Below are 115,343 nucleotides of genomic sequence, written 5' to 3'. Positions count from 1 at the left end.
AGTGACAGGCACCGTTGTGAGAGAACTGTTAGTTCCATTAGGAGAGTGACAGGCACCGGGGAAGGGCTCGTCGGGGCTCGACGGGGGATTGGGGGGTTATGTTTTTGATGTTTGAATGAATGACTTGCGCGAATTCGCTTGACAGAAATTTGCGGGTGAGTTATAAACTACAGCGCAGGGTCGCAATGATCGGACGGAAGTGACTGCGGTTACAATGCGGTCGAGGGTCGTGAAGTAGAAGTGGACGGCGCGAATCCGCAGCGGACGGCGCCGGGCAGCACATCTTACTGACGCAGAGGTGTGGCTTGTTCGCGCCGAGGAACACGACACTGGGTCGTTTCTGCTTTTTTGCCTATTCCTGCATCCTCAGGAGTATCGGCAGCTTCTCCCTCCTCCTTCTTCTCTCCGCTGCCTTGCCGCGAGATCTGCGCGCGGTCTGCAGCGTAGACGTCCTGCATGCCGTAGCCAACGGACGGATACTCGGCGATTCCCCCGTCCCGCCCATCGGCCCTTCCGTGCAGGGTGGGCTCTTCATCACCAATGTGCCGCCGTCGGGACTGCCGCCGGGTACGCAGACGTATATCGACGGAGGCATCTCGGCTTCCGCCGGTTCGTGCGTGGTCGGCATGCTCAACTTCAGCAGCGCGTATTGGAGATGCGACTACAGCGCGCTCCCGACGGGCCCGCATACGAACTCGATCGGCGTATCCCTGGCGAGCTACGACGCGAGCAACAACAGCAAGGTCGAGGATTGCAGCGCAGGGAATCTGACGGAGTCGTTCTACGTCGACCGCGATGTTCCCATAGTCACTGTCCAGCATCCCCTTGCCCTGACGAATACGGTCGTCTCGGCGAGCGACACCTTTCATGGGTCCGCGGACGACGGGATCATGCTCTGTACCATCGGTAGCAGCATGACCTGGACCGACTCGGAAGGCCAGGTCCATCTTCTGCCCCCCATGACACCCAACACGAATCCGGCCTTGGTCTCGGATATCATCTACCATCCCGGCTTCGCAACGACGCAATGGGACGTGCCGCTGAAGAATCTCTGGGGATCGACGATAACGATCCATGCTTTCGCGTCCGACTGCGCCGGGCACATGTCGAACGACGAGGCCCGGACCTTCTACGTCGACGGCAAGCCGCCGCTCATCTCGTTCACCACCATGTCGAGCGTCGAGGTCAACGGGGTCTTCCGGCCAATCGTGGGATCCTCGACCGACGACTACGGCATCCAGAAGGTCGAGCTCAGCATCTTCGACACGAAAGAGCACAAGTACTGGAACGGGGCGGATTTCGTCGATGCCGAGACGAAGATCGCGCTGCCGGGCATCGCGGGGAAGGAAGCCGACTGGAGCTACACCATCTCCGGGGCGACTGTCCCCAAGGACGGTGGGGAATGGATCGTTCGCGTCGAGGCGACCGATCTGGTGGGGAACGTCAATGCCGCGGTCGGGCATATGATTTTCCTGAAGCAACAGACGCTCTCGAACCTCAAGAGCATCGAGGGAGACCCCCGCTGTACGGGCGGGGTCAACCTCGCTGAAGGTGAGCTCAACCAGTACTCCGTGATGCTCTGGCTCGCGGAGGGCTCACCCGCCCTGCGCATGTCGGCCAGCCACAACAGCCAGGGCGCCCAGGACTCGCGCTGGGGTTACGGCTGGGTGACCGAGCACGACCAGACGCTGTACGCGAACCCCGGGGGCTCGGTGACCTGGGCGGACGGGACGGGCGGGCGGCTGGTCTATTTCGTTTCAGGCCAGGGCACGGGCGGTCTGCCGCTCTACGTGCGCCCCATCAATACCTACACGAGCCTGCTTGCGCAGCAGATGGACTCCGACGGCATGCCCAGCCGCTTCCTCCTGAGCGAGAAGGACGGGACGAGCATCCGCTTCGACCGCCTCGGCGTCCAGAACATCTTCCTGCCGGCACTGCTGACCGACCGCAACGGCAGCACGCTGAACTACGAGCGCGACGCCAACGGCCGTCTGCTCAAACTCACCGACATCCACGGCCGCTACCTCACCTTCAGCTACGGGACCAACGGACGGATCTCCGTCGTCCGGGACTCGACCGGACGCTCGACGAGCTATACCTACGACGCCCAGGGCAACCGCGTCAGCGAGACGGACCCCAACGGCGACATGACCGGCTACGCCTATGACTCCGCGCATCGCCTGACCCAGGTGACCTTCCCGAGCGGCGGCAAGCGCACATACACCTATGACGTGGAGGGTCGGGTCCTCAGCCAGTCGGACGACGGGGGGGAACACCTCCAGACCTACGCCTATCACGCCTCCAGCACGGTGCTCACCGACGCCCTCGGCCGCCAGACCGTCTATGAGTGGAAGTCGCGCGGGGGACTCAAGCAGCCCGTGCGCATCGAGGATCCCGCCGGCGGGGTCAGCGCCTTCGGCTACGACCCCAACATGAACGCCGTCCTGCAGAACGACGCGCGCAACAACCCGACTCACTACGAGTTCGACGGCAACGGCAACGTGACGAAGGCCTACGACGTCTTGAATCACTCGGTGCAGCTCACCTATGAAACGGCCTTCAACCAGCCGCGCACGATCAAGGACGCGCGTGAGCATACCACGACGCTGAACTACGACCCCACGAACGGGAACCTGAGCGAGGTCGTCGACGCGCTCGGGAACGCGACGCAGATGGTCTATGACGCGCAGGGCCATACGAAGCAGATTAACAACGCGGCGCATGGGAGCACGCTCTTCGACTATAACAGCAACGGGGCGCTCATAAGCGTCACCGACTCGCTCCAGCGCACGACGCAGCTGCAGCGAGACGAGCTCTCCCGCCTGGTCGCGAATGTAGACCCCGCGGGCAAGCGCACCGAGTTCTCCTATGACGCGATGGGCAACCTTACGGAGGTCAAGGATGCCTTAAACGGCCTCACCCGCTACGCCTACGACCCCGGCCGCGAGGCGCGCCTGCTCAAGACCGTCACCGACGCCAAGAACCATGCGACCGGGTTCGGGTACGACGCGGCGGGGCGGCTGAACACCGTCACCAACGCCCTCGGCCAGTCCAAGAGCTTCAGCTACGACAAGCAGGGCAATCTTAAGACGGTCTTCGACGCCAAGGAACAGACCATCTCCTTCGAGTACGACCCGCTCGATCGGCTCATCAGCAAGACCCTGCCCGGGACTCCGGCGCTGAGCTATGAGTACGACGCCGTGGGGAACCTCAAGAGAGTCTCGCACCCCAACGGCAGCGTCGTGGCGATGACCTACGACCCGGCCAATCGCGTGAGCGAGACGGTCCAGACCCTGCCCGGGGGGCACACCGTCCTGCTGGGCTACGACTACGATGCGAACGGCAACCGCATCCTGATGGCCTCTCCGTGGCTGACCCTGAATTACACCTACGACGAGCTCGACCGGCTGAAGACGATCACCGATCAACTTAATCGGCAGACCCTCTTCGACTATGACGCCCTCGGCCGCCGCACGCACATGACCCTGCCCAACGGCACCCGGACGGATTATGCGTACGACGCGGCGGGACAACTGCTCTCGGTGACGCACCTCAGGGTGAGCGACAACAGCGTGCTCGCGAGCGTCACCTATACCTATGATGCGGCCGGCAACCGGAACACCATGACCGACGCCGCCGGAGAGCACGTCTTCACCTACGACAACCTCCACCGGCTGACAGGGGCGAATCACCCCGCCGCGAGCAACCTTGCGACCAAGGCCGAGACCTTCGCCTACGACGCGGTGGGTAACCGGACGGCCGACGCCGTGCGCACGGGCTACCAGTACGATGCCGCCAACCGAATCACTCAGGACAGCGAGTATGAGTACGCGCATGACGACAACGGCAACCTGACGGGGGCGACGGGGAAGCTCTCGCATCAGACGACGACCTATGCCTACGACGCCGAGAACCAGCTCACGCAGGTGACGCTGCCCGACGGGACGGTCTGGAACTACAAGTACGACGGCCTGGGTCGGAGAATCGAGAAGTCCAGCGGCACCCTGGCGAGCCAGATCGTCCGCTACGTCTACGATAACGAGGATATCCTGGCGATGCTGGACGGCGACAATCAGTTCCTGGCCGTGTTCCTGCACGGCCCCGGCATCGACGAGCCGCTCGGGATCGCGAAGGCCGACGGCTCGCAGTACCTCATGCATGCCGACGGCTTGGGCTCCATCATCGCGCACAGCGACATCAACGGTAACCTCGTCGAGCGCGTCGAGTACGAGGCCTACGGCAAGCCGGTGTTCATCGATCTGCGCGGCACGCCGACGACTTCGGGCCAGTCGTTTACGGGGAGTCTGTATGCATTCACGGCAAGGGAGTGGGATGAGGAACGGGGGCAGTATGACTTTCGGTATCGACAGGGATATGATCCGCGTATTGGGCGATTTGGTCAGGAAGACCCGATAGGGCTCGCAAATGGGAATATGAACCTGTATGTACATGCGAGGCGGGGCAATTTATACGAGTACGTCTCAAATTCTCCAGGGAACTACACCGATCCATTAGGTCTTATGCCGCTAGACTTGCCTCCTGGGTGGGGAGATATTCGTAATCGGTATCCGGTAATACTTTTCTATGGACCCAAACAGGCCAATCCTTGTGGCCCAGGAGGAGAAGGCCCAGAATTTTTACAGACTCATGGGGGGAAAGATTTCCGTCAGTGTTGTGGGGGCCATGATCCGTGTTATCTAGATGGGGATCCAGGAGGCCGGACAAGACAAAGCTGTGATGATGAGTTTTATAGGTGCATGCAAAATACAGCTGGAATGAATCGCGTTGCTCAGTCGTGGGCGACGCTCTATTATCGGAGTGTGCGCATGGGAGGTCGATTCTATTACAACTATGGTTACGTAAAGCCAGTGTGTCGAGAAAGCAGTCCGTACTCTATCCAATGAACAGTTGCGGAAGTGTGAGAATTGGGAAGGTATTTTAATGAATCCGACTCCGATGCAATCGATTGCCGAAAGATTCACTTGGTATGTTCTGCTCCCTGTAATTGCATTTTGGATTCCCGCTACATGCATATTACTTGCGCTCTCTCCGCTCATAACTCTGGTTGCGTCCATTGGGAAAGGGAAATCTTTTTTTCAGCAGCTTGAGCGTGTCCTTCGATGGGAGACCATCGCATTTCCTCTTGCTGTTATTTTGTGGATAGAGATACAGCACTTGGGTTTAGATTTGCCTCTAATTTTCTACATCGCGGTGTGTGGGTTTGGCTCCGTTCTGTATTATGGGTTTGCATGTGTTCTCGGCACACTGATTAGACGTGTTTTTGGGAAGTAGGGTTTGAGCGCTAGAAAGATTAATACCGAAGAGTAATATTGCGCGAAGTCATTAGCAGAGGACTATGAATAGGGCAATCTTTGGAGTGTTGATGACGGCGACGTTGGCCGTGCAGGCCATTCCGGCTTGGGCGGCGACGGAAGTCGCCGTCGGACAGAAGGGCAGCATCGTCCTGCCCATCCATCTCGACGCGGACGCCGCGGCTCTGCCCGACGGCGTCGGCGTGAGCATCACGGCGCCTTCCGCTTTGACTCTTTTCACGCCCACGACGCGCGACACCGGCCCGCTCGAGCCGGGCCAGACCGTCTTCCTCTCCACCGACTACGAGGTCGCGCAGGGCGCGACCCCCGGCACCTTCAGCGTCTCCTTCAATCTGGACACCCACGGGGCGGACATCAGCGTCATCTCCGGCGTGCCTCAACAGGGCGCGAGCTTCCAGGTCCTCAGCGGCGAGCCGCTCGGACAGGACACGACTCCGCCGCAGACGACGGTCTCCTATGGGGCCCCGACCGCCGCGGCCGCCGGCGGGATCTATCTCTCGCCGCTCTCACATCTCACGCTCAACTCCTCGGACCCCGCCCCGGCGGGGCAGACCTCCGCGGGGGTCGCGGGGACCTACTCCCTTGTCGATACCGTCTTCGTCGATCACGCGACGACGCCCGGACAGCCCTATTACGCGTCGTTCGCGCTCGCCGCCGGCGTCCATTCACTCTACGGCTACAGCATCGACTTGGCCGGGAACATCGAGCAGCCGGCGGCGCAGACCGTCTATGTCGACGGGACCGCGCCCGCCAGCCATCTCGAAGTCTCCGGCAGCACCGGCCCCGTGAGCGGACCGCTCCTGCTCTCCTCGACCCAGGCGGTGGCCCTCCTCGCGGCGGACCCCGAGCTCGTCGCCGGCTCCGTGGCCGGCGCGGGCGTCAAGGAGATCCGGTTCTTCCTGAACGTGACCGCGGCGGAATGCGCCGGTACCCCGTATAGCCCGCTCGCCGCGCCGGGAAGCTGCGCCAACCCCGTCTATAACGGGGCCTTTGCCGTGGCGCCCGGCTCGCATACGCTCCAGTGGTACGCGCTGGACCGCGTCGGCAACGAGGAGTCCCTGCACAGCGCGCAGCTCGCCGTCGAGGCGAGAGATGAACAGGCCCCCGTAACGACGCTTGCCCTTGGCGGGCCCAGCTTCACTTCCACAGCGGGGACCCTCTACGTCTCCTCGTGGACGAGCATCAGCCTCGCCGCAGCGGACGCCTCGACCGCTTCCGTACAATCCGGGGTCCGTTCCACCGAATACTCCCTCGATGGAGCCCCCAGCCAGGAGTACACGACTCCCTTCGCTCTGCTCGAGGGAGCTCACATCGTCCGCTATCGGAGCATCGATAATGCCGGCAACGTCGAATCGACCCACACCCTGACGCTCGCGGCGGACGCGTCGGCGCCCCAACTCTCGTTCGTGCCCGATCCGGCGGGCCGCATCGCCGAGAACGGAGCCATCTACACTGTTCCGGGCGCCACCGTGACGGCGAGCGCCGTGGACCCCGTGAGCGGCGGAGTGACCTCCGGCTTGGCGTGGCTGCGCGGTTCCATCGACGGCGGGCTGGTCGTCGAGTCGACCACCTCGCTTCCATTGAGCTTCACTTTCACCGAAGGGGCGCATGCCCTTGCCCTCTCGGCCGAGGACGGCATCACGAACTCGGCGCAGGCCGTGCATACGGTCTACGCGGACGGCAGCGCGCCGGTCACGACGCTGAGCGTGCTGGGGGGCTACGGGGTCGACCCGGAGGGGCGGCGGGTGTTCTCGTCGACCTCGCCGGTGTTCCTGGACGCGTCCGACGCGGTCTCCGGGGTCGAGCGCACCTACTTCCTCGTCAACCATACCCCCGAAGAGTGCGGGTTCGGCGACGGGGAGCCGGTCGTCTACAGCACCATGCCCGCCGGGAGCTGCCAGAACCCGGTCTACACCTCCTCCTTCACCCTTTCCGCCGGCGCCTACGCGCTCCGCTACATGAGCGTGGACCTGCTCGGCAATGCGGAGACGATGAAGGTCTCCTCGCTCACCGTCACCGAGCCCTACGCCACCCCCGTCGACCCCACGGTCGCGTCTATAACGCCGAACACGGGCTACGACAACGGCTCCGTGAACGTGACGGTGAACGGGTCGGACTTTCAGCCGGGTGCGACGCTCGCCATCAGGCGAGGGGACCCTTCAGGTTCCGGCAGTTGGAGCACGACCGCGGGGTTGCATACGCCGCGGGATCTTCATTCGGTCGTCAAGCTCCCGAATGGGCAAGTGCTTGTGTGTGGAGGAACTGGTCCTGACGGTGCTTCGATCTCCAGCTGTGAGCTTTATAATTTGCTGACGGGTTCATGGACTATTACCGGGGCGATGAGCATTCCGCGCGCATCATTCGCACTCACGGTCCTTCCTAATGGGAATGTTTTAGCAACTGGCGGCAATAATATTCAGAATTTTACATCAAGTTATCTCGCTTCCGCTGAAATCTATAGTCCCGCTACTGGCTTGTGGGCCCCTGCACCAGCGATGGCTGAGAGTCGTTCGCTTCATGCCGCAATCCTTATGTCTGATGGCCGAGTCCTCGTGACTGGAGGAGTTGCGTCGAACGGGGCGGATGTTTTTTATAGGGGGAGTGAGGTTTATACTCCAGTTACAGATTCCTGGTCCTCGGTCGCTCCAATGCCTTCTCTTCGCTCTCATCACACAATCAATCATCTCTTGGATGGAAGGATTCTTGTCGTTGGCGGATGGATGCAGGGAGGAGATGCTGGGGGAGCAATCGTCTATAGCCCGACGAATGATCAGTGGGCTCCTACGGGGACGATGCAGAGTCCGCGCGCGATGCATACAGCAACTCTCTTATCTAATGGGAAAGTCCTCGTTGCTGGAGGAGACTATGGGGTCTATCAAGGTCTTTGTGAAATCTTCGACCCCGCGACAAACCTGTGGACTGCGACGAATTCGCTCGCTGGCTCTCGCACCAGCCATGCAGCGGTCGCACTCACCAGTGGGAAGGTCCTAGTCAGCGGGGGACTCGAAGCCGGTTCAGACAGTACTGCTGAATTATATGACCCAGCGGCAGGGACATGGTCTTCGATCGGAGTGTTGGATTCTTTCAGGGTGAGGCATAGTGCCATCACGCTCTCAGATGGTCGCGTCCTGCTCGCTGGAGGTGCCGGATACGGCGGATACAGCACGGTCAGCGCCCTGTATGCACCAGCGAGTGTGAACGTGAACGCCGGTGCCGTGAACGTGCTCGATTATAATCGGATGTCCGGACAACTGGATCTCACAAACCAGCCTATCGGTGCTTGGGATGTCGTCGTCACCAACCCTGATGGTCGCTCTGGCAAGCTCGCGCAGGGCTTCACTGTTCAGCATGCCGCCCCGCCGGCCGTGGTCACGGACCTCGCGATATCCGCCGTCAACATGCCCTTGGCGACCCTTTCGTGGACCGTGCCCGAGGGCGCGGTTGCCTATGAACTCCGCTGGGCCACCTACGCGCTCAATGCAGGGAACTTGGCCTCCGGCACGCCGATCAGCGTCGTGCCAGGGACGGCCGGGACGACACAGACCGCGGACGTGGACGTCGCGGTGGCGACGCGGCTCTACGCCGCCTTGCGCAGTCGTAGCGAGTCCGGGCTATGGTCCGAGTTGAGCAACATCGCGCAGGCGTATCTCACCACCGTTACCGTGGCATCCATACAGCCGAATTCGGGGTACGATACAGGCCCGATCAGCGTGAGTGTGCACGGGACAGGGTTCGAGAGCGACTCGCGGCTTATGCTGACGCGCGCCGGAGAGGGTTCGAGCGGAACCTGGAACTCGGCGGGAATATCAGGCATCGCGCACGGGGCGAATCCGATCGCGATCCGACTTGCGGATGGCCGCGTACTCTTCGCCGGCGGGCAGAACGGCGGGACGACGAGCGAGCTCTATGACCAGGCGCGCGGGACCTGGACGGCGACCGGGGCGATGAATACGGCGCGTACCAATAGCGCATCGATCCTTCTCGACGACGGCCGCGTACTCGTTGTCGGAGGGATGGACCTCGCCAGTGCCGAGATCTATGATCCCGCGACCGGGCTCTGGTCCGCGGCATCGAGCATGAGCACCGTCAGAAGCCATCCTGCGATTGCGCTTCTTCCGGACGGCAAAGTGCTCATCGCCGGCGGGTGGAATTGGGGCGGGAATCTCCAGACCACGGAAACATACGACCCGGTAGGGGGGAGTTGGACGTCATCGTCCGACATGCATTCGGCGCATCCGAACGCGACCGCTGCCCGACTCACGGGCGGTAAGATCCTTGTCATCGGCGGGGAAGGCGCGCCGGAAGTCTTCGACCCTGTGAGTCAGACCTGGACGCCGACCGGATCGATGGCGCAGGCGCACAACTCCGTGTACGGAATCGCGGCATTGACGGACGGCCGCGTCCTGATTTCCGGCGGGCCCAACTCGAACGCCGTCGAGATATACGATCCGGCGAGCAACCTTTGGATGCCGGCACGCTCCATGGACCTTGTGCGCACGTACGGGCACAGCGCGACGACTCTCCCGGATGGGAAGGTGCTGGTCGCGGGCGGCTATTCCGGACCGGCGAACATCGGACTCCTGTCCGACGCGGAGATTTACGACCCTGTGAGCGACACATGGGCGCTGGCGGGTACGTTCAGTCGCGCCCTGCATGCCGCGACGCTTCTCTCCGACGGACGAGTGCTGCTTGCTGGCGGATTCAGCGCCGCATGGGTCGATGCGGGAAGCGACCTCTATACGCCGGCGACGCAGACGATCGAGGCCGTGAATCTCAGCGCGGCCGGGCCAACGCAGATGGCTGGGACGCTCGACCTGACCGGAAAGCCGGCCGGAGCCTGGGACGTCGTCGTCACGAATGCCGACGCCCGCTCGGGCAAGCTCGCGCAGGGCTTCACCGTCCAGCACGCCGCCCCGCCGGCCGCCGTGACCGACCTCGCTATCTCGGCGATCTATCCGTCCTCTGTGACGCTCGCCTGGAGCGCGCCGGCGGATGTGGACGGCCACGAGCTGCGCTACGCGAGCTACGCGCTGAACGCCGTGAACTTCGCGGACGCCTCCTTGGCCGCGCCGACCGGCACTTCTTACACGGTCGAGAATCTGACCGAACCCGGCTTCTATGCGGCGGTGCGCGCGCACGGGAACTCGGGGCTCTGGTCCGAGTACGGCAACGTCGTCGGCCTCGCGCGCAGCACCGTGACGGTGAACGGCGCGCCAGAATTGGCCTTCTCGGGCAATCAGCCGGTCACTTCCGTCCTGCTCTCGGTCGCGGAGGGAACGGGTGCCGTGGTTTTGGCCACGGCGAATGCTCAGGGCCTCGTTGCGGTGAGTTCCATCTACGAACTCGGGCCCGAGAACACGACCTTCACGCCACCGGCCGTCCTCACTTTCCGCTACTCGCCCGAAGCGCTCATCGCGCTCGGCCTGACCCCGGCGGACATCGCCATCTACCATTACGATTCCGTTGCGGGACAGATGGAACTCGTCGCGGGGCAGAATCAGGACGAGGCCGCGCATACCGTCACGGCCCCGATCTCCAGCTTGACGTCCATTTACGGTCTGCTCGGGACGCCGGTAAACGCCTCTCCCGAACTTGACGTGCTCGCCCCGCGCACGAATCTGTACCTGGGCGCCGGCGGCGTCTACGGCGAGACGAACTACGCGAGCACCTCGACGCTCATCGGTTTCGAGGTGGTCGACGACTCCCGGACGGTGGGCGATCTCGCCGGGGTGGGCGTGGCCTATACCTCGTATACGGTGGACGCGGGAGACTACGTCGGCTTCGCCTCTTCTTTCACGATCGCGGAAGGGACGCACACATTGAGCTTCTTCAGCGTGGACCTGCTCGGCAACGCGGAAGTCGCGCACAGCACGACGGTCGTCGTGACGCCCGCGGCAGCTCCGCCGGTGTCGCCGACCGTCGCCTCTATACTGCCGAACTCTGGCTACGACAACGGTTCCGTTAACGTAACGGTGAACGGGTCGGACTTCCAGAACGGGGCGGCGCTCGAACTCGCTCGCGGCGACGCGTCCTCCACCGCAACGTGGACGACGGCGGCGTCGCCCGTGACGACGCGCTACTACCACTCTTCCGTTCGTTTGAAGGACGGCCGCATCCTCGTTTGCGGCGGCATCCGGTCGGATCAACAAGCCATCGCGGATACCGAGATATACGACCCGGCCAGTGGGACTTGGGCGACGACCGGTGCGATGAGCACGCCTCGCTCCCGCCATACGGCGACCCTCCTCCCGGACGGGAAGGTGCTCGTCGCCGGCGGCGACAACCCCTCCATGATGATGCCCGGGATGCCGATGCCCGTCTTTCAGGCGTCTGCCGAACTCTATGATCCGGTCGCAGGGACCTGGACCCCGACCGGGGCCATGGCCAATAGCCGCGCTTATCACAGCGCTACGACACTGGGCGACGATAAAGTGCTGGTCGTCGGCGGCTACAGCAACGGTGCGGAGCTCTACGACCCGGCGAGCGGCGTCTGGTCGCCCGCGCCGTCCATGGAAGAGCCGCATTCCGGGCACACGGCGACGCTGCTCGGCGACGGGAAGATCCTGATCGCCGGCGGCTGGGGGAACAGCGGCCCCGTCGGCGCGCTCATCCTGGACTTGTCGGCGGGGACGTGGACGCCCACGGCGGCGATGGCCAACCCGCGCATCGACCATGTCGCGGTTCTCTTGGGCGACGGGAAGGTTCTCGTCGCGGGCGGCGACTATGGGACCTACGCCGGCGGCGCCGAGATCTACGACCCGGGCACCGGGCTTTGGTCGGCGACGGCTGGGATGTCCAGGTACCGGGCTCGCCACAGCGCGGCCGCGTTGCCGGATGGACGGGTTCTCGTCGCATGGGGCACGGACACGATGGGGAGCCCCACCAACAGCGCAGAGATCTACGACCCGGCGGCCGCAAGCTGGTCGGATGCCGGGAGCTACGGCAACGGCGGGAGCGGGCATTCCACCGTCCGATTGTCGGACGGCAGGGTGATGCTCACCGGCGGATACGGGGTGAACGGATTCGCGACCGAAGCCGTCCTCTATGGGGCTCCACGCCTGTCGATCCCGGCGACCGCCGTGAGCGTCGCCGGCCCGACGCAGTTGAGCGGGACGCTCGACCTGACGGGCAAGCCCCTCGGCGCCTGGGACGTCATCGTCACGAACACCGACGGCCGTTCCGGCGCGCTGGCGCAGGGCTTCGCCATCCAGCATGCCGCTCCGCCGGCCGTGGTCACGGACCTCGCGGTATCCGTCGTCAACCCGCCCCTGGCGACACTCTCTTGGACAGTGCCCTCCGGCGCGGTCGCCTATGAGCTCCGCTGGGCCACTTATACGCTCAACGCCGCGAACTTCGCCTCCGGCACGTCGATCAGCGCCGTGCCGGGAACGGCAGGAATGACCCAGACCGCGGACGTGGACGTCGCGGTGGCGACGCGGCTCTACGCCGCCTTGCGCAGTCGTAGCGAGTCCGGGCTATGGTCCGAGTTGAGCAACATCGCGCAGGCGTATCTCACCACCGTTACCGTGGCATCCATACAGCCGAATTCGGGGTACGATACAGGCCCAATCAGCGTGAGTGTGCACGGGACCGGGTTCGAGAGCGACAGCATCCTCGCGCTGGTCCGCGGCGATGGGTCCTCAACCGCGACGTGGACGACGGAGACTCCTCCTTCGACGGCTCGCTATCATCATGCTTCCGTCCGCTTGAATGACGGGCGCATCCTCCTTTGCGGCGGAAGGAGGACGGATCAGCGCGCGATGCCGGACGCCGAGCTCTACGACCCGGCGAGCGGGACATGGGCGACGACCGGCGCGATGAACACCCCGCGCGCGAATCATACGGCGACCCTGTTGTCGGACGGGAAGGTGCTCGTCGCCGGCGGCGACAACCCCGGCATGATGATGCCTGGCATGCCGATGCCCGTCTACCAGGCCTCCGCGGAGATCTTCGACCCGGCCGCCGGGACTTGGACCCCGACCGGGACCATGACCTCTCCTCGGGCGTATCATACCACCACCCCGCTCGCCGACGGGAAAATCCTCGTCGTCGGCGGCGGCAACAGTGGAGCGGAGCTCTACGACCCGGCGGCCGGGACCTGGTCGGCGGCCCCGTCCATGCCCGAGGCGCGCACCGGACATACGGCGACCCTGCTCGGGAACGGGAAGATCCTGGTCGTGGGCGGCAGTCTCGGCGGAGGACTCCTTTTGGACTTGTCAGCGGGGACATGGACGCCCACGTCGGCGATGGTCAGCTCGCGCATCGACCATGCCGCAGTGCTCTTGGGCGACGGGAAGGTGCTCGTCGCGGGCGGCGACTATGGGACCTACGCCGGCGGCGCCGAGATCTATGACCCGGTTACCGGGCTCTGGACGGCGACGGCGGGGATGTCCCGATATCGGGCCCGGCACAGCGCGGCCGTGCTGCCGGACGGGCGGGTGCTCGTCGCGTGGGGCACGGAGGGGAATGTCACCCCCACGAACATCTCCGAGATTTATGATCCCAAGACTGCGAGCTGGACGGACGCCGGGAGCTTTGGCAACGGGGGAATCGGACATTCCGCCGTTCGGCTGCTCGATGGGCGGGTGATGCTCACCGGCGCCGGATATGGGGTGAGCGGCTTTGTGAACGAGACTGTCTTCTACGGAGCGCCGAGTCTGTCGATACCGGCGACCGTCGTGAACGTGGCCGGCCCGACGCAGTTGAGCGGGACGCTCGACCTGACGGGCAAGCCCCTCGGCGCCTGGGACGTCGTCGTCACGAACCTCGACGGCCGCTCGGGTAAGCTGGCGCAGGGCTTCACGATCAACGCTGTCAACGCCGCGCCCGAACTGGACGTGCTCGCCCCGCGCACACAGCTGATTCTGGGCGCCGGCGGAGTCTACGGCGAGACGAACTACGCGAGCACCTCGACGCTCATCGGCTTCGACGTGGTCGACGATTCCCGGACGGTCGGGGATCTCGCCGGCGTGGGCGTGGCGTACACCTCGTATACGGTGGACGGCGCGGAGTTCCTCGCTTACACATCCTCCTTCACGCTCGCCGCGGGCACGCATACGCTCGCGTACTTCAGCGTGGACCGGCTCGGCAACGCGGAAGTCGCGCACAGCACGACGGTCGTCGTGACGCCCTGCGCCGCCTCCGTCGACCCCATGGTCGCGTCCATCACGCCGAATTCGGGAAGAAACAACGACGCTGTGAGCGTAGTCGTAGACGGGGAGAACTTCCAGCCCGGCGCGACGCTCTCCATCTCGAAGGGAGATCCGTCTTCGCTGCCGTCCTGGATGACGGGCACAAGCATTCCGACGGCGAGAGCGTATCATGCTTCTGTCCGTCTGCCTGACGGGAAGATATTCGTCTGCGGCGGCATGACTACTGCGGGAGTGACGACGGACACCGCAGAGCTCTATGATCCGGTCGCTAAGGAATGGGCCCCCGTCCCTTCCATGTCCACGACGAGACTGTTCCATACCGCGACCCTGCTGAGGAACGGGAAAGTCCTGGTCGTCGGAGGATCGTCCCCGCCATCCGCGCTCTCGTCTGTCGAGATGTTCGACCCTATCGCGAGGACCTGGTCTCCCGTCGCGACGATGCACACCGCAAGGAGCGGACATGAGGCGGTTCTCCTTGCCGATGGACGTCTCGTTGTCGTCGGAGGCGCGGACAGTAACGGTATCCCTCTGTCAGGCGTCGAGAGCTACGATACGCAGGCCGGTGGATGGACGGAGATGGCTAACATGCCGTCGCCCCGTATGTCCTTTGCGGCTACGCTGCTTGCTGACGGGAAGAGACTTCTCATCACCGGGGGCATGGACGCCGGCTATCAGAAGAGCGCGGATGCTTTCATCCTGGACTCCACGAACGGAACCTGGAGCCAGACGGGCTCGATGACGATTCCTCGCAAGGTACATCGAGGGGCGCTCCTCACGAACGGCAAAGTCCTTGTCACTGGTGGGAACGGGACGGAAGCGGATCAGACTGAGCTCTACGACCCTGCGACAGGGGCCTGGGTTGCTGCCGCCCCCATGTATGCAGGGCGCGGGGACCATGTCATGACGGTCCTGCCGAGCGGGAAAGTCCTCGTCGTCGGCGGGCAGGACCACCGCAGCATGCCGATGCCGAACTATCCGACACTCGCTGAAATCTTCGACCCGTTGACAGGGACATGGATTGACGCCGGGGCGCTCAGTGCAGGTCGCTCATGGCTCACAAGCGTCAGACAGTCGGATGGGAAGATCATGGTCGTTGGTGGACTGAACGAATACGGCGCCATGACGAACGTCGATGAGTTCATCCCCCCCGACTATACGCGACTCCTCGCTTCTGGAACCACATCGGAGGGCACAACACGAATCTTCGGCATGCTGGAACTCACAAATCAGTCGGCTGGCGTTTGGGACGTCATCGTCGCCAATCCTGACGGCCGCTCGGGGACGCTGGCGGGGGGCTTCACGATCAACGCCGTCGTCGCAACGCCTGAACTGGACGTGCTCGCCCCGCGCACACAGCTGATTCTGGGCGCCGGCGGAGTCTACGGCGAGACGAACTACGCGAGCACCTCGACGCTCATCGGCTTCGACGTGGTCGACGATTCTCGGACGGTCGGGGATCTCGCCGGCGTGGGCGTGGCGTACACCTCGTATACGGTGGATGCTGGAGAGTACCTCGCTTTCACCTCGTCGTTCACGCTCGCCGCGGGCACGCATACGCTGAGCTTCTTCAGCGTGGACCGGCTCGGCAACGCGGAAGTCGTAAAGAGCTCGCCCATCGTCGTGGACGGGCAGGCGCCGACCATCGCCTGGTCCATCGAGGACGGCGACATGCTGGTGCGCCACGACCTCGTGCAGGCGACGTTCAGCGATCCCGAGGTCCTCGCGGGCGTCGCGGGCAGCGGCGTCCAGGCGCCGCAGGTGCAAGTGTTCCTGGACGGGACGGACCTGTCGGACCGGGTGCAGTATTCCGAAGGAAACGCGATGTGGACCTGGAGCATCCCGAAGGGCTTCCCCGTGGGGAGCCACCATCTCCTGGCCCGCGCCTGGGACCGAGCGGGGAACGCCGCGGAGTCGGAGACGCACTTCTACCACACCCTACTCACCGTCGCGGACGCCTCGACGAACACCGTCACGCTGCAGTGGCTGGAGCCGCCGTACGTCGAGAGCTACGAGATCCGGTGGGCCACCTATCCCTTCCGTGCGGATTTCCCGTCCGGGACGCTAACGACCGCTCCCGCGCCGACCGGCGCCGGGACGGAGCACTTCCTCACCCTCGAAGGCATCGACGCTCCGTCGGTCTATGTCATCGGGAAGGTGACGCGCTTCTCACGGACGGACAAGTACAGCAACACGGTGACGGTCGTCCGCAGCGAGACGCTCGTCGACGGACGCCCGGACGGCATGCTGCAGGCCGACTGGCCCGTGACGATGTCCGAGCTCGCGCTCGACGGGGGGGCGGGGAGCGAGTTTCTCGCCGCCGCGACGGCGCAGGGATTGACCCGACTCGGCGGGATCTACGAGCCGGGTCCGCCCGGCGAGCGGCTCGATCCCGCGGCGCGCATGAAGTTCGCGTATTCGCCCGCGGCGCTGGCGGCGCTGGGGATGAGCCCGGCGGACGCCGCGGTCTACCAGTTCATCGCCGGAAGCGGTCTCGTGCCCGTGGAGCCCCAGAGCGTGCAGGAGTCCTCGCGGACCTATACGGTGTGGCTCTCCTCCTTCACTTCGGCCTACGGCCTCTTCGGCTTCGTGCACGCCCTGCCGGACGTCCTGGCTCCGCGCACGAGCATCGTCCTCGGCGCGGGGGGACTCGCGGGCGGCGTGAATTATGTGAACGCCGCGACGCCGATCTCCTTCAGCGTGGAAGACGACTCGCGCACCGCGGGCGATCTTGCGGGCGTGGGCGTCGCGTACAGCTCGTACAGCATCGACGGCGGGGAGTATCTCTCCTACATGACGCCGTTCACCCTGCCTGCGGGAGAACACTCGGTCCGGTACCTGAGCGCGGACCTCGCCGGCAACGTGGAACCTCCGCACAACGCCTCGTTCATCGCGGATGCGCAGGGCCCGCAAATCACGATCACCTCGCCCGCGGCCGGGGCGTATGTGACGACGGCCTTGCCGGAGATACATGCGGAGGTCGTCGATTCCGGCTCCGGCGTGGCCACGGATACGATCCGCATGCTGTTGGACGACGTACAGGTCCCCGCGGCGTTGCAGATGCCGTCGGGCTTGGGCGCATGGGACTCCGCCGGGACGATGCCGGAAGCCATGAGAGGGGTCGCGAGCGTCCGCTACATGGACCGCATCTACGTCCTCGGCGGCGTCAGCGACCCGGTCCCGATGATCGCGTCCGTGCGCCATGCGCAGATGGGCGCGGACGGACGGATCGGGGCGTGGACGGAGACGACGCCGCTGCCGGAAGGGGTCTCCCTGCCCGCCGTGGCTTTGCTCGGCAACCGGATCTACGTGGCCGGCGGTCACGCGGCGAGCGGGATCATGTCCACGGCCTATTACGCGGACATCCAGGGTGATGGGAGCGTGAGCGCCTGGCAGCCCGCGGGACAGCTGCCTTATGCGGACGGAGTGGGCTACAACGGGCTGGTCGCGGTAGGCGAGCACCTCTATTTCGTCGGAGGAGAACGCCCCGGCTGCATCCTCAGCTCGCAGGTGTTCTACGCGAAAGCCTGTCCCGCGGGACTGTGTCATCCCGTCGACGGGAATAGTTCCGCGCCTTGGGCCGCGACCGCCTCGTTGCCGCAGGGGCTGAACCTCCCTGGAACGGCGGCGCGCCGGGATTGGCTCTACATCACCGGCGGGAATCTGAACGGGTGCGGCGCGAACCGCACGGATTCGACGTACCGCGCGCACGTGCAAAGCGACGGCACGCTGTCCGCATGGGAGCAACTGGCCGATCGGAATCTCCCGGCCGCCGTGGCCGGACATGAGGTGTTCGTCTCCGGCGACCGCCTCTACTCCATGGGCGGGGAGACGTATGCGACGGGCTCCGAGATCCAGGACGTCTGGTCCTCCGCGCTGGGCGAGGACGGAAGCATGGGCCCGTGGCGGAGCGAGACGCAGCTTCCCGAAAGAAACGCCTATATGTCCGCGGTGGAGTACGGCGGCCGTCTGTGGATGGCCGGCGGATTCTCTCCCGACGGGCAGAACAAGGACGCGGTGCTGAGCAGCGTGCTGCTCGCGGGGAAGACGCTTTTGAGCTATGTGCCGGCGACCGCGCTGCCTGGAGGCCTCCATAGAGTGCGGGTGAGCGCGCAGGACCGGGTGGGGAACGCGTCTGAGGCGGAGTCCGACTTCACCGTGCCGAATTTCGTCTCCCTCACCCCGTCTTCCGGTCCCATCGGCATCCCCTTCACCCTCAGCGGCTCGGGCTTCGGCGCCTACGCCGGAGCGAACACCCGCGTGAAGTTCGGCTCACTCTCGGCGCCGGTGTCGGTCTGGAACGACACGACCATCTCCGGCACCGTGCCGGGCCTCCCGCCCGGGACCTATGCGGTGGCCGTGGAGCGTCAGCACGCCTCCAGCATGAGCGCGACGAACGCGGGGAACTTCATCGTCCTCGCTCCGGCCGCCGCCGCCATGACCCCGTCTTCGGCGCCCATCGGCACGCCGTTCACGCTCGCCGGGACGGCGTTCGGGCCCTATAATGGAGCGAACACCGTGGTGCTCTTCAATGGGACCACGGCGCCGCTCTCGGTGTGGAACGACACGACCATCACCGGCACCGTGCCGGGCGTCGCTCCGGGCGCGGCGGCCGTCACGGTGGTCCGCCGGACCGCCGACGGCGGCTTCGTCGAGAGCGCTCCACTCGCCTTCGAGATCGTCGTCCCCGTCATCGCAAGCGTCACGCCCTCCAGCGGCCCCATCGGCGTCGGCTTCTCCCTGACCGGCACGGGCTTCGGTCCATACAATGGCGCGAACACGCTCGTGCTCATGGGCGGGGCCACGGCCGCGCTCTCGGTCTGGAACGACGCCCTCATCAGCGGCACGGTCCCGGGAGCGCTCGCGCCCGGTCTCCACCCCGTCGTCGTCCGGCGCGTCACCGCGGACGGCGGCGTCAGCGAGAGCGCCTCGGCCTTCTTCGCGGTCGAGGGGCTGAGCGTCGCCTCACTCTCGCCCTCCTCGGCGCCCATCGGGACGCCGTTCACCATCGCCGGCGCGGACTTCGGCCCCTACGACGGCGCCAACACGCGCGTCCTCTTCGGAACGGTCTCCGCGCCGCTCTCGCTCTGGAACGATGCGGCCATCATGGGGACGGTCCCCGGTCTCGCGGTCGGCAGCTACGACGTCGTCGTCGAACGGCGGCAGGGGACGTCGACGAGCTCGACCTCGGCCGGGACTTTCACGGTCCTCCAGCCGGCCGTCGCATCCGTTACGCCCTCCTCGGGCCCCATCGGCGTCGCCTTCACCCTGACGGGGAGCGCTTTCGGGCCCTACAACGGGGCGAACACCGTCGTCCTGATGGGCGGCGCCACCGCGCCGCTCTCGGTCTGGAACGACACGACTATCACCGGCACCGTCCCGGGCGTCCTGACCGCCGGCACGTACGCGCTCGTCGTGCGCCGGGTCACCGCCGACGGCGGCTCTTCCGAGAGCTCTGGGGCCTCTTTCCATGTCACCGGGCCGAGCATCGCCGCCCTCACACCCTCGAGCGGTCCCATCGGCGTGCCCTTCACCCTCACCGGGACGGACTTCGGGACCTATAACGGCGCGAACACGCGCGTGAAGTTCGGCGAAACCGTCGCCGCGCTCTCGCTCTGGAACGACACGACCATCGCCGGCACCGTACCGGGCCTCTCCGCGGGGACCTGGGAGGTCGTCGTCGAGCGCCAGCAGGGCGCGGACGTCGTGCGCAGCGCGAGCGCGGCGTTCACCGTGCTCGTTCCGGGAATCGCGTCCGTCACGCCGTCCTCGGCCCCCATCGGAGCGCCGTTCACCATCAAAGGAGCGGGCTTCGGCCTCTACGCGGGAGCCAACACCCGGGTCCGCGTGGGCGGACTGCTCGCGCCGCTCTCGCTCTGGAACGACACGACCATCACCGGGACGCTGCCGGCGGCGAGCACCGGGACCCAGCCGCTCGTCATCGAGCGGGTGACGGGAGCGACGCTCGCGACGAGCGATACTTTCTACTTCGAGATCCTCGCGCCGGTCGTCGCCTCGCTGACGCCGTCCTCGGCTCCCATCGGCGCGCCCTTCAGCATCAAGGGTGCGGGCTTCGGGCCCTACGCGGGCGCGAACACCCGGGTCACGATCGGCGGCGTCGCCGCGCCGCTCTCGGTGTGGAACGACACGACCATCACCGGCACCGTTCCCGGCGCGGCGTCGGCCGGGGCGGCGACGCTGCTCGTCGAGCGGCTCGTCGCGGGCGGCGGCTATTCGGCCTCGACGCCGCACGCCTTCGAGGTCCTCGTCCCGCGCATCGACACGATGACCCCGGACGGCGGCCAGGGCGGGACCGCGTTCACGCTCGCCGGCGCGGGCTTCGGCCCCTACGCCGGCTCGGCCAGCCGGGTACTCTTCGGCGGGACGCCGGCCGCGCTGAGTCTCTGGAACGACACGGCCATCCGCGGCGTTGTGCCGAGCGCGTTGGCGGTGGGGACCTATACGGTCGTCGTCGAACGGACGCCTTCGGGCGGGACGGTCCGCAGCAACGAGGTCCTCTTCACGCTCGGGGCTCCGGTCGGCGGGGCCGCTCTGCGGCTGTCGCCGGAAACGGCCGAGCCCGTCCGGCCGGACTGGCATTACGAGGCGCGCCTGGCCCTCCCGGCCGCCGAAGGCGGCCGCATCGAGACGCCCGCGCGCGCCGCCGTCGAGCTCCCGGCCAACGCCCTCGACGAGGAGAAGGAACTCACCATCGCCAAGGCCGCGGCGTCGGGCTCCCAGAACGGGGTCCGCGCGAGCGCGCAGGCGCGCGAGGGCATCGCCCCGGCCGGTCCGGCCATCGAGTTCGGCCCCGAGGGGACCGAGTTCAAGGCGCCGGTCATCATCGAGCTCCCGTACTCGCCCAAGGACCTGGCGGCGGGACAGAGCGAGGACGGCGTGGCCGTCCATTACTGGGACCCGACGGCGAAGGCATGGGTCGCGCTTCTGAGCGAGGTGGACAAGGCGCGCCGGACCGTGCGCGCACGGACCACGCACTTCTCCCTCTATCAGCCCATGGCCGCCGCTCCGAGGGTCTCGGCCGCGAGCGAGAGCTTCGCCCTGCGCGAGGTCTACGTCTTCCCGAACCCGGCCCGCGCGGGCGCCAAGCCGACCTTCCACGTGGAGGTCGGGCCGGCCGATACGCTCGCCATCCGGGTCTACGACGTCTCGGGCGCGCTCGTGCACGAGCATGAGATGACGGGGCCGCCGGGCGTCGTCGACGACGGCGCCGGGCCGGAATACGCGTTCGAATACGTCTGGGAAGGCCGCATCCCGAGCGGGGTGTACTTCTACGCCGTCGAGGCGAAGAAGGCGGGACAGGGGAGCTTGCGCAAGACCGGCAAGCTCGGGGTGGTGAGGTAGCCATGAAACTCTACAAGCTCCTCCTGTCGACCCTGCTGCTGGCCGCGCCGACCTCGGCCGCGCTGAACTCCGGCGCCGCGTTCCTCAAGATCGGGACCGGGGCGCGTCCTGAAGCCATGGGCGGGGCCTACACGGCCCTGGCCGACGACGTCAACGCGCTCTACTACAACCCGGGCGGGCTCTCGAACCTGGGAAAGCAGGAGGTCGGGTTCACTCACACGCAGTGGCTCATGGACACGACCTTCGACTTCTTCGGCTTCGCCCAGCCCTTCAAGGCCGGGACGCTGGGGCTGAGCGCCGCGCGCCTGGGCAGCGGCGGCTTCGAGGGCCGCGACGAGAACCGGCGGGTCACGAGCGCGTTCTCGGCCTCGGACACCGCGCTCACTCTCGGCTTCGGCCGGATGTTCAAGGGGTTCACCGCCCACGGCGACACGGGCTTCGGCATGAACGTGAAGTACCTCGAGAGCGCCATCGGCTCGGACAAGGCCTCGACCTTCGCGGCCGACTTCGGGGCGGTGCATAAGCTAGACGCCCTGCCGATGTCGCTGGGCGTCTCGGTGCTGAACGTGGGCCAGGGGATGAAGTTCCTCGACCAGCGCGACCCGCTGCCGCTCTCCGTCTCGGTGGGAGCGGCCTATCGGGTCGCCGGGGCCCTCAACATCGCGCTGGACGTGCGGCAGGAGCCCAACGACGGAGGAACGAGCGTCGGGGTGGGCACCGAGTACGCGCTCATCCAGGGCTTCGCCCTGCGTGCCGGCTACGCCAGTCAGGCGGCACGGACCGCGATCGGCGGCGGTTCTCCTCTGGGAGGGATCGGCGGCGGGTTCGGGCTCAAGATCCGCAACTATCGCGCCGACTACACCTTCACGCCCTTCGGCGAGCTCGGCAACGTGCAGCGCATCTCGGTCGGCGCCCGCTTTTAGCGGACGCTGCCGCGCTGACTTTCGGTTGAGTGCCTGTCACTCTCCTAATGGCGCTTTCTCCCAATGACTGGATTACGCGCAAAGGGGGCGTTTAGTTCCATTAGGAGAGTGACAGGCACCGGTTTTCGCTGGAGGGGCTCTAGGAGTCCGTCCGAGTAATAGCGTATTCCCCGGAGGCATCAGCCTGAGCCGTGCGCAAGGCGCGACGAGCGAGCATAGCTTCGCTATGTGAGCGAGGAGCAACGCGGCGCACGGCCGGGATGGGGCCTCCCGCTCTTCCTCAGAAGTCATGGGAGGAGCGGGTCGCGCGCTATCGGGCTGCGACGGCGTCGCTCGTCGCTTACATAGCCGCAGCTATGCGCGCTCCTCGCTCCTTGTCTCGCTCCAACAGCACGCGACCGGAGAACACGCTATTACTCGGACGGACTCCTAGGGCATACGGACCATCATGAACTCCGGGGAGTAGTTGCCGACGGCGTCGATGTTGACGGCTCCGCAGGTCTGCCGGACCTCCGTCGAAACGTAATCCCCCGCGTTCAGGTAATAGAGGGCGTCGAGAGTCGTGGAATCGAGGGAGTTGCCGTTGCTGTAGAACTCGTTGCGCGCGATTTGAGTCGCTCCATTGTAGACGATAGCGAACCATTTGAAACAGGCTCCGGCGAATTGGGCGAATTCCACGCTCAATGTGATGTGATAGACGCCCGGGATGGGGGCTGTTAGCCGGCCGGTGTTCACCGTGGTGCTGTGCATGTCCACGGGGTCGAAGCGCTCGCTGTTGAAGGTCAGCGGGGTCACGGTGTTGATGGCGGTGGGGATCGCGGCGCTGTTGTAAACCCGTACCGCGATGGTGCGGCTGCTGATGAAGGTCCCCTGGGTATAGACGTCGCCCGCGCCGGTGATGGAGAGCATCTTGCTCGTCCCCGTCGAGACCGCGAGCACGTCCCCGCTCGTCGACGTGGGCGCGGTGACATGCAGGGTCGCGCCGGGGTTCGGCTCGCCGATCCCGACGCGTCCGGCCGGGGTGACGTTGAGGTAGCGGGTCGCGCTGCCTCCGTTATATTGGATGGAGAAGGTATTGGTCGGCGTGGGCGCGCCGGTGTTGTCGACGAGCGTCTGCCAGAGGTCGCTGGTGTCGACGCGGTAGTTGTAGCCCGCCATCCGCGTCCCCGAGAAGCTGTCGTTGTTGGCGCTGATCTGCGTGCTCGTCGCCGCCCGGTAGACCTCGAGACCGGTCGCGGGAGAGTTCGTGCCGACGCCGATGCGAGGCCCGGAGAGGATGCTGAAGCTCTCCGCGCCCGGGGTCGCCTCGCTGGCGTGGCCGGTGAAGAAGCGGAACTTCCCGCCGCTGAAGAGGTCGAAGGAACCGGCGCTGACGCCGAGGCCCATCTTATAGCTCACCGCGTCGTCGTAGAGGACGATCTTGTTCGCGCTGGCGTTGCCGGCGTTGTCGTACTGGTTGTCGAAGAGGAGCCGGCCGTTGCTGGGGCTCGCGACGGCCGAGCCGACGGCGCCGGCGCCGACGGAGGTGCTCGTCGAGTAGATGGTCACGTCTCCGGCCGCGCTCAGGCGCATGCGCTCGGAGAGGATGTTCCCGTCCACCTTGGTCCAGAGACTGAGCCGCCCGCCGCGGTCGGCGGCGGCGGCTCCCTGCGTGTAGGCCGCGACGGCGGCGAGGCGCTTGCGGTCGGCGCTGACCGTGTTGGCGTCGAAGACGAAATCCGCGCTCCCCACGGGGATCCCGTTGGCGTCCGCCGCCGTCGAGGCGAGCTCGAGGTTCGCGAAGGCGGGAGCGCTCACGGTCAGGGTCGTCTGGGTACCGCCGCGGCCGAGGAGGTTGGGGGTCGCGGTGTTGACGCCGACGTGCCCGGTCGACATGAGGCGCAGGAGCACGCCGCCCGGGGTCCCTTCGTTGACATGGCTCCCGTAGAAGACGTGGTCGCCGAAGGAGAAGTAGTCCAGGCTGCCGGTCCCGAGCGCGTTGCTCACGCCGAGGCCGTAGCGTGCCGCGCCGTTGTCGAAGAGCTGGAGCTTGTTCGCGCTGGGGCTGCCGGCGTTGTCGTACTGGTTGTCGAAGACGATGCGGCCGTCGGAGGGAGAGGCGCTCGCGCCTCCGCCGGAGGAGTTGAGCTTGAAGTTGCCGCCGCTGAGCTCGAGGTGGTTCTGGGGGTCGCTCGTCCCGATGCCGACGCGGCCGTTCTGGGTCACGACCATGGTCCCGTCGCCGATGGAGAAGAGCCCCGAGGGCGCCGAGGTCCCGATGCCGACGCTTCCGGTGAAGGAGGAGACGAAGAGCGCCGCCCCGGCCGTCGGCGAGGAGGAGACCGAGAGCCCGCCGTGGGAGATGTCGAGCGTGCCCTCGATGGTCTTGGCCATGAGCGCGTAGGGGACCGCGTAGAGCTGCTCGCGCGGGGCGAGGATCGTGGCGTCGACCTGCACCTCGACGAAGCGGTCGCCGCCCCCGGCCAGCGCGGTGGTGGACACGGAGATGACGGTGTTGAAGAGGCCCTGCTGGACGCTGATGGCCTGCGCGGCGCTCGACCAGAGCAGGTTCCCGCCCGTGAGCGCGTCGTAGACGCGGAAGGTCATCGACTTGGCGCCCGTCACCGGGTAGCCGCTCTCCTCGAGGCGGCCCTGGTAGTTGAAGCCGGAGGGCACGCTGCCCGGCGAGGCGGTCGCCGCCGGGAGGAACTGCGCGGCCGCGGCGCCGGCGCCCAGCACGAGGATGAAGGCGGCGACGGAGATGGAGTCTTTCATAGGGCCTCTCACCGGATGACCATGATCTTTCCCCGGCGGGGCTTCTGGCCGGGGGAGTTGACGACGAAGATGTAGACGCCGCTCGCGAGACGCTCCCCGCGCTCGTTGGCGACGGGGGTCCAGACGTACTGGTCGGTCGGGTCGAACTTCTTCAGGCGCTTGACGCGCTCGCCGGAGACGGTGTAGACGTCGATGGCGGCCTCGGCGCTGAGCTGGGTGAAGGTGAGCGCGACGTGCCCGCGCGCGGGCTCGAAGGGGATGGGGAAGGCGTGGGCGGCGTCGTTGGTGTCGCGCGCGCCGCGCACCGCGCCCAGCGGTCCGGGCGTGAGGGTGAGGCCTCCGCCGGTCATCGGGACGGCCTGCAGGGCGCCCATCGTGTAGCTGTGGGTATAGGCGCCGCCGGAGGCGGTGCCGGCGCCCGGGACGATGGTCGAGCTCTTGAGCTTGAAGACGCCGCCGACCATCGTCGTGAGGGCGAGCGCGGCGGCCGCGCCGAGGGCGGCGGCGAGGACGGCGAGGAGGAGGACGAGGGGGCGTTTCATGGGTTCACCTTGAGGACCTCGGGGTTGTCCTCGTAGGGCGCGGGCGGCGGGGGCGCCGCGCGCCGCTCCCGCGCGGCCTTCGGGGCCTGCGGGCGGGCCGGGTTCCACCAGGGCTCGGAGACCCGGCGCGGGTAGCTCCAGCTCGGGACCTTCGGCTGGCCGAAGCGGAAGGTGATCCCGACGCGGTGGGCCATCGAGAGGTCCCCGTGGTCGCTGAAGGAGTAGTCGAGGTCGAAGGAGGGCATGCGCCCGACGTCGCCGTCGTTGACGAGGATGCCGACGCCGAGCGAGAGCCCGAGGCCGGTGTCCCGGCTCCCGTTGTAGCCGGCCCGGAGGGCGAGGATGTAGAGCGTGCGGAACTCCGCGCCGAGCGAGACGTACGCGTCGTTGTCGGAGGGCACGGTGACGTCCCCGGCGAGGGTGAGGACGTGCTTCTCGCGCAGGGTGCGCAGCGGCGTGAAGGAGGCGCCGGCCTTGAACAGCCGCGGCAGGGGCGCGGCGTCCTGCACGAAGCGCATGCTCCCTCCGAGGTTCAGCAGGGAGGCGCCGAGGCGCAGGCCGCGCCAGCGCGATTCGTAGAGCACGCCGGCGTCGTAAGCCGTGGCCTGCGCGCGGTGGTTGTCGAGGCGCGAGCGGATGTGCTTCGCGGCCGCGCCCACGTGGAACTGCTCGCCGAAGGTGTTCGCGTACGCCAGCTCGTAGGCGGCGTCCTGCGCCCCGACCTTGCCCGTCGGCTGGTCGTTCTCGTCGTAGGCCGCGAAGGGCTCGACGTAGAAAAGGCTGACCGCCGCCCCGAAGGTCCCGAGGCGGTCGGTGGGCATGGCGAAGGCGCCCCACTCGTGGTGGATGCCCTCGAGGTACTCGTTGTGCATCATCGCGAGCTCGTTGCGCCGCAGCGAACCGAGGCCCGCCGGGTTGTAGGCGACGGCGTTGACGTCGTCGGCGAGGCCGGTGAAGGCCTCGCCCATGGCGGCGGCGCGCGGGCCGACGCCGAGCTTCAGGAAGTTCGCCGAGGTGGTGCCGGGGCCGCCCGCGCGGGCGGCGAGGGGGAGGAGGGACAGCAGGAGGAACGCCGCGAAGGGGCGGAGGACGCTCAGGGGACGGCGGAGGATGGACAGGTGCACGTGCCCCCGGAGTATGCCCCCCGGCTGTTAACAAAATACTACGGGCTTATTAACAATATATAGGGCCCGCGAAGGAGAGGGCGCTCAGTAGAGCAAGAACGGGGTCCGCCACGCCTTGAAGCGGGAGGCATCGGCTTCGAAGAGGTCGGTGAGCTGCTTGGGGGCGGCTCCGGCCTTGTAGAGGCGCAGGAAGCGCTCCGTCCCCGTCATGCGGACCATCTCCTCGGGACGGATGCCGAACTCCATGGGGTGCAGGTCCCGCAGGGCGCAGAGGAGGTGGGCGAAGAGGCGCAGGGGGTCGGCGGCGTCGCGGTCGAGCACGCGGATGCGGATGCCGCGGCAGCGCTTGCCCTGGTAGACGCTCTTCGAGGGCTTGAAACTCTCGGTCTCGAAGGCGTAGCCCTTGAGGTTCGCGGCCTTCAGACGCTTGAGCACCCCCTTGTCGTCCATCCAGGGCGCTCCGACCCAGCGGAAGGGGATCGGGGTGCCGCGGCCCACGGAGACGTTCGAGGCCTCGAAGCAGCCGATCCCCGGATAGAGGCCGGCGGCCTCGAGGTCCGGCATGTTGGGGGAGGGCTTCACCCAGCGCAGGCCGGTCTTGTCGAACCACATGGCGCGCGTCCAGCCCCGCAGCGGGACGACCTGCAGGCGGGCTCCGACGCGGCCGGCCATGTTGTGCAGGCGCGCGAGTTCGCCGACCGTCATCCCGTGGCGCACGGCGACGGGCAGGTAGGCGGTGAAGTGGCGCACGCCGTCGTCGAGCACGGTCCCGGCGACGCTCTCGCCGTTGATCGGGTCGGGACGGTCGAGGACGATGAAGTCGATGTCGCGCGCGGCGGCCGACTCCATGGCCATCGCCATCGTCGTGGGATAGGTGTAGAAGCGGGCGCCGATGTCCTGGATGTCGAAGACGAGGGCGTCGAGCCCTCCGAGCATGGCCGCCGACGGGGCCTGGGTGGCTCCGTAGAGACTGTAGACCGGGATGGTCTTCCCGTCGGGGAGACGGTAGGTGTCCGTCGAGACGGCCCCGTCCTCCACGATGCCCTTGAAGCCGTGCTCCGGAGAGAAGAGCGCCTTCAGCTGCACGCCCTCGGCTTCGGCGAGGACGCGCACGGTGGAGCGTCCCTTGCGGTCGAGCCCGGTGTGGTTCGTGATGAGGCCGATGCGCTTGCCTTTGAGCGCCTGGAAGCCGTCGGCCTCGAGCACGTCGATGCCGGCGAGCACGCCGGAGGGTTCGGGGGCGGGGCGGGGAGCCGCCGGCGCGGCGGCGGTCTTCGCGGCCGCGGGCGCCGTGCTCTTCACGACGGCGACGGGAGCCGTACTCTTCGCGACGTCGCCGGCGGCGGAAACGGGGACCGCGGACGCGAACAGCAGGATGAGCGGAAGTGCTTTCATCGGTCCCTCGCGGGCAGCTTCTTGAGCAGGATGTAGAGTTCTCCGGCGTCCCAGACGCGCACGGCCGTCTCCATCGCCGAGAGGCCGTGGCCGACGTAGAGGTCCACGCGGCCGGGGCCGGTGATCGCGCTCCCCACGTCCTGGCAGAAGACGAAGCGGGAGGCGTCGGCCTTGCCGAGGAGGCGGCCCTCCGCGTCGACCTGCGCCATCGGCAGGCGGATGAAGGCGGGAAGGCCGAGGGGGACCGTCTTCGGGTCCACCGCCGCGGAGCGTCCGGCGGTCAGCGGCTGGCCGATCTGGCCGAAGGGCTCTCCGTCGGCGGGCGCGTCGGCGAGCTCGAAGAAGGCGTAGCGCGGGTTCTGCGCGAGGAGCCAGGCCTCGCCTTCGGGATGCTCGGCGAGGTAGCGGCGCAGCCGCTCGCGGTCGATCTCCTCGCGGCGCATCGCGCCCGAGCCGACGACGGCGACTCCGACGCTGCGGTAGGGGAGGCCGTTGGTCGCGGCGTAGCGCGCCACGACCATCTTGCCGTCGGGGAACTCGAGCAGGCCGGAGCCCTGGACGTGGAGGTCGACGCGGTCGAAGGCGTTCTCCAGCCAGGCGAGCTCGAGCTTGCGCCCCTCGAGACGGCGGCGCACGTCGATGTCCCCGCGGTCGAAGTACGGGACGAAGCGTCCGCCCTCGACGCGCCCGACGACGCCCTCGCCTTTCCACTTCGAGCCGAACGCGCCGAGGTCGGCCTCGAGGAGGTCGGCGGGCTTGCGGTAGAGGGGGAAGGCGAAGCGCTCGGTGCGCACGGGGCTCGCCTTGAGCACGGGCTGATAGTAGGCCGAGAAGAAGGCTCCGCCGGCCGCCGTCGTCGCGCCCGAGACCCGGTAGAGGTCGAAGCGCTCGCGCAGGCCGGCCGCGAGCTCCTCGGGCGTGCGGGCCTCGCGGCGCAGGCGGACGAGCTCCTCGGCGGTCTCGCGCATGAGCTGAGGGCCGACCTTGCGGTCCCCGAACTCCGTGAGCTTCGGCGCGAGCGCCTTCAGGTACGCGAGCGTGCGCTCGGCCGCGCGCGCGAGGGAGTCGGCGTCGAGGTCGTCGCGCAGGGGGGGCCACTGCGCGGGTGGGACGAGGGTGACGGAAGGGCCCGCCGGCCGGAGCCCGGGCCGCGGGGGCGGGAGGCAGGCCGCCAGCGCCAGGGAGAGGGCGAGGAGCGGGAAAAGGGTCTTTTTCACCGGGCCGATTATAGCATGGGCGCGCGCGTACGCGTTCGGGCGGAGGGGGGAGGCGGTTGATTTTTCCGGGCGGCCTGTGGTAGGATATCAGGAGTCCATGACAGTATCCGCGTAAAAGACGGATACAATATGGCAAAACATGGACAGCGGGCGCCGAGCCGTCGATGGAGCCTTTCGCGCGTCCCGCGACCATAGAGGCAGCATGTATCTGAAATCCATCGACGTCGTCGGCTTCAAATCCTTCGCCGACCGCACCCGCATCGAGCTCAAGCCCGGCATCACGGGCGTCATCGGGCCCAACGGCTGCGGCAAGTCCAACGTCATGGACTCCATCCGCTGGTGCATCGGCGAGATGTCCTGGAAGGCGCTGCGCTCGGACTCGATGGTCAGCGTCATCTTCGCGGGCACCGCGCGCCGCAACCCGACCTCGATGGCCGAGGTCACCCTCACTTTCGACAACGCCCAGAGCATGCTGCCGGTGCAGTACTCCGAGGTCTCGGTCTCGCGCCGGCTCTTCCGCTCCGGCGAATCCGAGTACTACCTCAACCGCACGCAGTGCCGCCTGCGCGACATCCGCGAGCTCTTCCTCGACACCGGCATCGGCTCCGACGGCTACGCCATCATCGACCAGGGCAACGTGTCCTTCGTCCTCGAGGCGAAGCCCGAGGAGCGCCGCGCCCTCTTCGAGGAGGCCGCCGGCGTCTCCAAGTACAAGGCCAAGCGCGAGGAAGCGCTGCGCAAGCTCGAGAAGGTCGAGATCGACCTGGGCCAGCTCTCCACCTCGACGACGCTCATCGAGGAGCAGATCAAGAAGCTCGACGCCGACGCGCGCAAGGCGGAGCTCTACAAGAAGTACAAGGCCGAGCTCTCCGTGCTCGAGTCGCGCCAGACCGTCGGCGAGATCGACGCCGCCGAGGCCGAGATCGCCCGCGAGCAGGAGACGACCGCCCCGCTGCTGGAGCGCCACGCGCAGCTGAAGGTCGAGGTGGAGGCCGAGGAGGGCCGTCTCGCGGCGCTGCGTCTCGAGAAGGCCGCCGTGGACGGGAAGCTCGTCGAGACCAACGCGGCGATCTCCGACCTCAAGGTGGAGGGCGGGGCGCTGCAGGGACGCATCACGAGCGCCGAGAACAACCGGACTTTCCTCGTCGAGCAGATCGCCCAGTCCGAGAAGGACGCCGAGCACGACCGGGCCGCTCTCGCGGCCCTCGAGCCGCAGATCGCCGGCGCCCGCGAACAGGTCGAGAAGGCCGAGGGCGCCGTGGCCGCCGCGCTCGCGCGCCGCAGCGCGTTCTCCGCGGAGCTCGCCGCCGCCCGCGAGGGTCAGGACGCAGCGCAGGCCGGCGTGGACGCGTCCGCCGCCGACGCGCTCAAGGCCGCCGAGCGCACTCAGAGCACCGTGCGCGAGCTCGCCCAGCAGGAGAGCCGCGTCGAGCACAACATCATGGCCGCCCGCACCGAGCTGCGCGAGCTCGAGCGGACCCTGGGCCGCCTCGCCGGAGGCCGCGTCGAGGTCGAGCGCGCGCGCCTGAACCTCAACGAGCGCAAGGCCTGGACCGAGGAGTCCCGCCTGGCCCTCGAGCGCCTCGAGGGCGCCCACAAGGACGCCGTCCGCGAGCTCGAAGAGGCGCGCCTCCGCGTCCAGACGCTGCGCGAGGAAGAGGTGCAGCTCAAGGCCCGCGTCGAGTCGCTCGAGGCGCAGGGCAGCCGCGACCCTTACTGGGTCGGCGCCCACGCCCTCATCGAGGCCGGTCTCCCCGGCGTCCTCGGCACCGTGCAGTCCGTGCTGCGCGCCGAGGAGCCCTGGCGCACCCATCTGGAGGACGCGCTCGGAGAGCGCCTCTACGCCGTGCTCTGCGCCGACCCCGACGCCGCGCGCGCCGGCATCCGCTTCCTGCGCGACGCCGGCCGCGGCCGGGCCCGCATGCTCGTGCTGAGCACGCTCTCCCAGGACGAGCCCTCGCGCCAGCTCCCGCCCGACGCGAAGCCGCTGCTCGAGCACGTCCAGTTCGATCCGGCCTACGAACGCGCGATGCGCCATCTGCTCTCGGAGTGCTACGCCTACGGCGGCGAGCTCTACGGCACCCATTGGGTGTGCGGCGGCTCCGGCGACACCGCCGGCGCGGCCCCCAAGCTCTCGGAGCTGCTGCCCGCGCGCGAACGCCTGGCCCTCATCGCGACCGAAGGGTCCGCGGTGCAGGGGCGGCGCGCCGAGGCCGAGACGGCCCTCGTCGCCGCCGAGGAGCGCCTGCGCGCCGCGCGGGACATCCAGTCCGTCGAGACCCAGAAGTTCAACCACGCCGCCGCCGAGCTCCGCCACAGCACCGACCTGCTCCCGGCCATCGAGGAGGACGCCGCGCTCGTCGAGAAGCACTGCGCGGAGCTCCTCGTCCAGATCGCCGAGGCCAAGGAGCTGCGCATCGGGCACGCCGCGCGCCTGAAGGGCCTGCGCGAGGACGAGGGCCGGCTCGAGGTCGTGAAGGGCGAGGCCGTGCGCCGGCGCGACGACGCCCGCGCCGCCGTCGTCGGGCTCGAGGCGCAGGAGAGCCAGTTCGAGCAGACTCTGCAGACCCTGCGCGAGCACGAGTCCAACACCCGCAGCCATCTCGAGCGCATCGAGGGCGGGCGCCGCGAATACGAGAGCTCGCTCGGGCGCCGGCTCGAGCAGCGGCAGGCCTGGGAGCGCAAGATCGACGAGGAGAAGTCCTCCGAGGCCGAGGCCCGCACGGCGCTCGACGCCCTGCGCGTGCGCCTCGCCGAGGGGGAGGGCGCCGCCCAGGCCCTCTTCGCGAAGGCCCAGGAGCACGCCCGCGACGCCGAGAACATGGAGAAGGGGCTCCACGACCGCCGCGCCGAGTTCGAAGGGCTCGGGCGGCAGCTGCAGGACAGCGAATTGCGCGTGGCGACCGTCCGCGGCCGCCTCGAGTCGCAGCTGCGCCGGCTGACCGAGGAGATCGGCCTCACTCTCGAGGCGGCCCGCGCGCAGCACAAGGACCAGGAGGCCGTGGACCCCGAGCGCGTGCAGTTCCTCAAGCGCCGCATCGAGGCGCTCGGCAACGTCAACCTCGCCGCGCCGGAGGAGTACGAGGCCCTGGTGGGGCGGCGCGACTATCTCAAGGGCCAGGTCGACGACCTCAACAAGGCCAAGGACGACCTGCGCACCGCCATCAACCGCATCAACGCCACGACCCGCGAGAACTTCCGCCAGACCTTCAACGAGGTGCGCGACCACTTCCGCCGCCTCTACTCGGTGCTCTTCGAGGGCGGCGAGGCCGACATCATCCTCACCGACGAGGAGAACATGCTGGAGACCGGGGTCGAGATCATGGCCCAGCCTCCGGGCAAGCGCCTGCAGAGCATCTCCCTGCTCTCGGGCGGCGAGAAGACGCTGACCGCCATCGCGCTGCTCTTCTCCTTCTTCATGGTGAAGCCCTCGCCCATCTGCATGCTCGACGAGGCCGACGCCGCGCTCGACGACGCGAACGTCGACCGCTTCGTCTCGATGCTGCGGCAGTTCTCGGGGCGTTCGCAGTTCCTCATCGTCAGCCACAACAAGAAGACGATGGAGGCCTGCGACGTCATGTACGGCGTCACCATGGAGGAATCGGGCGTCAGCCAGATCATCTCCGTGGACTTCCGCAAGCCGGGCGAGCGGGAGGCGGCGGCCCGCATGGCGGCGCAGACGGAAGGGCCCTTCGCCATGCCGGAGCCGGCGCCGCTGGTGGCCGCCGGCGCGCCGGCGGAGCCCGAACCCGCGGCGTCCGCGGACGCGGGGCCGGAGACCTCTGCGGCGGCGTAGGCTCCCCATGCTCTGGGGCGTGATCTCCGACGTACACTCCAACGCCGAGGCGCTCTCGGCCGTCCTGGAGTTCCTGCGCGGCAAAGGCGCCGGCGGCTATGTCTGCTGCGGGGACATCGTCGGCTACGGCGCGGAGCCCGACGAGGCCGTGAAGCTCGTCTCGGGGCTCCCCAACCTCTGCTGCGTGCGCGGCAACCACGACCTCGCGACCCTCGGCCGCATGGACCTCTCCTGGTTCAACGAGATGGCGGCGAAGGCCGTGCACTACGCGCGAAGCGTTCTCTCCCAGGAGAACATGCGCTGGCTCCAGGACCTGCCGCCGAAGATCGAGCGGCCGGAGTTCACCGTCGTGCACGGCTCCCCGCGCAACCCGGCCGAGGAGTACCTCGTCACCGTCCAGCAGTTCCACGACAACTACCCGCACTACAAGGTCTCGCCCTGCTTCGTCGGTCACAGCCACCTGCCGCTCGCGTTCCTGATGAAGGAGCCGGTCAGCTACGTCGAGTTCGCGATGCTCAAGCCCGAGCAGACGGTCCGCGCGGCGCGCGGGGTGCGCACGGTCATCAATCCCGGCGCGGTCGGACAGCCGCGCGACCACGACGCCCGGGCCGCCTGCGGCCTCTACGACGACGAGAGCCGCGTCTTCACCCTCCACCGCGTCGAATACGACGTCGAGGCCGCCCAGCGCAAGATCCTCATGGCCGGCCTCCCCGAGTTCCTCTCCCTGCGCCTGCTGTACGGACAATAAGCCGTCTCGTCGACCTCCCGCAGACTGACGGTTTTTGCGCGGCACCCTCTATCTCCCCTCCCTCTCGAGGGAGGGGGGCTTGATGGAGGACGGCGCCGCGGAATCTTTATACGCCTTGTTTTCGTAACAATCAGGGGTTATAAAGATATCGTGCGCGAGCCAGGAGTCCGTCCGAGTAATAGCGTGTTCTCCGGTCGCGCGCTGTCGGAGCGAGCCGAGGCGCGTCGGAGGGCGCGATGCTGAAGCATCGTAACCGACGAGCAACGAAGGCGCAGCCCGATAGCGCGCGACCCGCCCCTCCATTGACGAGATGGGGAAGGGCGGGAGGCCCCATCCCGACCGTGCGCTGCGTTGCTCCTCGCTCACATAGCGGAGCTATACTCGCTCCTCGCGCCTTGCCCACGGTGCAGGCTGAGGGCCTCCGGGGAATACGCTATTACTCGGACGGACTCCCCGGGAGCCGCCGAGGACTGTTCTGCTGGCTGCGCTGCCGGCGCGGTCAGCTGTCGATCCCCTCGCTGTTCGTGCTCCCCTCGCTGTTCCTCTTCGTCTACCTGATCTTCGAGACCGCCAAGCTCTCGCGCGAGAAGATCCGCCACCAGTTCGCCGTCGACGCCGCCGCCTTCATCGAGATGACGAACTACTCGGACTTCCTCAACCGCTCGGCGTACGTGAACGGGGCCTTCCCCCAGCGCATCTTCTACGAAGGCTTCTACAACACGATGATCGAGCGCAAGAACAACACCTCGCCCGACCGCCTCTACGACATCCTCTGGAAGAACGGCACCTTCCCGCGCACCGACCAGGCCCCCGGCGACGCGCCGCTGGACACCTTCACGAGCTGGCACCTGCGCTTCGGCGGCTGCGGCATGGGCAAGAACGGGAACCCGCCCGACATGTCGAGCTGCGGCGCCACCGGCGGAACCGGCGGCGGCGCGGGGGGCGGGGGCGGGGCGGTCACCGGCGGCGGCGGCGGCGTGGCGGGCGGCGGCCGGCTCGACATCATCACCATGCAGGACGCGCTCGACTACTGGCTGAACTGGGACGACTCGCAGGACATCTACAAGCTCTACGTGCAGATCTACCAGCTCCTCGGCTCCGTCGAGGACGCGCAGTTCTCGGTCTTCAACCGCCTCACGAAGACCGGGCGCCACGGCTTCTTCCGCAAGTCCTATTGGCTCAACACCGGCGACGACATCAACCAGGCCGAAGCGGGCGCCTCGTTCTTCAACGCCTACAGCTTCGAGCCCAAGCCGTACTGCATCCAGGAGGTGATGATCTACGGCAACAAGCCGACGAGCAACGCCTTCCAGCCCTATCAGATCTGGGCGCCCAACGCGCCCATCCAGATGCCGCCGACGATCGCCAACTGTCAGCCCCAGGCGGGCCTCTTCCAGGCCGAGGCCATCCCGGACATGCACCTGCAGAACATGAAGATCGTCCACTCCCCGCTGGCGAACTACCCCGGCTATCCGGTCATCCAGCCCTGGCGCGCGCCGACGAACTACTTCAAGGTGGACTTCAACTCCAAGGTGAAGTGCGCGGTCGGCGGCTTCGACAGCCCCTGCGTGCACGCGACGGTGATGCTCAGCGGCGGACGGCTCTGGCCGAGCCCCACCCCCAAGTTCCAGACCCGGCTCTACCCATGAAGAGAAACGCTTTCCTCCCGTTCGCCGGGCTGCGCCGGAGCGCGACAAGGGGCCAGGCCACGACCGAGGTGGTGCTCCTGCTCCCGCTGTTCATGTTCTTCCTCTTCGCCTTCGCCAAGGTCTTCGCGATGCTCGTCCTCGTGCAGAAGATGGAGGTCGCGTCCTACTACGCGGCGCGGCGCTGGCAGCTCGAGTCGCACCGCAACATGGCCTTCGAGACCGACGACGACAACAAGCTCTGCCCCGACATCGAGAACAAGGTCGCCTGCTACCTCGGCTTCGTGCGCTCCGACTGCCCCGGCAACCGCGTGACCGAGAACTTCCTCTCCCTGCAGAGCATCAAGCTCTGCCCGATCACGCGCACCCAGGTCTGGAACGTCGTGACGCTCACCGTCCGCACGCGCCCCATCAAGTCCCCGCTCCTCAAGTACGCCCCGCCGCCGCTCGAGGTCACGAAGTACGTGCCCAACCGCGACCGCCCCATCGCCTTCGTCCTGCCGGGGCTCAATCCCTAGCGGCACTTTGCTCGGCGCCGAGCATGAAAATCCGGTCGCGTGCTGAGAGCGGGCCATCGGCCGCTCTCCCTCTCCCGACCCCTCCCCCGAAGGGGAGGGAGCTGAGGAAGAACGCCCCCCGGTGGGCACAGCGCCGAGCGTCCTCATAGGATTTGCTATCCTTAGCCCGGAACCCTCATCGAGGGTCCCGGTCTAAAGGAGGCTTTCCTCTATGTTCTGGGCACGCTTCAGGCTCTTCATGCAGCGCTGGTGGCTCTGGGTGGCCATCGCGGTCGGGGTGTTCGTCTCCGTCATGCTCCCCATGTGGTACCTGGCCGGCATGGAGGAGAGCATCCGGCGCTACATCATCGGCATCAACGTCGCCTCCCTGCCCTGGGGCATCCTGCAGACCCTCGTCTTCGTCGCTTTCCTCTATCTGCTCCAGTACGGCGGCGGCTTCGCGCGCTTCAAGAAGGCCAAGATCGACGCCGACGAGGTCCGCGTGAGCTTCAGCGACGTCATCGGCCTCAACGAGGCCAAACGCGAGGCCATCGAGGTCGTCTCCCTCATCAAGGACCGCTCGGCGGTCAAGCGCCTCGGCGGGAACATCATGCGCGGGATGATGCTCATGGGGCCTCCCGGCTGCGGCAAGACGCTCCTCGCCAAGGCCATCGCCACCGAGGCCGGCATCCCCTTCCTCTCCGTCGCGGGCTCGGAGTTCGTCGAGGTCTTCGTCGGCGTGGGCGCCTCGCGGGTGCGCAAGCTCTTCTCGCAGGCGCGCCAGTACTCCAAGGCCTACGGCGGCTGCATCATCTTCATCGACGAGCTCGAGGTCCTCGGCCGCGCGCGCGTCTTCTACGACGCCTTCGGCTCCGGCCAGGAGGGGAACTCGACGCTGAACCAGCTCCTCGTCGAGATGGACGGCCTCAACGAGAGCGACGCGCACGTGCTCGTCATCGGCGCGATGAACGCCGCCGAGGACGTGCTCGACCCGGCGCTGCTGCGTCCCGGCCGCTTCGACCGCAAGATCCAGATCAACCGCCCCAATCTCGCCGAGCGCCAGCAGATCTTCGAGTACTACGCGAAGAAGATCCCCGTGGCCTCCGACGTCGACATGGGCCGGCTCGCGCGCAAGGCGGTCTACAAGACCCCCGCCGAGATCGAGAACATCCTCAAGGAGGCCGCGCTCATCGCCGCCCGCGGCGGCAAGGACCTCATCGGCTACAAGGACATCTCCTCGGCCATCGAGCGCATCGAGCTCGGCGTCGAGCACCGCCTCAACCTCACGCCGCACGAGCGCGAGATGACGGCCTACCACGAGGCGGGGCACCTCGTCGAACTCTACCTCACCCATCCGACCGACGACGTCTTCAAGGCCTCCATCATCCAGCGCGGCGGCGTGCTCGGGGTCGTCCACCACACCCCGCGCGAGGAGCTCTACAGCACCGACCGCAACACCTGGTTCGCGCACATCCGCGTCTCGCTCTCCGGCTACGTCAGCGAGCGCCTCAAGTACGGCGTCACCACCGACGGCGTGAGCTCGGACTTCAAGAGCGCGATGGCCATGGCGCATGCGATGGTCTGGCGCTTCGGCATGGGGAAGAGCGGCTTCGTGGGCGACTTCAGCGTGCTCCCCAAGGAGCACGTCTCCGAAGCCCTCAAGCAGAAGCTCAACGACGAGACCCAGGCGATCCTCCATCAGGCCCTCACCGAGGCCGAGGCGACGCTCAAGGCCGAGTGGAAGATCGTCGAGCGCTTCGTCGCGGAGCTGCTCGCTCACGACGAGCTCGACTACGACGACATCGCCCGGATCTTCGCCGAGTTCGGCAAGCAGTCCCCCAAGCCGGAGTACGCCCCCGTACCGCCGCCGCCGGCCGCATAGCCCTCGGGACGAGGCTCCATCAGGCATGAAGGAGCGCGATGAGCGGAGTCGGCCTTCGCGGAAGGACGGGTGCGCTCTCCTCGACGAGGTCCGCGCCGAATACGACCTCGCACTGAGACGGGACCTCCCGCAGGTCCGCGCGTACAAGGCCCGCTGGGCGGCCGCGTTCGCCCGCGACGAGCTGCCTCCGGAGCGGGTCGTCGACCGGCCGCATTTCCTGGGCGCCGAGTCCTATCGCGGGATGGTCGACGACGCCGCCCGCTTCGTCGCCGACCTCCGGGGGCTCTTCACTGCGCGCTTCGGAGGCGATCCCGCGAAGGCGGCGGCCGAGCTCGGGATGCCCGTTCTCACCCACCCGATCTGCGACCGCCTGAGGGGATCCTGCGAGGGCTGCGAGACGATCGCGCGGCCGGACATCCTCGAGGCGGGCGGACGAGGGCATTTCCTCGAGCAGAACGTCTCGAGCGTCGTCGCCGACTACAATCAGAAGGTCCTTCTGGAATACTATCGCGACCATCCGGCGCTCCGCCGCGCCGCGGCGGGGCTGAAGCTCGAGTTCCCCTCGTTCCTCGACGAGATCCCGGGATTCTTCCGCAGGAACTTCGAGGGGAAGACCGTCTCTCTCTGGGAGGCGCTCAAGGGGACCGAGGAGCGCCGGTGTCCGACGCTGAAGAAGACCCACGAGGCCCTGGCTCGGGCCGGGATCGAGACCCTCCATCTCGACGAGCGCGAGCACCCCCTCGAGGTCACGGACGAGGGCGTGCGTCAAGCGGGGCGTCGTCTCGACGTCCTCTTCCGCCACGGGGTCGCCTGGGAGCTCACGGCGAAGTACGCCGCCGTGCAGCCGCTGCTCGACGCGGCGATCGCGGGGAAGGTCCTGCTCTATCAGAGTCCCTGGGAGTTCTTCGAGAGCAACAAGTGTCTGCTCGGGATCCTCTCGGAAGGCGCTCCGATGCCGGTCCCGTCGTCGGAGAGCGCCCTGTGCGCCCTGCCTTGGACGCGCATCCTCGGAGACCGGGAAACGTCTTTCGAAGGGCGTCCCGTCCGCCTGCCCGAGTTCAGTCTCGCGAGACGCCGGGACCTGGTGATCAAGAAGGGCTTCAGTGCGGCCTCCTGCGACGTGCTCCTGGGCGCGGAGACCGAGGAGGCCGCCTGGAAGCGGGCCGTCGAGGCGGCGGTCGCCGCCGGGGGCTGGGTCGTTCAGGAGGCGGTGCGTCCCCCCAAGGAAACGGTCCCCGTGGTCTTAGGAGAGGTCGAGACGCGCGAGACCGTGCGGGTGGACTCCCTCTATCTCCTCGGGAGGACGGGAGGCGGCCTATGGTGCCGCCATTGCCCGGGCTCGCTGCGGGCGAGAGACGCCCTCTATTCAGCCGGAGTGGTGGTCGCCGCGGCCTGACGCGTCGGGCCGTCCCTCGACGGCCGCCGGTCCTCCTTTCCTCGCGAGGACGGCCCCGATGTTGGCACCGAGCGCCCATTTCCCGTTCCCGAAAGAGTCGCCCTCGAATCGAGGGCCGAGGACGCCCGCGGCGCGCACATGGATGCCGAAGAACCGGTCCTCGACGATGAAGGGGCTTTCGACCGGGGAGTGCAGGAACGGCTCCATCCGTCCGTCGACGACGGTCGGGCTCATGCGGACCTCGGGCGCGACGAACTCCTGCGCGACCCAGTTCGTCTCGGAGAGAGCTTTCCCGGTCAGAGCGGACCAGGCGTCCGCGTCGTGGAAGCGCCCGATGTGTACGGTCTCCGAGCCGTAGCCTAGGCCCCACTTCAGGACGAAGTCGTCCTTCCGGAGGCGCAGGAGGTCCGCGAGAGCGATCCGCTCTCCCCGATGCTCCACGACCGACGGCACGGTCCGGTACGTCGGCGGGACGGCCTTCCGGACCGCGTCCAGTTCCTGCGCGGAGAGCAGCCCCTGGAAGCGCGGCTCGAGCAGGGCCGCCAGGAGGAGCTTGCTGCAGGAGGCCAGGTCGCCGGGCTGGCCGATGAGCTGTACGAGACCGTCCATCCACGCGCGCAGCAGGGGTTGGAGCGCACCGCTCTTCGAATAGAAGAAGTGGGGGATGAAGCGGCAGACGACCACGGAGACCCGGTCTCCTCCGAAGAAGACGCCCTTGCGGTTCACTTCCAGTCTTCGGTCGCGAAAGTCCGCGACGTCGAGGTCGAGCCCGTACTTCTTCAGGAATCGGACCGTGCGATAGGTCTCCGGGTCGGAAGGATAGGCGGTCTCATGGTTGAAATCGAGCACGACGCCCTTCCCCCCGCCGATGACCTTGCCGAAATAGCCCGCCAAGCCCTCCAGGTAGTCCGGGAAGCGCACGTCCCAGACCTCCGAGAGCGCGCGGACGAAGGGATGCTCCGCATAGTATTCGACGAGGAAGGGGTGCGATGCTCCCGTCACGGAGGGCGTCATGTTCAGCTCGAGGACCCGGTACCCGGCGGGCGTTCGGAGGACGTCGGGCCGCATCACGTGGACTTCGGCCGGAAGTCCGTGGGCGGTCTCCGGGCTCTCGTCGAGGCGCGCGAAGACCAGGCGGGAGAGTCCCGCCGCTCCATCGGACGCGCAGACGGAGCGGGCGACCTTCTGCGCAGCGTCCTTGATGAGACAGGAGGTCCGCGTGAGGCGCAGGACATCGTCCTCCCCATAGAGGTAGGGGAGGTCTCCCAGCGGACGAAGACCTTCCTTCTCGATGAGGGGGCGCCACTTCGTGGAGTAGCGGACGACGTCCTCGTGGATGTCGTCGAGGTAATCCAGGACCTCGACCTCGAGCGCGGTCTCCCCGTTCGGGCCCGAGGGGTGCGGGGAGAACTCCTCGCCGGCGAAGCCCGACCACATGCGCGCGAGCTGCCCGCGCTCGAACGTGCAGCGCCGACGGGTCCGTCGGATGCGGTCGCCGGTCATGCGGCCGGCAGACGCCGGAGCTCTCGGACGAGGCCTGCGATCTGCTCCTCGGTGTGCAGCGCCGAGAGGACGACGCGCAGGATCGGCTCGCCGAAGGACACGACGGGGAAGAACGCGGCGGAGACGAAGTAGCCGGCGCTGCGCAGCGCCGCCGCGGCGTCGATGGCGGCGTCCTCGTCCTTCATCGGGATCGCGCGGACGGCGGAGACGCCGTCGCGCGGCGCGCCGTACATCGACGAATCGAAGAGGCGGACGTTCCTCCGCAGTCGCTCCTGGAGGGGGACGACGCCGCCGCTCTCGTGGATCGTCAGCGCCGCGCGCACCGCTCCCAGGATCGAGAAGTCGAGCGGGCCCGAGAAGGCGTAAGGCATGCCGAGGCGCCGGAGGGCCGTCTCGCATCCGCGGTCCGGCAGCAGGACGCCTCCGCCGTTGCACCCGAAGCCCTTCGAAAGAGAGAAGTTCACGAAGACGTTCCCCGGGAGGTCGGGCCAGAGGGTGCGGACGAAGCCTTCTCCCTTGGGTCCGACGACGGAGGTCCCATGGGCGTCGTCGATGTAGGGGATGAGCCCGTAGCGGTCGACGAGGCCGCGAACGCCGTCGAGTGGGCATTCCCCGCCCATGGAATAGACACCGTCGCAGAAATAGACCGTGCGCCGGCCTCCGCGAGCATTCTCCCTGCAGAGGTCCTCGAGCGCGTTCATGTCGTTGTGGGGGATCGTCCGGACCTGGCCGGAGGCCTGGAGATAGGGACGCAGGTTCTGCATGGAGGCGTGGGCGGAGCGGTCGAGCACGAAATCCAGTCTCGTGTCCGCATCGACGCCGTCGACGGGGAGGAGTCCTTTCGCGAGCAGGGGGATGATCGCCGCGTGCGTCGTCGTCACCGAGGGGAACGTGACCGCCGTCCTCCGGAAGAGCGACGAGAGCCGCTCCTCGACCTCCGTGTTGAGGCCGATGGAGAGGCGTGTGCGGGCCGTGCACAGATGCACTCCCCATTCGTCGAGCGCCTGCTTGGCCGAGTCGATGACGGCCTTCTCCCGGTCCAAACCCAGATAGGAGCAGGAGACGAACTCGACGACGGAGGTCCCGTCCTGGAGACGGAGCGCCTTGCCGTCGATGCGGAGGACGGACTGGTGCATCACGTTGAGTGCGACGGCCCGGTCGATCCAGTCCGTGCGCGCGCGCAGCAGGCGCCGGCGGAAGTCTTCGTTCATCGCGTCCTCGTCGTTTGCGGGATGAACGCTCCGACCGCGAGACGGGCGCCCGTCCGGACGTTGATCGTGGAGGCGCCGGAGAGACGGGCGAAGATGCCGGAGAGCGAGCGGTCATGTCCCCACAGGCTCAGGACCGCATGGGGGCCGCCTGGCAGGTCCGTGCGTCCGGGAGGAGATCGTCTCTGGACCGCCCAGCGAAGGGGCTCGCTCAGGGCTCGTTCGAGGGCGGCTTCCCAGCGGGAGGTCGTCGCGTCCCGTCCGACCAGGACGTCTTGTCCGCCGTAGCCGTAGCACGGCTTCAGGACCAGGCCGGCCTTGTTCTTCGCGATGAACGCCGGGAGGTCGACCTCCCGGCCGTCGAGATCCGTCTTCCGTTCCGAGACCCGGCGGGTCCATGAGACTCTGCGGAGGATCCGGCGGACCGCGGGGGAGAAGAGGGCGGCCCAGCGCGGGGACGTCAGGAACTCGAGGACGCCCTTCGATTCGAGGACGTTCGCGTGGGGACTCGTGACCATGCAGAGGTCTCCGTCCGTGAAGCGCTTCCGCCAGGCCCGGGAGAGCTCCTTGTCCGGAGCGTCGATCAGCTCGTAGATGTAGTCGTGGAGCACGAGCGAGCCGCTCGGGATGAGGTCGACGTCCTCGGGTCGGACGAGTTCCACGGGCCCGGCGAGCTCCGAGAGCGCTCGAAGAAGGCAGAGGAAATCGGACGCGGTCGGGCTCTGCGGGTCGATGAGGAGAAAGAGGCCTTTGCGACGCCCGCACTGCGCGCTTCGACGCTGCGCCGCATACGCGCGGCGCAGCGTCCGCAGATGCGTCGCGGCCATCGGAAGGAACTCCGCGGAGGAACGACGACGGCCCTCGCGGCACATCCCGATCAGGGCGTCATTGAGGCCGATGCCGCTGGGGTCGGCGCAATTGAACTCCAGGATGTCGAGGCTCCCGCGGTCAGGGTCGAAGTGCGCGTCCAGTCGGAAGAAGGGGAGCGGCGCTGCGGGCAGGGGGCTCCCGAGGACCCCGACGAGGGCTTCCGGGGGCTGCATCCGGCGCCAACGCGCCGGCTTCGCGCCGAAGAGGTGGCGTGCGACCGCCGCGAGCGCCTCCGCGCAGCCGCGGACCGTCTCCTCGAACATCGGTCGATGGGAACGGGGGACGGGGAAGGGCTGCTCCAGATGGCGCGGGAAACCGCGCAGGCGCCGGGCGAACTCGGCCAGCGATGACTCGGACCTTGTGGGGGGAATGGGCATCCGTTCGATCTTGATCCCGCGGACCTCGTTGAGTTGTAGCATGGACGCGAGCGTCTCGGCAAATCGATGGTCATGGGAGGACTCCCGAGAGTCCCTTGACAAGGTTTCGCGGGGTCTTTACACTGCTATTAAGGATAGTCTGCCTCTCGGGAGGGGGCGGCGCGTCATGCAGCGTGACGACGGCGTCGGGTCCTGGCTTCGCGGCAACTGGTGGCTGTTGCTCGTCCTTTTCGCGGGCATCGGCCTCTGGCTGTTCGCGCCTATGGCCCATCAGACGGGGTCGGATTCCGTCGCGGTCCCTTCCTCCGAGGGGGTCTCTGCCGCCGAGCAGAGCCTGCGCACCCTCGACGCCTCCAACCCCCAGGGCGCGCCCGGCTCCGCCCTCTCCGTCGAGATGCCGGGCCAGGGCGCCTACGCCCGGGCCGGCGACGGCGCGCCCATCTCCTCGCTCTATCAGTCTCCGGGCGGCGCCGCCGGAGCGCTCATCGAACCGGGCGCCGCGGCCGCGGCGGAGGGCGGCACGCTCGCGGCCGCGCTGAAGAAGGTCGGAGAGTCCCGGTCCGCCGCGGGCGGCTGGGGCGGCCAGCCGGTGCACACCGGCTTCTCCGCGCCGAGGATGAACCTCTCGGCCCTGCCCTCGCGCTCGGGCGGCGGCGGAGGTTCGGGCGCCTCGATGGCGGTCAGCGACCGGCCCTTCGGGCTCGGCGGCAACCCCGGCCTCGTCGAGTCGCGCGGCGACGGTCTCGGACGCATCGGCATCGGCCCGCAGAAGCTCGGCGGCGCCGGCGGCAACGTCTCCCTCGAATCGCTCAAGGGCGTGCAGAAGGCGTCGGCCGACGCCCTGCGCGGCAACAGCGAGCGCGCCGCGAGCGCCGCCGCGCGCTCCTTCGACGCGACCGGGGCCCGGAGCGCTTCGCTCGGCGGAGCGGCGGGCGGCGGCACGGGCGTCGGCCTCTCCGACAACGAGGCGGTGCCCACCAACCTCAAGGACGCCGACTACGCGAATCTCAGCAAGAAGGAGATCCAGCCGCCGGAGATCAAGGAGTCCAAGGCGGTCGAGAGCAACCAGGATCAGATGATGCAGCTGGCGATGATGGGGATGATGATGATGATGGGCGGGATGATGGGCCCTGAGATGAGCCAGATGATGCCGATGATGATGATGTCGATGCAGATGCTGCAGGCGGACAAGGTCAAATCCTGAGGAGAACCCCCATGACCGACAAGTTCGATTTCAAGCCGGAGACCCTGAAGAAGAAAGAGGACGAGGAGCGCAAGGGCGGAGGGTTCCTCCCCGGCCTGCTCTCCCGACTCGGCCTGGGCGGCGCCGCGGGCGGCGGCGCCGAGGCCGGTCTCGGCGGAGGCGGCCTGCTCGCGAGCAAGGCCGCGGTGGTCGCCCTCCTCCTCGCGGGCACGACCGTGGCGGCCGGCATCGGCATGCTCGGCAGCGGCTCGAGAGGGACCGCGCGCCACGTCTCCGGCGGCAGCGTCTTCTCCAGCGACAAGGAGGGCGCCATCGGCTCCGCGGCCGAGCTGTCCGCGGAGGCGCCCAGGGCCTCGGCGGACGGCGCCTCGTCCTCGCTCGACTATCTCGCCAGCGCCAACGCTCCCGCGGAGACCCCGAAGGACGCCGCGGCCTCCGGCGGCGAGACGGCGGACGCCTCGGCGACGGCCGAGGACGCGAACGCCGGCTCGCACGCCGCGGCGGCGGGCGCCGCCGGGAGCTCTCCGCGCGCGGGCGCTCCGCGCCCGCAGATGGTGAAGAGCGCCGGCATGCCCTCCACCTCGGGCGGCGGGAACACCCCGCGCCTCGACGCGCAGGCGGGGCTCGCCGGCTCGGGCTTCCAGAACGTCTACAAGGCGCCTCCCAAGGGGACGAGCGGCATGAGCGCCGGCAGCCGCGCGCGCATGGGCGCGACGCGCCTCTCCGCGATCCGCCCCGGCGGCACGGCCGCCAAGCAGCTCGGCCAGACCTCGAAGGTCGTCAAGGGCAACCTGCGCTCGGGCAACGTCTCGAGCCCGGGCTCGGGCCTCACCTACGACGGCGGCGCCGGCAGCGTCGGCTCGGCCGGCACCGCGGCGAGCGGCGCGGGCATCGGCGGCACGGGCACGGGCGGCGGGGGCATCGACTCGAGCCCGGGCAGCCAGGTCTCGAAGGACCTGCGCGAGGTCCAGCCCCCGCCGGAGCCGGTGAAGGACGCGGAGGACAAGACCCCGTACAAGAACACCATGTACATGGCCATCGGCGCGCTGCTCGCGGGCATGGTCTGTCTCTTCGCGGCGGGTCAGTTCCAGAAGAGCGGGAACTTCGCCGCCGCGCAGGCGCTGGGCTGGATCGCCGCCGGCCTCGGCGTGGTCGCGGCGGGGCTGGGCGTCGTCCTCCTCAGCCAGTACGGCCAGACGATGCAGGGCGGCATGTTCGCCCTCTCCGGGGCCTTCCTCGCCTACCAGGGGTACAAGGCCGCCACGGACGCCACCGCGGCGGAGCAGGCGCAGGCGAAGATCACCGCCCAGAACACGGCGCTGCAGAACAACTGCAACACCATGCTGAAGCCCGGCGGCTCGATGGCGAACGTCCAGGGCGCGAGCTCCTCCGGCAACGTGACGGGGGGCGAGTGGATGAGCCAGCAGCAGGCCGCGGGCACGAACGTCACCTGGACGCAGAACGGTTCGTCGATCACGGGGACGGCGGTGAACCCGGCGAACGGGGCCACCGTGGACACCTTCGTCCTCCAGCAGGCGCCGGTGAGCGCGGCGCCGGGGACCCTGAATGCGGCGCAGTTCTCGCAGCTCACGGCGCCCCCGCCGACGACGGCGTCGCTGGGAGGAGTCCAGGCGACGCCCGTGAACGCGACGCCTGTGAACGCGACGCCCGTGAACGCGGCTCCCGTTCAGGCGACGCCTGCCGTCGAGCCGCCCATCGTGGAAGCGCCGACGACACCGCAATCGACGGTGCAGCCGGGGATGTAGGACGACCGGGGAGATGCGACTATGAGCTCAGAGCGCGAAGAAGACAAAAAAGGTGGAGCGGTCCCGCCCTGGATGGGGGGGACGGCCCGCGTGGGCTCCATGGTGCGCGGCGGCGGCGCCGTCGGCGGACGCTTCGGCGGCCTGCTGAGGGGCGTCTTCGGCGGCCGGGTCGCGGCCTTCCTCACGAGCAAGAGCATGGTCGCGGCCGCCATCCTCGCGGGCCTCGCGGTCTCCAGCTACGGCCTCTTCGACATCGGTCGGCGCGGCGGCATCGGCGTCGAGGCGCCGCGGAGCGCCTCCGGCTTCCGCTCGAGCTACAGCCCCGATTCGGCCGCCTCCCTCTACGCGTCGGGCTCTCCTTCGTCCGGCCTCGACTACGCCCAGCAGGCCAACCGCGGCGCGTTCGCCGACGGAGAGGGGGCGGGGAGCGGCGAAGCGGCGCAGGATGCCGCGGGCGCGGCGGAGACCTCGCCTGAAGTCCCGTCCGCGGACGCGGCGGCGGGAGCCGCGCCGGACGCGGCGGCGGCCGCTGCCGCGGCCGCCGCAGGGACGGGGAAAGGCCTCGCGAACGCCGGTTACGGCAAGTTCAGCTCGGCGAGCGGCGGCCTGGGCGGCGGCGGGGCCTGGGGCGGGGTCGGGCAGGCCTTCTCGCAGCCCAAGCTCGGCAACACCCAGCTCGCGCAGGCGCGGGCGTTCTCTCCGTCGAACAAGGCGAGCGTCCGGCGCATGAACACGGCGCGCAACCTCGGGCGCTCCGGGATGAAGGGCGCGACGGCCCGGCGGCTCGACAACATGAACCGCGCGATGTCCGCGACGAAGAGCGGCAACGCCGAGACGGCGGCCGCGTCGCAGACCCAGCAGTGGAGCAACGCCGCGCCGGCCGGCAGTTCCGTGCAGGGCGCCGGGGTCGGCGGCTCGCCGACGAGCGGGGCGTTCGTCCCCGGCAGCGGGTTGGAGGACGGCGGCCCCGTGGGCTCGGGGACGCCTACCCCGAGCACCGAGGTCCCCTCGGCGGGAGAAGGGAAGAACGTCACCCCTTATCAAGGGATGGTGGACATGGCGACCATCATGTTGATGGCGGCATCGGTGCTCCTTCTCCTCTCCTATCTGGTGGGGATGCTCGGCAAGACCTATCCCATGGCCTATACCATCGCCAAGTACCTCGCCTACGCGGCCATGGCCTGCGCGGCCATCACGGCCATCATGGGCGTCGCCATCATGGCGCAGGGCGGCCAGGCGATGCAGGGGCTCATCTTCACGGGCGTGGGCGCATTGCTGACCTATATCTCTTATACCGCGGCCGAGGGCAACGCCCAGGCGGCGGAAGGCCAGGCCGCGGCGCAGGGTTCCGCCCAGGCCACCGCCGCAGGGGACGCGGGCGCGCAGAGCGTGGTCGGGGGCTCCGGCAGTACTTCGGGCGCCGCGTCCGCGCCCGCCGCATCGCCGGCCCCCGCGTCCGCGCCCGCCGCATCGCCGGCCCCCGCGAACACCGGAGGCGCGACGGCGGCGCCGGGCATGTAGACGAGTGATTTCGCTCTGTGGACCGTGCGCGATGGAGAGGAGAGGAGGGGCATCATGAGCTCTGAAGAGAAAGAGAAGAAATCCGGCGGGGCGCTCCCGCCCTGGATGTCGAGCGGCGCGCGCGTGGGCTCCATGACCCGCGGCGGCTCCGCCGTCGGCGGGCGCCTGGGATCGCTGCGCGTCCTCGCTCAGCGGCTCACGGCGGCCGTCAACACGAAGCTCGGGGCGGCCGCCGTCGTCGCCCTGCTCATGACCGTCTCCGGCTTCGGGCTCGCGGACATGACGAAGCGCGGAGGCTTCGGCGTCGAGGCGCCGCGAAAGGCGCTCTCGGCCCCGAGCTTCCGCTCGAGCTACAACCCCGACGGGCAGCGCGACGCGGCCTACGGGGCCTCGGGCCTCGACATGGCGAGCAAGGCGAACAAAGGGGCCTTCGACGAGGGGGCGCCTTCGGCCGACGCTCCCGCTCCGACGGGTGAAGGGTCCAAGGACGCCGCCGCGGGCGGCGAGGAGACCCCGCAGGCGCCGGCCGTCGATGCCGCCGCGATGGCGCAGGCGGCGGGCGCGGCTGCGGCGCAGGGCGGAGGCAAGGCGCTGCCCAACGCCGGCTACGGCAAGTTCAGCTCGGGCATGGGCGGGCTCGCGGGCGGCGGCGGCATGGCGGGCGGCGTGGGACAGTCCTTCCAGAGCCCCAAGCTCGGCAACGCCCAGCTCGCGCAGGCCAAGGCCTTCAACAATCCTTCGACCGGCAAGGTCTCGCGCGGGATGACGCCGGCGCGCAACATGGGTCGTTCCGCGATGAAGGGCGCGAACGCCCGGCGGCTCGACGACATGAACCGCGCGATGGGCGCGACCCGCCGCAGCGGCGCCGAATCGGCGGCGGCGACGCAGACTCAGCAGTGGTCCAACGGCGCGCCCACCGGCAGCGGCATCCAGGGCGCCGGCGTCGGCGGCGCCGGGACGGGCGGGCAGATCAGCGGCGACGAAGGCGTCGGCGACGGCGATCCGGTGGGGAATCCCACCGCGACGCCTCCGCAGACCGAGCCCCCGCCGGTCGACGGCGGTAAGAACGTCACCCCCTACCAGTCGCAGGTGGACATGGCGGTCATCATGCTGGCCGCCTGCGCGTTGCTCATGGCCATCGCGTACGGGGTCTCGAAGATCAAGGGGTGGCCGCCGGCTCTGGCCGTCGCGTGCTTCATCGCGAAGCTTGCGGCGGTGTGCGCGGCCATGGCGGCGCTCTGCGGCGTCATGATGATGGCCTCGGGCCAGATGGCGCAGGGCGCCATCTTCACCGTCTGCGGAGCCCTCGGCGCGTATCTCGCCTGGACCTCCGTCGCGGAGAACCCGCAGGCCCTCATCGGCAATACGGTGCTCTACGCCGCGGCGGTCTCCGCCGGCGGCGCGATCGCCGGCAGCCTCATGAAGGATAAGGCGGAATGAACCGGGGACGGATATGATCCTGGGAGGAGTTTATGGCTGACGACAGCGACGACGACATCCGCGTGCGTTCCGGGGACAAGGACAAGGACGACCGCAAAGCCGGCGGGGGCCTGCTGCCCGGCTCCTCCGGCGGAGGGGTCGCCCTCCCCGGCGGAGGACCCGCCATCGCCGTGCGGCAGGTGCAGCCCTACATGCTCCGGCTCGCCAACCTCAACGGCGGGAGCTGGCACGGCATCGCGCGCGTCTACCCGAAGGGCTTCGCCGGACAGTTCATGAGGTTCCTCGGGTCGAAAGCCGCGCTCGGCATCGTCGTCGGAGCCGCGGTCTCTGTCTCCGGCTTCGGGATGCTCGACATGGGCAAGCGCGGGGGCTTCGGGAAGGTCCAGGCGGCCCGACGCGCCGCGCCCTTCCAGTCGAGCTACAGCCCCGACCAGCTCAAGGACGTCGCCGGTCCGTCGCCGGCCGGTCCTTCCGCGCTGGCGCTCGCGCAGAAGGCCAACAGCGGGCTCTTCGCCCCGCCGCAGGCGGCGGGGGGGGACGCGGCCGCTCCCGCGCCGGACGCGGCGGCGGCCGCGGCCGAGGCGTCGTCGCCGGAGGCGGCCGCGGCGGGCCAGGCGCCCGAGCAATCCCTCGGCGCGGCGCAGCAGAGCGCGGCGAAGATGGTCGCCGCGCCTCTGGGCAAGTTCAGCCAGCGCGGCCAGCTCAACGGCGGCGCGGGCATGACGAGCGGCATCGGCGGGACCTTCAAGCAGCCGGTGGGCAACACCCAGCTCGCCCAGGCGAAGGCCTTCAACACCGCGTCGACGGGGAAGGTGACCCGCGCTCCGGTCGCGGCGGTCCCGCGCGGCTCTTCGTCGTATAAGAGCGCCACGGCGCGGCGGCTCGACCGCATGAACCGCGCGATGGGCCCGACCAAGACCGGGAACGCGGAGGCGGGCTCCGCCGTCCACACCCAGGAGTGGTCCAACGCGCAGCCGGCGGGCAACGCCCTGCAGGGCGCCGGCGCCAGCAGCGCGATCAGCGGCGGCCCCGACACGAGCGGCGAGGGCACGACGGGCGGCACGCCCATCGAGCAGCCGGGGACGACGACGCCCGCGCAGGACGCGGCGCCCGACGTCGGCGACACGGAGAACGTCACGCCGTGGCAGAAGATGGTGGACGGGGCGACCGTGCTCCTCGGCCTGGCGGCCTTGCTGACCTTCATCGCGTACGAAGGGATGGTCGAGGCCGGACTCTTCCTGTCGATGAGCGTGGCGATGGCCGAGGCGATCGCCATGGTGGCCGTGGCGATGAGCGCGATGGTCACGCTCATCGGCGTCATGCTCATGGCTCAAGGACAGATGCTCCAGGGAGCCATCTTCACCGCGACGGGCGGTTTGTCGACGTATTTCGCGTATCAATCGCTGCTCGCGGACCCCGAGGTCGCCGAGGAGTCGTACAAGCAGATCGCACTGGCCTCGCAGATCGGCGGGGCGGTCGCCGGACAGCTCCTTAAAGGGAAGATGAAGTAGAGGGGAAAGAGGGGAGGCGTCTATGGAGAACAGACCCGAAGGCGTGCCGGACATCCCGGTGCTGAGGAAGGAGAACAAGGAGAAGAAGCGCGGGCTCGGCTGGCTCTTCCGCGGTTCGCCCTCCGGTTCCTCCGCCGTCGCAGCCGCCGGGGCGCGTCAGGCCGGAGGCGGCCTGCTCGCGGCCCTGAGCGGCAAGGTCGCGGTCGCGGCGCTCGCGCTCGGCGTGGGCGGGGCCGGGCTCGTCGGCTACGGCTACCTGAGCAAGGGGCAGGCCTCGGCGTCGAAGTCGCCGAACCTCTCTCCCATCGCCTCGGGGATGCAGATCCAGAAGCGCAACGCCGACGGGAGCCGCTCGCTGAGCTATCTCGCCGACGCCTCGAAAGGCGAGGTCAAGTGGGACGACCCCGCGATGGCGAACGCGGCGGGACCCAAGGGCGGCGCGGCGGGCGCCGACGCGGACGCGGCCAAGGAGGGCGGCGCCGACGCGAAGGCGGAGGGCGCCATGCCCGACGTCGGCGCGATGATGGCCGGCGCGGGCGCCGGCGCGGGCGGCATGGGAGGGCTCTCCGGGGCGAAGCTGAGCCAGGGGACCTCCGGCTCGAGCGCCTTCGGGAGCAAGAGCATCTTCTCCGGAGGCAGCAACAGCATGCGCGCTCCGGGAGCCAAGCCCGGGGCCGGGCAGATGGCGCTCGGCCGCACGGCGACGGGGAACCTCTCGATGAAGCGCGGCGGCGAGCGCGCGAGCGCGCGGGCGCTGAGCACGCGGGGGGCCAAGTCGAGCCGGGCCATGGGCCAGCTCAAGTTCTCCGACCGGTTGTCGGCTCAGGCGAAGGGAGCGGGCGGCGAGCAGAGCTCGCAGTACGCCACCGACGCCTTCGAGCAGGGCAAGACCCAGGGCGGCAGCATCGACGGACCGGGCGGCGCGGGCATGGGCGACACGCCGATGGTCATGGGCGGCGGCGGCGAGAGCCCGTCGGGCAGCGGCAGCGGCTACACGCAGCCCGACCCCGGCGCGGGCCAGAACGTCACGCCGTATCAGGGGATGGTCGACGGAGCGCAGGGGATGTCGAACATCGCGATCATGCTCTACCTCATCGCGGTCGTGCTCCTCGCCATCGCCTACTACATCTGGGGGATGGTGCCCTACGGCACGGCCATCGCGATCGTGCTCATCATCCTCGCGCTCGCGCTCATCGCGATGGGCGTCATGATGTCCGACATGGCCGGCAACATGGGCGACACGGTCAGCGACGCCTACGGCCAGAAGGAGCAGGGAGAGATCATCAAGGACGACGCCGACGCCGCGAAGGGCGGGAAGCACGGGACCTACCAGGGCGACGTCAAGACCCGGGGCACCGTGCAGACCGACGTGGGCAAGGAACGCAACGCGACGTACCAGGAGTGAACGGGAGATGATCAGAATCAAGAAGCTCGACGCGCCGGACTGCGCGAGGCTCAACATGGCCATCGGCGTCGGCCTGTGGATCGGAGCCTTCGTGAGCGCCCTGGTGTTCATCTGGCTCGGCAACAAGTGGGGGCACGTCCCCGGCTTGCTGCACCGGCTGACCACGCGGTCGCTGCCGCTGTTGGGCGGGGAGATCCTGCTCGGTCTGGCGTTCTACGCCGGCTGGATCCTCAAGCCCGGCAAGGACGTCGCCGCGCAGTAGCGCGCCGTCCGCACCGTAATCCGGGGGGCTCCGCACGCGGAGCCCCCCGGCTCATCCCCCGCCGATAACCCCCGTATATCACTCCATCCAGTCGTTATACGGGGTCGTTTCACGAGTGTGGCGGTTTCCTCCGCCACACCGCTCCGGGAGGGGGGCAGGGCCCTCCCCCTTGGGGAGCCGCCGAGCGGAGGCCACGTCGGAAGGACTTTTCCTCTCCGCAGCGAGGGAACCGCGCTCCCCCTGGCCGATTACCGATCGGCCGGGCGAGCGCGGCGGCGACAGAGGACCCTTGACAGTGCCATTAGTCTCCTTTTACACTAATAGCGAGACACGGGCCGAGGAAGCCCCTCGTCGGCGCGTCTACTCGGGGTCATATGAGCGAATTCCTTGAGAGGAACAAGAAAAAGGGTTGGCTCGCACTGCTGCTCCTGCTGCTCGGCCGGGGCAAGGGCATCGGCCCGCTCATCGCGATGCTCTGCATCCTCTCCGCGCTCTTCGTCGCGCCCGCGGGGATGCTCAGCAACGTCCCGTGGCTCTCGAGGGCGCTCTCCCACGTCGGCCTCGGCGGCCTCCTCGGGCAGAAGGAATATTCCTTCGACGGACTCGACGACGCCTTGCGCTCGGCCCGCAACGCGCGCAACATCGGCATGACGACCTCGGCCTCGCGCTCCGGCGGCGGCGGCTCGGAGTACTACGGGAAGTCCACCGTGGGCCTCGTGCAGGGCGGCAAGGAGCTCGTCGACGGCCGGATGGCCGGGAAGGACGGCCTCGGCGAGAGCGTCGCGAAGAACGGCGGCCGCAGCGTCTCCGGCGTGCTGACGCCCGATGACGCGAAGAAGCGCGCCGACGGCGTCTCCGTCGACGAGGACGAGATGCGCAACGGCCTGCTCAAGAACGCCTTCGCCGGGATGACCGGCGGCGCGGAGGGGCTCAACCCCGCGGCGCTCGCCGGGCTCGACAGCTCCGCCCTGGCCGGCGGCGCGTCGACCCTCGCGGGCCGCAACGGCCTCTCCGGCAAGAACGGGCTCGGCAGCGGCCGGGCCGATTCCGGCAACCTCGCCAAGAACGCGCTCGCGTCCGCCCGGGTCCCGGTCGTGGGCGGCGGCCTCGCCGTGAAGGGCGCCGCGGGCGACAAGGTCGCGTGGTCGCGCCTGAAGGGCCTGAAGACGAGCCTGCGCGGCGTGAACACCGCCGTCCCCGTCAACAAAGGGACCGTGATGTATCAGCTTGCGGAAGGCCGCGCCTACAGCATCGCGGCGGCGCCCCCGCCCGGCTACTGCAACCCGGGTCCCTGCCCCAACGAGTACGCCTCCAACACCAGCGGCGCCGTCTTCGACGGCAAGAAGCCCGGCGGCAACATCATGACCGCCGAGGAGGCCGGCGACCCCGGCGTCCCGGTCACGCCCGACGACGGGCAGATCGCCTCGCTCATCGACGAGGCCGATCAGATGGAGGAGGACGCGAAGAAGTGCGAGGCGGCCGAGCGGGACTACGGCCCGCAGGAGCGCCAGGTGATGAAGCAGATCCAGGCGACCTCGGACCGGATCAACTCGACCTGCCAGGGCGGCGGCTGCAAGAGCAACGCCGGCACCTGCCGCGCTCTCGCCAACCAGATCCGCTCGCAGTGCGGCCAGTACAACAGCATCGCCCAGAAGAAGGCCAACGCCTGCCCGCTCATGAACGGACAATATACCCAGATGAACTGCAACCAATAGACCAGACGGGAGGAGCCATGACCCCTGAACAACCCCCTAAGCCCGTGTCTCAGGACTCCCAGAAGGACGAGAAGAAGTCCGGCGGCGGCACCCTTCCCGGAGCCGGGAAGGAGATGCCCTCGTTCCTGAAGAGCGCCCCGAGGCCTTCCGGCGCCCCGATGCTCCGCGTGCGCGGCGGCATGGGCGGCGGCACGTCGATCCTGGAGCGCCTGAAGTCCCTGCGCAAGAAGGACCTCGCGTTCATCGGAGCGGGCCTCTCCGTGCTCGTCATGGCTCCGCTCGCCGAGCACTTCATGATGACCCCCGAAGACCAGGGCGGCGCCATGAAGTCGGGCTTCAGCGCTCCCTCCTCCTTCCCGGGCGACGTCGGCAGCATCTACGACCCCGGCACCGGGAGCTTCTCCCCCGGCGGCCTGCTCGGGCAGGGCAGCGACGTCATCACGCCGCTCAACGTGCGCGACCCCAGCGCCCTCATCATGGGGCCGGGCGCGACGCAGAAGCCGGCGGCCGCGGCCACGGTCGACTCCTCGGCCTCCGCGGCGAAGCCGGCCGACAACACGGCTTGGAAGGACGCGCTCGCCGCCGCCCAGAAAGGGGCGTCGGCGGCCACGCGCAAGGCCAGCCTGCCCATGCCGCACCCGAAGCTCGCGGCGGGCATGCGCGGGCTCGGCGCGGTCGGCGGCGGCGGCGGCGGCTCGTTCACGCTGCCCGGACTCTCCGCGAGCAACGTCCCCAACCGCGCGGGCGGCGGCGGCAGCCTCACGCGGGCGCAGGCCGCTCCCGGCTACCGCGGCGCGGCTCCGCGCTCCAACGCGTCGGGCGGCAATGAAGGCATGAAGGCCGCGGCCGGACGCCAGGGCGACATCCTGAACAAGGGCGGCGGCGCGGCCGGCGCGCTCGATCAGGCCGCGCGCGAGGCCATCCCCGGCGGGCACAACGACGTCGGCGGACGGCCCGGCGGCGGCGACGAGTTCAAGTCGCCCAGCCACGCCGACCCCAAGGGGAACAAGAGTCTCGGCGAGTCGCTCGCCTTCCTCAAGGCGAAGATGGAGATGGAGAAGCAGATGGAGCTGAAGTGGAAGAAGAAGATGTGGAACGAGTTCGAACGGGGCAAGATGATCGAGGAGACGATCATCAAGTCCGCGCTCGAGAACATCCTCGGCAAGGGCATCTTCGAGCCCATGGGCAAGGCCATGGGCGACCTCTTCGGCAGCCTCACCGGCGCCGACAACGGCTACATCTGCGTCTACAAGGCGGGCCCGAGCGCGGGGTCCGTGGCCTGGAAGGGCTCCACGGAGGCCTACCGGAAGTGCAAGGGCGACCCGACCTGCGCGACGACGACCTTCGACCCCGCCAAGGTCAACTGCATCCCGCTCTCGGGACAGGGGACCGTGGACGGCGCGACGAAAGACCCGAACATGTCGGACGCCTCGACGGTGCCCTCGCAGGTCGCCGGGACGAAGCCCGGCTCGGCCGACGCCGCGGCCATCAGTCAGCAGACGCAGGGGCAGTTCGGCGATGCGATGACGAAGTACGGCGCTTCGCTCGGGGACATCAGCAAGCAGTTGAAGGATTCGAAGGCGGCCTGCGGCGGCGACAAGGCCTGCCTGGACAACGTGGCCCTCGGAGAAAGCGCCTACGGGCAGATGGACGGCGCCTTCAAGTCGCTCCAGGAGATCCGGAAGATCAACGGCGAGGCCAACTCCAAGATCAAGGGCGCCAACGACGCGATGAAGTCCCTGCTCACGGAGGAGGGGAAGTTCCTCAACTCCGAGCAGAACACGGCGACCGGCGTCAATGCCGCCGTCGGGTCCAAAGGCAAGTACGTCCTCAACGACGAGAAGCCGGACTACGGCGTCAAGGCCGCTCAGCCCGGCATCACGGCGATGAACAAAGAGGACCTCGAGAAGATCGCCACCAAGGAAGAGGACATCAAGACCCGCGTCGAGACGCCCTTGAACGAGGCGAAAGAGAAGGTGGCGACCGCCCGGCAGACGCTCGAGCAGAAGGTCGAGGCCGTCTACAACAACGACGGCCTGCAGACGAGCATCGAGAACCTCTCGACGAACGTCGCGGACGCCCAGGGGAAGACCGCCGGGGCGGAGGGCGCGACCGCCGGGACCGGGAACATCGCCCAGAAGTTCTCGGACGCGAAGACGAAGCTCGGAGAGATGAACACGGCGGTCAAAGGAGCGCTCCAGCGGACGGACCAGGCGCGGGAGCTCGCCGAGACGACCATGGCCAAGCTGCAGGCGGCCGACGCGCGGATCACCGGCGGCGGGGCCTCCGCGCAGTCCTCGGTGAACGCGAAGCAGACCGTGATCGACGGGAAGACCGCCGCCGCGAAGGCCAACGAGCTCGCGACGACGCTCGCCTCGCCGCTCGGCGCCGGAGCGGTCGCAACGGTCACCAAGGAGCAGCTCACCGCGGCGCTCAAAGAGGCCCGGACGAAGCAGGAGGCGTTCTCCGAGGTCTTGACGGCGACCGCGAAGGCCCATAAAGAGGCGGTCGACGCCCTGGGCACGGGACAGACGCAGGCGGGAACGGCGCCGGCCCCCAAGTAGCCGTTCGTCCGCGCACGAGCCCGGGCGGCCGGAAGGCCGCCCGGGCTCCTCTTTACAATATAGGCCTTGCGACCCATGGACGGCATGGGCCTTCAAGGTCTTGCTTATATTAAGGATAGGCGGTAAACTGAGGCTAGAGCGCCGAGCCCGCCGTCCGGGGCGTGCGCTCCATAGACGCATCTTCGGAGAACGCCCATGACCTCCATCCGAGGCCGCTTCTTCGCCACTCTCGCCGCCCTCCTCTTCTGCGCCCTCTCCTTCGCCCAGGCGGGCGACTGGAAGCAGTGCGAGGTCGTGGAACCCAAGGACCTCGTCGGGACCTACATGTTCGCCGGGACATGGACCGACGCCACGCCCGCGCTCTTTAAGGACGGGAAGGAGACCCCTTATCGCATCGTGCACTCCAAGGCCGACTTCTTCTTCCGCGACAAGGCCGGCAAGGACGTGCAAGTGAAGCTCAAGGGCGTGCGCTCCGGACGGGGCGCCTCCAACTACGCGTACGCTTTCCCGGTGCCGGCCGGCCGCGAGCCCAAGGGCGTCAAGGTCCCGGCGACGATCGCGAAGGATCCGGATTGGAAGATGGTCCAGGTCCAGGACGGCAAGAGCCGCCAGACGCTCTACTACGACGCCAACCAGCTCAAGGGCGGGGCGGCCGCGCTCTACGACAAGAAGTCCGCGGCGGGGACGCCGCTGGGGAAGGCCGCGCTCGGCAAGGACGGGGCGCTCACGGTCACCGACGCGAAGGGCAAGGACCGCAAGGTCGTCGGCGTCGGGGTGGAGGGGAAGATCGGGAACGCTCCCGCGGCGGCGGCGAAGACCGACACGCTCGGCGGCGAAAAAGGGGAGAAGCCGACGAAGCCCGTCGCTGCCGGCGCTCCGAAGATCGAAGGGGCCGGCGCCGTCGGCGACCCCGCGGCGCTCGACGAGTCCAACCCCGTCAACCTGCTCTCGGCCCTCATGAAGGACCGGCCCGAGACCCGCGACGAGATGGCGCGGCGGCTCTTCGCCTTCGCCAGCGAGCCGCCGGAAGGGCGTTCGTTCTTCATGCCCGAGCTCAAGACGGCCTTGGGCAAGGAGGCGGAGAAGGGCAAGGCGCTCACGGCCTCGGTCAAGACCTGGGTCGACGCCAGCCCGGCCGATGCCTCCGAGGTCTACTTCTGGCTCTGCGCCGCCAACCCCGCGGCCAAGGACTGCGGGGCGGCCGCCGGCATCCTTCAGGGGCGCAAGACGGAGAGCCCGCGCATCGCGGCTTTCGAGAAGGACCTCGGCTCGTGCCTCGCGCGCTGGTCGCTGCCGGGCGCGAGCATCCAGGAGGCCTGCGGGAGCCCCTCACCCGCGCTCGAGCGCAAGCCCCTCGGGGGCGACAAGCAGCTCGAGTGGTTCTCCGCCTTCCTCGCGGACGCCGCCGAGCACACGCGCTCGCTGCTCAAGGCGGAGCGCGCGGACGTCAACGCCCTCTTCAAGCGCGTCGGCCAGGTCGGGGACGCGGGCGTCGACGGCGCGGTGCCGCTCGGCGCCGCGACCAAGCCGCTCGCGCAGGGCGTCAATGCCAGCCGCACCTTCGGGCCGGAGCAGCTCTTCGGCAAGTGGGGCGACTACAACGTCATGCACATCGACGGCCGGCGCATCGCCGTCGTCGTGCGCACGACCAAGGACGGCAACAACCCGCCCAACAAGTTCACGCAGGAGGTCGGCGTCTACGACATCTCCGACGAAGGGAACATCTACGGCCGCCGCTTCAACATGCAGTACGACAACAAGCAGCCCTTCACCCTCAACGGCAAGGAGGACGGCAAGCAGTACACGCTCAAGTTCGACCCGCGGGGCAACGACCACGTCGTCCGGCTCGAGAGCACCACCCCCGGCGCCCAGACGACCTACGGGAAGGCGGGCCAGGTCGAGATCACCGTCAACGGGCTCTTCTCACAGCGCGCGGAGAAGGTCCACCAGTTCGGCAGTCTCGTCGAAGTGGGCGGGAAGCGCTACTATGCCTTCGGCGAGTCCTCCGACCGCGGCTCCCTGACCTTCTGGCCCGAGGAGACGATCAACGGGCGCGCGGAGCAGGCCAACCTCGACGCCCGCAAGCTCGTCCCCGAGATGGCGGCCTACGTCAACCGCCGTTCCAGCAGCGGCGTCCCCGAGAACCTCTCCGACAAGGTGAGCCTCGGGAAGGTGGGCGAGAAGTGGTACGACCTGGTCTGGAACGCCCAGCTCGGCATCTGGGTGCCGACGGAAGGGACCGAACCGCCCAAGGACCCGCCCAAGCCGGCCCCGACCGACGCCTCGACGGGCGGGAACACCCCCACGGCCCCCACGCAGGAGGGCGGGCAGGTGGATACCGACGGCTGGCCGGTGCTCGCCGATCCGCCCTACAAGCTCCACAAGCTCAATGAGAAGCTCGACGCGAGCCTGCGCAAGAGCTCCGTGCGCTTCATCGAGAACGTGAGCGTCAACGACCCCGTGCAGAGGGTGTCGATCAACCTCAAGGCCTCGACGCCGGACCTGACGCTCCGCTGCTTCGTCCTGATGCCCTTCGCCAACGGCCTCGTGCAGCGCGGCGGCGAGGACATCCTCGGCGGGCACATCATCAAGGTCAAGGCGCTCTACGAGACCGGCGTCATGACCCGCTACTCGGACCTCGCGGGAAGCTACGACTGCGGCAAGATCGACGCCTACGGGGAGGCCCACTACCTGGGAGACCACTCGAAGGGCGCGTTCAAGTTCAACGTGCGCGACTGGGACTCGCAGAACGCCGCGGTGCTCGACGCCATGAAGGACTCCGAGGTCGGCTTCTCGCAGTCGTCCGTGGCCGGCATCGTGACCAACATCGACAAGGCGCGCGGCGTGCGCAAGTCCTTCGAGGTCTCCGGCAGCAAGAGCGCCGTCGTCCTCATGTTCGACGGCAAGGAGCGCTGCAAGGTCCACCCGAAGTACGAGCCCTGCGGGGTGGTGAGCATCGACGGCCCGGAGGGCGCGCCCGAGAACTCGGTGGCCTTCGACGCCACGGCGGGGGACTGGAACTCGCAGGACGGCGACCTGCCGGAGACGACCTCGCCCGAGATGAGCGGCCCGGACGCGAAGAAGATCCTGTCCGCCAAGGACGGGGGCGCGGCGCTCTATGAGCTGAAGAGCGAGGACGGCAAAGAGGTCAAGTACTACGTCCTCTTCAAGGTGAAGGGTTCCGACGACGTCTCCCGCGTGGGCCGTCCGGTCCTCGTGAGCAAGGACCCGGGCTTCCTCAAGACGAACCCCGTGCTGCCCGGGATGCTGGTCTTCAGCGACCTCAAGGAGAAGGACAAGTTCCTCCCGGTGCGCTCGACGATGGGCGTGCGCTTCGCGATGATCCCGAAGTATCGCGAGGGCTACGAGAAGAAGGGCGCCTGGGCGCTCTACAGCTCCGGCAGCGAGGAAGGGCAGAGCAAGTACGCGAACCTCCACGGCTGCTTCATCACCTGGGGCGGCGCGGAGTGTAAAAAGTAGGCCCAAGGACCCAGCCCGCGCGGGTCTAAGGACACCCGGCGGGCTGGGCCTTTCGCGTCTGGAGCGCATAGGACTTCGGCGCTAACCTTATAGGGCGATGGACCTCTATCGACGACTGACCGCCGCGACGCTCTGCGCCGCGCTCGCCTGGACGAGCGTGCCTTCCGCCGCGTTCGCCGGGAACGTCGCCGCCCCCAAGTCCACCGCCACCGACGCCGTCGCTCCTCCCGTCGATCCGGCGCAGGCGCTCAAGTTCTTCCAGCAGAAGGGCGTCCTCAAGGGCGAGGACGACAACTTCAAGGGCTACCTCTTCGACGCGAACGGCCAGTTGACCGCCATCGGCCAGGTCATCTACCGCGTCTTCCGCGCCGACGAGAGCAAGATCAAGGACTACCGCGAGACCTTCGACGACATCCGCGAGAGCGGCGCGTATACCGAATCGAAGAAGAAGTCCGTCGAGAAAGCCCTCCAGGACGTCCAGAAGCGCTACGGCGACATCGGCGGGACCAACGCAGAGGACGCCTGGATGCTCTCGGCCAAGCTCAACGCCATCCTCACCGGCGTCATGCAGCAGGACCCCGGCGGCAAGGCCCCCGAGTACGTCCAGGTCGAGACCAACGAAGGCTTCTTCTTCGAGGACGCCAAGGGCATCGCGGTCAAGATGACCAAGGGCATGGCCTGCCGCAAGCAGGGCTGGCCGGACTCCCGCGAGCCCGATAAGATGACGCTCTCCGCGTTCGAGGACTTCAAGAAGAGGGAGCAGGAGGGGGGGACGTGGGAGGACTGGTCCTGCGGCCCGGTGGGCGGGGTCGTCACCTTCCGCCGGGACGTTCAGCAGCAGCAGCGCAAGATGAACAAGAACCGGCCCCCCTGCGCCCCGCTCATCCCTGAGACCGGCCGCTACAACTACCAGACCCTCTACTACGACTTCTGTCAGCGCGAGGAGCAGATCGACCAGCAGGAGAAGGGCCTGCGCATCGACCGCATGATGCGCCTGGCGCAGCTGCTGGGCAAGCAGTACCGGGAGGACCAGTTCCTCAAGGAGAAGACGCTCGAGGCCGACCTCATCAAGGATGCGAAGAAGAAGAAGCTCGGCGAATACGATTCCGTCTGCAAGAGGAAGGTCGCCGACTACTTCGAGCTCATCGAATGCCGTCTCGAGGACCGCGCCAAGTACCTCGCGGCCGGCCGCAAGGCGCTGGAGGCCTACCGCAAGCGCGTCGAGCAGTTCAAGGGCCGCGACTTCATCCTCCCCGAGGAGGTCTCCGGGCTCCAGGGCGAGAGCCAGGTCGTCTTCAAGTCGATCGTCCTCTCCTTCGCCGAGTCCCAGCGCTTCCAGGCCATCAACCAGCTCGAATCGCTCGGCTACGAGGCCGCCATCAGCTCGATCGCGGTGAACCTGAGCCTCATCAAGGACGCGCCCGACGCCGAGACCCTGCTCAAAGCCCTGCGCGAGGCCCCGCTCACCGAGGAGGAGAAGGGCAAGTACAAGACCGCCGGCAAGGCCGTCGCCGCGCGCATCCAGCAGCTGCTCGCGGCCCTCGAGCGCATCAAGCGCAACGCGCTGAGCGCCGACCCCGTGACGGGCATGGGCGCCATCACCAACGCGCTGCAGGCCACGCAGGCCCAGCTCGGCGAGGTGGGGCTCGACTACATCCTCTATCTCTCCATGCCGGGCCTCTCGAAGGTCGCCAAGGACGAGGACTCCGGCGTCACGCCGTGGGTGACCCTGCAGGGCGCCAAGCTCTGGAGCAAGACCCCGAGCTGGCTCGGCGGCGAGGGAGCGTCCGGCTACGTGCGCAACCGCGCGGCGGTGACGAAGTATCAGCCGCAGCTGCTGGCCGTCACCCGTCTCATCGCGGCCGAGGATTTCAAGGGGGCACGCAAGGCGCTGCTCGCGCTCGACCCCGACGCGGTCATGGCCTACCGCGAGGTGGACCTGCGCGGAGACTCGGAGTTCACCGACGCTCAGCGCATCCAGGCCTCGCTCAAGAAGAGCCAGACCGTGCTCAACAGCGTCGCCCAGGTCCACGTCTGGACCGGCATGGTCATCAACACGGTCATCTGGTCCGCGGCCCTCGCCGTCGCCGCGCCGGTCGCCTCGGCCGCCTTGAGCGGCGTCGCCAAGGTCGCCTTCACCACCGCCAAGGCGCTCGACACCATGGGGAAGGTCGGGAAATATTCGGCGGTCCTTTTCCGCGTCGTCGGCGCGATCGCCGAGAACACCGCCATCCGCCTCGCGACGCTGAGCCCGGCGGCCGACAAGCTCTACGCCTCCACGAAGGTCATGCGGGCCGCTGAGGCCTCGATGGTCCGCTTCGTCAACGCCGGCGCGCGCATGTCGGCCTTCTCCTTCGGCCTCTCGGGCACGACCTCGGGCGTCATGGCGGCCGGCACGCACGCCTACCAGGAGACGATCGGCGGCGGACATTCCCCATTCGCCTCCGCGGGGGAAGCCTTCGGGCTCGGCTACCAGCAGGGCGCCAAGTGGGCGACCGAGTCGTGGCACCCGATGCTCCTCTACGCCGGCGTGCCCTCCAACGCCTTCGAGGGCGTGCCCGTGCTCTCCCAGGCCTCCGAGTCCCTGGCCACCCGCGGTCTCTTCGGCAACGTGAGCGCGGCCGTGGACTCCGGCCTGCGCACGATGGGCATGGAGAAGGCCGCGCAGACCTTCGGCAAGGTCGGCCTCGGAGGCCTGGTCCAGGCCGGCGGCTGGAAGGCGGGCGTCGCGACCGCGCTGAGCATGGGCGACAACATCGCCAAGTACTACGTCTTCAGCACCGGGATCGGCGCCGCGGCCACGGAGCTCAACTACCGCTTCAACACCATCGACGGCGAGAACATCGAGCGGCGCATCAAGCGCTCCGAGAAGGCCGGGCTGGCGTGGATGGAGAAGCCGCTGTGGCTGCTGCTGCCGACCTACCCGGCCCGCTACGAGGCCCAGGCCAAGGCCATGCGCCAGAGTCAGCAGGGCTACGAGGAGTACAAGAAGGCCGGGGAGCTCGACAAGATCGCCAACGCCGCCGCCGACATCACCGAGCTGGGGCTCAAGGGCTCGCCGACGAGCTCCTACATGGAGAAGATCTTCAACTTCCGTTGGCGCGGCGAGAGCGGACAGAACGGGACCTTCAAGGTCACCAAGCAGATGAAGTACGACGCCATCCGCGAGGAGCTCCCGCTCGCGCTCGGCGGCGACGGGAAGAAGGGGGCGGTCAACCCCCTGCGCTTCTACGAAGTCAGCCAGATGGGAGACAACAAGCAGGTCGGCCGCCTCATCATCAACGACGAGGTGCGCGACCAGGCCCAGGGCCTCTTCGAGAAGGCCGTCCTCGACAGCCCGAAGCTCGCCAAGGACATCCTCGCCTCGAAGCTCGGCAAGCCCGTCGAGGGCTTCGGGACCGTGAGTCTCGGCCACCAGGAGGAGGTGGCGCGCATCCTCTATCGCGCCAACGCCGAGGGGCGCTCGGTGCCCAAGCCCCAGCTCGACGCGAGCCTCGCCCTGCTCAAGCCCTACATCGAGTCCGAGAACATGGTGCAGGGCAAGGCGCGCGAGCTCGTCGAGGCGCTGGCGAAGAACAAGACGCCCTCGAAGGCCTTCCAGAACGCCGTCGAGAACTTCATGAACCGCACCCTGGAGTGGAAGGACCGCCAGGGCTCCAAGCACGTCGACGCGAGCAAGCACTACACGGCCCTCCTCGACGAGTTCCGGGCGCAGATCGAGGGCCAGAAGTCCGCGCTCTCCCCCGTCGAAAGCTCCGTGCTCACGAAATCCGTCGAGTATCTCGAGGCCATCCAGAAGCGCTTCCAGTACTTCAACCGCCCCGAGGCCTTCAGCGCCCGCGTGAAGTCCTCGCTCGAGGCGCTGAGCACCGAGTATTCCTCCCGCCCCGCGAAGAACGCCGATGTCCAGGACTTCGTGGACGGCGTGCTCAAGCGCACCCTCGAGTGGACGGCGCAGAACCGCGGCGCGAGCGACCCGGTCGTCCGCATCGGAGAGAAACCCCCGAAGCCCGGCGAGACCCCCAACCCCGGAGACTTCCTGACGCTGGTCAGCGACCTCGGCAAGGGGCTCGAGGGCCTCAAGGGCAAGGTCTCCGTCGCCGACTACCAGGTGGCCGAATCCGCGGTCAAGGAGGTCGTCAACTCCCCCTGGATCCTCAAGAACGCCAAGGGCGACGGCCTCCCGGGCTGGCGCGACGTGCAGTTCGAAGGCATGATGTACTTCCTCTACTCGGTCAGCCAGAAGGGCACCCAGGTCTCCGACGTCGTGCGGACCTTCCTGCAGATGAAGACCGGCGCCGGCAAGACCCTGCTGGCCTTCGAGGGCCTGCTGCCCTTCGCCGACGCCGACGCGGCGATGCGCGGCAAGCAGACGATGTTCCTCACCGTGCAGTCGAACCTCGAGTCCCAGGCGCGCGTGGACTTCCGCAGTCTCAAGAAGCTCACCACGAAGATGACCATCGACACCTGGGAGGGCTTCAAGACCAAGATCGCCGAGGGAAAGCTCAAGGTCAAGAGCGTGGCGGAGGACTACTGGCTGCTCGGCGACGAGATGGACGGGGCCGCCCAGCAGCCGGCGCTCACCATCGGCGAGACCACCGCCGGCGTCTCCAAGGACGCGGTCGGCTACAAGATGCTCAAGGACATTGGCCGGCGCCTGCAGACCATGCTCGACCGCGGCCCGCAGGAGGCCCAGAAGAGCCTCGAGGCCCAGGTCCGGCGCATGCAGGCCGCCGCGGACGCCATGCCGGCCGGCGAGGCGCGCGAGGCCGTGCTCCAGAACGCCAAGGAGATGATGCAGGTCTCGCGCGAGCTCATGCTGCTCGAGACCAAGGCCTTCACGCCCTCCGGCGACAAGGGCCGCGCCCTCGAGCGGGCGAACGGCTGGTTGCGCCGCTCGGGCGGCAACGCGCTGCCCGAGGCCGAAGCCAAGGCCCTTCAGGACCTCGTCGCCGAGCTCAAGGCGACCCCCGGCCCGAAGGCCGGCGAGCAGGTCCAGCGCCTCGACGCCAAGCTCCGCGAGCTGCAGACGGGCCTCGCGCAGACGGACCTGGCCCGCTTCGAGGGACGGATGCAGAAGCTCATCGGCAAGCAGGACGCGCTCCTGACGGCCCTCCCCGAGGGGGAGGCGCGCAGCATGCTCGCGGAGTCCGGCCGGGACCTGCGCACCGCCCTCGCCGAGCGCCGCACGAGGGGCGCCGTGGACCTCAAGGGCTTCCGCGCCGACCTCGAGAACATCCTGCTCTCCCAGAAGTCCGTCCTCGTCCAGAGCGAGCCCGCCGGCGAGACCACCGCCAAGGGGCTGCGCCGCATGGCGAAGCTGGCCCGCTCCGAGGGGCACGCCGACATGGCCCGGCAGCTCGAGTCGCAGGCCCTGCGCGTCTCCGAGGGCGGGGCCCAGGCCCGCGCCGACCTGCGCGCCAACGCCGACGGCCTCCGACAGGTCGTGCGCGAGGGCAAGCCGGGGTGGGAGACGCGGGCGCGGGAGCTCCTGACCCAGCGCGAGGGCCTCGTCGACCGCGCCGTGACGCGCGAGAACCCGATCTACGAGATCTTCTCGAAGATGCGCCAGGACATGTACTCGATGGTCTATTCCAAGACCCGCGTCCAGGACGACGGCCAGGTGCTCATGGAGGCGCCCAAGGCCGCCGGGACGACGCTCACCGAATCAGGCAAGAAGTTCCTGGCGGCCATGGAGAGCCTCGCGGGCAAGGACCCGGCCGCCCAGCCCCTGGTCGCCAAGGCCCGCGACCTCAAGGCGCGCTGGGACGCGCGGGCCGCCGAGATCTCCAAGCTCCTCGACAAGCCCGTCAGCGCCGAGCACCAGGCGGTGATGACCGCCCGCCAGACCGCCTACGAGCAGATGCTCAAGGCCGACGACGCCCTCCGGGCGGCGAAGGCCGAGTTCGACGCCGCCGACGCTCCGGGAAAGACCGTCCTCAAGGACAAGGTCGCCGGGGCCCAGCGCGTCGTCGATGAATGGAACGGGAAGTTCTCCGACATCAACGCGCGCCTGAAGCCCTTCGAGGCGCCCCAGCGCGAGCTCATGCGGGCCCAGCTCGAGGGCCTGCGCGCCGAAGCCCAGGGGACGGCCGCCGCGTGGAAGACCGACCTGGCCTCCTTCAAGGGCCCCGAGGCCGACGCCGCGCGCGTGAGCATCCTCCCGACCGGGACCGCCTTCGAATCCCAGCTCAAGCGCGTGGACTTCACCTCGCAGCGCGCCGTCGAGGCCTGGCAGCGCCGCATCGACGGCGTCCCGGCGACCGAGCTCGCCGCCCGCTACGCGCTGCAGTGGACGGGCCTGCGCTGGACGCTCTCCAAGATCCCGGGACTCGGCGACGCGGGCTTCCTGAAGCCCGTCACGGCGAGCACCGACGGCCTGGCCCGCACGCACGCGCGCGGGCTGGTCAAGGCCTTCCTCAACGACCCCTTCCTGCCGCCGGACGTCCGCTGGCGCATGTTCTGGGAGATCCTGCCCTCGACGATCCTCCCGCGGGGCGTGAGCGGCCAGGGCTCGGGCTGGGTGCGCACGGAGCTCTTCAACCTCGCGCGCGGCTACCTCGACAACCCGGCCAACATCCGCGTCGACAACATCACCGGCCGCGTGAACGTCATCCACAACGGACAGTGGTTCGAGTCCATGGACACGCCGACGCGGCGCTACTGGGAGCTTGAGTACGGGACCGACCTGACGCTCCCCTACGAGCACAAGACGATGGTCACGATGAACGACCTCATCCGGGACAACCACAACGTCCGCTTCGTGGGCTTCTCGGGCACGACCGGCAAGGAGTTCTACTCCTACATGAACGGGAACAAGGTCAACATCGTGGGCAAGGGCTCGGAGGGCGCCCCCAACGTGCGCCTCGAGATCCATGAGAACCCCGCCGGCAAGTTCCAGACCATCGGTGAGGCCGTGAACAAAGCCATGGCCGACCCCAACGGCCTCGTCGTGCTCAGCCTCTCCGACACGCGCATGGTCAAGGCGGTGCGCAAGTACCTCATCAAGACCGGGAAGCTCCAGCCCGAGAACATCGCGATGGTGTTCTCCGACTCCGAGTTCCTGCGCCTCAACCGCCCGAACGCGAAGGTCGGCGAGCAGATGAACCTCGACGGCATGACCACCGGCAAGGTCAAGGTGCTCATGCTCGACACCCGCGTCGGCGGCCGCGGCCTCGACCTCAACTTCAAGGGCGACCGCGGCAACCCGAGCCCCACGGCGTTCAAGGGCTACAAGGATTTCCAGATGCTCATCGTGGACCCGCAGGAGATGTCGGGCGTGCACAGCATCCAGGCGCAGGGCCGCATCGACCTCGGGCGCATCCTGCCCTCGACTCCCGACCACCCGACGACACGCACCTTCAAGCTGGTCATGGACATCCAGACCGCCCAGCGCGACCCCGTCTTCCAGAAGATGATGCGCGAGGAGCCGGTCCTCCAGCAGCTGCGCGAGAGCCCGGAGTGCCTGGCGATGTCGATGCGCGAGGGCAAGCTCATCCCCGACTGGGGCACGGTCCATCGCTTCGTGGAGGGCCTCGAACAGCGGCAGGCCAGCCCCAAGCTCACCGAGCTCTACCGCCAGACCGTGGACAAGTACCTCACCATGCGTCAGAACGAGGTCGAGCTCGAACAGCTCCGCTCCGCCGGCGTCCTCAAGGACGCCTCGAAGTACCAGAACCCCCTGTACCGCGGCCTCGAAGGCCGCTGAGCAACCCCCGCCTTTCGGACCGGGTTCCGCATGGGTCCCTTGCCTTCGTCCTCCGGCCCGAAAGGTCCTGACGCTTCCTCGCCCGCCGCGCTATAACCAAGTGTACATATGCGCGGAGCATCCCCTCGTCCCTTCGCGGCGGCCTTGGCGTTGGTGTTCCTCCTCGTTTCTCCGGGAACGGGGCCTTACGAGGCGCTGGCGCAGACCCTGCCGATCCCCGCGGCTTCGACTCCGTTAAGCCCGGTCGGAGTCATTGCGATCGGGGCGGGCGTCCGGCTCGGCGGCACGCTCGCGGAGATCCGGACGCCGGGCGGTCTTTCGGTCCTCGGGATCGCGCTGCCCTCCCTGCAGGTTCCCGCAGTTTCCCCTTCCGTCAAGGCGCCGAGCGCCGCGGCGCCTCAGGCGAAAAGCGAGGCCGCGCGGCTCCTCCTCGCGCCCGCCGCCGCCCTGCGGCGCTCCGCCGCGGACGCGGTCTCCCCGGCGAAAGGGGCGCAAGAGGGGCGCGAAGGCCCGCAGACCCCGCTTTCGGTCCTTGAACAGCTCGCGGTCCCGGCGCGCTCGGCCCTTGAAGCGTCCGGCTCCGCGGACGCGGCCCCCATCGAGCGCATGGCTGCCGCGTTCGACGGCGGCGCGGGGAAGGCCGGCCGGGCCTTGGACGCCGTCCCCGTGTCGGCTGCGGAGGCCGGAGCGCCGGGCCGTCTCCCGGGCCTGAGCTCCTCGGTCGGCCGCGCCGCGCTCAAGAAGGGAGGAAGCTCCGGAATCAAGGCGCCGGGGTCCGGCCAGAAGACGCTCTCGCTCTGGAAGGTCCTCAAGGAGAACCGCTTCCTCATCGCGGCCGCCGCGGGCGCCGCCGTCGGACTCGCGGGCATCAACCTCGGCACGCTCCCGGTCCTGAGCCTCCTGCCCGGGCTGTTCTTCGGCGGCCTGCCCTGGCTGGCCGCGCCCTTCATCGGCCTCAACGTGTACAAGTCCTTCGCGCATTACAGCGTCGTGAAGGAATCGCGCACCTTGCTGGGCTTCCTCGTGATCACCGTGGCGGGCCTCGCGATCTCGGCGGGCGTCACCATGGCGATGACGAGCCTGCTCCCCGTCGTGAACCCGGCGAGCTTCGCGGCCGCGGCCATCCCCGGTCTGGCGGACGGGGGCTTCAGCCCCATGCAGTTCATGCTTCCGATCATCGGCCTGTTCACCGGCGCGGCGCTCCTCTACAAGCGCGCGCGCGGCGTCCAGGACGGCTCGGCGGGACCGAGCGACGGGACCGGCTGGAGAGGGGCGCTCCGGCGCCTCTATGACCGGGCGGCCGGGCTCGTGGTCAACGGCCGCACCGCGCCCTTCCTCGTGAAGGCCGGCCGGCTGGGAGAGAAGGCGGCCGACCTCGTCAACGTCGTCTTCCCCAGGTTCATCGACATCGTGGGCATCCCCGCCGTGGCGGTCCTGCTCTCGATGACCATGGCCACGGGCGGACTCGGCCTGCTGAGCACTTTCGGAGGCTATTACATCACCGCCTTCGCCGGCATGGCCGTCGGCTTCATCGCGATGCTGGCCGTCTATTTCGCCTTCGGCGCGCGCGCCAAGGACTTCAAGGAGCTGCTCAAGGCCGCGCTCGTCGGCTTCAGCATCTCCTCGAGCAGCGCGACGATGCCGACGGAGAAGGAGGCCCTCAAGGCCATGGGCGTCTCCCGCAAGACGCGCGAGGCCGTGGTGCCGCTGGGCGGGGTGTTCAACATGTACGGCACCGCGCTCTACATGGGCCTGACGGCGTTCTACGCGCTGTCGATGTTCGGCGCGGCGCCGACCCTCGCGCAGTATCTGAACACCGCCCTCACGGTCCTCGTCATCGCGATGGGCGCGCCCGGGATCCCCGCCTCCAACATCACCCTGCTCGAGCCGGTGCTCCGCCAGACCGGCCTGGAGGCCGGGCAGATCAACAAGGTCTACACGATGATCCTTCCCGCCGACCGCATCCTGGACATGGTGCAGACGGCGCTCAACGTCCTGGGCGACATGCTCCCGGCCGTGGAGCAGGACCGCAAGCGCCTGCGCTACGTCCGCGCGAAGAACATCTCGGAGATCCGCCGCAAGCGCGCCGAAGAAGAGCGCGCAAAGAACCCGGGAGGCCGAGCTCTCGAAAGCCGCTGATCGATCCTGTCGCACGCCGAAAGGGCCCCCGAAGAGGGGGCCTTTTCGTTTCGGGCAGGCGTCAGAACTGAACGTTCTTCGACGAGATTTGTGTCAGACATGAAACTTTGATATACTTTTCGGCAGAGAGGAACGAATGGGAAGACCTCAACGCATCCAGTTCTCCGGCGCCTGCTATCATGTCACCCTTCACGGGAACAACCGGCAGGACATCTTCCTGGGCAACCAGGACCGCCGAAGCTATCTTCAGCTGCTTCGGGACTACCGGGAGCGTTTCGGCCTCAAGGTCTACGCCTACTGCCTCATGCAGAACTCGGTGCAGCTCGTCCTGGAGACGCCTCAGCCGAACCTCGCGCGCGTCATGCAGGGCTTCAACACGGCCTACACCAAGTTCTTCAATCAGCAGCACGGCACCCTCGGGCACGTCTTCCAGGGCCGCTACCAGGCCATGCTCATCGACAAGGAGAACCGCCTCCTCGACGTGACCATCCACGTCCACCTCTCGCCCATGCACGAGGGGCTGCGCGAGAAGCCCTGGCGCTACCTCTGGTCCTCCTGCGCCGCCTACGTGGAATCGGGGGAAAAGGAGCCCCTGGTGGATTCTCAGGAAGTGCTCCGCCGCATCGCGAAGATCCGCCTCAAGCAGTCGGTGCTGTACCTCCACATGCTCAAGGAGCGCGCCCGCCAGGGCGTCGCGCCGCTGCATCCCGAGTCCGGCTCCTTCCTCGGCGACGCCCGCTTCGCCGAGGAGGCCCGCAAGGCCGCCGGGCTCTCCGGGAGCTTCGAGCGGGTCGGCTCGGTCGAGCGCGCCCGCGAGATCCTCGAGGAGACCGTCCGCAAGCACGGGGTGGACTCCGAGCGCCTGCTCGGCCGCGGGCAGTGGCGGGACCTCACGCCGGCCCGGCGGGAGGCCGTCTACCGCATCTGGAAGGAGGCCCGACTCGGCGTCACCGAGATCGGACGGATGTTCAACCGCACGCCTTCCGCCATCAGTCAGATCGTCCGCTTCATGGAAATGGGCGACAAGAAAGCTGATTAGTCGTTTATTGTTTAATTAATAATATAAAGTCCGGCACCCAAGGGCCGTAAGGCCCAGCCGTCCTTGGGTCGTTTAATCACTTCGTCCCCGGTCCATCGACTCATCCCCGGGAGCCGTCCGGCGGGTATGCTTTGAACGTGGGCGTTTGGTCCAGGAAATACCTGGCGATCGTCGTCGTCATCTCCCTCGTTCTGACCACCCCGGGAGGGGCGGTCATCGCGCTCTCCGCCCAGGAAGCCGTCCAGACCCGCCATAACGCCGGTCAGCCGGGAGTCCAGGCCGTTCCCGTCCCCGTCGGTCTGAACCTTCAGAACCCGGCCGCGCCGTCCCCGCTGAAGCTCACCGCGTCTTCCCTGCCTTCCGTTTCCGTTCCCACTCCCATCTCGCGCCCGGCGGCCGCGGCCGTCCCGGCGCCCTTCGTCCCCGCGGCGTCCTTCCCGGCGGGAAAGGTCCCCGCCGCGAGCGGCCGCGTGCTCAAGCCGCTGCTCGAGCACCCCGAGAAGGGGGCGAACGCCTCCTGGGGCATCCTGAAGGTCATCTCCGCCGCGCTCCGCGGCGACAAGGCCGCTCCGACCGAGAGCGCGCTGCTCAAGCCCTCCGCCGAGGACCTGAGTGGGGACTCCTCGTCCCGCTCCTGGGCCGAGAAGAGCTTCCGGACCCTGAAGGGCGAGACTGCGGCGGCCGACGGAGCGGCCGCCGTCGAAGTCTCCGACCCGAACGACGACCCCTCTGCGCGGCCCACCCAGCTGAACCCGTCCGACGCCTCCCGCACCGAGAGCCATGGAACCGGGGACTCCGGCGTCCCCGCACCCGCGGCCTCACCGGCCTCCCGGCCCGCCCACACCCGGGACTCCGGCACGCGCGGGATCCTGCCGGCCGGACTGCTCGGGTGGGTCGCGCGGCTTCTTACTTCCGGCGGCTCCGCGAAGGGCCTGCGCGCGCTCCTCGGCGCGCGCAAGGGCGCGGAGGACTCCTCGGGGGCCGAGGCGCGCAAGGCGCTGCCGGCCCCGCAGGAGCGCAAGGCGCTGCCGGCCCCGCAGGAGCGCAAGGCGCTGCCGGCCCCGCAGGGGCGGAAGGCGCTGCCGGCCCCGCAGGAGCGGAAGGCGCTGCCGGCCCCGCAGGAACTGAAGGCCCTCCCGGCGCCGGCGGCCGTCGAGACTCCCGCCGCGGTCGAGGCCGACGCGGCCAAGTTCATCGAGGAGGACCTCCTCGGCTTCCGGCGCGTGCGCGGGGTCCGGCACGCCGCCTCCCCGTCGGCGGGCCTGAGCGCCGACGGGACGGCGCGAGCGGAGAACGGACCGCGCGCCGCACTCTCGGCGCTGCCCGCCGACGCCGACGTCGAGGCCGTCGTCTCCCGGATCGCCGCTCAGTTCGGCATCGCCCACGCCGTCGTCGCCGAGATGGGCCAGCGCTACCGCCTCGAGAGCCGGGAAGCCTGGCTCGCGGTCTACGACCTGCTCCAGAAGGCCAACCGGGAGGAGTTCGCCCACCTCGACTCCAAGAAGTACGGCGAGGGCGCCGTCGCCGAGGCCGTCTCCCGCCTCCTCGTCTCCATGGGGCTGCGCAAGAAGGTCACGGAGGCCTCCTTCCGCACTCTCGCGAAGGGCCGGACCTACTCCGCCGGCTGGACCGGGCTCGTCGAGCGCGGCGGGGAGGCCGCCAAGCACGTCGTCGGCGCGCTGATCCGCTTCCCCTACCACGTCTTCGACATGTTCGTCTTCGGCTTCTTCCGCCGCAACATCGCCTTCGGCTTCTTCCATGACGGCGAGGACTTCTTCGCGGTCCGCGACGCGGTGGACCGCAAGAAGGCGCTCGAGGAGGGCCGCCGCGTCGAGGAGCGCCCGAGCGCCGAGCGCTGGCTCGAGGCCGCGATGGGACGCTACGGGCGCCGCGAGGCGTCCTTCGCCATGAAGCTCGGCGCGTGGGCGCCCTACCGCGTCGCCCGGCGCTGGCTCGTCGACCCGTTCCTGTCCCCGCTGACCCAGTTCGTCTGGAAGCGCGTCACCATGGCGGCGCTGAGCGCCGCGGCGATGGGCCTCGTCGCGGGTCTCATCCCTCTGCCCGTGCTCGCCGTCCATCTCACCGCCCTGCCCGTGCTCGGTCCCGCGCTCATCGGCCTGCAGACGGGGCTCCCGGCGGCGGCCGCGCACATCCCCTTCATCGGCTCCGGCGTCTCAGCCGTCCTCGCCAAGGCCCTCTCCGCGCTCGTCGGCGACCTCGCCGTCGGTCCGCTCCTCAACACCCTCGTGCTCTCGACCTTCATGACCTTCCCGGCCGCGGCCCGCCAGCGCTTCATGGACGGCCGGCACGGCACGCTGCAGACGCCCCGGGCGCTCAGCGCCGACTGGTGGAAGGGGATGATCGGGACGCTGTTCAGCGGGACCTTCTGGGGACAGAACCTCAAGTCGATGTTCGGCCTCATGACGGTCGGCGCCGAGATCGAGGCCGTCATGGGCTACGCGGGGGGCATCGACGCGGCCCTGACTCCGGCCTTCAAGGCGGTCACCGGGCGGGAGTTCGGACTCTTCCACGCCGTCGCCGCCGCCGTCGAGCGGCCCGAGGGCGAGAGCCCCATCCCCTTCGGCGGGGCCATCACCTGGGGCAACATCCTGCTCTACAAGCTGCAGAACGCGCTGGGCTTCAACCTGACCGACGAGGTCTATCGCCTCTCGCACGGCCTGGCCTACGGGCTCTCCGGCGACGCGGTCGCCGTCGCCGCCGCGGGCGCCGCCGGCTCCGGGCACTCGGTGCTCACCGCCGCGCTGCACATGGTCTCCGGGAGCGGGGCCCCGCCCGAGGGCGCCGCCGGCGACCTTCAGCGCGAGCTCGCCGAGATCCGCGGCCGCATCCAGGGGCTCGAGTCGCAGTTGGGGATCCAGAGCGGACGCCTCGAGACCCTCCAGTCCCAGAGCAAGCCGGTCGCCGACGCGGAGCGGGCCCGCTACAAAGAGCTCCTCGAGGCGCTGAGCTCCGGCCGCGACGAGTCCTACATCCGCTCGAAGATGGCCGAGATCCGCGACCTCGCCGACGGTCGGCCCGAAGAGGCGGAGCGCCTGGAGGCCCTCAAGCGCCTCGAGCAGTTCTACGACGCCGTGCTCGTGCCACCGACCGAGAATCCGGGCCAGGGCGACGACCTCGCCGTGCGCGCCGCCGGCGTGAAGGCCCTGCAGGCGGTCATCGACGGCATGAGCGGCGCTCCCGCCGCCTTCCGCCCCAGCCAGGGGACCGGCGAGCGCGTGGACGCGGAGACGCAGAAGCGCATCGCGGCCCTCGTCGGGCAGGTCGAGGAGCTGCGCGGGCAGGCCAAGGCGGAACTCACCAACCGCGAAGCCCTCGAGAAGCTCCTCTCCGCGCTGAACACCTCCCGCAACGCCGCGCTGCGCGAGCGCCGCAACGGCCGCGACATGCTCGAGTTCCACAAGAACATGGCCCGGCTCGCGACGGTGATGGACCTCGCCTTCTCCCTCAACGAGATCAACGCCGCGCAGTCGGCCATCGCCCAGATGCAGGCCCTGCTCGACCGCAAGCTCGAGAAGATCGAGACGGTGCGCCGCAACAACGCCCAGCAGCAGGCCGCGGCCGACTCCCAGCGGGCGAACTCGGAGAAGTGGCGCCAGGAGATCGACGGGAAGGTCAGCGGCGACAAGACCGGCCAGAACGACATGCTCGAGCTCGAGGAGCAGTCGAACCTCGCCGTCGGGCGCATCGGGGCGATGCGCAGCGAGGTCCGCGCCCTCATCGCCCGCACCGACGCCGAGGACGCCGGCCGCAGCCCCGACGCCCTGACCGAGTACCGCCGCCGCCAGGCCCTGCTGCCGACGATCCAGCAGTGGAGCCGGGACGGCAAGCCCGGCGATCCGGACTACCTCTCGCTCAAGCGCTTCAACGACAGCCTCGTCACCGCCGACGACTACCTCCGCAAGATCGACGAGGGCGTCAGCAAGCTCGACACCGTGCCCCTCGAGTTCGCCGGGGTCCTCATCATCGCCGTCCCCGGCGTCCCCGACGTCAGCGTGAGCAACCCCGGCCTCCAGCAGACGCTGCAGATCCTCGACCAGCGGTCGACCTACTGGAAGGGCCAGCGCGCGGACTACCAGAAGATGCTCGAGCAGATCCGCAACCGCATGAGCACGACCTACTCGGGGACCGAGACCGACGAGTTCGGGGACCTGCGCCCCTACGCCCTGCCGCGCTGGCAGGCCCAGGAGCGCGAGAGCGTCACGCGCCATCAGGGCGAGGCGCGGACCCTGCTCGCCGAGGTGGACCGCTACTCCGCCGAGATCAACGCCGCCGTGGCGGGCGCGAACCTTCCGATGCTCTCCGGCCTCGACCTCAAGGGCCTGCAGGACGCCATCGAGACCTACCCCGACAAGCTCAGCGCGCTGAACTTCCCCAACACCGACACCCGCGAGGTCTTCAACGCCAAGATGGCGATGCTCGCCGTCGGACGGCTGCTGCCGCGCGCGGGGCGCGAGATCGTGCTCTGGACGAAGTCCGACGCCGTCGTCACGAAGATCGACGACGTGATGGCGAACACCCTGCCCGCGACCGAGACGGCCATCGCGGGGATCGTCGACATCATGGACGCCGTCCAGCGCGACATCGACGCCGACCGCGCCTACCTCCAGTCGGGGAGCCGCGACGCGGCGCAGAACCAGGCGCTCGTCGACCGCAAGCGCGCGCTCGTCGTGCAGGAGCTGCGCCCGCGCATCGAGGCGGCGAAGGCGATGGTGCGCACGAAGCTCATCCCGTTCGCCGAGGACTCGATCAAGGGCGCCGACCCCGCCGGCGACAGCTACGCCAAGCTCTTCAAGGCCCAGATCCGGCTCTACGAGGCGACGAAGAAGGTCGTCGAGCGGACCCTGCCCTGGGCCCTGGCCGCCAACGGCGCCGCCGACGGCGACCAGGCGGGCGGGCTCGCGAACATCGAGCAGGCCAAGCAGAAGTACACCCGCTACATGACCGGTTACGACGACGCCAAAGGCCACCACAGCGGCGTCGACGAGCTCATCACCGAGATCGCGCAGCGCAAGGACCCGAACTTCGCCGGCACCGAGGACGTCTACGGCGAGCAGCAGCCCTTCAGCCTGCCCCGCAAGATCGCCCAGTACTCCGCGGAGCAGGCGGAGCGCGCGCAGCAGATGAACGCGCGCGGCGCCGAGATGAACGGCATCCTGGCGCAGATCGACTCTCTCACCGGCGGGCGCTACGCCCTCGCGGCCCAGGGCCTGCCGACCGACGTCGACACGACCCCCGCGGGCGTCGCGAAGGTCCAGCGCCTGGTCGACGAGAAGCGCATCCAGGGCCTCGCCGACAAGCTCGTGTCGATCGGCAACGAGTACAAGGCCAAGGGGACCGGCGCGGACATGGGACTCGGTCAGGCCAACACGCCGCCCACGGGGACCCAGCCCTCGCCGACCGTCGACGACAACACGCGCATCGCGCTCCTCTGCCTCGAGACCGCCAAGCGCCTGGCGCCCTCCACCAACGACGCCTCCCAGACCGGCTCGGCGGCCTACGCGATGGCGCGCTTCCTCTATTCCGAAGCGGTCGTCTCTTCCTCGCGCAAGTACCTCGACGAGCGCTTCCCGGTCGCCGAGGGCGTGCTCGCGACGGCCAAGCAGGGGCTCCTGCACGCGATCGCCGACCTGGACCAGGACCGCTCCTACGTCCAGAGCAACGGCTCCAGCGAGAGCCCCGACGCCGTCGTCGAGCGCAAGATCGCGATCTACCGCGAGCTCAACGGACTCACCCGCGACGTGGCGCGGGTCTACGGCCTGAAGACGGACTGGGACAAGGACTCCTACAACACCCTCAACACGGTCGACACCTACTACAGCTCCACCAGCGAGCTCTACGGCTCGGCGGGCGAGGTCTCCAGCACCGAGCGCGAGGCCATCCTCAAGATGAAGGAGGCGCTGAAGAAGACCTACGACGACCTGGAGCAGAACCGCCAGAAGCTCGCGCGCTGGATGTCCCAGCTCAACAGCGCCGACGAGAGCGCGCTCAAGCGCGTGGCCGAGAACATCCGAGAGCTCCAGGACAAGACCCGCGCCGTGCTCGAGCAGAACGTCCAGTACCGCGACGTCGAGTCGCGGCTCAAGCGCTCCGACGAGGTCCTGCGCTTCGACCTCCACAAGGTCGACGAGGTCCAGGCCAAGCTCAACGCCGAGCTCTCCGCCCTGCGCGACCCCGGCGCGCTCGACCCCGCCCTGCTCGCGCGGGTCAACGGCCTGCGCCGCAGCGGCGGCAGCTGGTACATGGCGCCCGACGCGCAGGACGCGGCCGCCGCGCTCGTCGTGCCCAAGCGCGACTTCCCGCACTTCCTCGACCAGCTCTTCGCGAGCGTCCTGCAGCACTCGCCCTCGACGCGCGACGTCAGCGCGATGCGCCAGGGCCTGCTCCAGAACCCCCAGGGGCTCTCGAGCATCATCCCCAACTCCCAGATCCTCGAGTTCGGCGACGCGGACGGCTTCTACCTCGTCTACCAGACCTCGCTGGGCGTGCCGCACGGCCTGGAGACCTCGAGCTGGGCCACCCTCGGCAACGTCGCCCAGCTCGGCGGCAACAACATCAGCGTCAGCGGCTACCAGTTCGTCAGCCCGCCCAACGGCGAGAACGCTCCCTACGGCGACAAGGGCGTCGAGGTCCAGGTCGAATCCCTGCAGGGCAGCAACTGGGTCAACTACCTGAACGTCGACCTGCACCGCTACATCCAGGACGCCCCGCCGGACCTGAAGATGGAGTCCTCGGCCCGGCAGAGCCGTCTGATGGTCTTCGACGACTTCGCGGTCCTGCTCTTCGGCGACCGCCTCTACGTCGGCGCCGCCGGCTTCGCCGACTTCGCGCTCAGCGGCGCGAAGGAGAAGACCTCGTTCTACGGCGGGAGCCTCAAGACCTCGGTGAAGTTCAACGAGGTCATGCGGCTCAACGCCGAGCAGCAGCAGATCTTCGCCAAGGACCCGCGCTCCTTCCTCGAGACGGTCAACCTCGACTTCACCGGGCTCGACCCGGACCTCAACCGCAACTTCGTCATCGACGCGAAGGGGGAGAACAAGCACTACAAGCGCACCCAGATCGGCCCGAGCTTCGACCTCGCGCGCGTCCTGGACTCCGAGGACGCGTTCACCGTCGACTTCTTCTACGCGAAGCAGGAGGGCACCGACGACTACAACCAGCAGTCGGGCGGCGTCACCATCCTCAAGGGCTTCTCGCTGCGCGACGCCAACGGCAAGCCCTGGGCCACGATCACCAACCGCGCGGGCGCCGAGTTCGGCACGAAGTACAACAGCTACACCGACCGCGTCTCCGTGACCCTCCCGGACTACGGCATCGCCATCAGCGCCGAGGGCAAGCTCCTCGGCGACTCGAAGACGAAGTACTTCGAGGCCTCCAAGAGCTTCGGCCCCTACTCCAACGTCAACATCGGCTACGGCAGCCGCTACGCGGGAATGGAGGACCGGCTGACGCTCTCCATGAACACCTCGATCACGCTCGCGCAGCTCTGGGGCGCCGTCTCCGCCGGAGCGAGCGACGCGCTCGACGGCTCGAAGACCCTCAAGGAGTTCAACGGGAAGCTCGACGGCTTCCTCGAGGGGAAGGAGGGCGATCCGACGACCGCCGCCGAGCTCAAGCGCATCTACTCGCAGGACGTCGCCCGGCGCCTGCTCCAGCAGGACATCGGCACGCTCTCGCGCGAGATCACCGAGCTGCGCAAGGCCGGCGCCTTCCTCGACAACACCCGCATCCGCGGCCAGGTCGGCTTCGTCACCAACCCCACCGGCTCGGCCTTCAGCGACCGCGCCTCCGGCGGCGGCTTCGCGGCCGGGACCTGGACCGAGATGACGCTGACCCGCACCCAGCGCGCGCTCATCGAGAACAAGGCCCAGACGCTCTACCGCGAAGGCCTGCGGCTCCAGGAGCGCCTGCTCGCGCTGACCCGCCAGTGGCAGCAGACCGTGACCGACGTCGCGCAGGCCCAGTGGGAGCTCAAGATGGCCCGCTGGCAGTCGGAGAGCGCCCCGACCGACGCCCTGCGCGCCGAGGGGAAGGCCTGGGAGGCGCAGGCGACGGCGCGCTACGACGCCGCGGTCATCCGCTACGACATGCTCAGCGGCCGGGCCCCCGGCGAGCCCCTTCCTTTCAAGGAGCTCGACGCCGAGCAGCTCGACGCCGTCCTCAAGGAGATCGGGCGCACGCTCTCCTCGCAGGAGCGCCTCGCCGAGATCTTCTCGGGCCTGGACCAGGACGCGCTCAAGGCCGCCGTCGGCGAGGAAGGCTTCAACCTCATGGACTGGATCCCCTGGGTCGACCGCCTCACCGTCTCGGTGGGCGTGCAGTTCCAGGACATGCTCGCCGGACAGATCCTCACCGCGGGCGGCGGCGTGCGCCTCCCGATCTACGACCCCGCGTCCAAGGAGCGCGACGGCGCCTACCTCCTCGAATCCCAGGCCGCCGCGGCGCAGATGAAGGAGATCCACGCCGAGAAGCTCCAGCGCATGTTCCGCGACGCCTGGTCCGGCCGCGAGCAGGCCCAGCGCGCCGAGGTCCTCCGCCCCGAGGCCCTCTCCTCCCGCGACGAGCTGCGCAAGGCGCTCGCCGGTCAGCGCAACGGACTCATGCCCGAGAGCCGGCTGCGCCAGGCCTTCTCCCAGTGGCGCTGGTACGCTTCCGGGGTCCTCGACGCGGAGGCCCAGCACGCGCTCGCCTCCGGCTGGATCGAGCTCGAAGGACGCCTCGTCCAGGACCCGAAGGGCCGCGGCGCGATCACCCTCGACTCCTTCCAACAGGCCTTCAACGTCGCCGCCGCCAACTCGGCGAGCCTCGAGGAGGTCGGACGGCGCCGCGAGGCCGCCGCGGCCATGGCCTCGGCCGACGCCCACCGCATCCAGAAGTTCTGGGTGGACGTCCAGGTGGGGGCGAACCTCACCTCCGCCGGCGGCCTCGGCTTCATCCCGAGCGTCGGCATCACCGGCATCGGCGTGCTCCCCATCCCCACCTTCGAGCTCAAGCCCGAGGAGCTCAAGGAGCTGCAGGTGAAGCGCGGAGAAGCCCAGAGCCGCTACTACGAGGCCTTCAAGGGGAAGCTCGAGGCCGACCTCGCGGTGGACATCTACCGCGCCGTCGTCGAGTTCGGCTCCGCCCGGCGCGTGCGCGACATCCTGCAGAGCGAGGTCGTCCCCGCGGCGCAGACGAAGCTCGAGGAGGCTCGCGCGAACGCCGCCTCCGACGGCGACCCCGCGGGCCGCGTCCGCGCGGCGCAGGGAGCGCTCGACGCCTCCGTCCTGCGCACGACCGAGGCCGACCGGATCGCCGGCCAGGCGTTCTCCCGGCTGAACCTCCTGCTCGGCCGCCTGGGGATGGAGCCCGTGCAGTGGACGATGTCGGAGGAGCAGGCCCTCTCCGACCTCAAGGCCATCCTCGCGGCGAAGGACCCGGTCGCCAAGGACCGCGCGGTGCTCGCCGAACGCGTCGAGACGGCGCGCGCGGTCGAGACCATCGCCGACAAGGGTCTCAAGTCCAAGGAGCACCGCATCGAACCCGTCTCGCTGGTGGTCAACTCGCTGTCCCGGCTCGTCGACGCCCTCTCCTCCGAGATGCCGGGCAACCCCGACGTCGTCGCGGCCGCCCGCATCCAGACGCTCGAGGCCGAGCGCGCCCAGGAGGCCTACGCCGGCGACCTCGAAGCCCGCCGCGCCAAGGTCTCGGCCGAGCTCTCGTTCGCGCGCGGCCGCCTCGAGGACCTGCGCGGCAAGACGGACGCCGAGTCCCGCATCGCCGCCGCCGGTCTCGAGGGACAGGCGCGCTCGCTCGAGGCCGTGCTCGCGCGCCTGGGCGGGGAAGCCGCTTCCTCCGCTCGCGCGGGGACCATGCCGCTCGACTTCTCCGAGCTCTCGCGCCGCGTCGTCGAAGGACGGCAGTCGGCCGCGGCCGCGGCGCACGAGCCCGAGGTCACGGCCTTCGAGCCCGAGACCCAGCGCGTCGGCTCGACCTCGTCGATGCGCTACTTCCGCTCGCGCACGAGCGTGGGCGGCGACCCCATCAACAAGAGCTATGTCGACAGCTGGGTCGAGCTGCGCCTGCGCAGCCCCTCCACCCCGCCCGAGGTCCTCCTCCAGCTCGCCCGCCTGCGCACCGAGCGCGCCGACCGCGCCTACAGCGGGGACGTCTCCGCCGCGCGCGCGCAGGCCGGCATCCTGCTCGCCCGCTTCGAGACCGACGTCCGGCTCCTGCGCTGGGCCGAGCGTGCGCGCGGGAACCCCGACATGATCCCTTCGGCGGGCCTGAGCGCCGAAGGGACGGCGCGAGAGGAGAACGGCTCGCGCGCCGGTCGTTTCGGCCGGGACTTCGACGAGTTCATCCGCCAGGTCCGCGGCCGCATCGAACTCCAGGCCGCCGAGATCAAGGCCCTCGTCGGCCTTCCCTCCGACGCCTCCACCGAGCGCCTCGTCGCGCTGGCGCCCGGCGACCCGGCCGGACGTGAAGGCGACCTGGCGGCGGTGGCCGGCGCTCTCGCGTCCCAGGCGCGCGACCAGGCGGTGCGGCAGTATACGCAGGACCTCCTCGACGGCGGCCTGGCCGGGAAGCTCGGCGGCGACGACCTCGCCTCGCAGATACGGGCCGACGTCATCGCCGAGCGCATGAGCTACAAAGGCTTCACCCCGGTCATCGCCTTCGGCATGTTCCGCGGCCAGAGCGTCGGCGGCGCGTTCCTCGAGGCGCCCGACCCCCGCGCGATCCAGCGCTCGCTGGAGGGCGTGCTCGGAGATTCCCTGCGCCGCGAGCTTCAGGCGAAGGGCCAGCTGCAGGAGATGTCGCTGAAGCTCCACCTCCTCATGAAGGGCGTCCAGGACAAGGCGGTCCTCCTCGAGCGCCAGGGCGAGCTGGCGCAGGCCGCGGAGGGGGAGTTCCGCGCGGCTCTCGCGCGCCAGGGGCGGGGACAGGGGAGCGTCGAGGAGACCCTCTCCGCGGAGACGGCGCTGGTCAAGGCCTGGCTCGACTTCACGGCCGTCACGGCCGACCTTCGCTCCGACTTCACCGCGCTCGTCACCGAGCTGACCGCCCTCGGCTTCCCGAGCGACGGGGCCATCGTCCCGGCCGTCCAGCCCCTCTCCATGCCCCAGACGCCGAAGCGCAGTCCGGAGAGCCGTCTCTTCGAGGGCCTCTCGCGCCGCATGCTGGAGCCGGACTTCGCCGAGCGCATGGCCGGCGCCCTGCGCGCCTCCGGGCTGCCCGAGGGCCAGGCCGTCGAGCTCGAGCGCCTCGCCGGCCTCTACGCCGAGATGAGCGAGGCCGCCGACGTCGTCCGCCACCGCGCCGACATCGAGCCGGCGAAGAAGCTCGACGTCCTCGTGCAGGCGGACGTCGAGGGCCGGCGCATCAGGGTCGAGCGCGCCCTCGCCGGCGCGTGGGTCGCGCTCTCCCCGCAGGCGCGCGGGCAGCTGCTGCGCGGGATCTCCGCCGAGCTGAAGGAGGAGGGCCGGCTCGCCGAGGCGGGCCTCACCGCGAACGCGCAGACGCTCTCGGCCATGCGCTCCGCCTACGCCGACGCCCTCGAGCTCCCCATGGCCCTGCGCGGGGCCTTCGAGCGCGTCGAGGGCCTGCGCCGCGAGCGCGAGAGCGCCCGGCAGGCCCTCCTCGAGGACTACCTCGCCGTCGACGCGGGCCCCGAGAAGTTCGTGCTCAGCGACATCGCCCTCGACCGCTACCTGAAGGCCGAGAGCGCCTATGACGCGGAGGTCGTCGCCCTCTTCGACCGGCCCGAGCTGCGCGGCGACGCGGCGCTCGCCCGCTCCTTCGACGCCGTCTTCGGCCTCAAGGACTCGCTCGCGCGCCGCAGGGACCTCCTCGAACGCGGACGCGGCATGCTCGCGCTCGACGCGCTCATCATGCTCGAGAGCGCCCGCATCGCCGGTCTCTCCTGGCGCGGCGCCGTCCCCTCCGAGTTCCGCGAGGCCGAGGCGGCGCTCGCGCGGCTCGAGCGCCTGCGCTCCGACTGGACGGCCCGCAAGACGACCGGCCTGGAGCCCGTCTACGCCGCGACGAAGACCGACGGCGCCGGCCGCCGCCTGTGGACGATCGAGGGCTGGCACACGGCCGAGGAGGTCCGCAAGCTCGACGCGGCCGGAGGGCTCGAGAAGCGCGCCGACGGCCGGATGTTCTTCAAGGGGAGCGACATCGAGCTCCTCGCCGGCGCCGACGCGTCCCGCGCCCGGCGCGTGGAGGCGCAGGACGGTCTCGCCCAGGCCGATTCCCGCGTGAAGGTCCACCAGACGCTGGCGGCCAGCGAGTTCGCGCTCGCGGCGCTCGCCGGCGGCGCGGTCAAGGGCATGAGTTACGAGGCCCTCTCCGAGCTCTCCGCCTCCCGCAAGGCGCGCTTCTACACCTTCTCGACCGAGGCCGACCCCCGCGGCCTGCACGCGGCGCTGAACCCGCTCAAGGCCCTCTGGAGCGCGCCGGGCCGCACGGTGACGGTCGTCTACGAGGGGGACCGCCCGCTCGCCCGAGACCGCTTCCCGACCCTCGAGGCCTTCGAGGACCACTTCAAGCGCCTTTCGGTCGAGGATCCCGTCGAGGCGGCGCGCTACTCCCGCCTCGAGGCCGGTCCGGAGGGTGTGCGCAAGATGGTGGAGGCGGCGGGGGAGCAGAAGCTCCGGCAGAGCCGCGTCGGCTGGATGGGGATCAAGCTTCAGAGCTACGGCTTCGCCGTGGACAAGAACGGAGAGGTCGCCGCCCTCTACGTCACGCAGGACGACTTCAACGAGGCGCTGGCGGCGCTCAAGGACGCGGGGACCGCGCTGCCCAAGGCCGTCGCGACGCTGCGCGCCGCCCGCGAGAAGGAGGCCGGCGCGGCCGACGACGCGAAGCGCGCGCGCATGCTGGCCGACGGCGAGCAGCTGCGCTACGGGCTCGTCGAGAAGGAGGCCCGCGCCCGCGCCGCGGAGAAGGCGCGCGCGAAGTTCCCGGACGCCGACGAGGCCCGGCTGAAGCTCGAGACCGAGAAGCTCAAGGTCGGCGAGGGGGACTTCAAGGACGCGCAGAAGGCGCTCGCCGCCAAGGTCGACGACGCCAACAAGGCCGAGAGCGCCTGGCACGACGCCGAACGACTCTCCGAGACCGCCTTCGACGACCTGCGCGAGACCGGCCGCGTCCTCGCCGCCGCCGGGCTCTGGGGCCGCCTCGGCGGGGACTACCTCGCCGCCCTGAAGGAGACGGGCCTCGACGACAAGGAGCTCGCGGCGGAAGCCGCGAAGCTCGAGCGCTCGGGCGCGTACAGCCTCTTCGTGACCCGCGACCTCGCGCTCCAGGTCGACGGGGGGCGCACGCTCGTCGGCGTGGACGCCCGCCCCGTCTTCGGGACGCGCGCCCTCTCCGAGCGCTTCGGCCAGGCCCGCGGCGCGCTGAGCACGGTGCGCGGAGAGGTCTTCGCCGCCGAGATGAACGCGGACCAGACGCTCGCGAAGCTCTTCATGGACGGAGGCGCGGTCGACAAGGCCGGCGCCGGCTGGAAGCTCGAGGCCATGGGACGCGACGGGCTGCTCGACAACCAGAAGGGCGTCGACCCCGGCTTCCGGCTCCTGCGCTACACGGACCCCGCGACCGGCCTGCCGGTGATGCTCAACCGCCGCTATCTCATCTCCCGCGTCGAGGGCTCGGGGAGCGCGCTCGCCGAGAAGGAGAACTGGGGCTGGATGCCGTGGAACTGGGGGAACATCATCCTCGAGCTCCCCCGCGGCGTCGTCGGCTCCGCGACCGAGATCCTCACCGGGCGCGACACCCGCCAGCACGGCTACATCGGCCGCGTCTACATGAGCAAGATCGAGGGCGGCTCGACCGAGCACCACAACTTCTTCCGCAAGACCCTCGGCGCGCTCGACGTCCTCGACATCCTGCCCGACCCGGTCCAGTGGCACTTCGACCCGACCCAGTTCCCCAAGGCCGCGGACCTCGACTCGCCGCTGCTGCCCGGGCAGACGGTCTACGACAAGGACCTCCAGGCCATGGTCCCTTCGGCGGGCCATAGCGCCGAAGGGACGACGCGAGCGGAGAACGGCCGGCGCGTCGACGTTCATTATGGGCGCCAGGCCGTCCGGCGCGGGCTCGACTACAGCGTCGAGGACCTCCTCAACGCCCGGCGCCGCGTCCTCTCCTACTTCGAGGGCGGCGTCTCCGAGACCTGGATCGAGACCCGCCGCGGCCGCTCGAGCGAGCCCGGACGCACCTGGCAGACCTCGAAGGTCACCGAGCGCCCCGGCTCCGAGCAGCTCGAGAACGCGCTCAAGGACCCGACGGTGGCCCTCTCCGAGCCCGGCGTCGACGGCGCGGTGCGCCTCGACGGCCGCCCCGGCCACCTCGAGGTGGACCGCGTGCAGCGCAGCGTCGTCCTCGTGACCGGCTCGCGCCAGTACGGCTCCATGCAGGGCGGGCTCGACAAGCTGGGCGAGCGCGTCGAGAACGACCGCGAGGCCTCCGCCCGCGCCCGCGCGCGCTTCGACGGCGAGAGTTCGGCGGCGGGCCGCGACCTCGAAGCCGCCCTCTCCGACCGCCGCAAGGTCGACGCGCGCCTCGGTCCCCTGGCCGACGAGTTCCGCCGCCTCGCCTGGCGCATCGGCGAGCAGGAGGCGCTCGAAGCCGCGATCCGCCGCCTCGAGAGCGACATCGCCGGCTTCCGCTCCGAGCTCGACGCCGCCCGCCGGCGCCTGGCCGAGCTCGAGGACCAGCTCGCGCACCCCGGCCAGCCGACCGACCCCTCCCAGCCGCAGGGTCCCGGCGCGGCCTCGCATGCCCGCGCCCTCTGGCTCTGGGCCCTCGCCGCCTTCGGCGCCCTCGCCGCCGCTGCCGCCGCCTATTGGGCGTGGCGCCGGCGCCGTCCGCTCGGTGCCTGACACCCGGCACCCCTGGCGTGTCTGGCACCGCTCGATTCGGCGTCGGCGCTAATCGACGGTGCCTGTCACTCACCTAATGGACCTAATCGCGCCCCCTCCCCCACCCCCCTCCCGCAGGAGGGGGAGTTGAGGTAAGGAATCTGTTCGTGTCTCTCATAGGAAACCCTCCGTTTCCCGGTCCCCTGCTCCCCTGAACCCGCCCGCATAGTACGGATACCCCTCGCGACCTGCCCGGATGCTTCAGGTCCGGACGCCGCGCGCTTGTTATCCTTTCAGGAAAGATGATCCAAAGAGCGAAGCGGGCGACCGCCGTACTCCTGATCGCGTCCATCCTCGTCGGCCTCCCGGGGCCGACGGTCCTTCGAGCTTCGGCGCAGACCGTTCAGACCGCGGCGGCGGGTGCCCGGGTCCAGACCGCCTTCCCGACGGCGTTCGTCAGCGTCCGGCCGGGTACCCCGGCGGTCGCATCGTACGGCTCGTCGCTCCTGCTGCCTTCCGTTCTGCCGGGGGTCTCTGCCGCGCCATCGACGCAGGGCCGGGTCGAGGCCGCGGTCTTCCACGCGCGGGAGACTCCTGCGCAAGCGCACGGAGTCCCCGTACGGATGGGGGGAGCCGCATGGAAGGCCCCCGTCCGTCCCGTGCACCTCGGGTCCTTCAGCGGCGTACAGGCGGGGGCGGATGAGGACGCGTCGGCGACGGTGCTCCAGAGCGGCGAGGACCTGGCGCGCGGTCTCGACGGCTCCTCCCCCGGGGATCCTGAGGCCGGTTCGAGACTCTCCTCGTTCTACGACCTTGACGGCCGCGCCGGGAGTCCCGCCGAAGAAGCGGTCGTGCTCCCGCCGGAAGCCGAGCCGACGCTCACGGCCCTTGCGGACGCCCGAGACGCCCTCTCCGTCGACGAGCTTCCGGCGGGCGCCCCCGTGCCGACGCCGCTGCGGGCGGCCGCGGCCAAAGCCCGCCGGGCGATGCTGGGGACGAGCTTCCTGAAGATCGGGATGGAGGTCGTCGTCCTCTCGGGGCAGCTCATCGCGATGAGGTATTTCGGAAGCGCGGCATGGGTCGCGGCCATGGCGATCGTCTGGGCGGGTTCCATGGCGGCCGGCAGCGGGCTCTCCGGAGGGCTGCTCGACCGCAAGCCGGCGAACAAGGTCGTCGCCTTCGCCATGGCGGCGCAGGCGCTCAGCGTGGCGGCGATGGCCGCGGTCGTTCTGGGCGGCGCCGTCACCCCCGCGGTCATCCTCCCGCTGCACGCGCTCGGCGGCTTGCTGTTCGGCGTCGTGATGGCCGGACGGGAATGCCTCCCCGCCCGCCTCTTCGAACGCAAGCAGCGCCCTCTCGAGGAGTTCAACTCGAAGAACCACATCGCCTTCCAGGCGATGGGGACCCTCGCTCCGCTGCTCTTCGGGTTCGTCCTCCAGCGGTTCGGGCTCGCCGCGGCGCTCTGCCTGCACCCGCCGGCGTTCCTGCTCGGCGCGCTCGTCTTCTACGGGCTCGACATCCCCGCAGCGGAGGCGGCGGGCAAGACCGCAGCATGGAGCATGAAGAGCAGCCTCCAGCAGTTCCTGTCGGACCTCCGGAGCGGAGCCGGAGTCGTCTTCGGCCGCAAAGACCTCCGCCTGGTCATGCTCGTGAATTCCGGGGCCATGGCCATGAACCGCGTGATCAAGACCCTGGTGATGCCGCTCTTCGCGAAGACCGTGCTCGCGGAGGCCGCCAAGACGGCGTGGCTGGCGAGCGCCTCGAACTTCGGCCAGCTCATCGGGGCGGCGATCCTGCTCAGGACGCTCGCCGGCGGAGGACGCTCGGAGCCCGCTCCCCATCGCTGGATCCCCTGGTTGGCCCTCGGAACCTTCTCCCTCTGGACCTTCTCCCTCGGCGCCGATCTTCACGCGGCGCTCCTCATGCTCTCCTTCCTGGGCCTGGCCTGGGCGGGGAACTTCATCGGCATGAACTCTTATCTGCAGTCCACCCTCCCCGACGCGTCGGCCGGCAAGGCGATGGGCTTCATGAAGACCGTCGAGACCTCCGTCGTCATGGCGGCCCTCTATCTGCTCGGCGCGCTCTTCGACGCGATCCCCGCCGCCTGGGCGTTCCCGGCGTTCGGGATCCTGGCCACGGTCGTCGCCGCGGCCTACATGTTCGCCTGGCTGCGTCTATCCCAGTCCTCCCAGAGAGTCAAGAAATGAAAACGGACAGGTTCCCGATCGTGCTTCGAAGTCTCTTCTGTACCTCCATGCTCACGCTCTGCCTTCCACCGGGACCGGGCGTCCGGCTCGCGGGCATGGGCTATGTGGATCTCGACGCTTATCGCGACGGGCTCGCGGTCTCCGGTTGGACGCCCGCGGTTCCGACTCGGGAGGTCCCCGGCATCTCCGGACTCCGGCAAGTGCGCTACCGTCCGAATCTCAATCTGAATGCCGAGGGGGAGCTCTCAGGGTTGGCGGAGACGACTCTGCGTGTCGGCGTTGAAAACGAGACGCTGGGTTTCTTCTCGGAATTCCAGTCTTTGCCGGCCAAGGATGGGAAGGGGCTGAATGCTCGACGGGACGACGGATGGCTTTCCAGAGCCTTTGTCATGCAGTCTGAGGATGGGATGACGACGGAGATCGTCCTCGTGCGCACGAGTAAAGCGGCGGGTAGGGGCTGGGCCTTCAAAACCGCTGCGGATGGGATCCTGAGGCAAACCCTTCTCGTGGGCTTGGGCGCCGACAAGAAAGCTCATGGGATGTCGGTCGCTTCCACTCCGGAATCGGAAAGTCTTTTCAATGCTGAAAAGCGATTCTGGCTGGAACAGGTCGGCCCTCCATCGAGTGCCGGGGCGAGCCTCGGCGCGTTCCAGCGCTTGGCGCGAGCCGCACTGTCGGTCGGCGGGGTATTCCCGCAGCTCCCCGCGCAAAGACAGCTCTTGGGGTTGTCCGACCTGCCTTGCCGGGTGCTCCGAACGGACCAGGATGAGAAGCATTTCTCCTTTTTCATCGTCACCGAAACGTCCGATCCGGACATCATCATCACGGACATGATCTTGGAAGGCGGCACGCTCTTCCTGACCGGCGTGGACGGCCGACTGCGCAAAGCCCTCTCCACTGATTACAAGACCCGCAATCAGTTCCTGGACCTCACGCCGGAGGTCCAGGCGGCTTTTAAAACAGCCAAAGCCCGCTGGGTCGAACAAGCCGACGACCTCTTCGGCACTCCCCGACCTCGCTGACGCCCTCGATCGGGTCGGCCGCCGGGGAACCCGCTCGGGCGTCGGAGGCGCGAGGCACCCGGCGCTTCTCCCGGCATGGTAAGATGGGGGCGATGAACGCGCCCGCCGGTCGCAGGCTCTTCTGGGAGTGGTTCGCCGTGTTCCTCGGCTGCGCGGCGCTCTGCTCCTACTATCAGTTCCAGACGCCCTACATCCCCTGCGCCGACGGCTACTTCCACATCGAGTTCGCGCGCCTGATGCGCGAGCACGGCCTCTTCCGCCACGGCTTCCCCTGGGCCTACTTCAGCTTCTGGCGCGACGGCTTCAGCGACGGAAGCCCGCTCTACCATCTCCTGCTCATCCCCTTCACCTTCGGCGACCGCGCGTTCGGGGTCAAGCTGGCGACGGTCCTGCTCTCGGCCCTGGTCTTCTCCAGCTTCTACGCGATCCTCGGGCTCAACGGCGTCCGCGCCCGCGTCTACTGGTTCTGGCTGCTCCTCGTCGGCGGCTTCTACTTCTGGTGGCGCATGGAGATGCCCCGGCCGCAGGTCCTCTCCGTGCTCCTGCTGCTCTGGAGCCTCCACTTCCTGCTCAACGGCCGGCTTCGCCCGTTCGCCGCGCTGAGCTTCGTCTACCCTCTCTCCTACGTCGCGGCGTTCCTGCCGCAGGCGTTCGCCGTCCTGCGCTGGGCGTACCTGAAGGCGACGGAGCGGCGCTCGGAGCATGCCGTCGTCCTGGCCGGGCTGGGCGCCTTCGCGCTGGCCTTCCTCGTACACCCGTACTTCCCGAAGAACCTCGAGTTCTTCTATGCCCAGATCGTCGAGGTCATGCGGAGGGCCGTGATGCCGGGCGTGGACCTCCACCTCGGCAAGGAGCTCGGGCCGCTCGACACGCGCGTGTTCGTGGGAGCGCACCTCCCGCTCGTCGTCCATCTGCTGGGCCTCGGCTTCGCGTTCATGCACCGGAGGACGCCCTTGTCGGAGCGCACGCGCGTGCTCTTCCCCATCATGCTCCTCCTTCTGTTCCTGAGCGCGGTCTCGAACCGCTTCCTCGAATACGCGGTGCCGGTCGCGACCCTGTTCTGCGCCTTCCTCTTCACCGACCTCGCCGAGGGGCTCGGCGAGGCGGACCTGCGGAGGAAGCTCGGCACGGCCTTCCGGCCGGCGGCGGCGGCGTGGCTGCTCGCCATGGGCGCGACCTGCGCGGTCGAGACCGCGGTCCTGAGGAACGTCTTCGCCGGCCTGCCGGAGCCGTCTTTCGAGCGCCTGTCGCGCGCGCTGGCCGCGAAGGCGCCGGCCGGGGAGCTCGTCTACACCTGCGACTGGGACGCGACGCCGGAGCTGTTCTTCTTCAACCCTCAGCACCGCTACTTCGTGATGCTGGACCCGACCTTCATGTACTACTGGGACCCCGCGCTCTGGCGGAAATGGGAGGGGCTCCGCCGGCTCCCCGCGGAGGAGGCGGCGAACACCCTCGTCGGAACCTTCGGGACGCGTTTCGGAGCGTGCCAGGCGGTCTACGGGGATTTCCGTCGGACCGTGGGCTCCGACAAGCGCTTCCGCATCCTCGACGAGGACCGCAACGGCTATGTCTTCGAGGTCGTAGGAAAGGGCTGAGGCCGGACGCAGCCCGCGCGTCGGAGGTCGGCGGCCTAATCCTTCCTTTCGATGAGCGGGGGCTCTGTCAGGGCCTTGTAGCGGCCGCCGAGCGCCATCAGTTCGGCGTGGGTCCCGCTCTCCGCGACCAGCCCGTCGTGCAGGACCACGATCCGGTCGTACGCCTCGCCGTTCTCGGGGGCCGACGCGAAGGTCAGCGTCGTCCTCCCCCGCGACAAGGCTTCGAAATCCCCGCGAAGTCCGCGTGCGTCGCCGGTGTTCAGCCCCACGCCCAGGTCCTCTCCGACGAGGACGGCGGGGTCCCTGAGGACGGCCCGGGCCAGCGCGAGGCGCTGGCGCTGCTCGGCGTCGAGGGCGACCCCCGCGGCGTCCTCGACGAGCGTGTCGAGCCCCTGGGGCATGCGGGCCGGGGCGAGAAGGGAGCCGGCGCCCGCTCTGCGCAGGGCGGAGAGGACGTCTTCGTCGGCGACGCGCTTGGCGACGCCGAAGAGGAGGTTCTCGCGCAGGGTTCCCGCGAAAGAGGCCGCGTCCCCGCTCACGATGGCCGTCTTCGCGATGAGGCTCTCCCGCTTCAGGTCGGCCACGTCGGCCCCGCCGGCATGGATCGAACCCGCGGTCGGGGCGTCGAGGCGGAACAGGAGGTCCACGAGCGAGCGCCGGGAGAGCGTCTCGCCGCCGACGACCAGCACGTGCTCGCCCGGCAGGACCGAGAACTCCGCCCCGCGCAGGACCTCTCCGCGCCCCGGCAGCGAGTAGCGCACCCCGCGGAAGGAGACCGCCGAGCCGGAGAAGTCCTTCGCGCCGGGAGCGTCCGAAGCGGTCGTGAGCGCCTTGAGCAGCTCGTTGACACGGCTCAAGCCTCCGTCGGCGGCGCGGCCCTCGTTGTATCGGTCGAGGATCCCGGAGAAGGCGCCGCGCAGGTCGTTGGCGTAGCCGCGCAGGGACATGATCTGCCCGACGCTGGGGTAGCCGGTGAGGATGAAGCTCATGAAGCCCGCGCCCAGGATCAGCATCTCCGAGAAGGCCGTCTGCAGGAAGTCCCTCAGCGCGCCGTAGTTCGCGGACAGCGTGGCGACCGCGAGCCACAGCGACTCGTAGGCGGCGGAGCGACCGCGGTAGACCGAGGTCGCGTGGGCGTCCCCGCCGGTGGCGCGCGCGTCGCGGTTCCCGTCGAAGAGGTCCTGCCCGAGCCGGATGATGTCCGCCTGCACGGCCGAGATGTTCTTCTGCTGGGCGGCCATGTTCTTCCCGTAGCGTCCCGAGATGAAGGACAGGACGGGGAGGGAGATCAGGATGCCCAGGGCCAGCGGCAGGCTCGTCTTCAGGATGAAGGCCGTCGCCAGGGCCAGCTGGACCACCAGCATGGGCGTCTGGAGGGGGATGTCCACGTTCTTGGTCGTCACTCGGCCCACGTCGGTGAGCAGACGCATCGTGATCTCGGGCGCGTCGCCCTTCTGCGCGTAGGAAGCCGGCAGCCGCTGGACGTGCGTGAAGAAGGTCATGCGGAAATCCTGCCGCATGCCCACTTTTACGCGCTCGGTGAGGATGACGTTGTATCGGCTGGTGAGGATCCGGGCGACCGTCAGCGCCGCCATGCCCGCGAACCAGGCGAGCGCCAGCGGGCCGGCATGGGCGATGGCCGCGTCCACGAAGGCGCCCGTCGAGTAGGCCAGCGCCGTCCCCATCACGGACTGGACGACGAGGATGGTCCGCACGAGGTTCATCCGGCCGCGATAAGGACGCCTCAGCGCGGTGAACTCGGTCTCTCCGAGGAACATCTCGCGCACGGCAAGGGCGGCCTTGCGGATGCCGCCCGCGATGCGTCCGCGGAGCCTTTCGCGCTCCGGCGCGGCCGAAGGGACGGATGCTCCCGCGCCGTCCGCTTCCGCGTCGATGGGGCGGGCCAGGGCCGGCGAGGAGTCTTTCTCCGGTCCCAGCGTCCCGGTCGGGACCGGCGCGGCAGGGGCGTCGGAGACGCCTCTGCGCATGCCTTCGAAGACCGCGTCCAACGACGACTTCCGGGACTCGGACTCCTGCGCCTGGGACTGCCGGTCGAGCCGGGAGCCGAGCTCCCGGAGCGTCCCGACGGCGGGATCCCCCAGGGTGAGCGGCGAGGCATCCTCCGCGGAGGCGCGCGATCCTTCGGCCGGGAGAGGGCGGCTCTCTGCGGCTTCTTTTCCCGCCGCGATCGCCGTCGGCACGGACGCCGCTGCCCAGGCCGGCGAAGCGGCCGACTCCGGCGCTTGCGTCGGGAGCGTCGCGGGGGCCGAGGCGGTGACGGCGGGAGAGACGGGAGGCGCGTTCAGGACGGGAAGCAGGAGCACGGCGCCCGGCAGGCCGCGTCCGGCGATCCACTGTCCCGGGATCTTGATGGACCGGGGGACCGCTCCCGACAGGACGCTCCCGACGGGGCTCAGAGGCGCCGCGGCCGCGGGGACCGGCAGGGTCTGCGCCAGCGCTTCGTAAGGCCCCGGCCCTGGAGCGGCGGCGAAACAGAGCAGCGCCAACGCTCCGCTGAGCCGATGCCGCAAAGTCCCATGCATAGGTGCTGATGATTCTAATCGCAATGAAGACCGGCGGGCAGGGTCCTTTCAAGCCGGCGGCTCGGCTAGAAGGCCCATCCGAAACCGGGTCCAAGGTCAGGGTTTCTCATCGCCGGAACCGCCGTTTCCCCGTCGCGCCGCCCGCCCGTCGCCGCGCGAACTGTCCCTTGTCCCGCGCGAATTCGTAGAATAGCGCTCTCATGATGAAGGTCCGCGTCATCGACTCGTTCCTCGAGCGCCATCCGCGGGTGCATCTTTCCCTCAAGGCCGCGGTCTGGGGCGCCTTCGCGGCCGGCCTCTATCATGCCGTCGTGCACCCCTACGTGACGCAGTGGGATTTCAAACTCTATCTCTCTTGCGCGAAGACCCTGGGCCTGGGCTTCAACCCGTATGACGAGGGGCAGATCGTCAAGGCGTGCGGCTACCAGTGGGGGATGCCCTGTCTTTATCCGCCGCTGATGCTCCAGGTCTATCGTCCGTTCCTGTGGCTCTCCCCGGGGTTCGAACAATACGGCAGCCAGTACCTGTGGTCGTTCCTGAAGCTCCTCGCGGCCGCGGGGCTCGTCGCTCTCTGGAGGAAGCGCTTCGTCGAGATCCGCCATGAGCTTTTCACCCTGCTCTTCTTCCTTCTCGCCTACGGCAGCCCCCTCGTGGTGGATATCCGCGCCGGGAACGTCGCGGTCTTCGAGCAGCTCCTCCTGTGGGGCGGGTTCGCTTTCATGCTCTCCGGCCGGGACGTCCCCTTCGTCGCCTGCATCCTGCTCTCCGCGCTGGCTAAACAGACGCCGGCGGCTTTTCTGGTCCTGCTGGTCCTGCGGCCCAGGCCCCGCTGGGGGCTGTTCCTCGGCGCCTGCGTCGCCTACGCCGGGACCCTCGGACTCAATTACGCTCTGTTCCCTGCGCTGACGGCGGCCTATTTCGAGAAGCTCGCCGCCACGATGTCCATCTGGCGGGGCGAGAGCGGCCTGATCAACTGCTCGACCGACGCTTTCCTGCGCAGCGTCCTCGCTCTCGTCAGCCCCGGCCGTTCCCCGGAGGCGCTCACCCTCCTGTTCACCGCCGGAGTGCTGGCGGTCAGCGGCTGGGCGCACTTCCGGCGCCTCACGAAGGGGGGGGGAGAGCGCTCCCTCGAAATCGTGTTCTTCACCTGCGTGACCTACGCCCTCGTCGTGCCCCGCCTCAAGGACTATTCCTATCTTCTCCTGCTCCTTCCGACCTTCTACATCCTGGAAAGGACCGATTCCTCCCGCCTGCGCTGGGCGATCTTCGCCTGCGCCTTCGTCAACTCGCTGAAGTCCCTGGGCCTGCGGTTCGGCCTCGGCGAAGCCGCCGTCCTCCTTTCCTACTTCAAGTGGTACGCCCTCGTCCTCGTCTGGGTCGCCTACCTGCGCCACTTCGCCCGCGTTCCGCGCGCGGGCGGACTTCCGGCCCCCTCTTCCCGCTGAATAGTCTTTCCGTAAACGGCGCGGCCGCCCGTCATTGACAAACGGCCCCTCGTCCTCTATCCTTAGAAGCCGGCATGAATTGGTTCTCCAAGAGCCTTCGAAAGCGCCTGACGCTGGTGATGACGGCGCTGGCGCTCCTGCCCTCCGCGTTCCTGGGCTGGCAGCTCCTGCGCGTCAACCGCGTGGGCATGCAGGCTTCGGTCCTGGAGCTCCATACGAAGCTCGCCGAGCGGACCGCCGACGGCATCGGCGTCTACCTGAAGAACCTCGACGACAAGCTCCGCTTCCTCTTCTCCGTTCTGCGCAAGCCGGACATCTCCTGGCAGACGCGCCAGGAGATGATGAGCAGCCTCATCGAGAGCCACACCGACATCTCCGAGGTCGCGGTCATGCGCGGGGGCAAGGAGCTCCTCAAGGTCTACAACCCCGACCTGGCCCAGGGAGAGGTCTTCGAGGCGAGCGAGGAGGGCTGGCGCGAGTATCAGCGCACCCGGACCCGCACGGTCTGGATCCGCGGCGGCACCGACGGGACCCCGCGCCTCGACGTCTACTACCCGCTCTCCGAGGTCACCGACATCCGCGTCTCGGTCGCGCTGAAGACCCTGCGCCAGACGATCTCCGCCGAGCGCGTCGGCGGCACGGGCTTCGCGACGCTCATCGGCCCGAAGGGGAACCCGCTCATCTACTCCGAGGAGCGCCTGCCCGCGAGCGAGCGCGCCGGCTTCCCGCAGTGGCCCATCGTGAAGACCGCGCTCGGGGCCGTCTCGACGGGGTCGAGCGAGTTCTCCTGGCCCGACGGCCGGCGCATGGTCGGCGCCTACGCCCCCGTTCCCGAGATCGCCGGAGCGGTGCTCATCCAGCAGCCGGAGGGGGAGGCCTACCTGGCGGCCGTCGAGATGAAGCGCACGGCCCTCTGGGTGATCGTGCTCATCTGCATGGCCGCGGTCATCGTCGCCTTCACGGTCGCCCGCCGCCTGACCGAGCCTCTGCTCCTGCTGACCCGTTCGGCCGAGGAGATCGCCCAGGGCCGCTTCCCCGAGAAGGTGGAGCTGCACACCGGCGACGAGCTCCAGAGCTTCGCCGACACCTTCAACCGCATGTCCGAGCGCCTGCGCGGCTACGCCGAGATGCAGGTCGACCGGCTCGTCCTCGAGCAGCGCAAGACCGAGGCCATCCTCTTCTCCATCGGCGACGGCATCCTCATGGCGGACAACGACGGGAACATCCAGCTCGCCAACCGGCGCGCCCGGGAGATCCTCGGCCACCCCGAAGGGGTCGAGGGGAAGCCCATCGCCGAGGTGCTCCCCAAGGAGTCGCCTCTTCGCGAGGCCGTCCTCGAGGTCGCCGCCAAGCCGGGCAAGGAGGTCATCAAGGAGATCGACCTCTCCACCGAGGAGAAGCGCCTCTTCCTGCGCGTCTCGGCCGAGCCCCTCGTCTCCCCTGCGAAGAACACGGTGCAGGGCGTCGTCATCGCGCTCCACGACGTCACCCTCGAGAAGGAGCTCGATCAGATGAAGGAGGAGTTCCTCCAGTCGATCACGCACGACCTGCGCAACCCGGTCGGCTCGATCCTGGGCTTCCTCGACTTCCTGCGCAAGGGCGTCGTCGGGGTGCTCAACGCCCAGCAGACCTCCATGGTCGAGTCCATGCACAAGTCCGCCACCCGCCTCCTCGGCCTGGTCAACAACATCCTCGACCTCGCGAAGATGGAGTCGGGACGCGTCGAGGTCTCGCTCAAGGAGGCCTCGCTCGCCGGCCTCGCCGGGCAGGCCATCGAGATCCTCAGCGCGCTCGCCCAGCGCCGGGGCATCCGGGTCGAGCTCTCGGCCGCCGACGAGTGCACGAGCTCCGTGGACCCCGACCAGATCGCGCGCGTCGTCCAGAACCTGCTCGGCAACGCCATCAAGTTCTCGCCCGACGACGGCAAGATCGTCGTCTCCATCACGGAGAAGAGCGATCATCACCTGCTCTGCGTCGCCGACAGCGGCCCCGGCATCCCGGCCAGCCACCTCGAGAAGATCTTCGCGAAGTTCGAGCAGGTCCCCGGGCAGAAGCGCGGGGGGACCGGGCTCGGCCTCACCATCAGCAAGCGCTTCGTCGAGGCGCACCTGGGCCGCATCTGGGTCGAGTCCGAGCTCGGCAAGGGCGCGCAGTTCTATTTCACGCTCCCGAAGAACCTGAGGAAGAACGAGGCGGGCGAGGTCCTCGTCGCCGCTCCGGTCCCGGAGAAGCCGTGAGGCGGCCGGCGCTCCTCGCGCTGCTGCTGGGCCTCTGCACCGGCGTCTGGGCGCAGGAGGTCGAGTTCCAGAACGTCGTGGTGAAGCCCGGCGACACCCTCTGGAGCATCTCCCAGAAGTACCTGAAGGACCCCACGCGCTGGAACGAGATCCTCAAGCACAACACGCTCCCCTCCAGCGACCCGACCATCGCCCTGCCCGGCATGACGCTGCGCGTGCCCAAGGAGCTCATCAAGGAGGACCTGCGCTCGGCGGAGCTCGTCCACCTGGTGCGCAAGGTCCTGCACCGCAAGAAGGACAAAGCCGACTGGGAGGAGACGCGCCTGCACCAGGACCTCTATCACGGGGAGGGTCTGCGCACCCTGGGAGACTCCTGGGCGCGCGTGCGCTTCTACGGCGGCGGGCTCCTCAGCGTCGACCCGAACTCCATGGCCATCCTCAAGGCCCCGCGCAAGGACGACCACGACCTCCGCCTCATGAGCGGCTCGATCCACGCGACGCAGGCGCGCGTCGCGACCCCTTCGGCGCGCATCATCCCCAAGGGGGCGGACACGCGCTACTCGGCCCGCGTCCTCGACGACCTCTCGACGCGGGTGCAGGTCCTCAAAGGTCTGGCCGACGTGCAGGGCAGCGGCAAGACCGTCGAGGTCAAGGAAGGCTTCTTCACCGAGGTCCCCGTCGACCGCGCGCCGGCGCCTCCCGCGAAGATCCCGAACTTCGGCGAGCTCAAGGCGGAGTTCCAGGACATGGGCGCCCCGGGCGGTCGCGAGGCCCAGGTGGCTCTGCGGCGCGCGCCGGCCGCCGGGACGGACGGCCTGGCGACTCCGACGATCGGGCAGGCCGTCTTCAACATGAAGGACCTGGAAGTCGGCATCCCCGTCGCCGCCTACCACGTCCAGGTCTCGAAGACCGAGAACTTCGACAAGAACCTCTTCGACCACCTCTTCGACGTCGACGAGAAGATCGACCTCGGCATCGCGAACCTGCCCAAGGGACGCTATTTCGCCCGGGTGGCCATCATCGACCTGCTCGGGACCAAGGGACGCTTCTCCCCGGCGCGCGAGTACGTCGTGGGAGCCCGGACGGCGGTCGAGTCGTCGGCGGGGTTCACGGCGTACTTCGAGGTCCAGCGCCCGGCGACCGACCGCGTGAACGCCCGCGGCCGCAGCTTCCGCGCCTACGGGAAGACCGACAAGGGGATCGAGGTCCGCATCAACGGCCAGCGCGCGCCGGTCGACGAGGAGGGCATCTTCAGCCTCGAGCTCCCGGTGAAGGTCGGCTCCAACGAACTCCGCTTCGACTTCCTCGACCAGCGCGGGAACACCCGCACCCTCACGCGCGAGGTCGTCATAGAGGCGCCCTATTGAGCTTCGCTCAATAGGGCGGGGGTCTGCTCAAGTCGTTTCCAGCCGATCCGCGTGACGCCTCACGTCTCTCCTGAATCCCAGACGCCGGCTAGACACGAGCAGGAATCCCCGCAGGGGATTCCTGCTACCGGCTGACGCTGAGGTACAGGGGGCGTCCGCGGCGGACGATGTCGAAGACGATCCCCCGGCGGAAGTCCGCCTTCGGGGCCGCCGCGCGGAGATCGTCGAGGGAGGCGACGGCGGCGGCGTCGATCCCGCGCAGGACGTCGCCCTCGCGCAGGGTGCCCCGCAGCGGTGAGTCCGACGAGATCCGGGCGACGCGCACGCCCTCGGCGGAAGACTCGAAGACGACCCCTTCCCACTCCTGGCCGGCGTGCTCCTCGCCCGCCGGGGCGGCGCCCGAGGGCGGCGGCGCGGCGGCCTCCGCGTCGGGACGCAGACCGATGCGGACCTTGAGCGCGAGGGGCTTGCCGCCGCGGTAGAGGTCCATCTTCACGGGCGTGCCCGGCTTGATGCGCGTGATGCGGGCGACGAGGTCCTGGGGGCTCGCCGCGGGCTTGCCGTCGATGCCGAGGATGACGTCGCCGCGCCGCAGTCCGGCCTTCGCCGCGGGGCCGTCGGGGACGACCGCGTTGAGGATGACGCCGGAGGTCGAGGGGAGGCGGAAGCGGCGGCGGAAGACCTCATCGAGGGGCGCGGCCTCGACGCCGAGCCAGCCGACGGGGCTCTGCCTGCCGGCCAGGAGGTACTCGAGCGCGAGCTTGAGCTCGTTGGCGGGGATCGCGAAGCCGATGCCGGCGGAGGCGCCGGAGGGCGAGAAGATGGCGGTGTTGACCCCGAGGACCTCCCCGTCGACGTCGAGGAGCGGCCCGCCGGAGTTGCCCTGGTTGATGGCCGCGTCGGTCTGCAGGAGGTTCGGGTACGGACGGCCCTCGATGGAGAGCGACTGACGGACGGCGGAGATCACTCCGACCGTGAGGGTCTGCTCGAGGGAGAAGGGCGAGCCGACCGCGATCGCCCAGTCGCCGACGCGGACCTTGTCCGAGTCGGCCAGGCGCAGGGACGGGAACTCCCGGCGCGCCTCGATGCGCACGACGGCGAGATCGAGGTTGGGGTCGCGCCCGACGACGCGGCCCTTGAGGGTCTCCTCGGCGCCGTCCGGGCGGGTCAGCGTGACCCGGATGTCGACGGCGTCGCGCACGACGTGGTCGTTGGTGACGACGTGTCCGGCCGCGTCGATGATGAAGCCCGAGCCCACGCCGCCGCTGCGCTGCCGGAAGGTCCGTCCCTGGGGGGGGCCGTTGAGATAGTCGTAGAGGTCCTCGGGGCTGCCGAACATGTAGTTCTGAAGCGGGACCTGGACCTCCTCCTCGCGCACGGTGGAGATGTTGACGACGGCGGGCATGCAGCGCCGCGCGATGGCGGCGAACTCCTCCTGCAGCGCGCGCGCCTGGGAGGCGGCGGCGGGGCGAGGCAGGGCGAAAGCGAGAGCCAGGAGCAGGGCGTTCACGGGGGGCCTCCCGCCCCCTGCGAGGGGGCGCGTTCGACGAAGCGGAGCGCGGGGAACTTGCGCGAGCGGGAGAGGCCGGCGCGCAGACGCTCCTGCAGGCGCGTGGGCGCGACGATCCCGTAGGCGCCTTCCGGGCGGGGCTCGGGGGGCGTCCGCGTCGCGGCGGCCTTGTCGGCTTCCAGCGCGAGGGGGAGATAGCCCCAGCCCGCGGGATTGCCTCGCAGACGGGCGCGAGGGACGGAGACGCGGACCTCGGGGAGCGCGGCGTCCGGCTGGGGGCGGAGCTTTTCGACGAGGACGGGGCCCTGCCCGGGGATGAAGCGGTAGAGCGCGGCGGACCAGCCGCCGAAGACGAGCGCGTATTCCCAGCCGTCCTCGGAGGCGAGGAAGCCCGGCCGACCGGGCAGGAGGTCGGTGGAGCCGGCGCGGGGACGGTTGTTGATGTCGAGGTAGACGTCGAGGAGGAGCCGGTCGAAGCCGGAGGGCGCGGCGCTCGAGCGCTCGAGCGCCCGCATCCCGACGGTGAACACGACGGAGCCCTCGTCCCACTCGACGCGCATGCGCGAGAGGTCCCAGAGGGCGGTGCTCGTCGAGGGAGCGGCGCGCGGTCCGTGCTCCTCTCGCGCCGTGCCGTCGGCGCTCAGGCCCGCCGACGGCGCGGGAGCGTTCTCGAACACGAGGGCGTTCCCTTCCCGAAGCGCCCGGACCCGGGTGGAGGGGACCGGCACGGTGGAGCGCTCGAGCTCCGCGGCGGGGAGGCTCTCGGGGGCCGAGCGGCCGAGGGTGCGGAAGACCTTCTCGACGCGCCCGCGGAAGGCGGGACCCGAGGCCCCGGCGGAGGCGGGGAGGAAGAAGCGGCCCTCCTGCGCGGCGTAGAGCTCTCCGGTCGCCTTCTCCAGGGTGTTCAGGGAGGCCCCGCCGGAGTTCTGATACTCCCCGAGCGCGGCGGCGGCGGCGGCGTAGAGCTCCAGGGCCGCGCGCGTCGCGCTGCTGCGCTCGATCTCGGCGAGGGGGCCGAGCCAGGTCGGCGGGACGGCCGGCGCGAGCGCCGAGGCGGACGCCGCGAGCTCGGCGACGGTGCGGCCGCAGGAGGGAAGAGCGGAGAGCTCCGAAGAGACCCGCACGGCGGCCGTCCCCTGCGCCACGGGGACCAGCGCGAGGCCCGCGGCGCGGGACCAGGCGTCGGCCGGAGCGGCGAGGTAGTCTCCGACCGCCGCCCAGCGCAGGCCCTGGGCCGCGAGCGGTCCGGCGAGCTCTGCCGTGAGGGCTCCGGCGCCGGGGACGATGCCCGCCGGGAGCGCGCCGAAGGCGTCCCGATGGCGCGCGCGAGCGAGGGCGACGCGGGCGAGCGCGTCCTGCGGCCGGCCCCGGGAGATGAAAGGCAGAAGCGGGTCGCCGGGGATGCGCAGGGCGAACTCGAGGCGCCCCTGGGAGGCGAGCTCGACGAGGCCCGTCGAGCGGTCGACCTGTTCGGGAGAGAGCGCGGCGCTCAGGCGACTCGCGGGGTCGGCCAGGTAGGCCTGCACGTCGGCGGCGCGGACGGGCCCGTCCGGGACCCAGAGCGCGGCGCAGTCCTCTGCGCGGACCGGCGCTGCGGCGAAAAGAGTCGGTAGGAAGGAAAGGAGGAGCAGCGCCGCTTTAGCGGACATGGATGAGCGAGACCTCCTTGCCCTCGACGAGGGTTCGGTCGTCGGCGCGCGGGTCGCGCACGAGCGCCCCGTCGACCTCGAAGGCGTAGGCATGGACGCCGGGCGCGAGCGGGACGACGACGCGCCAGAGCCCTCCGCGACGGGACATCGGCAGGGTCCCCGCCTTCCAGTGGTTGAAGCTTCCGGCCAGGCGCACCGTCTTCGCGCGCGGCGCGGCGCAGGAGAACTCGATGAAGCGGATCTCCGGCAGGGAGGCGTCGTCGAGGCTGCGCGAAGGGGGGAGACGGCGGACGTGGCTGGGGCGCAGCGTCCCCGGCTGCCAACCGGTGACGAAGCGCCAGTACTCGCGCGCCTTCTCCATGACGAGGACCGAGGGCACCGTCGCCAGCAGGAGCACCGCCAGGACGTAGCTCCAGAACGCCCACTTGGCGCGGACGCCGGTGTCGGAGGGGATCACGCGCGTCCCTCGGACTTCATCTCGCCGCTTTCGAGGTACGGGCGCGCGAGGAAGCGGGCTCCGAGCGACTCGGCGAGCCGGCGGCAGGCCTCGAGGTCGACCTCCGGGAGCTCGACGGCCGTCGCGGTCGTCTCGAAGCCGGAGGCGACGCAGGAGCGGATGAAGTCCTGGACGGCCTGGAAGCCTTTCTCGCGGTAGGGCGGCTGGGGGCGCAGGAGCTCGAGCCATTGCCGCGGGTCGGAGGTGTTCAGGCTCACATAGACGGCGTCGAGGCGTCCGCGCAGCTCCGGCGCCGCGGGCTTCCCGCGCTGGAGGTCGGCGAGTCCGACCGTGTTCAGCCGCAGGCGCAGGCCGGGGCGGGCGGCGCGCAGCCCGTCGCAGACCGCGGTCAGCGCGTCGAAGCGGAGAGTGGACTCTCCGTAGCCGCAGAAGACCGCTTCGGCGTAGCCCCCGAGCTCCCATTCGCGCGTCGCGGCCTCCAGGACCTCCGCGATGGTCGGCTCGGCGTCCTGGAGCCCCAGGTCCAGGCCGCGGTAGACCATGCGGGAGGCGAACTTGACGCAGAACGCGCACGCCGTCGGGCAGCGGTTGGTGAGGTTGATGTAGAGGGCGTCGCGGTAGCGGTAGACGACGTTGCGCGGGGGGATCGACATCGGTCCTTTGGATTATACAAACCTGGGGGTATGCACGCCCGCAGGCGAATATCTAATATAATCCCGATACGATGACCGAAGACAACGAAGCCGAGAAGGCCGCCGCTTCCGACGTCGACGCCCTCGTCCGGCATGCCGTCGAGAAGCGCGCCAGCGACATCCTCATCGTCCCCGGCGAGGTGCCGGCGCTGCGCATCGACGGGAACCTCTCGCGCGTCGCCGACGCCCCGCGCCTGGCGCCCGAGACCTGCCGCAACCTCATCTACTCGATGCTGGACCGCCGGCAGAAGGCGCAGTTCGAGCGCGAGCTGGAGCTCGACTTCGCCCATACCGTGGCGGGCGCCGGACGTCTGCGCATCAACGTCTTCCTGCAGAACCGCGGGATGGCCGCCGTCTTCCGCGTCATTCCGGGCAGGATCCCCACTCCCGAAGAGATCGGCCTGCCGCCCACGGTCGTCGCGTTGACCGACCTGCCGCGCGGCCTCGTCCTGGTGACCGGCGCGACGGGCTCGGGGAAGTCCACGACCCTCGCCGCGATGATCGAGTCGGTGAACCAGCGCCGCGAGAAGCACATCCTCACCATCGAGGATCCCATCGAGCACGTCTACGAGGACAAGAAGTCCATCATCGAGCAGCGGGAGGTGGGCGTCCACTCCGCCTCCTTCGCGAGCGCGGTGAAGTACTCCCTCCGGCAGAATCCCGACATCATCCTCATCGGCGAGATGCGCGACCGCGAGACCGTCTCGCTCGCCCTCACGGCGGCCGAGACCGGGCACCTCTGCCTGTCCACCCTCCATACGCAGGACGCCCCGACCACGGTGGACCGCATCATCGACGAGTTCCCGAGTTCCGAGCAGGACAAGGTCCGCTCCCAGCTCTCCTCCATGCTCTCGGCGGTCGTCTGCCAGACGCTGCTGCCGCGCAAGGGCGGCGGGGGGATGATCTGCGCGCGCGAGATCATGCTGATGAGCCCCGCGATCGCGACCCTCATCCGCGAGGGGAAGATCCACCAGATCTACAGCGCCATGGAGTCGGGCGCCTCCTCCGGCATGATGTCGCTGGACCAGCATCTCGTCGGCCTCGTGAAAGGCGGGCATGTGACGATGGAGGACGCCCTCCTCAAGGCGCGCGACCCCAAGACGCTGCGCAGCCTCGCCGCGATGAGCCGCGTCGCCCCGCATTAGTGTCCGGTTCCGCGCACGACGTCGAAACGCTCCTCAAGATGACGACGGTGGCGGTCGTCGGGTGCTCGCCCGACTCGACGCATCCCTCGCACTCCGTCGCCGCCTATCTGCTCGACGCCGGCTACCGCGTCATCCCGGTCAACCCCGCCTGCACCGAGATCCTGGGCGAGAAGTGCTACGCGAGTCTTCTGGACATCCCCGATGCGGTCGAAGTGGTCGACGTCTTCCGCCGCCCCGAGCACGCGCCGGAGCTCGCCCGGCAGGCCGTGCGCATCGGCGCCAAGGGCTTCTGGCTCCAGGACGGCGTCGTCTCCCCGGAGGCCGCCGCGACGGCCCGCGCCGCGGGCCTCCTCGTCGTCGAGGACGACTGCATCATGCGACAACACCTCAGCCGCTTCGGACGGTAGTCGGGACTCCCCGGACGGGGGATTCCCGACGGGGTTTGCGAAGAGGCGTCCCCGGAGGAAGGAGTCGGCCTATGAACCGTGTTCTTTTGGCTGCGATGGCGATCGGGATGCTCCGATGCCCGGTCCTGGCGGCGGAGGCTTCTGCGCCGCCGGTCCCTGCCGTCTCGGCTTCGACGGGCGCTTTTATCGAGGTCGACCGGCTCTACCTCCAGCGTCAGCTCGAAGGGAACCTCGAGCGCTCCAACGCGCTGCTCGAGGAGCGTCTGCGCTCGGCCTCCGACGACCCCGATGCGCTCTGGCGCCTGGGGAGGGGGCTGACGCGGCTCGCCGAGCGGCGCAAGGCCCCGCGCGAGCGCCTGGAGCTCTTCGAGCGCGCCCGCCTCCTCCTGGAGCGTTCGCTGTCCCTGCGCGAGGCCTCGGCCGACGCGCACTTCTGGCTGGGCCTGGCGCTCGGCCGCGTGGGACAGACGCGCGGGATGCTGCGCTCGCTCTTTCTCGTGGGCCCCATCAAGGAGAACATGCGCCGCGCGATCGCGCTGGACCCCGGACACGGCGGCGCCCATCACGTCCTGGGGGAGATGCTGCGCCAGCTCCCCGGCTTCGCGGGGGGCTCGAAGAAGCGCGCGATCTCCGAACTCGAGACCGCCGTGCGCCTCTCCCCCGACTGGACGGCCAACTATCCGGCGCTTGCCGAGGCCTACCTGGACGCGGGCGAGCGCGCGAAGGCCGTCGAGACTCTGCGGCGCGCCTTCGCCGTGACGGCGCCGGCCGATCCTGGTGAGCACGAGGAGAACCTCCAGGATGCGCGGGGGATGCTCCTTAAATTGGGTGAGAAGCCGTAGCGGAACAGTTTCCCTATCGCCATCCCTCCCCCCGAGGGGGAGGGAACGAGGGTGAGGGGACCATGAAGTCCTTCTTCAACTGAAAAGAGCAGGGCCCCTTCCGGGGCCCTGCTCTTCTTTCCTTACTCGACTTCGGATTCTCCCCACCCCGGCCCTCCCCCGAAGGGGGAGGGGGCAGTGAGGAAGGTATTTCGCGGACGGCTATTTCGCGGACTCTCCCAATATATCTGGCTCAATAGCGGCCGGGAAGACGGCCCGCGTGAGGGGGACCTTGCGCGGGGACTTCCCCGGCGTCTGGAAGGTCGGGGCGTTCTCCGTCCCCAGCTCCTCGCGCAAGCGTGTGCGAAGGTCTTCCTCGCTGAGCCCTGCGGCGTCGGTCTTCCCGAAGCTCAGAAGGACGTCTCCTTCCTTCACCCCGGCCTTGGCCGCGGGGGAGTCCGGGAGGGTCTTGCGCACGAGCACCGAGCCGCCGTCGCGGCGGACCGTCAGCCCCAGGCCGCTGCGCCAGACGGCTCCGCGCAGGAGCGAGGCGCTCACTCCGCGGGTCTCCCCCGCGTGCATGAAGCGCACGCTCACCGAGGTCCCCGCGGGACCGTAGAGGCGCGCGATGGCTTCCTGGAAAGGGGCCTTGTCGGCCGACTTCCCGTCCACGCTCATGAGGCGGTCGCCCACGCGGATGCCCGCCTGTTCGGCGGAGCGCTTGTCGATGACCCGGGTGACCTCGAAGGTGCGGCTCTTCGCGTCGCCGGAGGTCTTGAACCAGAGTCCCGGTCCCGAGAGGTAGAACTCCCGCGCCTCGTAGGTCGTGAGGGGCTCGGTCAGGCGCATGAGGTAGCTTCGGTCGGGGGCCGCGAGCGTGAGGTCCGCGTCCGAGGGAGCGGCGACGATCGTCCCCCCGCGGCTGACGCGCAGGAGGCTCGGGTCGCCCGAGGCGTCGACGAGCAGGGCGGAGCACGGGTAGGAGTGTCCGCCGGCGAGCGCGATCTTGAAGACGTGCAGGCGCAGCAGGACCTCTTTACCGGAGTCCTTCACGGAGATCGCCTGGGCCCAGACCCGGCTCCCGGGAGGGATCGCCAGGAAGTCGAGGTTCGCGTCCGTCGTCATCGGGGAGGAGGTCTCTCCTTCGAGGACGTCCCCTTCGGAGACCGTGCGCGGGATGCCTTTGGGGAAGCGGATCCAGAGGGACTCTCCGGCCGCGATGCGGAAGGACGGGGTCTTGAGCGAGCGCAGGGTGGCGGGGACCAGGCGGCCCGACTCCTCGACGTGCACGCTCCGGATGGAGAGCTCCTGGGCGGTGAGGGCGCGGGGGTCCCGCGCCGAAGGGCGCGGCGGCGCGGCGGCCGCCGTCTCCAGCCCGGCGGTGCCGGGAACGCGCTGTACGGCCGCCCACGCGCGGACGCCCGGCTCCAGCGAGGCTCCCGTCAGCAGGAGGGAATCCTTCGAGCGTACGCGCTTGCCCCCGAGTCCGGAGAGGAGGTCTCCCGGGCGCAAGCCGAGGCGCTCGGCGAAGGAGCGGGCGAGCGTCGCCCGCACCAGCAGCCCGCCGCCGCGCTCGTCGACGAGGAGGCCGGGGTCGCCGGCCAGCGACAGGGTCCGGCTCTCCTCGGCGTCCGGCGCGCCGACGTCGATGGCGGGCCCTTCGACTTCCTTCAGGGCGCGGCCCGGGACCTGCCGAGGGGCGGACGCGGGCTTGAGGAGCGAGGGGGCCGGCAGGCGCTTCTTCGCGGGCGCCGGGGCCTCGAGAGTCTTGCGGGGCGGGGCCACGGAGGGGGTCTCGTCGGCGGCGACGGGCATCCTGCGCGCGGGAGCCGGCTTCGCGCTCGGGGGCTGCGCCTTGCGCGGGGCGCGCGCTTTCGGAGCGGGAGCCGCCTCCGCCGGTTCGTTCGCGTAGACGGGGCGCTTCTTCGACGCGGGATCGGCCGCGGGCTGCGCGGCGACGTGCGCGGCGCCGAAGACGAGGATGAGCGCGGCGGCGGTGCTCCTGTTCATGGCCGTCCTCCCTGCTCCTCGGCGTAGCCGGGCAGCTCCTCGGAGGAGCGCACGCTCGGTTCCTGGCGCTTGGCCTCGCGCTCGCGGCGCTCGGCCTCGATGCGGTCGAGGCGCTGGCGCTCCGTCGAGACGGCGCGCGAGGCCTCCTCCGTGGAATCCTTGGGCATCTTCGCGCGCGTCGCGGCGAGGTCGCCGGGGGCGAGGGCGACGCCGGCGGCGAGCGCGAGCTCTTCGGCCTTGCGGCGCTGGACCTGGTAGCAGCGGCGGGACTCGAGCGTGTCGATGCGGGCGATCAGGGGGTTCATCAGCGCGAGCGCGCCGGCCGCGTCCTTCTCGGCGAGACGGCGCGCCGCGCGCTCCTGGATGGCGTCGATCTCGTCGGAGAGGGCCTTGCCGGAGCTCGCGCGCGGAAGATCCTGGAGGCGCACGGCCGTGTACTCGGTCTCCCAGGCGCCGCAGCGGGCCTCGCCGTCGGAGTCGAGCAGGGCGAGGGAGGCGGCGTAGGCCTCGGCGGCCTCCTCGTGGCGGCAGGAGGCCTCGAGCTTGCGGGCGCGCTCGAGTTCGGAGCGGAACGCATCCTGGTTCGCGCGCCGGGCGTCGGTGGCGAGCCGCAGGGCTTCCAGTTCGGCGCGCAGGCCGCGCGCGCCGCGGGCGACTCCCGCGGCGTCCGGGTTCGCGAGGGCCGCTGCGGGGTCGAGGCGGTCGCAGCCCGCGGGCAGGGCGGCGAGCGTCTCCAGGGCGCGGCGCGCCTTCTCGGAGCGGAAATCGCACTGCTCCTTGCTCGCGTGCAGGCGCACTCCGTCGAGGGCGGCGAGCAGCGACTTGCGGTTCGCCTCGTCCTCGGCGGCGGCCTTGCGGCGCGGCTTGAGCCAGGAGAGGAAATCGCGGAACTGCGGCTTGGACACGGAGGCCTCGGGCTTCGCTTCGAGCGCGGCCAGCGCCTTGGAGGCCTCCTCGAGGCGGCAGAGGCCCGCGGAGGTCTCGGCCTCGGCGGCGGCCGCGCGCAGCGCCTCGAGCCGGGGGGAGACCTGGAAGTCGATGGAGCGGCGCGCGATCGCCCCGTCGGGAGAGGCGAGGACGACGCGGAAGGTCTTGCGTCCAGGACTCCGCAGCGGCAGGCGCAGGGAGACCGTGTAGGGCCCGCCGCCCGCGCGCTTGACGGACGCGAGGCCGCGCTCCTGCGCGCCGCCCTCGTCCTCGTCGAGGAAGGAGGCCTCGGTGACCTCGACGCTCTCCTTGGGGGTCAGGCCCTCGACCCAGTAGGCGAGGCTGACGACCGCCTCGTCGCCGACGTCGAAGGGCTCCTCGCCGGCGGCGAGGTGCGCGTGGAGGTCCGCGCCCGAGAAGCGCACGCGGGGCTCGGGGCCGGCGCCCTGCAGCGCGAAGCGCAGGGCGCGCACGACGTCGGGGCCGTTCTGCATGTGCGCGAGCGTCGCGGAGAGGTCGGAAAGGTCCTTGCGCAGGTTCGTCGTCTTCTCGAGCCCGAGGAGGCGCTCCTTGACGAGCGAGGCGTTCCACAGCCGCCGCTGCTCGAGGAGGTACTCCGCGAGGGCGTCGAGGGTGCGCTGGGAGGGCGCGGCCGCGACGAGGTCCTTCTGGAGGATGGGCGCCTCGTCGGAGCCGCGGACCTCCTTCATGTGCGCGAGGAAGTGCCTCTCGGCCTCGAGGCTGCGCTGGGGGCCGAGCAGGAACTCCCGGAAGAAGAGGGGGGCGGCGGCGGAGAAGTCGGCGGCCGTATCGCCGTGGACGCGCTCCCAGAAGGAGGCCGCCCAGGGGAGCGAGGGCAGCGGCTTCTGGGCGGAGCCCTTGAGGGCGGTGCCCATCGCCGAGGCGTTCTCGATGGCCGAGGCCAGCAGGCCCGCCGCCGCGCGCACGCCGGCGGTGGCGAAGCCGGATTCCGTCATGCGCTCGATGCGGCGCAGGGCTTCGGGATCCCGGGCCGCGGTCGTGTTCCTCTCGGCCTGTGCCGCGGGGTCCTGCGGGGTCCCCGCGGCGCCGGCGGGAGGCTCGCCGGCGCGGACCTTCGCGCAGAGCTCCGCCAGGGCGGAGAGGTCCTTCGCGCGAGAGGTCAGAGCGTCGAGCACGGGCCATTGCGCGTGCAGGACATGGGCGTCCTTTCGCCAGCCGGAGACGATCACGGCTCCGCGCTCGGTGAGGATGCGGACGCCGTCGGCGCCGACGGCTTCTTCGAGCGCCGCGTAGGCGACCCGGCCCGGAGGCGCCGGGGGCGGCGCGGGTTCGGAGACGGCGGCCGGGGCGGGAGCCGCGTCCTTCGCGTCCGCGCACCACGCCGGCAGGGAGAGGATGGAGAGGAACGACAAAACGAGGATTTTCTTTGTCACGGCGCTATTTATCACAAATCGGCGGGGCCTTGTCAACGCAGAGTATGTGAATAGGTACCTCATAGAGTTCGCCGGGAATCCGGCGCCGGGAAGGAAACGGCGCCGGATGCTCGGATCAGAAGGAGCCGAAGAAGGCGAGCAGGCGTCGGCGGTACTCTTCGCCCCCGAGCTCCCAGGCGGCGCCGTGCGTCGCGCCCCGCACGACGTAGAGTCCCTTGGGGCCGGGCGCGGCGTCGTGGAGCGCGCGCACCTCGGGCAGGGGCATGAGGCGGTCGCAGTCGCCCGCGATGAAGAGCTTCGGTCGGGTCCCGAGGGCGGTGAGGTGGAAGGAGGGGCTCATCGGCTCCGGGTTCGCGCCCAGGCGCAGGCGGATGGCCAGGAGCACCGTCCAGGCGAAGGGGAAGAAGGGGAGGCGGAAGCTGTTCCAGGTGTACTGCGCGACGACGCGGTCGAAGGAGCGGAAAGGCGCCTCGAAGGCCCCGAGAAGGATCTCGGGATGCGCGGCCATCCCGCGCACGGCCATCACGGCGCCCATGGAGAGCCCGTAGACGCCCAGGCGACCGGCCCAGGCCGGGCGCAGCTCCCGCAGCCGGAGCAGGGCCGCGTCGAAGTCGAGCGCCTCGAGCCAGCCGTCGGTGGTCATCTCCCCTTCGCTCTCCCCGTGCGAGCGGCTGTCGAAGAGGCAGAGGTTCGCGGCGCCCGCGAGGAAATGCACGCGTTTGAGGAGGTCGCCCTTGTTGTCGCCCCAGCCGTGGCAGAGCAGGAGCGTCCGGTCCGTCGGCCCCGCCGTGCAGGGGATGAGCCAGCCGCGCAGGCGCAGCCCGTCGGAAGTGCGGAAGTCGAAGCCCTCCCAGGCGAGGCCGTAGCGTTCGGGCCAGATCTCGTTGGGGAGCATCTTGGGCGGGTGGAAGACGAGCTGCGAGCCCCACCAGCCGAGGGCGGCGAGGAAGAGCGCGAAGAGGGCGAGGAAGAGCAGGCAGACGAAGAGGGCGGTCATCGGCGGCGGTATTCGACCACATCGGGACGCGCCGCGTCCAGCCGCCGGCGCAGCGCCGGACCGTGCGGTTCCCCCGCGAGGCCGCGCGGCCGGAGGTCCGCGAGCGGGCGCAGCACGAAGGAGCGCTCGAGCGCGCGCGGATGCGGGAGCTCGAGGAGGCGGTCCCGCAGGCGCAGGCGTCCGTAAAAGAGAAGGTCGCAGTCGAGCGGGCGCGGCCCCCAGCGCGGTCCCGGGCGGCGGCCCGCGCGCGCTTCGAGCCGCTTGAGCCAGACGAGCAGGGCGAGCGGGCTCAGCGCGGTGCGCAGGCGCGCGACCGCGTTCAGGTAGCGCGGCTGCGGGGGGCCGCCGACGGCCGCACTCTCATAGAGCGGGGAGACGGCGAGCAGGCGGGTGCGCGGAAGGCGGGAGAGGGCGCGGACGGCGGCGTCGATGCGGCGGGCGCGGGGGCCGAGGTTGGAGCCGAGCGCGACGTAGGCCGGCCGGACGCTCACTCGCCGCGCGGCCGCGCGCGCTCATTCCAGGCGCGCTGGAGCGCCGCGACGAGCGCGACGGCGACGAGGAGGGCGGCGGCGTTGCCGACCCAGCCCTCGAAGAGGCCCATGTCCCAGCTCCCTCGCCAGCCGTAGTCCGCGAGGGTCTTCGAGGTGAAGGCCGCGCGCAGCGCGGGCCCGATCTTCACGAAGAGGCCTCCCTCATAGACGAGGAGCGTCCAGAGCAGCCAGTAGAGGCAGCCGACCGTCACGATGGCCGCGAGGACCGCGGCTCCGAGGTGCACGGGGTCGTAGAAGGGTTCGGAAGGGTCGTCCTCGTCGAAGAGGTCGAGGGTCCGGTCGAGCCAGGCGGGGAGCTTCATCATTTCACCAATCCGAGGGCGTCGGCCATGGAGTAGAAGCCGGGGCGGCGCTCGCGCAGCCAGAGCGCGGCGCAGAGCGCGCCGCGCGCGAAGACCTCGCGGGAGTGCGCGCGGTGCGTGAGCTCGAGGCGTTCGCCCGGGCCGGCGAGGGTCAGGGTGTGCTCACCGACGACGTCGCCGACGCGCAGGCTCACGGCCGGGACGGCCGGACCGCGGCCGCGGGCGGCGCGCACCGCCTCGACGATGCGCAGCGCGCTGCCGCTCGGGGCGTCCTTCTTGAGGGCGTGGTGCGTCTCGCTGAGCGCCGCGTCGTAGCCCGGCAGGGCGGCGGCGGCGAGCGCGCTGAGGTGGAAGAGGAGGTTCATCCCGGGGCTCATGTTCGGCGCGTGGAGCAGCGGGATGCGCCGCGCGAGCGCCGCCAGGCGCCGGCGCTGGGCGGGGGAGAGACCGGTGGTGCCGAGCACCGCGGGTTTGCGGGCCGCGGCCGCCGCGGCCGCCGCCGCGAGGCAGGCCTCGGGGGAACTGAAGTCGATGAGGACGTCGGCGCCGGCGAGCAGGCGGCGCAGGCCGGAGAGGGGAACGATGGGACAGGGCAGGAGGCCCGATGTTTCACGGTCCGCTCCGCCGACGAGCTCGAAGCGTCCGTCGTCGGCGGCGAGGCGCGCGACCGCCCGGCCCATCCGGCCGAAGGCTCCGTTGACGACGATGCGCATTTTCTTCATTCCTGGCGAGAATCTAGCAAAAACGCCGCTTTACGGGCGACAGACCTGCTCGCAGGGGGCGTCCTTGAGCGCTTCCCCGACGGCGGGTCCGGATTCCTTGATAAGACGGTCCCTGAGTGCGCAGGTGATCCTCACCCCGCCGCCCAGCGTTCTTCTCCAGGCGAGCAGGTCCGCAAAGACGGCGAGTTTCGGGCGCTTGTCCTCCGCGAGGTCGGCGGGGTAGGCGATGCGGAGGTCTTCTTCCGGGAAGGCGTTCCTGAGCTCATAGACGAGGGAATCCACCCCGACGCACCGCGGTTTGGGGCTGATGGGGACGACCATGGTCATCGACACGCGCGAGGGCAGGGTGACTTCGATGCGGATCTTCTCGGGAGGGGGGGCGCCCCACTGTTTGAGCGGGGTCAGATAGTAGATCAGCGTCCCTGACGCATACTGGTCGTTGTTCTGCTTCCCGTTCTCAAGGATGAACCAGGGGGCGGCGCCTTCGCGGAACGCGGCTCCCTTTTCTCCGTAGAACCCGACGCTGTAATCGTGAGAGAACTCATAGGTGCTCTTCAAGGTGTAGCGCTTCCCCTTCGTGAAGGAGGCGGTCCAGACGAACCCCAGTGCTCGGTCCCTCTTCTTCTCGGGGCCGTCGAGCCACTTGAGGGAGACTTCCTCGACTCGCCTGCCGTCGATGAAGGTCCGGAAGTCGGCGGCCGACGCGACCGGAGCGTCGGTGAGGTCGCCGTGCTCATCCGAATCCTCCGCATCCCAAACGGGAGTGGGGAAGCCGAATTGGACGCCTGGAGCATCCGCCTTCGCCTCGATCTCGTAGACGGCCTCGGCGCGCCATCGGGTATCGTCCCCTCCGTAGGAAGGATGTTCTTTCGAGCAGGGGACCTGTTCGGTCAATTTCCCGCGCTGATCGGGACTGCCTCGCTCGAGCATCACTCTCTTCCAGCAATGGCGCGGCTCGATCGGGGCGATAGTCAGCGTCTCTCGGATGACGCGCAGGGACTCGTTGCGCACCGGGCTCAAGGTCGAGCCGGCGCCGGCGAAGAAGCCGTCGTTGGCCGTCGCGGTCCCGCAGAAGGCGAGGATCAGCAGGAGGATCTTCATGGTCGTTGTGGGCATGATAACAAAGCTTGCCGGGACGCACCAAACTCGATCCCGATAGACGAACGAAGACGGAGGTCGGCGATCACCGGCCTCCGTCTTCGTCGAAGTGTGCCCTCAAGGGGAATCGAGCCCCCTCTGTCGCCGCCGCGCTCGCCCGGCCGATCGGTAATCGGCCAGGGGGAGCGCGGTTCCCTCGCTGCGGAGCGGAAAGGTCCTTTCGACGTGGCCTCCGCTCGGCGGCTCTCCAAGGGGGAGGGCTCTGCCCTCCCCCGTTTCGTCGGCGCCCTCGGCCAGCTCGACCGAGGTTCCGCTCGGTCGAGGGCCAGGAGGGCTGAACCCCCACCCGAAGGGGATGTTCGATTCCCCGTGAGGGCGCGTGCCCTACGTCGGAAACTGGTGCCCTCACGGGGAATCGAACCCCGGTTTTGGCCTTGAAAGGGCCATCCGGGCCTTTCGCCCTCCCCCGCCGGAGGGACCGATTTTGCTTCAATCCTCGTCGGAAAACCGATTTGCTGCTGCCGCCGTCCGCTTTCGTGCGTCTTCGTCCGTTTTTGCGTCCAGATGGCACAAATTTGGCACAGATTCCCACGTCTGTCCGGGGTCCATTCGAGCATCAGGCCCGGGGCATGCGTCCGAGCGCGCGATCCTGCCGAGAATCTAGCAAAAAAGGGCCGCCCTTTCCCCGTGATTCGGGAGTATTCTGCTTTGCTGATGCGGTTAGATATATGCGATTTGAATCATATGGGGCATGCGCTAATCTGTGATACACTGAGCAACATGAGTCATCTGGAAAGGGGATCGTGCGGAAATATCACAGAGTGATATTGCATGGCTGAAAAAGTGAGGCGGGATTTTCAAAGGGCAGAGCAACCGGGATTTCGATGACAGGTACGGGAAAAACAGTTTACCTTCTTGGCGCAGGCGCCTCGGCGGCATCCGATTTCCGTCTGCCAGTGATGAGTGGTTTCTTTCGAGATGAAGACCAGGATCTCCTTGGCGCGGAACGATTCTTGCGGATTCTCTATCCGCGAATAAAACTCGAGGAGATTAATCTCGAAGAAGTCTTAACGTTCCTGGACCTTGCTACTGAGGGATTCGGGGCTAAATGGGCTCACTATGCTGGCTTTGACCCATACATGGAGAGGGAGGCAAGAAATGCTGTCGACTATTACATCCATCAGCGGCTAAAAATCCCAAGTGGGGCTGTGTGCAGCAATCACCTCCGGCTAGTGAAGTCTTTGAAAAAGAGCGACACAATTTTGAGCTTAAACTATGATCTCGTGGCGGACAACGCAATCTGGGAGGTGTCACCGAAAACGCAGCACGGAGAACTCGCCCATGATTCATTTCTAGGTCGTAGTCACGATCTCTTGCAGGAAATGCGCACATGGGGCGGTACCTGGCCCACGGTTCGTCCTGCTAGTGAGGGACTTGGCTTATTTCTGAAACTACATGGCTCATTGAGTTGGGTGTGCTGCCAAACTGATGGCTGTCCTTACCGACATCAGTTCTTCCCGTCATCGCCGTACTTTGAGAAGAAAAATCTTAATCTCCGTGGGCCATGTGCGAACTGCGGTAATCCGCTCGCGACGGTCATAATTCCTCCAGTAATCGGCAAGTCTGTTCAGCGTTTTCCAAAAATGGGATTCATTTGGAATCTCGCGCATAGAGAGCTTATCGAGGCGGACGTAGTAGTGGTGATCGGTTGCTCTCTGCCAGCCTCCGACTATGTGTTCCGCTGGTTGTTGCGAACGCGACGTCTCCCCGCCTTTCAGGCCACGGCCAGCTGTGAGTTCCTAAGATGAATCTCAGCATACTCTCGAGGCGTTAAGCCACCGAGAGAGCTGTGCGGCCGTTCGTCGTTGTAGTCTTTCCTCCACG

53 protein-coding genes are annotated in these 115,343 nt (G+C 69.1%); 33 read left to right on the top strand and 20 right to left on the bottom strand.

Features of this window, described 5'->3' with window-relative positions:
- Positions 1–305 precede the first annotated feature (305 nt).
- The 3 genes from WC969_06955 (at position 306) to WC969_06945 (ending at position 22,767) form a co-directional block, all read left to right on the top strand.
- Complete coding sequence (locus WC969_06955) at positions 306–4,904, top strand: RHS repeat-associated core domain-containing protein (GenBank protein MFA6029573.1); 4,599 nt, start codon at positions 306–308, stop codon at positions 4,902–4,904.
- 479 nt (positions 4,905–5,383) lie between these two features.
- Positions 5,384–21,844: a kelch repeat-containing protein gene (locus WC969_06950; GenBank protein MFA6029572.1), complete on the top strand. Its 16,461-nt coding sequence runs from the start codon at positions 5,384–5,386 to the stop codon at positions 21,842–21,844.
- Between the two features lie 2 nt (positions 21,845–21,846).
- The gene (locus WC969_06945; protein MFA6029571.1) at positions 21,847–22,767 is read left to right on the top strand and encodes a PorV/PorQ family protein; all 921 of its coding nucleotides are present in this window, start codon (positions 21,847–21,849) and stop codon (positions 22,765–22,767) included.
- 429 nt (positions 22,768–23,196) lie between these two features.
- On the opposite strand, the gene WC969_06940 is transcribed toward WC969_06945, so the two are convergent.
- The 5 genes from WC969_06940 to WC969_06920 all read right to left on the bottom strand — a co-directional run bounded on the left by WC969_06940 (position 23,197) and on the right by WC969_06920 (position 29,799).
- Complete coding sequence (locus WC969_06940) at positions 23,197–25,521, bottom strand: hypothetical protein (protein ID MFA6029570.1); 2,325 nt, start codon at positions 25,519–25,521, stop codon at positions 23,197–23,199.
- An 8-nt stretch (positions 25,522–25,529) separates the two neighbouring features.
- Entirely contained in the window at positions 25,530–26,063 is a 534-nt protein-coding gene (locus WC969_06935) for a T9SS type A sorting domain-containing protein (protein MFA6029569.1), read from the bottom strand.
- Positions 26,060–27,187, bottom strand: coding sequence for a PorV/PorQ family protein (locus WC969_06930; GenBank protein ID MFA6029568.1), 1,128 nt, complete (start codon positions 27,185–27,187; stop codon positions 26,060–26,062). Before WC969_06930 ends, WC969_06935 begins: the two co-directional genes overlap by 4 nt.
- A gap of 84 nt (positions 27,188–27,271) precedes the next feature.
- Complete coding sequence (locus WC969_06925; protein MFA6029567.1) at positions 27,272–28,582, bottom strand: DUF1343 domain-containing protein; 1,311 nt, start codon at positions 28,580–28,582, stop codon at positions 27,272–27,274.
- A complete protein-coding gene (locus WC969_06920) occupies positions 28,579–29,799 on the bottom strand; it encodes an MltA domain-containing protein (GenBank protein MFA6029566.1) in 1,221 nt (406 codons plus the stop codon). Before WC969_06920 ends, WC969_06925 begins: the two co-directional genes overlap by 4 nt.
- A gap of 202 nt (positions 29,800–30,001) precedes the next feature.
- On the opposite strand from WC969_06920, the gene smc reads away from it, so the two are divergent.
- The 6 genes from smc (at position 30,002) to WC969_06890 (ending at position 39,764) form a co-directional block, all read left to right on the top strand.
- Positions 30,002–33,595, top strand: coding sequence for a chromosome segregation protein SMC (gene smc, locus WC969_06915; GenBank protein ID MFA6029565.1), 3,594 nt, complete (start codon positions 30,002–30,004; stop codon positions 33,593–33,595).
- Between the two features lie 7 nt (positions 33,596–33,602).
- Complete coding sequence (locus tag WC969_06910; protein MFA6029564.1) at positions 33,603–34,343, top strand: metallophosphoesterase family protein; 741 nt, start codon at positions 33,603–33,605, stop codon at positions 34,341–34,343.
- 395 nt (positions 34,344–34,738) lie between these two features.
- Positions 34,739–35,992, top strand: coding sequence for a hypothetical protein (locus WC969_06905; GenBank protein MFA6029563.1), 1,254 nt, complete (start codon positions 34,739–34,741; stop codon positions 35,990–35,992).
- Entirely contained in the window at positions 35,989–36,507 is a 519-nt protein-coding gene (locus tag WC969_06900) for a hypothetical protein (GenBank protein MFA6029562.1), read from the top strand. Before WC969_06905 ends, WC969_06900 begins: the two co-directional genes overlap by 4 nt.
- A gap of 211 nt (positions 36,508–36,718) precedes the next feature.
- The gene (locus tag WC969_06895) at positions 36,719–38,368 is read left to right on the top strand and encodes an AAA family ATPase (protein ID MFA6029561.1); all 1,650 of its coding nucleotides are present in this window, start codon (positions 36,719–36,721) and stop codon (positions 38,366–38,368) included.
- Between the two features lie 25 nt (positions 38,369–38,393).
- Entirely contained in the window at positions 38,394–39,764 is a 1,371-nt protein-coding gene (locus WC969_06890; protein MFA6029560.1) for a hypothetical protein, read from the top strand.
- Here WC969_06890 and WC969_06885 read toward each other — a convergent pair.
- From WC969_06885 to WC969_06875, 3 genes are read right to left on the bottom strand one after another with little or no spacing between them, the layout of a single operon-like run.
- A complete protein-coding gene (locus WC969_06885) occupies positions 39,735–41,267 on the bottom strand; it encodes a hypothetical protein (GenBank protein MFA6029559.1) in 1,533 nt (510 codons plus the stop codon). The genes WC969_06890 and WC969_06885 overlap by 30 nt on opposite strands.
- Entirely contained in the window at positions 41,264–42,478 is a 1,215-nt protein-coding gene (locus WC969_06880; GenBank protein ID MFA6029558.1) for an aminotransferase class I/II-fold pyridoxal phosphate-dependent enzyme, read from the bottom strand. Before WC969_06880 ends, WC969_06885 begins: the two co-directional genes overlap by 4 nt.
- Complete coding sequence (locus WC969_06875; GenBank protein MFA6029557.1) at positions 42,475–43,764, bottom strand: hypothetical protein; 1,290 nt, start codon at positions 43,762–43,764, stop codon at positions 42,475–42,477. The genes WC969_06880 and WC969_06875 overlap by 4 nt, the downstream gene beginning before the upstream one ends.
- 124 nt (positions 43,765–43,888) lie before the next feature.
- Here WC969_06875 and WC969_06870 point away from each other — a divergent pair, with 124 nt between their 5' ends.
- The 17 genes from WC969_06870 to WC969_06790 all read left to right on the top strand — a co-directional run bounded on the left by WC969_06870 (position 43,889) and on the right by WC969_06790 (position 91,164).
- Complete coding sequence (locus WC969_06870; GenBank protein ID MFA6029556.1) at positions 43,889–44,926, top strand: hypothetical protein; 1,038 nt, start codon at positions 43,889–43,891, stop codon at positions 44,924–44,926.
- Between the two features lie 11 nt (positions 44,927–44,937).
- Positions 44,938–46,692: a hypothetical protein gene (locus tag WC969_06865; protein ID MFA6029555.1), complete on the top strand. Its 1,755-nt coding sequence runs from the start codon at positions 44,938–44,940 to the stop codon at positions 46,690–46,692.
- 21 nt (positions 46,693–46,713) lie between these two features.
- A complete protein-coding gene (locus WC969_06860; protein MFA6029554.1) occupies positions 46,714–48,213 on the top strand; it encodes a hypothetical protein in 1,500 nt (499 codons plus the stop codon).
- Positions 48,214–48,267: 54 nt separating this feature from the next.
- Positions 48,268–49,653, top strand: a complete 1,386-nt coding sequence (locus tag WC969_06855) for a hypothetical protein (GenBank protein MFA6029553.1) — start codon at positions 48,268–48,270, stop codon at positions 49,651–49,653.
- Positions 49,654–49,685: 32 nt separating this feature from the next.
- Positions 49,686–51,164 (top strand): hypothetical protein, encoded by a 1,479-nt coding sequence (locus WC969_06850; GenBank protein MFA6029552.1) that lies wholly within the window; start codon positions 49,686–49,688, stop codon positions 51,162–51,164.
- Between the two features lie 22 nt (positions 51,165–51,186).
- A complete protein-coding gene (locus WC969_06845) occupies positions 51,187–52,569 on the top strand; it encodes a hypothetical protein (GenBank protein MFA6029551.1) in 1,383 nt (460 codons plus the stop codon).
- 7 nt (positions 52,570–52,576) lie between these two features.
- On the top strand, positions 52,577–52,831 hold the full coding sequence (locus WC969_06840; GenBank protein MFA6029550.1) for a hypothetical protein: 255 nt from the start codon (positions 52,577–52,579) through the stop codon (positions 52,829–52,831).
- Between the two features lie 374 nt (positions 52,832–53,205).
- Positions 53,206–54,546, top strand: coding sequence for a hypothetical protein (locus WC969_06835; protein MFA6029549.1), 1,341 nt, complete (start codon positions 53,206–53,208; stop codon positions 54,544–54,546).
- A 17-nt stretch (positions 54,547–54,563) separates the two neighbouring features.
- Positions 54,564–57,110: a hypothetical protein gene (locus WC969_06830; GenBank protein MFA6029548.1), complete on the top strand. Its 2,547-nt coding sequence runs from the start codon at positions 54,564–54,566 to the stop codon at positions 57,108–57,110.
- 195 nt (positions 57,111–57,305) lie between these two features.
- Positions 57,306–60,590, top strand: coding sequence for a hypothetical protein (locus WC969_06825; protein MFA6029547.1), 3,285 nt, complete (start codon positions 57,306–57,308; stop codon positions 60,588–60,590).
- Between the two features lie 97 nt (positions 60,591–60,687).
- Positions 60,688–68,298: a hypothetical protein gene (locus WC969_06820; protein MFA6029546.1), complete on the top strand. Its 7,611-nt coding sequence runs from the start codon at positions 60,688–60,690 to the stop codon at positions 68,296–68,298.
- A 153-nt stretch (positions 68,299–68,451) separates the two neighbouring features.
- Complete coding sequence (locus tag WC969_06815) at positions 68,452–70,437, top strand: cation:dicarboxylase symporter family transporter (protein MFA6029545.1); 1,986 nt, start codon at positions 68,452–68,454, stop codon at positions 70,435–70,437.
- A gap of 136 nt (positions 70,438–70,573) precedes the next feature.
- Positions 70,574–71,476, top strand: coding sequence for a transposase (locus tag WC969_06810; GenBank protein ID MFA6029544.1), 903 nt, complete (start codon positions 70,574–70,576; stop codon positions 71,474–71,476).
- A gap of 137 nt (positions 71,477–71,613) precedes the next feature.
- On the top strand, positions 71,614–86,361 hold the full coding sequence (locus WC969_06805) for a hypothetical protein (GenBank protein ID MFA6029543.1): 14,748 nt from the start codon (positions 71,614–71,616) through the stop codon (positions 86,359–86,361).
- Positions 86,362–86,642: 281 nt separating this feature from the next.
- The gene (locus WC969_06800; GenBank protein MFA6029542.1) at positions 86,643–88,547 is read left to right on the top strand and encodes an MFS transporter; all 1,905 of its coding nucleotides are present in this window, start codon (positions 86,643–86,645) and stop codon (positions 88,545–88,547) included.
- A gap of 47 nt (positions 88,548–88,594) precedes the next feature.
- Positions 88,595–89,569, top strand: coding sequence for a hypothetical protein (locus WC969_06795; GenBank protein MFA6029541.1), 975 nt, complete (start codon positions 88,595–88,597; stop codon positions 89,567–89,569).
- Positions 89,570–89,661: 92 nt separating this feature from the next.
- Positions 89,662–91,164: a hypothetical protein gene (locus tag WC969_06790; GenBank protein MFA6029540.1), complete on the top strand. Its 1,503-nt coding sequence runs from the start codon at positions 89,662–89,664 to the stop codon at positions 91,162–91,164.
- A 35-nt stretch (positions 91,165–91,199) separates the two neighbouring features.
- Here WC969_06790 and WC969_06785 read toward each other — a convergent pair whose 3' ends face one another.
- Positions 91,200–93,671, bottom strand: a complete 2,472-nt coding sequence (locus WC969_06785) for an ABC transporter transmembrane domain-containing protein (protein ID MFA6029539.1) — start codon at positions 93,669–93,671, stop codon at positions 91,200–91,202.
- A 236-nt stretch (positions 93,672–93,907) separates the two neighbouring features.
- Between WC969_06785 and WC969_06780 the strand changes: the two genes are divergently transcribed.
- The 3 genes from WC969_06780 to WC969_06770 all read left to right on the top strand — a co-directional run bounded on the left by WC969_06780 (position 93,908) and on the right by WC969_06770 (position 98,756).
- Positions 93,908–95,152, top strand: a complete 1,245-nt coding sequence (locus WC969_06780; GenBank protein ID MFA6029538.1) for a glycosyltransferase family 87 protein — start codon at positions 93,908–93,910, stop codon at positions 95,150–95,152.
- Positions 95,153–95,226: 74 nt separating this feature from the next.
- Complete coding sequence (locus tag WC969_06775) at positions 95,227–97,389, top strand: ATP-binding protein (GenBank protein MFA6029537.1); 2,163 nt, start codon at positions 95,227–95,229, stop codon at positions 97,387–97,389.
- Positions 97,386–98,756: a LysM peptidoglycan-binding domain-containing protein gene (locus WC969_06770; GenBank protein MFA6029536.1), complete on the top strand. Its 1,371-nt coding sequence runs from the start codon at positions 97,386–97,388 to the stop codon at positions 98,754–98,756. The genes WC969_06775 and WC969_06770 overlap by 4 nt, the downstream gene beginning before the upstream one ends.
- 124 nt (positions 98,757–98,880) lie before the next feature.
- Here WC969_06770 and WC969_06765 read toward each other — a convergent pair whose 3' ends face one another.
- From WC969_06765 to WC969_06750, 4 genes are read right to left on the bottom strand one after another with little or no spacing between them, the layout of a single operon-like run.
- Positions 98,881–100,266, bottom strand: a complete 1,386-nt coding sequence (locus WC969_06765; GenBank protein MFA6029535.1) for a trypsin-like peptidase domain-containing protein — start codon at positions 100,264–100,266, stop codon at positions 98,881–98,883.
- Positions 100,263–101,915: a glucodextranase DOMON-like domain-containing protein gene (locus tag WC969_06760; protein MFA6029534.1), complete on the bottom strand. Its 1,653-nt coding sequence runs from the start codon at positions 101,913–101,915 to the stop codon at positions 100,263–100,265. The genes WC969_06765 and WC969_06760 overlap by 4 nt, the downstream gene beginning before the upstream one ends.
- Positions 101,905–102,372, bottom strand: coding sequence for a glycogen-binding domain-containing protein (locus tag WC969_06755; GenBank protein ID MFA6029533.1), 468 nt, complete (start codon positions 102,370–102,372; stop codon positions 101,905–101,907). The genes WC969_06760 and WC969_06755 overlap by 11 nt, the downstream gene beginning before the upstream one ends.
- On the bottom strand, positions 102,369–103,025 hold the full coding sequence (locus WC969_06750; GenBank protein ID MFA6029532.1) for a TatD family nuclease-associated radical SAM protein: 657 nt from the start codon (positions 103,023–103,025) through the stop codon (positions 102,369–102,371). Before WC969_06750 ends, WC969_06755 begins: the two co-directional genes overlap by 4 nt.
- A 71-nt stretch (positions 103,026–103,096) precedes the next feature.
- Between WC969_06750 and WC969_06745 the strand changes: the two genes are divergently transcribed.
- The 3 genes from WC969_06745 (at position 103,097) to WC969_06735 (ending at position 105,458) form a co-directional block, all read left to right on the top strand.
- The gene (locus WC969_06745; protein ID MFA6029531.1) at positions 103,097–104,209 is read left to right on the top strand and encodes a type IV pilus twitching motility protein PilT; all 1,113 of its coding nucleotides are present in this window, start codon (positions 103,097–103,099) and stop codon (positions 104,207–104,209) included.
- Positions 104,209–104,616 (top strand): CoA-binding protein, encoded by a 408-nt coding sequence (locus WC969_06740; protein ID MFA6029530.1) that lies wholly within the window; start codon positions 104,209–104,211, stop codon positions 104,614–104,616. Before WC969_06745 ends, WC969_06740 begins: the two co-directional genes overlap by 1 nt.
- Before the next feature lie 107 nt (positions 104,617–104,723).
- Positions 104,724–105,458 (top strand): hypothetical protein, encoded by a 735-nt coding sequence (locus WC969_06735; GenBank protein ID MFA6029529.1) that lies wholly within the window; start codon positions 104,724–104,726, stop codon positions 105,456–105,458.
- A gap of 201 nt (positions 105,459–105,659) precedes the next feature.
- Here the strand turns inward: WC969_06735 and WC969_06730 are convergent, their stop codons facing one another.
- The 7 genes from WC969_06730 to WC969_06700 all read right to left on the bottom strand — a co-directional run bounded on the left by WC969_06730 (position 105,660) and on the right by WC969_06700 (position 113,462).
- On the bottom strand, positions 105,660–107,447 hold the full coding sequence (locus tag WC969_06730) for a PDZ domain-containing protein (protein ID MFA6029528.1): 1,788 nt from the start codon (positions 107,445–107,447) through the stop codon (positions 105,660–105,662).
- Positions 107,444–109,789, bottom strand: a complete 2,346-nt coding sequence (locus WC969_06725; protein ID MFA6029527.1) for a hypothetical protein — start codon at positions 109,787–109,789, stop codon at positions 107,444–107,446. Before WC969_06725 ends, WC969_06730 begins: the two co-directional genes overlap by 4 nt.
- A gap of 115 nt (positions 109,790–109,904) precedes the next feature.
- Positions 109,905–110,786 carry an alpha/beta hydrolase gene (locus tag WC969_06720; protein MFA6029526.1) on the bottom strand — a complete coding sequence of 294 codons (882 nt, stop codon included), beginning with the start codon at positions 110,784–110,786 and terminating at the stop codon, positions 109,905–109,907.
- Complete coding sequence (gene folK / locus WC969_06715) at positions 110,783–111,277, bottom strand: 2-amino-4-hydroxy-6-hydroxymethyldihydropteridine diphosphokinase (GenBank protein ID MFA6029525.1); 495 nt, start codon at positions 111,275–111,277, stop codon at positions 110,783–110,785. Before folK ends, WC969_06720 begins: the two co-directional genes overlap by 4 nt.
- Complete coding sequence (locus tag WC969_06710; protein MFA6029524.1) at positions 111,274–111,642, bottom strand: hypothetical protein; 369 nt, start codon at positions 111,640–111,642, stop codon at positions 111,274–111,276. Before WC969_06710 ends, folK begins: the two co-directional genes overlap by 4 nt.
- Complete coding sequence (dapB, locus tag WC969_06705; GenBank protein MFA6029523.1) at positions 111,639–112,361, bottom strand: 4-hydroxy-tetrahydrodipicolinate reductase; 723 nt, start codon at positions 112,359–112,361, stop codon at positions 111,639–111,641. Before dapB ends, WC969_06710 begins: the two co-directional genes overlap by 4 nt.
- Positions 112,362–112,391: 30 nt before the next feature.
- Positions 112,392–113,462 (bottom strand): hypothetical protein, encoded by a 1,071-nt coding sequence (locus WC969_06700; GenBank protein MFA6029522.1) that lies wholly within the window; start codon positions 113,460–113,462, stop codon positions 112,392–112,394.
- Positions 113,463–114,343: 881 nt separating this feature from the next.
- On the opposite strand from WC969_06700, the gene WC969_06695 reads away from it, so the two are divergent.
- Complete coding sequence (locus WC969_06695) at positions 114,344–115,267, top strand: hypothetical protein (GenBank protein ID MFA6029521.1); 924 nt, start codon at positions 114,344–114,346, stop codon at positions 115,265–115,267.
- Positions 115,268–115,343: the final 76 nt, after the last annotated feature.

It is taken from the genome of Elusimicrobiota bacterium (genome assembly GCA_041660925.1).
Classification (GTDB): Bacteria; Elusimicrobiota; Elusimicrobia; order UBA1565; family UBA1565; genus JBAZUV01.
Note: the sequence above shows the minus strand (reverse complement) of the source record. Positions and strands in the feature narration are given on the sequence as shown.

Bases quoted from the DNA above. Each gene is read 5' to 3' on its own strand.
- WC969_06950 (MFA6029572.1), top strand. From the start codon at position 5,384: ATGACGGCGACGTTGGCCGTGCAGGCCATTCCGGCTTGGGCGGCGACG.
- WC969_06945 (MFA6029571.1), top strand. From the start codon at position 21,847: ATGAAACTCTACAAGCTCCTCCTGTCGACCCTGCTGCTGGCCGCGCCG.
- WC969_06940 (MFA6029570.1), bottom strand. From the start codon at position 25,521: ATGAAAGACTCCATCTCCGTCGCCGCCTTCATCCTCGTGCTGGGCGCC.
- WC969_06935 (MFA6029569.1), bottom strand. From the start codon at position 26,063: ATGAAACGCCCCCTCGTCCTCCTCCTCGCCGTCCTCGCCGCCGCCCTC.
- WC969_06925 (MFA6029567.1), bottom strand. From the start codon at position 28,582: ATGAAAGCACTTCCGCTCATCCTGCTGTTCGCGTCCGCGGTCCCCGTT.
- smc (MFA6029565.1), top strand. From the start codon at position 30,002: ATGTATCTGAAATCCATCGACGTCGTCGGCTTCAAATCCTTCGCCGAC.
- WC969_06910 (MFA6029564.1), top strand. From the start codon at position 33,603: ATGCTCTGGGGCGTGATCTCCGACGTACACTCCAACGCCGAGGCGCTC.
- WC969_06900 (MFA6029562.1), top strand. From the start codon at position 35,989: ATGAAGAGAAACGCTTTCCTCCCGTTCGCCGGGCTGCGCCGGAGCGCG.
- WC969_06895 (MFA6029561.1), top strand. From the start codon at position 36,719: ATGTTCTGGGCACGCTTCAGGCTCTTCATGCAGCGCTGGTGGCTCTGG.
- WC969_06890 (MFA6029560.1), top strand. From the start codon at position 38,394: ATGAAGGAGCGCGATGAGCGGAGTCGGCCTTCGCGGAAGGACGGGTGC.
- WC969_06885 (MFA6029559.1), bottom strand. From the start codon at position 41,267: ATGACCGGCGACCGCATCCGACGGACCCGTCGGCGCTGCACGTTCGAG.
- WC969_06880 (MFA6029558.1), bottom strand. From the start codon at position 42,478: ATGAACGAAGACTTCCGCCGGCGCCTGCTGCGCGCGCGCACGGACTGG.
- WC969_06875 (MFA6029557.1), bottom strand. From the start codon at position 43,764: ATGCTACAACTCAACGAGGTCCGCGGGATCAAGATCGAACGGATGCCC.
- WC969_06870 (MFA6029556.1), top strand. From the start codon at position 43,889: ATGCAGCGTGACGACGGCGTCGGGTCCTGGCTTCGCGGCAACTGGTGG.
- WC969_06865 (MFA6029555.1), top strand. From the start codon at position 44,938: ATGACCGACAAGTTCGATTTCAAGCCGGAGACCCTGAAGAAGAAAGAG.
- WC969_06860 (MFA6029554.1), top strand. From the start codon at position 46,714: ATGAGCTCAGAGCGCGAAGAAGACAAAAAAGGTGGAGCGGTCCCGCCC.
- WC969_06855 (MFA6029553.1), top strand. From the start codon at position 48,268: ATGAGCTCTGAAGAGAAAGAGAAGAAATCCGGCGGGGCGCTCCCGCCC.
- WC969_06850 (MFA6029552.1), top strand. From the start codon at position 49,686: ATGGCTGACGACAGCGACGACGACATCCGCGTGCGTTCCGGGGACAAG.
- WC969_06845 (MFA6029551.1), top strand. From the start codon at position 51,187: ATGGAGAACAGACCCGAAGGCGTGCCGGACATCCCGGTGCTGAGGAAG.
- WC969_06840 (MFA6029550.1), top strand. From the start codon at position 52,577: ATGATCAGAATCAAGAAGCTCGACGCGCCGGACTGCGCGAGGCTCAAC.
- WC969_06835 (MFA6029549.1), top strand. From the start codon at position 53,206: ATGAGCGAATTCCTTGAGAGGAACAAGAAAAAGGGTTGGCTCGCACTG.
- WC969_06830 (MFA6029548.1), top strand. From the start codon at position 54,564: ATGACCCCTGAACAACCCCCTAAGCCCGTGTCTCAGGACTCCCAGAAG.
- WC969_06825 (MFA6029547.1), top strand. From the start codon at position 57,306: ATGACCTCCATCCGAGGCCGCTTCTTCGCCACTCTCGCCGCCCTCCTC.
- WC969_06820 (MFA6029546.1), top strand. From the start codon at position 60,688: ATGGACCTCTATCGACGACTGACCGCCGCGACGCTCTGCGCCGCGCTC.
- WC969_06810 (MFA6029544.1), top strand. From the start codon at position 70,574: ATGGGAAGACCTCAACGCATCCAGTTCTCCGGCGCCTGCTATCATGTC.
- WC969_06800 (MFA6029542.1), top strand. From the start codon at position 86,643: ATGATCCAAAGAGCGAAGCGGGCGACCGCCGTACTCCTGATCGCGTCC.
- WC969_06795 (MFA6029541.1), top strand. From the start codon at position 88,595: ATGCTCACGCTCTGCCTTCCACCGGGACCGGGCGTCCGGCTCGCGGGC.
- WC969_06790 (MFA6029540.1), top strand. From the start codon at position 89,662: ATGAACGCGCCCGCCGGTCGCAGGCTCTTCTGGGAGTGGTTCGCCGTG.
- WC969_06780 (MFA6029538.1), top strand. From the start codon at position 93,908: ATGATGAAGGTCCGCGTCATCGACTCGTTCCTCGAGCGCCATCCGCGG.
- WC969_06775 (MFA6029537.1), top strand. From the start codon at position 95,227: ATGAATTGGTTCTCCAAGAGCCTTCGAAAGCGCCTGACGCTGGTGATG.
- WC969_06760 (MFA6029534.1), bottom strand. From the start codon at position 101,915: ATGTCCGCTAAAGCGGCGCTGCTCCTCCTTTCCTTCCTACCGACTCTT.
- WC969_06750 (MFA6029532.1), bottom strand. From the start codon at position 103,025: ATGTCGATCCCCCCGCGCAACGTCGTCTACCGCTACCGCGACGCCCTC.
- WC969_06745 (MFA6029531.1), top strand. From the start codon at position 103,097: ATGACCGAAGACAACGAAGCCGAGAAGGCCGCCGCTTCCGACGTCGAC.
- WC969_06735 (MFA6029529.1), top strand. From the start codon at position 104,724: ATGCTCCGATGCCCGGTCCTGGCGGCGGAGGCTTCTGCGCCGCCGGTC.
- WC969_06730 (MFA6029528.1), bottom strand. From the start codon at position 107,447: ATGAACAGGAGCACCGCCGCCGCGCTCATCCTCGTCTTCGGCGCCGCG.
- WC969_06720 (MFA6029526.1), bottom strand. From the start codon at position 110,786: ATGACCGCCCTCTTCGTCTGCCTGCTCTTCCTCGCCCTCTTCGCGCTC.
- WC969_06710 (MFA6029524.1), bottom strand. From the start codon at position 111,642: ATGATGAAGCTCCCCGCCTGGCTCGACCGGACCCTCGACCTCTTCGAC.
- dapB (MFA6029523.1), bottom strand. From the start codon at position 112,361: ATGAAGAAAATGCGCATCGTCGTCAACGGAGCCTTCGGCCGGATGGGC.
- WC969_06700 (MFA6029522.1), bottom strand. From the start codon at position 113,462: ATGAAGATCCTCCTGCTGATCCTCGCCTTCTGCGGGACCGCGACGGCC.
- WC969_06695 (MFA6029521.1), top strand. From the start codon at position 114,344: ATGACAGGTACGGGAAAAACAGTTTACCTTCTTGGCGCAGGCGCCTCG.